The following is a 103,066-nucleotide window of genomic DNA, read 5'->3' on the forward strand; positions in this document are numbered from 1 at the left end:
TGAGCCGGACGGTCCGCACGAGCGCGTCGTCGAGCCCGAGCGGTTCCTTGCTCTCCCGGCGCTCCACCAGGTAGAGGTCGGTGAGCTCGTCCAGCAGGGATTCGGCCGCCTCGTGCAAGGTGGCGAAGCGGTCGGTCTCGGTGGCACCCGGTTTGCCGTCCACCACTGCAGTATGCCGCGCTCGGCCCGCGACGTCCGGGTGCACCGGAGGAAGGAGAGTCATCAGGAACTGAAGGTTCCCGCCTTGACTCCGGTCAGGAACGACTCCCACTGCTCCTCAGTGAAGCGGAGGGGTGCGATGTCGAGGTCCTTGGAGTCGCGGACCAGCAACCGGTCCCCGACTCGGGCCACCTCGACGCAGGTGCCGGTCGAACATCTTCCGCTCCGACGCCACTGCAGCACTTCCGTCGCTTTGATCATGTTGTGTGCACCTCCGTGACGGTTCGGAATCCACGTTAAGCGAATGGACCGGACCTGACCGGGCACGAACATGAATGAAACAGAGAAAATGCCGCTTACCTCACTCGTTGAGTGGTATGCGGCGTTGAATTGTAGCTATTTAAGTATTATGCGAGTATTTTGGGCCGTCCCGCTCCACGAAACCGATCGCGGAGCGGGCGGACCTGACGACTTTAGAAGCGGAACTCGCCCGCAGCCACACCCTCGACGAAGGCGTCCCACTCTTCCTGCGTAAAGCTGAGGGCCGCAGCCTCAGGGTTTTTCGAGTCGCGAATAAGGTACTGCTCCTCCACTTTAGCGACTTCGACACAGGTCGACGTTCCGCAACGGCTGCTCTTACGCCATGCGGGCACGTTCATCTCTTCCATCGGGGACCTTTCAAGGATTCTTCTGGTGTTGTTGGTTATGTATGTCGCTACCGGGGCTGCCGGTCCGTATCGGCCCGCTCCAGATCCTTTATTCGCCGCTCGATGAATTGAATCGTGTCCGCCTCATCCGCGGCCTCCTGCCAGACCCGGTCCCATCGCGCGCGATGTTTCGCGGCCGTCCCCTGGTCTTCGATCATTTCGTCGCCGAGACCGGTCTCCCGGTACAGCACTTCCCCTTCGCCGAGCTTGAGCAGGTCGAAGCTGGCGTTGTTCGTCACCGAGGCGTCGAGCGAGAAGGGCACCATCCGCACTCGGATGGAGCCGTCCTCGCTGTGTTTCCTCAGGTCACGTAGTTGCGCGGCGAAGACCGCCGGGCCGCCGACGGTACGACGGAGCACCGACTCGTCGACCATGAGCAGGATCTGCACTTCGCTGGACCGGGCGAGCAGTGCCTCACGACGCTTCTTCCTGGCCTCGATGCGCCACCTGCGTTGTTCCTCGGACAGCTCGTCCTCGTACCGGGCCATCAGCGCGGTCGCGTAGTCCGGCGTCTGCAGAGGACCGGGTATGTAATAAATGGAGTACGAGCGGATCTCTGATGCGTCACCTTCGTACTCGATCAGTTTACGCAGATCGTCGGTGAGGGTGTCGCGGAATTCGGGGGCCTGGTACCACGCTTTTTGCTGTCGCGTGCGTGCGATGCGCGCGGCGGCCAGCAAATCGGCGGCGACCGTCTTGTCCTTGATTCCGAGATAGGCCAGCAGAGGCCGCAGGTCGTTCGTGGAGATGCTGACATCCCCGTTCTCGATCCTGATGACCTTGCTGTGCGACCACTCCATCGCCTCGGCGACTTGAACTTGGGTGAGTTTTGCTCGCTCGCGCGCTTCACGGAGCGCGAGACGTACGCGCCGGCGCGCGATCGTCGGCGAGTCACCCTCAGTCATGAGTCCTTCATCGTCGAAGTGTGCGGTGACGTCCTGTAGCGGCTGAACTCCACTCCGCCACCTCGCTGACTGCCAGGTAGCAACCAGCGAGGTCGCGGACATCCTATTACTGTCCTATCAGAACGACGGGTGCAAGGTGCGGTTTTGATCAATTCGCAATCTCACCCGAGAGGTCCTCATGAAACCCCAGCTCAGGCGGCTGCCAGGCCAGCACCCCAGGAGGTGCGGCGCCGGTCCTCCATGGCCCGCCGCAGCGCCCGGCCGACCTGGTTGAAAACTCGTGCGTCCGGTGAGGAGTAGAGCACCACGGCGGTTCCCCGGTATTGCGCGTGCAGCTCCCAGCGGCCCGGCTCGCGCCACATCATGGCTACGGCGGGTATTGCCAGACCCAGGAAGACGAGAACGTAGACCGCCGGATCGGGGAGCAGGAGCCAGCCGGCGGCTGCCGCGGCCAGGGCGACGACAGCGAACGCGGGAGCGTAGGGACGGACTCGGGCCGGTGCCTGCACCAGGCCCACGTTGCGGAGATCCGGAATGGCGAAGACCTGCGGTGCGGTGGTGGGGTGCCAGACGAACCGATCGTCGGACACCAGAGCGTCCGGCCCGCGATAGTAGATCCGTGTGCGCATGGCGAACTCCTCTTCGCAGATTCTTGCGAGAGGGAAGGAGCGGGGCCACCATTGGCGCGAGAGACCCGTTCCCGCCTCGCTCGTGTCGCAACGAACGAAGTCGCAGAGGTGGACAACGGCTCCCGTTTGCCGCCGGGAGCCGTTGTTTGTCTCTCCCTCCAACTCCGCCCTTTGTTGCCCTACTAGCAGTGAAGCACGCCACCCAGCAGACCGCCATCACTCAACCTGCCATGTTGCAGATTGCGTACAAGCTGTGGGAGGTTCGAGTAGGCGCCCATCGGCGGCCGCCTACGTGTTTGCGCCCGGAGGTCACCGGGTAGGCCAAGCCCCGATGCCCTTACGAACCTGTATTCGCGCAGGTGGGAAGGCGATAACGGAATGGAAAGCCGATTGAGTGTCGCCGGTCAGGCGGTGCAGCCCATTCTCGTGATGTTCCCGCTCGGGCTGTTCGCGATGGCCGTTATGTTCGATATGGCGGATTTGCTCGGGGGTCCTAGCATCCTCGGTGCGCTGGCTTACTGGAACATCGTGGCCGGCCTGGTCGGCGGCGCGCTGGCAGCAGTGGCCGGAGCCGTCGACGTGATGTTCACCCGCCGCTCGCAGGACCGCCGCCTCGGAGCGCTGCGCAGCCTGATCAACATGGGCGTGCTCGTGGTGTTCGCGGTGATCGCGATGCTGCGGGTCCAGGCTGACGACCGGGTCGTCAGTGGTGGCGTGTTCACCGTCGAACTGCTCGCCCTCGGGCTGGCGGGGTTCGGCGCCTGGTTCGGCGGCGAAGTCGCCAATGGCCGGCCACCGGCCTTCGCCCGCGCCGCGGTCGGGAACCGGAACTTCTGAGCACCGCTCCAGCAGCGTCACCGACGGCCGGGCCCCGGAAGTGGGCCCGGCCGTCGTCTCGGCTCTGGCGGTCTTCACCGGGCTCGCCACCGTGGCGTCCGTCGAACAGCCAGAAGATCAAGGTCACCCGGCCGGGCACCTGGATGGTCGTCTACGCCGGCAGCAGCATCCGGCAGCCGCGGACCAGGTTCGACGGGGTCAAGGTCAAGTAGCCGGGTCCGATGCCACCGCCGCACTCACTGCCCGGTACGGGCCCCGGCGGTGGCGTTCCACTCGTCGTCGGCGGCCTTCTTCAGGGCCATGCCGTGTTCGCCGTCGTAGCGCAGGAACTTCGGCAGAGCCGCGGCCAGCGCCAGAGTGCCGGCCACACAGAGCACGCCGCCGACCCAGATCGAACCGGCCACCCCCAGGCCGGTACGCGCCATCGCACCGGCCCGGAGCTGACCCAGCAACGGGCCGGTGGTGTACGAGAGCATCTCGATGCCGGCCAGGCGCCCACGCAGGTGGTCGGGGATCGTCTGGTTCCAGATGATCATGCGGAACAGGCCGGAGACCATGTCCGCCGCGCCCGCGAAGGCCAGGCAGAACAGGGTGAGCCAGAGAGTGTCCGACAGGCCCACGCCGACGATGCCGACACCCCACAGGGCCGCTGCGATCAGGACCATGAGGCCGTGCCGATGCACCCGCGCGGTCCAGCCGGAGCCGATCGTGGCCAGCAGCGAACCGACCGCCGGAGCGGCGTAGAGCAGGCCCAGAACCCTGGGGCCGCCCAGGTCGTCGGCGAGGAACGGGTACAACGCGGACGGCATGCCGAAGAACATCGCGTTGATGTCGACCAGGTAGGTGCCGAGCAGTTCGGGACGCGATCTCGCGTACTTCAGGCCGGTGACCACGCTCTTCATCGACGGACGGTCGGCGGCCACCGGTGGTGGCACCGCCTTGACCAGGGTCAGGCAGATGAGTGACGCGGCGAAGGTGAGCAGATCGAACGCGTACACCCAGGCCAGGTCGAAACTGGCGAGCAGGATGCCGGCCAGCGGCATGCCGGCGAGCTGGGCGAACTGCATGCTGAGCGACTGCAGCGACATGGTGGCCGGCAGTTCCTCCGGCTTCACCAGCCGGGGGACCATCGCCTGCAGGGCCGGACGCTGCAGGCCGGCCACCGCGGCGGTCAGGAACGCGGCGACGTAGAGCAGCCACAGTTGCGGCTCGTCGGAGAGCGAGTTGATCAGCAGGATGCCGCAGATGACGGCGAGCGCGGCCTCGCTTCCCCAGACCAGCAGCCGGCGGTCGATGTAGTCGGCCAGGGCGCCGCCCACGAACGACATGAAGATCAGCGGCAGCAGTTCGCAGACACCGATCAGGCCGACCATCAGCGGGTCTTCGGTCAGTTTCGCCACCTGGTACGGGATGGTGACGTAACTGATGAACGACCCGAACGCGGTCACCAGACCGGCGATGAACACGAGCCGGAAGTCCCGGGAGGTGCGTAACGGGGACAGGTCCAGGCTCAGCCGGCGCTTACTACTCACGAAGGGCCATCCTGCCCCAGCGGGCCGGACGGCGCACCGCGATTTAGCCCACCCTTACTTCATCACCAGGATGCCCGTCTCGCGGAAGGTGGCGAGGTCGGCCAGCGCCTCGTCGATGACGAACGACTTCTGGCCGGGCAGCGCGTCCAGCGGGAAGAAACCGGCGTCCACGCTCTCCTCGGTCTGCCGGACCAGCTCGCCCTCCCAGGAGTTCACCACGAACGTCATCAACACCTGCTGGTACGTGTGCGCGTACTCGTTGGTGTAGGTGTAGGCGGTGTAGAACGCGTACGGCGTCAGGGAGGTGGCCCGCAGGCCGGTCTCCTCCCACAACTCGCGGACGGCGCACTGCTCCATGCTCTCGCCGAGCTCCATGGCGCCGGCCGGGATCGCCCAGCGGTGGTTGTCCGACCGCTGGATGAGCAAGAGCCGGCCTTGTTCGTCGAGAACCACCGTGCGCGCGCCGACGAAGAAGATCGTGTCGGTGTCACCGACGCTCGCCCGCACCCGGCCCAGATAGGACTCCGCCCACGTCAGCGCCATCGGGACACCCCGCATCCAAGACCCATGGAAGAAGCCTAGTCATGCTGACTTCTTCGTGGCTTTCGTGGCGGTAGTGGTCTTCCTCGCGCTCGTGGCCTTCTTCGCGGCGGTGGCCTTCTTGGCAGCGGTCGTCTTCTTCGCGGTGGGGGCGGCCTTCTTCGCCGGTGTGCTCTTCGCGGCTGCTCCGTCCGTACCCGATGAAGGGCTTTCGCCTCTCGCCTGTTTGGCGCGTTCGACGGATGCCTTGAGTGCCGCCATCAGGTCGATGGCCGCCGCCGGCGCCTCCTCGGCCTCCTCCGGCTGAACCACCTCCCGGCCCTCCACCTTGGCGTCGATGACCTCCTGCAACGCGGCCCGGTAGTTGTCGGTGAACTCCTCCGGTTTGAAGCTGCCGGCCATCGAGTCGATGAGGGAACTGGCCATCGCGAGTTCGGCCGGTCGGGTCTCGATGTCGTCGTCGAGGAAGCCGAACTCGGGCGTGCGCACCTCGTCGGGCCACATCATGGTGTTGAGGACCAGCACGTCGTCGCGGACGCGCAGGGTGGCGAGCTGCTCCCGTTGCCGGATCGCGATCTTGACGATGGCGACCCGGTCGGCGTCCCGGAGGGCGTCTCGCAGCAGCACGTACGGTTTCGCCGCCTGACCCTCGGGTTCCAGGTAGTAGGCCTTCGCGAAGAGGATCGGGTCGATCTGCTCGGACGGCACGAATTCCAGCACGTCAATGGCCCGGGACGTGCTCAGGGGCAGCTCGGCGAAATCCTCATCGGTCAAGATCACCATTTCCCCGCCGCCGATGTCGTACCCCTTGGCGATGTCGTCGTAGCTCACCACCTCGCCGTCGACCGAGCAGGTGCGCTGATATTTGATCCGGCCCCCGTCGGTGCGGTGCACCTGGTGGAAGCGGATGTCCTTCTCCTCGGTCGCCGAATAGAGCTTGACGGCGATCGACACCAGACCGAATGAGACAGCGCCCTTCCAGATCGCTCGCATGACCTCAGAATGGCATCACTGAGACGCCTGCGTAAGGTGATTGCTTTTGCCTATGGTGATCGAGTGCCGGGACCTCCACTGACGCCGATGCTCGCGACCGCGGGCGATCTGCCGGTGGGCGCCGACTGGAGCTACGAGTTCAAGTGGGACGGCGTCCGGGTTCTCGCACTGTTCACCGGCGGGCCGCCCGCCCTGTTCGCGCGTTCCGGAGCGGTGGTCACCGCCGCCTACCCCGAGGTCGCCGGCCTGCACCTGCCGGAGGGGACGCTGCTCGACGGCGAGATGGTGGTCCTCGACGCGGCCGGCCGTCCCTCGTTCACCGCCCTGGCCGAGCGGATGCACGTCCGCGACAAGAACCGGGCGGCCAAGCTGGCGATCACCGCGCCGGTCACCTACATGGTCTTCGACCTGCTCTTTCACGACGGCATGGACTACACCGGGCTGCCGTACCTGGCCCGGCGCGAACGTCTCGAGGAACTCGGCCTGGCCGGTACGCACTGGATGGTGCCGCCGTCGTTCGGCGACGGGGCGGCCACCGCGGCGGCCGCCCGGGAGAACCAGCTCGAGGGCGTGATGGCCAAACGCTCCGACTCGGTCTACCTGCCCGGACTCCGGTCCCCGGACTGGGTGAAGGTCAAGTTCGACCGGACCGGCGACTACGTGATCGGCGGCTGGCGGCCCGGCGCCCGCAAACTCGGCGGACTCCTGATCGGCGTGCCCACGCCGGACGGCCTGGCCTTCCGCGGCCGGGTCGGCGGTGGCATCGGCGCGGCCGCGGAGAGGGACCTCCTCTCGCGGCTGGCGCCGCTCGCGTCGGCCGAGTCGCCTTTCGCTCCCGGTGCGGTGCCCCGCGAGGATTCCCGGGGAGCACATTGGGTACGTCCGGAGCTGGTGGCCGAGATCAGGTACGGCAACCAGACACCCGACCGCCGTCTGCGCTTCCCCCGCTTCCTGCGGCTGCGTGACGACAAGTCGCCCGCGGAGTGTGCCGACGATGCCTCGTGACCGGATCCCGGTGGCCATCGAGGGCCGTGACCTCGAGCTCTCCAACCTGGACAAGGTCATGTACCCGGCGGCCGGCTTCACCAAGGGCGAGGTGATCGACTACTACACCCGGATCTCCGCGGTCATGCTGCCGCACCTGAGGAATCGCGCCGTCACCCGGATCCGCTATCCCAACGGCGTCGACGAGGCGCACTTCTTCGAGAAGAACAAACCGGCGGGTACGCCTACGTGGGTGCGCCTGGAGACCCTACCGGTGCCCGGCTCGACCAAGAGCCGGGAGACCATCGAGTTCGTGGTCGTCGACGAGCTCCCCACGCTGGTCTGGCTGGCCAACCTGGCAGCGATCGAGCTGCACACCCCCCAGTGGCGGATCGGTGCCGGCCCGGACCTGCTCGTCGTCGACCTGGACCCGGGTGCGCCGGCCTCGTTGAAGGAGTGCTGCGCCGTGGCCGTCCTGGTGCGGGACCGGTTGGCCGCCTCCGGCATCGACGCGTACCCGAAGACCTCGGGGAAGAAGGGCATGCAGCTGTGCTGCCCGATCTCGGGAACCCAGCCGGCCGACGTCGTCTCGGCCTTCGCGCGGTCGGTGGCCGAGGAACTGGCCGCGATGGTGCCCGGCTCGATCACCGCCAAGATGGCCAAGCAGTTGCGGCCCGGGAAGGTCTTCATCGACTGGAGCCAGAACAACGCGGCCAAGACCACGGTGACGCCGTACTCCCTGCGGGCGGGCTCCGTGCCGACCGCCTCGACCCCGCTGACCTGGGACGAGGTCATCGCCATGGCGACCGGCGAGATGCCGGCCGTGCAGTTCTCGGCGGCTGAGGTGCTGGAGCGGGTCTCCGAGCTGGGCGATCTGCTCGTCGGCCTCATGCAGCCGGGGCCGGCGGTCCCCGAATAGCGTTCGACCTGGGTGGGCCAGACTGTGAGGTGTGAGGGTTCCCGCGTACCGGCGCATCGCCGCTGATCTGGCCGACAAGATCCGGGAAGGGACCTACCGGCCGGGTGACGCCCTGCCGGCGCAGCGCGACCTGAGCGCTCGGTACGGCGTCACGCTGATGACCCTGCGCCAGGCACTTCAGCAACTCCGCGACGAGGGACTGATCGTCCAGCAGGCCGGCCGCGGCACGTTCATCGCGCCGGTGCAGGCCGCCTACCGGGTCGACACACTGCGCAGCTTCGTCGAGGACCTCCGTGAGCAGGGCCACGACGTCACCACCGAGGTGCTGTCCGTCTCGCTGCAGTCCGAGCCGGAGACCGGGCACCCGGCGCTGCGGCTGGAGCGGCTCCGGTCACTCGGCGGACGCCCGGTGATCCACCAGACGTCGTGGGTGCCGGAGCCGCACGGCTCCCGGGTCCACGGGGAGACCTTTTGGCTCACCTCGCTCTACGCGGCGCTCGCCGAGGCGGGGGTGACCATTGTGCGGGCCTCGGAACGGATCGTTCCGGGCCTGCTCGAGGAGCCCATCGCCGGACATCTCCAGCGGCCGGCCGGCGGGGCGGTGTTCGTCAGTGAGCGCACCACCTTCGCGATGGACGACAAGCCGGTGGTCTTCGACCGGGCCGTCATCCTCGGCGACCTCATGGAGATCCGCGCGGAGCGGGCAGCCACCCGCCTGTCCCTGCGGTGGAGATCGACGTAGTCGGTCACATGCTCACGTCCGACACCGTACTGGCCGTGGTCAGCAGGCCCGCGTTGCTCGTGCTGCTCACGATCAGCGCGATCCTGGCCTGGCCGCTCGGCCGGCTCGTCAGCCCGGACAGGCGCCGGCTCGGGGCACTCTTCGTGTTCACGCTCGGTGCCGTTCTGGCGGCAACCACCACGACCGGAGCGTGGCGGCCGTCGGCGGCGCTCATCCCGGCCTACCTGGACGGATTCGGCGATCCGGCGTACCTCGTCGGGGGTTTCGCCGGAAGCCGGGAGAAGATCGCCAACCTCGGCCTGTTCCTGCCGCTGGGCCTGCTGGCCGGGGTGCTCCGGCGACGGTATGCCGCCGCCCTTGTGCTGCTCGCCGCCCTGACCTTCACGATCGAGCTGTGGCAGGCCTTCATCGGCCGCGGCGGTGACGCGGTCGACGTCGTCCACAACACGGTGGGCGCGCTGCTGGGTCTCGGCCTGGCGAAGCTCGTCCACCCGCGACGGAGCCGCACGGTGCACGACGGGCTCTGAGCCTTGGCGGCGGCTCGCTCGATCAGGAAGGCGTCGATCGTGGCCTGCTCCTCCGGGCTGAAGGCGTCCCGGGGGATCGGAAGCTGGGTCAGGCCGTGCTTCGCCATCCAGGCGTGACGTTGCGGTTTGATCCAGGCCATGCCGGACCAGCTCAGGTTCACCTCGCTGGTCGTGGTCCGGATCCGGATCCCGGTGCCGTCGAGTTCGTAGCGCGTCACCCCGCCCGCCTGGTGCCGCTGCGGATACCAGGACACCAGGGCGAGCAATTCCGGGAACACCAGACAGAACCCGAGTCCGAACAGCAGGAACCGGGGAGAGTATGGCACTCAGTCGATCTTGGGGAGTGGCGGGCCGAGCACGTCGTCGGCGTCGACGATCTTGTAGGCGTAGCCCTGCTCGGCCAGGAAACGCTGACGGTGCGCCGCGTATTCGGTGTCGATGGTGTCCCGGGAGACCACCGTGTAGAAGTGTGCCTGCCGGCCGTCTCCCTTCGGGCGCAGCACCCGGCCCAGACGCTGGGCTTCCTCCTGCCGGGAACCGAACGTGCCGGACACCTGGATCGCGACCGCGGCCTCCGGCAGGTCGATGGAGAAGTTGCCGACCTTCGACAGCACCAGCGTCCGGAGGGAACCGTCCCGGAACGCGTCGAACAGCCGCTCCCGTTCCTTGTTCGTCGTCGAACCCTGCACGATCGGGGCGTTCAGGAACTCGCCCAGCTCGTGCAGCTGGTCCAGGAACCCACCGATCACGAGCACCTGCTCACCCGGGTGCCGTTCGACAAGCGCCTTGACCACGGGAAGCTTGGTCCGGGCGGTCGCAGCGACCCGGTAACGCTCCTCGGCCTCGGTCACCGCGTACGCCATGCGCTCCGCGTCGGTCAGCGTCACCCGGACCTCGACACACTCGGCCGGAGCGATCCAGCCCTGCGACTCGATGTCCTTCCACGGGGCGTCGTAGCGTTTCGGGCCGATCAGTGAGAACACGTCACCCTCGCGGCCGTCCTCCCGCACCAGGGTCGCGGTCAGACCGAGCCGGCGGCGGGCCTGCAGGTCGGCAGTGAACCGGAAGATCGGCGCCGGCAGGAGGTGCACCTCGTCGTAGATGACCAGGCCCCAGTCCCGCGCGCCGAACAGGTCCAGATGCGTGAACGCCCCGCCCCGGCGGGCCGTCAGCACCTGGTAGGTCGCGATCGTGACCGGCCGGATCTCCTTGCGCTCCCCGCTGTACTCCCCGATCTCCTCCTCGGTCAGCGTGGTGCGGGCCAGCAGCTCCCGCTTCCACTGCCGGCCGGCGACCGTGTTGGTCACCAGGATCAGCGTGGTCGCCTTTGCCGTCGCCATGGCCGCGGCGCCGACCAGCGTCTTCCCGGCACCGCACGGAAGCACGACGACGCCGGAGCCACCGGCCCAGAAACCATCGACGGCCTCCTGCTGGTACGACCGGAGCGTCCAGCCGTCCTCGGCGAGATCGATCTCGTGCGCCTCACCGTCGACGTAACCGGCCAGGTCCTCAGCCGGCCAGCCCAGCTTCAGCAGTGCCTGCTTGAGCCGGCCCCGCTCGGAGCCGTGCACCGCGATCGTCTCGTCGTCGAGGCGGGCGCCGAGCATGCCGGCCAGCTTCTTCGACTTCGCCACCTCGACCAGCACGATCTTGTCGAGCCCGCGCAGGACGAGCCCGTGCACCGGGTCGTTGAGCAACTGCAGACGGCCGTAGCGATCCATCGTCTCGGCGACGTCCACCAGCAGCGCATGCGGAACCGGGTAGCGCGAAAACTTGATCAGCGAGTCCACCACGCTCTCCGCGTCATGGCCGGCGGCCCGTGAATTCCACAGGCCCAGCGGTGTCAGCCGATAGGTGTGCACATGCTCTGGCGAACGCTCCAGCTCAGCGAACGGCGCAATCGCCATCCGGCATGCCTGGGCGTCCGGGTGATCCACCTCCAGAAGGAGGGTCTTGTCCGACTGCACGATCAGTGGTCCGCCGCTCACTCGCACACCCTCCGAAGGCCGAAAAGACGACCCTCAAGTGTGCCACGAAATTTCTTTACAACCTTTCGGGTCTCTCGCGCGTCGGACTTAACGGCCGGGTCGTGCGTCGAATACGGGGGCGCACGACCCGGCAAAGATCACTACTTGTCGGCGACGAGCGCGGTGAGCCCGCCCAGCTCGTCGAAAGCGGCCCGTTCCGTCGCGGTGTCGGCGTCTTGCCCGATCAGCACTTCGGCGATCAGTCTCGCCTTGCCTTCGTCGATGCCACGATGCACGAGTAGCTTCGCAGCGCTGTCACGCACGCCTTCCGCGCGGCCCTCGGCGTGGAGCTCATCGGCCCAAACCAGGTCGTTGCTGCTGTCGGTGGACATGCCGGCCTCCCTCAAGGCTCTCTCGACATCTTCTCGCTTCATCACGATGGCGGCAAAGGCCAGCGTGGTCATGGTGAGGTCCCGGGCGAGGGACTTCGATTCGACCGATGTGGCGGCCCGCAGGATCGTGGCGAGCCGCGTCTCCCGTTCCTTGCCCTCGCGGGCTCCAGCGAGCATCGCCCACGGCGCGGTGAGCGGGTCGGCAATCGCCTTCGCTGGATCCAGGTCTCGGGCGTAGTGCGTCTCGAATGCGAAGACGAGGTTCGGCGGTTCGTCGATTCGGCTCGGTGATGTGCCCTCGCCGAGGACTATGACGTGCTGCTCGATTCGTTTTCCGGAGCAGGCAGGTTCCACGCGGAGCAGACTGCGGTAGATCAGCATCCGATCGGCCATCGTGGGGTCGGCACGTCGCTGGAACTCCAGATGGAGCACCTCGTCGTCCCCCGACAGGACCAGATCGGCGTTTCGCCGGTCGGCGTGGACCTCAGCAAGATTGAGCTCGGTGGCTCCCGCCTTGGCATCGACTGGTACAGCGATCTCGAACATCCGGCCGAACAAGGCCGGATTGACGTTGACGATGCGTTTGGTGACTACGTCGTACTGATTGGCTGCAGGTGCTATTGCACTGCCTCCCCGTTGAGAAGCAAACGACTAGATGGCCAAAGACTACTGTCATCAGCCATCTAGTCGCAAGCCATCTGCTAGGGCGACTACTCCTCGGGCACGGCGGCGGTTATCCGGTGCAGGGCGAAGGTGTGCAGGCTCTCGCCCCGCTCGTCCTCGGCCCGCAGGTAACCGGCGGACATCGAGACCGGGCGTACCAGCCGGGACAGGGTGGCGCCGTGTGAGTCGACGTAACCGACCCAGACGCGGACCTTGTCCCGGACCGCCTGCTGGAGCACCGCCATCGCCTGGGTGTGCTGCTGAACGGCGGTGAGCCCGGGGATCGCCTGGCCGTGCGCGGCCCGGACGGTGACCGGCGCGCGGCGGGCGGCCCGGGTGGCGATGTCGCCGCGCCGTAGCTGCTCGACCACCCCGGCCAGGCGCGGGCCGATCAGCACCGGGCCGGCCGGCTCGGCGGTCCGCGGCGAGCGGGTCGGTGCGCGTCTGGCTTTCGGCCTGGTCAGGACGGTGGCACCGCCGGCGTCCTCGGCGACCGGCGCGTAGCCGGCCTCGCGCAGCGCACCGAGCAGCCGGGTCACCGGTCGTGGGCTGACCAGCACCGTGGGCGCGATCCGCCGCAGGTCCAGGCCGGTCACGCGTTTGTCGGCGACGACCTCGGCGAGCAGTGCCTCGTCGTCGCTGCGCAGGTAGGAGCCTGCCGAGCCGCTGCGCAGGCCGCCGTGCCGCCGGGCGGCGTCGTCGATCAGGTACGTCAGTGTCTGCGGCACCGGGGTGCGGGACCGGCGCTGGAACAACTCGTGCAGGTCGGCGGCCTGGTAGCCGATGTCGAAGGCGCGACGGACGCTGGCCGGGGTGACCCGGAAGACGCTGGCCGACTCGGGGTCGGCGAGAACGTCGAGTTCGCCGGCCAGCTCGGGTTCGGGCGGTCCGGGAACGATCACGGTCAGGTCGGCCTGCAGCAGGATGTGGTCGACCGGTGCGGGCAGCAACTGGTCGAGGGCGCGGACCGCATCGGCGTGGGCGTCCTCCGGATGCAGTCCCAGCGGGTCGCTGTCGTGCGGCCCGCCGTCGGCCAGCAGCAGCCGGGCGTACGAGGTGAGCGCTCCCAGCCCGGTGACGCCGAGCAGGGCCGCTCCGGTGTACGCGTCGGTGTGCACCGCCTCCCGGCCGCGGGCCCGCCGGGGCGCCTGCCAGGCGAGCAGCGCCAGCAGGTCGTCGAGGCCGGGGGCGGCGCCGGGTTCGAGTTCGGCGAGCGCGCCCAGGATTTCCCGGCGGGCCAGCGGTGACCCGGCCCGTTCGGCGTCCGGTGCGAGGGCGTTGATGGGCCGGTCCCGTTCGTCGCGGCGGCCGACGAGTCCGGGCTGCCGGGTCATGGCGAGCCAGGCGCGGGCGAGGGCGGCCCAGCGGTGGGCGAGGCCGGTGGCGCGCCACAGGTCGTACGCCCCGGTGGGTAGGAAGACGTCCTGGGACGGGCCGATCTCGGCCTCGCCGAGCAGCCCGGCCGCGTACGCCGTCTCGATCAGCAGCGCCGCACCGGCCTCGTCGATGCCGGCCGCCTTGGCCAGGCGTTTCAGGTCTCGCACGCCGAGCCCGCCGGTGCGCAGGACCGGGGCCGGCTCGGTGGCGAGGGCTTCGAGCAGGCTCTCGGTGGCCCGGACCGCCTCCATGGTCTGTCCGGCGCCGGCCGAGTCGGCGGACCGGGGACCGCGGGACGGGCCGTCCGGGACCGGCGGCCGCGGGCGGAGCACACCGAGCGGGCCGGTCTCCCGGCGCAGCAGCATGCCGACCTCGCGGGGCAGTTCGACGAGTTCGCCGTCGGCGCGGGGTGCCCGGCCGGCCTCCGAGACCGGCACGAGCACGTGCTGTTCGACGAGCCAGCGCACGGGTTCGGCGACGGAGTCGCGGGTGAGGGCCCCGATCGGGGGACCCGCGGCGAGCCGGTCGAGGACGGCACGGGCGCCGGGCGGGGCGGCCAGGACGGTACGGCGCAGCCGCGCCCGGTCGGCGCAGAGGGCGGCGGACTGCGGGTCCAGGAAGTCGGCGGGGCGGCCGAGTCCGGCCGGGTAGGGGGAGGTGACCTCGTCGACGGCGCCGACCACCTGCAGCCCTTCCGGCGGCCCGTGCAGCAGGAACCGGTCCCGGAGCCGGTCGATCGCCGCCCGGACGTCGTCGCCGGAGATGCCCGGGGTCAGCTCCAGAATGGCGTCGACCGAGGTCAGCGCGGTGTCGGCGGCCCGGCTCAGGCGGGCCGCGTCGAGGATGGCGAGGGTGAACTCGTCGAGGCCGTCCAGACAGCGGGCGACCGAGTTACGGGACTGTGCGCGTACGGCGAGAGCCGAGATGTCGGCCGGCACCGGGATGACGAGATCGGGGCGCAGCTGAATGAGCGCGCCCAGAGCCTCGTCGGGGAGCGACCGAAGTTGATCGGCGAATGTGGTGGCCATCGTCTTCAACGCTAACGTTCATGGGACGATGGTGGTGGGTCCGGGCGTGGCCGGACCTTCGATCTGAGGAGGACCGAAAGTGGCGAAGGCCAAGCTGCCGGGCACCAATGTGTCGACGGGGGAGCACTCTGTTGGACCGCGTGGTGTGGACATGAAGGGCCGGATGCACGTCTCCGAGCTCATCTCCGACCGTGCCGCGGCCCCGTCCCCCTTCGGCGACGACCAGACGTTCCCTCTTCCGGTGGAGAGCCTGACCTACCGGGCCTCCCACGGTCAGGGTGACTGACGCTCCAGCGGTCGGATTCGACCTGGACATGACCCTGATCGACTCCCGTCCGGGTATCCGGGAGGCGTATCGGGCGCTCACCGCCGCGACCGGCGTCTTCGTGGACGCCGATCTCGCCGTGTCCCGGCTCGGTCCGCCGTTGCGGACCGAGCTGAGGCACTGGTTCCCGGAGGACCGGGTGGAGGAGGCGGTCACCACCTATCGCGCTCTCTACCGGGAGCTGGCGATCACACCGAGCCTGCCGCTCCCGGGCGCCGCCGAGACGCTCGAGGCGGTACGCGCGGCTGGTCTGCGGATCGTGGTGGTGACCTCGAAACTGGGCCGGCTGGCCCGTTTGCACCTCGACCACCTGGGAATGCACCCCGACGAGCTGGCCGGCGATCTGTTCGCCGAGGGCAAGGCGGCCGCGCTGACGGAGCACGGCGTGCGGTGGTACGTCGGTGATCACGTGGCTGACATGGTGGCGGCCAGTACCGCGGGTGTGCCCGGTATCGGGGTGACGACCGGCCCGTGTTCCGAGGCGGAGCTCCGGGAGGCCGGCGCCGCGCATGTCCTGCCCGATCTGACCGTGTTCCCCGCATTACTCGCTGAGATTGCAGTTGGGCCCGGGCCGTCGGCTGGATAGCCTAGCCGTGAGCGGTTGTGTCCATTGAGTGAAGTTGAGGTCAGCGGTGCCCACGGGTCGAGTGAAGTGGTACGACGCTACGAAGGGGTTCGGTTTCGTCACCAGTGATGAGGGCGGAGACGTGTTCCTTCCCAAGGGTGCGCTGCCGGCGGGGGTCACGGAACTGAAAACGGGCCAGCGGGTCGAGTTCGGCGTGGTCGACAGCCGGAAGGGCGCGCAGGCCATGGGTGTGAAGCTCTTGGACGCTCCGCCGTCCCTGGCCGAGCTGCGCCGGCGCCCGGCGGACGAGCTGGCGAGCATGATCGAGGACATGATCAAGGTCCTGGAGAGCTCGGTGCAGCCGTCCCTCCAGCGGGGGCGTTACCCGGACAAGAAGACTTCGCTGAAGATCGCGCAGCTGGTGCACGCGGTCGCCCGCGAGTTCGAGATCTGAGCGGTCACCGCAGGGACGGCACAGCAGGCGTGAGACCCGCCGCCGCCGCACGCCCGAGCAGGGCGTCGGCGGCGGCGAGTCCGTCTTCGCCCAAGTCGAGGGTGAACTCGTTGACGTAGAGCTCGATGTGCTGTTTCACCACGGCCGGCTCCATCTCCTGCGCGTTGGCGAGGATGAAGTCCTGGCTGGCGGCCGGGTCACGCCAGCCGTGCCGCAGGGAGTCGCGGATCCACCCGGTCGCCTGCGCCGGGTCGACGCTGCCCCGCTTGGCGAGGATCGCGCCGAGCGGGATCGGCAGGCCGGTGTCGCTCTCCCACCACTCGCCGAGATCGACCAGGGCGGTGAGGCCGTACCTCTGGTAGGTGAACCGGGCCTCGTGGATGACGAGGCCGGCGTCGAAGCGGCCGTCGGCGACGCCGGGCATGATCTGGTGGAACGGGACGACCTCGATGCGGGCCGGGTGCTGGCCGGCGGCCCAGAGGCGGAACAGAAGGTACGCCGTGGTGCGGTCACCGGGAACGGCGACGGTCGCGCCGTTGAGGTCGGCGCGACCGTTCGTGAGCACGAGCGGGCCGCAGCCCCGGCCGAGCGCGCCTCCGCAGGGCAGCAGCTCGTAGTCCCCGAGCAGCCACGGCAGCGCCGCATAACTCACCTTGACCAGGTCGAACCTGCCGTCGAGCGCGGCGGTGTTGGTGACGTCGACGTCGGCGAAGGTGAGGTCGACCGGCGGCGCTCCGGGGACGATCCCGTGGACGAGCGCGTGGAAGACGAAGGTGTCGTTGGGGCAGGGGGAAACCGCCAGGGAGAGCGCCACGTTCTTCACGCTAGTCCCCTCGGCTCGTGGAACGCCCGCATGCGGACCTGTCTAGCCGCACACACCTCAGGTGGCTCCAGAGAAAAATATTCATGTCCTCCTCTGGCTGAAACGGTGTGATCTTTCCTACACTCCGCTTTGTTGGATCAAGTGATCGACCAAGGGGGTGTCGCGTGGCTCGTAAGCTCGCCGCGGGTGTCCTGGTACTCGGCCTCGTCGGTGGGCTGTCCGCGCCCGCCCAGGGAGCCGCTACCTGGACGCCCGCCTACAACCTGGAGGGCGCCTGCGTCACCCTCCAGGCTTTCAACGGATCGAATTCACTCGGGTACGTCTGGAAGGACTCGGTCGGATACGGCTTCAAGAGCTCGGTGTCGAGCGCTGAACCGTTCCGCCTGGAAGCCACCCAGCTCGGCCGCTACCTGCTTCGCGACCAGGACGGCGCGCCGCCCTATCAGAGCGTGATGAACTGGGTCTGGGCCGGAGCCGATTACGGTGTCCGCGCCGACTGGACCGTCACCACCGACGGCAGCACCCACAAGTTCGTGAACACTTCGACCGGTCAGCAGATGGGCTCCTACCTGGGCGGGCTCGGCACCGGGAGCAGCACCTTCAAGCTCGCCCCGGCCACCGGCTGCGCCGCGATCCCGGACATCGCCACCGGTGTCAGCGGCACCCCGGCCGCCGGCGTCGACGCGAGCGGCAAGCTCGTCGGCTGGATCGACGCGCACGCGCACATCACCGCCGGCGAGGCTTTCGGCGGAGCACTGCACTGCGGGGACGCGTACGCCTCCGGTGGTGCCCCGGTCGCTCTGAAGGGCTGCCCGTCGCACGGGACCCTGGGCTGGGGTGCGCTGCTCGAGGCGATCCTTTCCGGCACCGACCCGATCAACTCGGCCGAGGACGGCTGGCCCACCTTCGGGGACTGGCCGCAGTACGACACGCTGCTGCACGAGGCGTCCTACTTCCGCAGCGTGGAACGGGCCTGGCAGTCCGGTCAGCGGGTGCTCAACGTGCTGCTGGTGGCGAACCGGGTGATCTGCGAGCTCACCCCCGAGCACACCTCCTGCAACGAGATGGACCAGATCCGCGCGCAGGCCACATACCTGAAGAAGATGCAGGACTATGTGGACGCCCGCAGCGGTGGTCCGGGCAAGGGCTGGTTCCGGCTGGCGAAGACCCCGGCCGAGGTACGCAGCATCGCCGCCCAGGGCAAGCTCGCCGTCACGATCGGCGTGGAGAACTCCGAGCTCTTCAATTGCCGCGAGATCAACGGCGTCGCGCAGTGCACCAAGGCCGACATCGACGCCGGGCTCAACGAGCTGGAGAGTATCGGCGTCAGCGGGTTGTACCCGGTGCACAAGTTCGACAACGCGTTCGGCGGCACCCGGTTCGACGAGGGCGTCACCGGCGCCGCGATCAACCTCGGCAACCTGCTCTCCACCGGTCACTGGTGGCAGGCGACGAGCTGCACCGGCCCGTCCGACAACGAACAGCCGCTGGTCAGCGACGACTTCGCGAAACTGCTCCAGCTCGGGGTCGGTCTGCCGGCCGGCGCGGTCCTGCCGGTGTACCCGAGCGGCAAGATCTGCAACACGCGAGGCCTGACCGAGCTCGGTACGTACCTCATCCAGAAGATGATGGACCGCGGCATGATCATCCACCTGGACCACATGGGGGTGAAGACCGCGTCCGCGGTCCTCGACCTCGCCCAGCAGGCGAACTACCCCGGCGTGGCGTCCGTGCACACCTGGTCCGACCCGGCGCTGGTGAACCGGATCCTCGGCCTCGGTGGCTTCGTCGCCAGTTACGCGTTCTCGGCCACCGACGACGGCCAGGACACCGGCACCTTCCTCGACGAGTGGCGTACCCACCGGGCGCTCTCCAACGGCTCGAAGATCACCGGGTACGGCGTCGGCACCGATGTGAACGGGCTGGGCCCGCAGGCCGCTCCCCGTCTGAACGCCGGTTCCAGGCCGCTCACCTACCCGTTCACCGCGACCAACGGCACGACGGTCACCCGGCAGGTCTACGGCTCCCGCACCTTCGACCTGAACACCGACGGCGTCGCCCAGTACGGGCTCTACGCCGACTGGATCGTCGACCTGATCAACCAGGCCGGATCGGACGGGCCGCTGCTGCGCAAGCATCTGCTCAGCGGGGCTGAGGCGTACACGGTGATGTGGGAAAGGTCCCGTGCGTGACGCTGGTTGAAGCGCCCGTACGCCGCCGCTGGATGGTGGCGTACGGGCTCGCCATGGTCGGCGTCGCGGCCGGCTGGTTCGGCCCGATCCAGATCCTGCTGCCCGAGCAGGCGCTGCGGCTGGCCGGCGAGGACGGCAAGGAGGCGCTGCTCGCCCTGGTCACCGCCTGGGGCGCGGCGGCGTCCATGGTGGCCAATCCACTGTGGGGAGTTTTCTCCGACCGGCTGGGCACCCGGCGGCCGATCTTCGTGGCCGGCACCGTCGTCGGTGTCGCCGGACTCCTGGTGCTGGCCGTCGCCGACAGCACGGCGCCCATGGTGACCGGCTGGATCCTGGTGCAGGCGGGGCTCAACGGCCCGCTGGCCGCGCTGGCCGCGATGATCGGTGACCGGGTGCCGGAGCGGCAGCGGGGCACGGTCGGCGCGCTCTTCGGGGTGGCCCAGATCATCGGCGTCATCCTGGGTACCGCGGTTGCGGTCGCGGCCGGCTCCTCCGCCATCGGTTACGTGGCAGTGGCGATCGCGGTACCGGCTCTCGGTGCCGCCCTGCTGATCATGCACGGGGAGGTGCCGATCTCCCGTGGGAGCCGGGGCCGGCTGCACTGGCCCGGTGGGCAGTTCGCCGTCGCGTGGGTGATCCGGTTCCTGCTCAACCTGGTGAACGCCCTGGTCCTGGTCTACCTGCTCTACTACCTGTCGGACGAGGTCGGCGTCGGCGACGCGGCCACCTGGGTGCTCATCGTGACCGTGGTCAACGTGCTGTTCGCCGGCATCTTCGGCTTCGCCGGGGGAGTGCTGTCCGACCGCTGGGAGAAGCGCCGGGTCTTCGTGGCGGCCGGTGCGGTGGTCCTCGCGATCGGCACCACGCTGATGGCCCTCGTGCCGGTCGTACCCGTGGTGATCGCCGCGTCGGTGCTCGTCGGCATCGGCTGGGGTGCCTACATCGCGGTCGACATGGCCGTGCTCACCCAGGTACTTCCCGACCCGGACACCCGGGCCACCATGCTCGGCGTCGCGAACGTGGCGGGCACCCTGCCGCAGATGCTCGCCCCGGTGCTGGCCGCGCCGATCGTCACCGGGCTCGGTGGTTACCGCACGCTCTACCTGGTCACGGCCGGCTTCGCGGTGCTCGCGCTGGCCCTGCTACCCCGCCTCCGGGCGATCCACTGAAAGGATCCATCTTGTACCCCCAGTTCCCACCCGGTTTCCGGTTCGGCATGTCGACCTCGGCTTATCAGATCGAGGGGGCGGCAGACGCGGGCGGCAAGGGCCCGAGCATCTGGGACACCTTCACCGCCCGGCCCGGGACGGTCCGGAACGGCCAGGACGGCCGGGTGGCGATCGACCACTACCACCGGTACAAGTCCGACATCGCACTGATCGCCGCGGCGGGTGTGCAGGACTATCGATTCTCCTTCTCGTGGCCCCGGGTCCTCGCCGGCGACCTCGGCTTCTACGACCGGCTCGTGGACTCGATCCTGGCGAACGGGCTGCGGCCGGTGCCGACGCTCTACCACTGGGACCTTCCCCAGGAGTTCGAGGACGCCGGTGGCTGGATGAACCGGGACACCGCGCACCGGCTCGCCGACTACGCCGGCACGCTGGCGCTGCGGCTCGGCGACCGGGTCCGGGACTGGATCACCATGAACGAGATGAACGTGCACACCCTCTACGGGTACGCGCTCACCGATCACGCCCCGGCGCGTGGTCTCGGGCTCGGCGCGCTGCCGGCCGGGCACCACCAGTTGCTCGCCCACGGGCTGGCGGTGCAGGTTCTGCGTACCCATGGGGCTCGCAGCGTCGGGGTCGCCAGCCAGCACTTCCCGGTGATGCCGGCCACCGGCTCCGACGAGGACGGCGCGGCGGCGGCACTCTTCTCCGACCTCACCAACTGGACGTTCTCCGATCCGATCCTGCTCGGCGACTACCCGAGCGAGCTGATCCGGGCCGGGGCCGGGGTGCCGGACGCTCAGCTCGACCGGGACCTCGAGCTGATCAAGGCCCGGCTCGACTTCTACGGCGTCAACTACTACGAGCCGACGATGATCGAGGCGCCGAAGGCCGGCAAGGACTACAGCGGTGTCCTCGAGGTGGACATTCCGGATGGCATGCCGTTCTCCCCGGTGCCGGTGAAGAGCGACGAACGGACCGACTTCGGGTGGGCGATCGTTCCGTCCGGGCTCACCGAGATCCTGGTGACCCTCAAGGACCGATACCCGTCGCTACCCCCGGTGATCATCACCGAGAACGGTGCGTCGTTCCACGACTCGCCACCCGGGCCGGACGGGCGGGTCCACGACCATCAGCGCATCGCCTACCTCAAGGCGCACCTCTCGGCGGTGGCCTCCGCGATCGACGCGGGCGTCCGGGTGGACGGCTACTACGTCTGGTCAGCGATCGACAACTTCGAGTGGGCGGCCGGCTTCGACGAGCGTTTCGGCCTGATCTACGTGGACTTCTCGGACCTGTCGCGGACGCCGAAGGACTCGTACCACTGGTACCGGGATCTGATCGCGGCTCAGACGCGGAGCTGATCCACGAACTGGTTGGCGAGGCGGGACAGCCGGTCGGCGCGTCCCTCCTCGGCCCAGCCGTCCACCAGGCTGAGCAGGGTGCTGCCCTCGACCAGGATGATGAAGTCGTCGATCACGGCCTCGTCGTCGACACCGGCCCGCAACTCGCCGAGTTCCCGTGCCTCCCGCAGGCAGTTGATCAGATGTACGCGGATCGCCCGGTGCGAGTCACGCCGCGACTCGGCCAGCCGCGGATGTGACAGCGCCGCCCCCGCGAACGCCACATTGACGTGCGCGTCGGCGGCCCGCTCCTCGTCCAGCGGCAGCACCGCCTCCAGCGCCGCCCGCAGACCGTCGAGTCCGAACAGGTCACCACCGATCTCGAAGGCCCGCTCCACGATCCGGTCGTAGATCGCCTTCTGCGCGGCCACCAGGATGTCGTCCTTGCCGCCCAGGAAATGCGCCAGCACGCTGAGCGAACAGCCCGCCTCGTCGGCGATGGCCCGCGTCGTGGTGCCTTCCACGCCGCGTGACCGGACCACTCGCCAGGCGGCCGCCAGCAGCTCCGCCCGTCGCAGATCGTGGTCCACCAGCTTCGGCACGGGCACAGCTTAACCACCGCCGTCCCCTGCGCCGATCACGCTCGGTTGCCGGGAAGTTGAATGTTCGAATCCCGGCCGGGTTCCTTCAAGGTCGCCGCTTCCGCAGTCGATGACGTGCAGGAGATCGCCTCCCCGGAACGAGGAATTCGATGCCTGTACACAGCCGGCGGCTGGTCCCCGTGTTCTGCGCCGCGCTGGTCGCCGCCTTCGGTGCGGTGCCCGCGGCCGCCGCGGTACCGGAGCCGCCCGCCGGTCAGGTGGCGGCGACCGGGGTGCTCGTGCGGACGATCGCCGACGACTTCAGTGGCGGGAGTCCCGATGCGGAACAGGTGGTCGTGCACACCGGCGCCGGTTCGGTGGCGGTCGATCCCGCGTCCGCGGGAGACATCCCGTCCGGCACCCGCGTCGTGGTCGACGGCGACGTCGTCACACCGGCACCCGGGGCGGGTGCGCTGACCGCCTCGAACAGCGTCATAGGCACACACCGCCTGACGATCGTTCCCGTGTACTGGGCGACGGCGACCGTGCCGGACGGCGAGCCGTCCACCGCACAGCTGCGGGCAGCCGCGGACGAGGCCGACGGCTACTACGACACGGTTTCCGGCGGGAAGATCCGGATGGCCGTCGACCGGGTCGCCCCGTGGACCAAGATCGCGGATTCCGGCCTGGGTGCGGACGGCTGTCCCGACAGCTCCGCGCTGATGACGGCCGCCCGCAAGGTTGCCGACACCACCGCCAAGACGATCCTCAATCATCTGGTCGTCTACTTCCCGGAGGTCACCACCTGCCGGTGGGACGGTCTGGGCAGCCTCGGGTTCAGCGTGCATCATGACGCCGCCATCTGGCTCAACGGCACCTACGACGTGCAGACGCTCTCGCACGAACTCGGTCACAACATGTACCTGGGGCATGCGAACGGAACCATGTGCCATTCCGATGCCGCGCGCACCGTACAGGTGCCCCTGTCGCAGTACTGCACCCGGTTCGACTACGCGGACCCGTGGGACGTCATGGGAAACCGCACGGCCGGGCAACTGTCCGCCTACCATCTCGCGGAACTGGGACTGTTGCCGGCGGACGCCGCCCGGACCGTCATCAGCGACACCGAGGTGACACTCGCGCCGATCACCTCGGGTGCGGGTCTCCGGCAGATCGTCATGCCCATGGGGCAGCGCACCTACTACATCGAGTACCGGACCGCCGCCGGCCTCGACTCGTGGACCAACGGTGACGGGCCGTACTCGTGGGCGCCCGGCGAAGGTGTCGTCGTCCGCTACGTCGACCCGGCGGCCGGCCGCTACAGTCCCAACGAGACCCACCTGGCGTACTTCCAGCCCAACGGGGACCGAGTCTGGTTCCGGCCCGGTCTGACGGCCGGGAACTCGTGGACCTCGCCGGACGGGCAGTGGGGACTGCAGATCGACGCTGCGGACTCCGCCGCCGCCCGCCTGAGAATCGTCCGGGCCCCCGACATCGCCGGGCCGAAGCCCTTCGCGATCACCTCACCCGCCGCGGGCACTCTGTGGTCGCATTCCGAGACGGACGTCACCTGGGGCGCGACAGCAGACGCCGACACCGCCATGGACCGCTTCTCGGTCGACGTGGACGGGACGACCATCGCCACGATCCCTGACGGGAAGACGTCTGCCTACGTGCGGGGTCTCGCCGACGGGGAGCACACGTTGCGGGTCAACGCCTACGACCTGGCCGGCAATGTCACCACGACCGAGCCGGTGACCATCACCGTCGACACGTCGGCGCCGAAGGTGTCCCAGGCGCCGACGGCCGTTCTCCACACCGGCCGCACAGTGCCCCACCACGCGGTGCCGGTGACCGTGGCGTGGGCCGTCAGCGACCCGGCCGGCGTCGCGGAACAGGAGCTCGTCTGTTCGTTCCTCGAGAGCTTCTGCGGGCGCACGCGGCCGAGTGCCTCCGCCCGCACCCTGACCTCCGAGCTGGAGGCGGGCTTCAAGACCGGATGGTCGCTGACGGTGACCGACAGGGCCGGTCACACCGGTTCCGTCGCCGGGCCGGCGACGGCCGGGACCCTCGACGGCCAGCCGGCCCGGCCGGCGAAGACGTACGCCGGCGCCTGGACGACCACGAAGGGCCGGTCGTACCTGGAGGGCAGCGAACACACGACCACGGCCAGGAACGCCAGGGCCACCTTCACCGTCACGGCACGGTCGTTCGGCTGGGTCGCCACCCGGGACAGCACCCGCGGCAGCGTCGCCGTCTACGTGGACGGGAAACCGGCAGGCACCGTCGACCTGTACTCGGCGTCGGCGAAGGCCCGGCAGATGGTCTTCACCCGTACCTGGCCGTCCGCGGGCAAGCACACGATCACACTCGTGAACCTGGCGACCAAGGGCCACCCGAAGGCGGGCGTCGACGCGGTGGCACTCCTGTCCTGACCAACCCCCGGCCTGCACAGCCGATGGGTGGGGGTGTCAACTGACGGCGGGCTCGCGGGCGGTCAGCCGGCCGACCCGCCGGGCCAGCGGCAGGGTGACGAGCACCGCGATCACCGGGATCACGAACGCCCACCGCAGGCCGATCGGTTCGGACAGCGCACCCAGCAGCACGGCGCCGAGCAGGGCACCGCCGTAGTTGAACAGGTTGACCTTGGCGATCACCTCGTCGCTGTTCTCCAGCGCCGCCTCACCGGCCGCACTGAACGCCAGCGGCACCAGCACCCCGACGCCGATGCCCGCGACCGCGAAACCGGTCACCGCCGCGCCGATGGCCGGTAGCACCACCACCAGCCCGCACCCGATCCCGCAGAACATCAGCGCACCGACGGCGATGAGCGTCCGGCCGGCCCGCGGCACCACGTGATCGGCGACCAGGCGGCTCACCAGGACGGCGCCCTGGTAGGCGGCGTAACCCAACGGGGCCGCCGCCGGGGCCGCCGCCAGCGAGTCCTGCAGGTAGACCGAGCTCCACGTGCTGATCGCCGAGTCCACCAGGAACGCCGTGAAGATCAGAAGGCCGCAGACCAGCACGATCGGGCGTACGGTCCGGCCGCTCCCGGCATGCGCGGCACTCGACCTCAGCGTGCGGCCCGGCTCGAACCGGCGCCAGCCCACCAGCCCCACCAGCACCGCGAAGACGGCCGCCACGCCGACCGCCACAGCGGCACCCGCGCCCGTCTTCAGCGCGCCCGACATGAGCAGCGCGGCGGCGATCGCGGCCGCGGTGTAGGCGGCGAACAAGCGGCTCATCACGCTGCGGCCCAGCCGGGCCTGCACCAGGACGCCCTGCATGCTCAGTGAGGCGTCGACCGCGCCGAGGCCCACCCCGTACGCCAGGAAGATCGCCGCGAAGATCGCGTTGGGTGACCAGAACGTGGTTCCGGCGAGCCCCGCCCCGATCAGGAACAGCCCTGACGCGAGCGCGTAGCGACTGCCCCAGCGGGCCGCGATCCGATCGGCCAGCACCGAACCGCCGGCCGCCGCCACCACCACCAGCAGCAGGACCGCTGAGACGAAGGTGTCGTCGACACCCTGGCGGTCCTTGAACGCCGGAAGTGCCGTCACCACCGCCGCGTAGCCCAGACCCTGCGCGGCATATCCGGCGCCGATGAGCCGGGCGCGTGCGCCGGCGGGCATCTCGGAGCCCTTGCCGTCGTTCATCGATGCCTCGCTCGGATATCTGCGACGTGGTGTCGATCACATTCCTGTCTGCGCAGCATGCCGCTCGCGATCGACAACAGCAACAGCTTCCGTGTAAACGATTGCGCCGAGAACTCCGGTCAGGGGAGGGCGTCGAGTGCCGGGCCCGCGGCGCGCAGCGCGGCGAAGGCGTCCCCGAGGCGCCAGGCGGCGCGGTCCCGGGGGCCGACCGGGTTGGAGATCGCGCGCAGTTCGGCGAACGGCACGCCCGCACCGGCGGCCGCGACGGCCACGCCGTGGCCCTCCATCGCCTCGGCCACCGCGGCCGGGAAGCGGGCGGCCAGACGGGCGGCGGTGCCGGCGGTACCGGTGACCGTGGCAAGTGTCAGAACATCCCCGCACACAGCCTCCGGCAGGGCCGCCCGCAGAGCCTTGACCAGCCGCGGGTCGGTTTCGACGACACTGCTGCCGAAGCCGAGCTCCTCGATCGGCAGGAAGCCGCCGGGGGATTCGGCGCCCAGGTCGGCGGCGATGCTGCGGGTCGCGACCACCAGGCTGCCGACGGGCGCGCGGTCCGGGAAACCGCCGGCGATGCCGACGCTCAGAACGGCACGGTACTCGCGGCCGGCGAGCAGCCGTGCGGTTCCGGCGGCGGCCGCGGCCGGTCCGACGCCTACGGCCTCGACCACGATTTCCTCCGGGGCCAGGCCGGCGCGGACCGCATCGGCCTCAGCGGGCACCGCGGTCACCACGAGGATCGGGTACGGCGTCACGAGTCCTCATTCTGTGCCGGGTCACCGTTCTCCGTTCCGGCGGAGGACGGGCGGTACACGTGGTAGCCGGGCGGGGCCGCCGACGATCCGGTGTCGCTGCCACTCCGGTCGGCGTCGTCCCGCTCGCGCCGGCCCGTACGCCGCGGCCCGTCCGGGCTCTTCCGCGCCGTCTGTCCGCTGCCCGGCCGGTCACTCTCGGCGACGGGGCCGGGGTTCGGCAGGCCGCTGCGGTTCGGCAGGCCGCCGGGGTTCGGCAGGCCGCCGCGGTTCCGTGGTGGCCGATCGGCGGCGCCCGAGCGTCCGGCCGGGGCCGCGCTCTTCGCCTTGCGCCGCCACCAGCGCCGCCCGCCAGGCGTGACATCGGCGTCGGCGTCGAGCCTCTGGGTGTCACCGTCGTGTGCGCCGGTGGCCGGCCGGCCGGCGTCGCGGGCGGTGCCGTGGGCGGCCGGCCGCGGGGCGGTGTCTCGGGTGGCCGCGGCGGGATGACGCTGTGCGGGGGTGCCTCGTCCGGTCACCGTCGCGGGCGACCACGTCGACGCGCTCGGCGGGCCCGCACCGCCGAGCGGCACGGTCTGGTCCTTGTCGGCCCACGGATCCTCGGCGTCCACCCAGGCGCCGGTGTCGGCGGGCCGGTCCGTGGTGTCCGTAGCGGGCTGCGGCCCGGCGGCTGGTGTCTTCGCGGTGGCTGCTTCGCCCGTACGCTCGCCGGAAACGTCCGGGGAGACGGCGTCGGGCCGCCCCGCCAGGCGTTCGTTGTGCAGTCGCGCCGCCGCCCAGCCGGCCCGGACCGCGGCGAGGACGGCCAGAAGCGCGGCGAAGCCCAGGCCGAGCCGGCCGTCGAACGGGATGATGCCGAGTCCGCCGCCGGCCACCCAGGCGAGCATGAGGGCCGTCTCGGAGTGGGCGAACGCGGTGGCTCGCTGCCGTTCCGGGACCCGCTCCTGGATGCTGGCGTCGACGGCCAGTTTGGCGATGCCACTGAAGGTCGCGGTGAGCAGCGCCAGCAGGGTGACCATCGCGAGGTTGTAGAAGATCGTGGTGAGTACGGCCACGCCGGCGACCACGATCAGGCCGCTGGACTGCAGCGCCAGCGGCCGGCGGATGCGCAGACCGGTACCGGCCGCGGTGGACAGGAACGTGCCCAGGGCCAGGGCGCCGCCGACCACGCCGGCCGCGGTGTTGCGGCCGAGTTCCATCCCGAAGACCTCGGTGGTCAGCTGATTCCCCATGATCGCGAAGGTGAGGAAGAGCAGCAGGAATCCGTAGAGCAGGCGGAGGCTGCTGCTGCCGATCAGGGTGGCGACGACCAGGCGGTTGGAGAGCGGGCGTTCCGAGCCGCGGCCGATGCCGAGCACGCCGCGCCAGGCCCGGGGCAGGGCCTCCGGCGGGTCCGAGTCGGCGCGGGGCGGCAGGCGCAGGGCGACGACCATGCCGACCAGGAAGATGATCGTGGCGACCCGCAGCGGCCACTGTGGCCCGAACTTGAAGGCGAGCAGGCCGATCGGTGCGACCAGGATGCCGGCGAAGGTCCCGTAGACGCTGGCGCGGGCGCCCACCTGGGACAGTCCGATGCCTTCGGGCAGCAGGCGCGGGACGGCGGCGGAACGGGCCACCCCGTACGCCCGGGAGAGCGCCAGCACGCCGAAGGCCGCCGGGTAGAGCCCCCAGCCGAACAGCTCGACGGACATCACGTAGGCCAGGAAGGCCCGGCCCAGGAAGGTCGCCGCGAGGGCGTACCGCCGGCCGTGCCGGAAATGATCGAGCAGCGGGCCCACAACCGGTGCCAGCAGAGCGAACGGCACCATCGTGATGAGCAGGTAGAGCGCGACCTTGCTGCGGGCCTCGCCCAGCGGCACGCTGAAGATCGTCCCCGCGAGTCCGATGGCGATGAGGGCGTCACCGGCACAGGAGACGGCGTGCAGGTCGAACAGCCGGATCATGCCGACCTCGTTGGCGGCGCCACGGGCACGGGCCGAGCCGACCCGGCGGGTGGCCCAGGCACCGCCGCGCACCGAGCCGCGCACGATCAGCCGGCCCGCCTTGATGCCGGTGCCGACGATGCGTCCGAGCGCGGAGAACTGCGGCATGGGAACCATCCTGACTGATGCGGGCGACCCGCGTCCTGTTCCACGCGCGGTATCTGGGGAGTCGTTGCGGGTCACGGGGTGTGATAGGCAACAATGGGCGGGTGACCTCCAGGACCACCGCCCGCGCCGCCCGACTCGACCAGGTCTGTGCCGATGCCGTCGGGGTGGCCCGTGGTGCCATCACCGAAGTGGACCCCGCAGACATCGGCGACCACCTCGATGTGATCGCCGAGGGCGACCGCGTGGTAACCCATTTCTTCGAGAGCCATCTGGACGGCTACCGCGGCTGGCGGTGGGCGGTGACCGTGACCCGGGTCCCGCGCAGCCGCCACGTGACCGTCTGCGAGACGGTCCTGCTGCCCGGGCCGGACGCTCTGCTCGCCCCCGGCTGGGTGCCGTGGAACGAGCGGGTGCAGCCCGGCGACCTCGGCGTCGGCGATCTGATGCCGACCGCGCCGGACGACGACCGGCTCACCCCGGGATACGTGCTCAGTGACGACGCCGCGATCGAGGACGTCTCGTGGGAGCTGGGCCTCGGCCGGTCCCGGGTGATGTCGCAGGAGGGCCGGATGGAGACGGCCCAGCGGTGGTATGACGGGGACGCCGGTCCGGAGGCGCCGATCGCCACCGCGGCGCCTCGCAACGCGCGCTGCGGCACCTGCGGGTTCTACCTGCCGCTTGCCGGTTCGCTGCGGTCGATGTTCGGCGTCTGCGGCAACCTCTACGCTCCCGACGACGGGCGGGCTGTCAGCGCCGACCACGGGTGCGGCGCCCACTCGGAGGCTCTGCTGAGCGCTGTCGAGCAGCCGGTCGAGGAACTGCCCACGGTGTACGACGACAGTGAGGTCGAGACGATGGCCGTCAGCCGGGGTCACGGCTCGGTGGAGTCCGGCGAGCCGGCCGAGGACTACGGCCACAGCTAGGGCTGGTCCACGGCGTGGAACTCCGGGTGCGTGAGCGCCCGGCGGCGCTTGCGGTGCCGATCGTGGACGACCATGGTCAGTGTGCCCGGGATGCCCCACACCAGGCCCGCGACGCTGATCTCGACCCAGGACTGCGGCGCGTTGCCCAGCCAGGTGATCAGCGACGCGATGGTGAAGGCGGCGACGCCGGCGAGCGCGAACGGGACCATGGGTGGGTCCAGGGGCTCGGGCCGCGGTTTCGTCCCGGTCACCATGGCGAGCACCGGCAGGGGTTCGCCGGTGTGCGTGGCGGGAGACAGGTCACTCACTCCGACAGGGTACGACCATTACGGATCGCATCGGCGCAGCGCGTGAGAGTTGTAACATCGCTTCCCTTTTACCTGTGTACTTGCATCTGAAAGCATGCGCGCGTTCACCCTTGCGCCATCTTTCGGAAGGTCCGCATGTCTGCTGATACCGAATCGGCACCCGCACCCGCCACCGCGAGGAACGGCTTCGACCGGTTCTTCGAGATAACCAAGCGCGGCTCGACGCTGAGCCGGGAGATCCGTGGCGGTGTCGTCACGTTCTTCACGATGGCCTACATCGTGGTCCTCAACCCCCTCATCTTGGCCGGCGGCGCCGACGCCGACGGCGCGAAGCTCCCGATCACCGCACTCGCCGCCGGGACCGCCCTGGTCGCCGGTGTGATCACCATCCTGATGGGCTTGGTGGGCCGGTTCCCGCTGGCCTTGGCCGCCGGGCTCGGCGTCAACGCGCTGGTGGCGTACGAGATCGCACCGGAGATGACCTGGGCCGACGCGATGGGCCTGGTCGTCATCGAGGGTGTGCTGATCCTGATCCTCGTGCTGACCGGGCTGCGTACGGCCGTGTTCAGGGCCGTGCCGACCCAGCTCAAGACCGCGATCGGCGTGGGTATCGGCCTGTTCCTGATGATCATCGGTCTGGTCGACGCCGGGTTCGTGCACCGCATCCCGGACGCCGCGAACACCACCGTGCCGGTCGAGCTGGGTCTCGGCGGCAAGTTGGTGACCTGGCCGACCTTCGTCTTCGTGATCGGTCTGCTGTTCACGCTGGTGCTGTTCGTCCGCAAGGTCAAGGGCGCCATCCTGATCGGCATCCTGGGCACCACGGTGCTGGCGATCATCGTGGAGGCGGTGGCGAAGCTGGGCCCGGCCGTGGTCAAGCCGGGTGGCTGGTCGCTGAACGTGCCGGCCCTGCCGGACCAGATCATCGACACCCCCGACCTGTCGCTGATCGGCAAGTTCAACGTGCTCGACTCGTGGACCACGGCCGGTCCGCTGGTCGTGCTGATGTTCGTCTTCACGCTGCTGGTGACGGACTTCTTCGACACCATGGGCACGATGGTCGCGGTCGGTCAGGAGGGTGACCTTCTCGACTCCGAGGGCATGCCCCCGCGTACCCGGGAGATTCTGCTCGTCGACTCGGTCGCCGCGGTGGCCGGTGGTGCCGCGAGCGTCTCCAGCAACACGTCGTACGTGGAGAGCGCCTCCGGTGTCGGCGAGGGTGCCCGGACCGGTGTGGCGAGCCTCGTCACCGGTGCGCTGTTCCTGGTGGCGATGTTCTTCGCGCCGCTGGTGAAGGTGGTGCCGTTCGAGGCGGCGTCCACCGCGCTGGTCGTGGTCGGCTTCCTGATGATCACCACGGTTCGCCAGATCGACTGGTCGGACTACACGATCGCGGTGCCGGCGTTCCTGACCGTCACGCTGATGCCGTTCACGTACTCGATCTCCAACGGCATCGGGGCCGGGATCATCACGTACGTGGTCCTGAAGCTGGCCACCGGCAGGGCGCGCGAGATCCACCCGTTGATGTACGGGATCGCGGTGCTGTTCGTGCTGTACTTCGCCCGGGGGCCGCTGGAGTCCTGGCTCCTCTGAGGCTTGCCGGGCAGTGAGGAGGCCGTCACCGGGTGCGCTAGCGTGCCCGGTGACGGCTGTCATACGGGTTATCAGATGTCGTTAGCCATGCTCATTAGCTAGGCTAAGTATTGTGACGGAGCGGGTGATGACGACGGAGCGCACGGCAGCGGACACGCTTGCCAAGACGCTGCGCGACGCGATCATCCGATTCAGCCGGCGAGTCCGGCAGGCCCGCCCGGTCGGTGACCTGACGTTCAGTCAGCTCTCCGCGCTGACCAGCCTCCAGCTGGCCGGTGCGCTGACTCCTCGTGAGCTCGCCGACATGGAACGGGTCCAGCCCCCGACGATGACCAAGATCGTGGGAAAGCTGGAGGAGCGCGGGCTCGTGGCACGTACACCGCATCCGACCGACGGTCGTCAGGTGATCCTGGCCCCGACCGACGAGGGCCGGGCGGTCTACGCGTTCCACGAGCGGGCCCGCAACGAGTGGCTGGCCGCCGAGCTGGAGCGGCTCACTCCGGAGGAACGGGAAACCCTGGCGCAGGCCGCTGAGATCATGCAGCGAGTCGCCCGCGGCTGAGCAGGCCCCGTCGTTCCGCTTCGTCACCTGGTGATGACGCGTACGACGAAACGAGGGGGCTGTTCTGAACGCCGTGTTCCGATCCCTGCAGGTCCCGAACTACCGGCTCTTCACCGCCGGGCAACTGGTGAAGCTGATCGGCGTGTGGATGATGTTCACCGCCCAGGACTGGCTGGTCCTCGAACTCTCCGGCAACTCACCCGGCGCGCTCGGCGTGGTCACGGCACTTCAATTCGTACCCGTCATGCTCCTGACCCTCTGGAGCGGCCGCCTCGCCGACCGGTACGACAAGCGCAAGCTGCTCATCGCGGCGAACGCCGCGTTCGCGGTCTTCGCCGTCATCTTCGCGGTGCTGGTCGCCGCCGGGGTGGTCGAGCTGTGGCACGTGTTCGTTGCCGCGCTGTTCCTCGGCGTCGCCAGCGCCGTCGAGACCCCGGTCCGGCAGTCGTTCGTCTCCGAGCTGGTCGAGATGCATCTGCTCCCGAACGCGCTGGCGCTCTCCGCGGCCACCTTCAACGTGGCCCGGATCAGCGGTCCGGCCCTGGCCGGCGTACTCCTGGCCCTGTTGTCGACCCCCGCCGTATTCCTGATCTCGACCGCACTGGCGATCGCCCCGGTCTTCACCTATCTGCGGATGCGTCCCGCCGATCTGTACCGCACCGAGCGCCCGAAGCGCGGCGAAGCCCGGGTGATCGACGGCCTGCGGTACGTCGGCAAGCGTCACGACCTGCTGCTGCCGATCTGCATGATGGCGGCGATCGGCATGATCGGCTTCAACTTCCCGGTCACCCTGGCTGCTCTCGCCAAGATCGACTTCAACGCTGGACCGTCGACGTTCGGCCTGCTCACCACGTGTCTGGCGATCGGCTCGCTGGGCGGAGCGATGGCCGGCACCCGGCGCCGCTCCCGGCCGGGCGCCTACCTGGTGATCGGTGCGGCCCTGCTCTTCGGGGTCTTCGAGTTCGCCGTCGGATTCGCACCGAACTTCGTGACCGCCGCGCTGCTGCTGGTGCCGACCGGGTTCTTCTCGATCTACCTGGCCCAGGGCTGCAACCACCGGGTGCAGATGGGCGTGGACGCGGAGTTCCGGGGCCGGGTGATGGCGCTGTATGTGCTGGTCTTCCTGGGTACGACCCCGATCGGTGCGTCGCTGGCCGGCTGGTGGGGTGAACATTTCGGGGTGCCCTCGAGCATCTGGGCGGCCGGGCTGGTCAGCTTCCTCGCGGCACTCGGCGCCCTCGTCTGGCAGCTGCGGGTGAGCGGCGACCGGATCCGGATCGAGCTGCGGCCGCGCCCGCGGATCCGGATCGTCAGCCCGCCGGAGCCCGCCGGGAGCGCGGCGCGGACGGAGCCGGCTGAGCCGACGGGGCCGGCCGAGTCGACCGGGTCTGCCGAGCCGATCGAACCGCCGGCCCGGAAGCCGCTGGCCGAGCCCTTCGCGCGCTCGGGGAGCCGTAACTAGCTGTGATGTTGGCAGACCGGCTCCCCCGAACGGGTATTCCCGACCGGCTGGTCAGCGCCTAGCGTCGAACCGTGGCGATCGCGCACATAGCTGTGCTGTCGGCGGCGCTGTCGGCGCTGCTGATCCTGCCGTGCGCCGCGACCATCCTGATCACCGGTGGCTCCGCCGACCTGCGCCGCCTGCTGACCCGCCACGGCCGTCGTGAGCTGCGCGCCGAGCATCTGCTCGAACGGTCCTCGAGCCGTCGCCCGGCCCGGCGGTACCGCCGCCGCATCATCGACCGTGGCCCCCGCGGCCGTGCCGACCGGGCGTACCGGCGTCTGGACCGTTCGCTGCGCGGCTCGGACACTTCCGCGCGGCTGGCCTCGCTGCGGCCTCCGGCGATCGAGCAGATCGCCTTCGACCTGCGGCGTCTCGACCACCAGCGTCGCAGCGGCCCGGGTCTGAACTCCGAGGTCTACCAGGCCGCCGTGATGACCGCCTACGACACCCGGTTGTGCCTGGCCTGCCGGTGCCTCGGCATCACCGAGTACCTGGAGAAGCTGGAAGGCGTGGAACTGGACCTGGAGCGGGTCCGGGTCGAGGGCCTGCTCGAGGCGGCCGGCCTGGTGTTACGCCATGAGGCCGGCCCGGCGGTCTGAGCCGCCCGGCACGACCGCCGCCCGGCGCCGACGGCACATGGCGGTCAACGCCGGCGTACGTGTCCGGGAGCCGGGCACCTCACCGGGGCAGCGGTCGCTCCCACACCGTCACGTACTCGCCGCCGGCGCTCCGGATCAGGGACAGGTCGCTCACCGGCCAGAGCGGCCCGGCGTAGTCGGCGAGGAGTGTCGTGATGCTCCGGTCGTACCGATAGGAGATCGTGAGGTGCCCCCGGAACGGCCGCTCGTCGATCGGGAAACCGGCACCCTCCAGCGCAACCCGGATCTCCTCCCGGAACGCCTCCAGCGCCTCCACATCGCCCCGCAGGCCGGTCCAGATCACCGGCCCGAACCGTCCGCTCCCCGCCAGCCGCAACGTCATGGGACTGGGCGGAGGCACCGTGGACAGCGCGTCGCGAACCCGATCGGTGTCCTCGTCCGGCACCTCACCCAGGAAGGCCAGCGTGACGTGCCACTTCTCCGGGCGCCGGGCGACGCGGGACGGCAGGTGACCACGCAGATGCTCGCGGGCCTCCTCGGAGGGGAAGACCGCGACGAAGAGCCGGCTCAGGAGGACTCGCGGGCCGCCGGGCCGCCGCCGAACAACACGTCGTCCCAGCTGGGGAGCCGCTTGCGAGGCTTGCTGTTCTCCTCGGACTCGTTGTTGGCCGGAGCGGGCTGACCCACCGTGCGGCGCGGCCGGAGAACCGCCAGGGACGGCACGGCCGGCACCTCTTTCGGCAGGTCGGCGTCGTCGTCGAACGCGGAGCCGGAACCACCACCGAGCAGAGCCGCGGCGCCACCGGCGACCGGGCGCCGGGCGGGCGACTCGAGGTTGCGGCCGGACGAGCCTTCCAGCGGCCGGTCCAGGGAGGCGAGCAGAGCGTCACGGCTGGCCCGGATCGAGTCGCGACCCGAACGGGCCGCGGCCGGGTCGGCGCTGGGCAGGCCGTGACCGCCGCGGGTCGGCTCGGAACTGCGGGCCGGGCCGGGCAGGCCGTGACCACCGCGCTCGCTCGCCGGCTCCTGACCGAGGATCTGGGTGGGCCGCTCGGCGCACAGATATTGCGCCATGTCGTCGTGCGGCGCGACCACCTGGCGACCCTTGTCGAGGTCCCAGATGGCCTGGGCGGTGGCCTTGCCGGACGGCCAGGTCGCCACGATGCGCCAGGTGCCGTCGTCCTTGCGGAAGGCGTCCCAGGAGATCTTGTCGGTGTCGATCCCGTGCTGCGCGAGGCGGCCGTCGACCACCTCAGCGAGCGGCTGACCGGAGTCCGACGTCTTCAGCCGGGTGCGGCGGGCATGCTGCGCCAGCATGGCGCGCTCCTGCAGGACCGGGCCGGCGTAACGGAGCACCCGGTCGACCGGGACACCGGCGATGCGGGCCACGTCCTCGGCAGACTCACCGGAACGGATGCGGGCTTGGATGTCACGCGGTGACAGTGAAGGCGCGTGCTCCGAGGAGAGCACAGCCACTGAAGTCCCCGGCGCGGCCGGACCCTCGTTCAGCACTCCGGACACCCGGTCGTCGATCGGGAGTGCCAGGAGCCTGCCGACCTCGTCGGCGAGCACGAGAGCCTGACCGTCTTCGGAGAGGGCGACGAAGCGTACCGGCCGCATGCGTTGCCTCCGTCTCGTCGCGTTGGCCTGACATCCCCGAGAGTCATTCACCCGGGCGCGTTTCGGAACACGGTACGCGCCTTGGTCACCCGATGGGGGTATGCCACGCCGTCAAACTGCTGACCAGCGGAGATGATCTTTGCCTTCCACCGCCGCGTCCATTCAAACCCAACCGGACCTTCACCGGTACGGCCACCCGCAAGTAACAAGCAATGAAACCAGTCACTACCCATCCGAGCGACCCCCAATCAACCCCACCCCAAAGGCCCGAAGCGGCCGACCCCACCCGTAGTCCCCACAAGCCCGTATCCACAGAGCACCCCGCAAATCGACTGCCTCGTCACCGGTTACAAGGCGTTTTGCCGCGGAGCGAAGCGAAGCCAGCCAGCTCAGCTCAGCTCAACCGCTCCACCACGTAGTCGATGCAGGTGGTCAGCGCGACCACGTCGGACGGATCCACGGTCGGGTAGAGCGCCACCCGCAGCTGGTTACGGCCGAGCTTGCGGTACGGCTCGGTGTCGACGACGTCGTTGGCGCGCAGCACTTTGGCGATCACCGCGGCGTCCACACCTTCGGCGAAGTCGATGGTGGCCACTGCCCCGGACCGCAGCGCCGGGTCGGTGACGAACGGCTCGGCGAACGACGACCGGTCGGCCCAGCCGTAGATCGCGGCGGCGCTGTCCGCACTGCGTTTGGCCGCCCAGGCCAGGCCGCCCTGCGCGTTCATCCAGTCCACCTGCTCGGCGGCGAGGAAGACGGTGGCCAGCGCGGGCGTGTTGTAGGTCTGCTCCAGGCGGGACTGCTCGATCGCGGTCACCAGGTCGAGGAACTGCGGGATGTAGCGGCCGGTCGCCTTGATCTCGAAGGCTCGTTCGATCGCGGCCGGCGACATGAGGGCCAGCCAGATCCCGCCGTCCGAGCCGAGCGCCTTCTGCGGGGCCAGGTAGTAGACGTCGGTCTCGCTGACGTCCACGTGCAGGCTGCCGCCGCCCGAGGTGGCGTCGGTGAGCAGCAGGGCATCCGGGTCGGCGCCGGCGACCCGGCGGACCGGGACGGCGACTCCGGTCGACGTCTCGTTCTGCACTGTCGCGTACACGTCGACGCCGGCCTCGGCGGTCAGGTAGGCCGCCTGACCGCCCGGCGCACGGTGCACGGTCGGCTCGGCCAGGAACGGCGCGGCGGTGACCGCCGACACGAATTTCGCGCCGAACTCGCCGAACTCGGCGAACTGTGCCTTGTCCCGGATCAGGCCGAAGGTGGCGGTCTCCCAGAACGCGCTGGTCCCGCCGTTGGAGAGGATGACCTCGTAACCGTCCGGGATCGAGAAGAACTCGGCCAGGCCGCGGCGCAGTCGTGCCACCTGGTCCTTCACCGTGCTCTGCCGGTGCGAGGTGCCCATGAAGGTGCGGGACACCGCGGAGAGCGCCTCGACGCCTTCGGGACGAACCTTGCTCGGCCCGGAGCCGAACCGTCCGTCGACGGGCTTGATCGCGTCAGGGATCCGGATGTCAGTCACGGTCACACATTATGCGGGAGCTGATCCCAGCCCTCGACCTCCTGCGGCTTGCGCGGCTCCGCTCCCACATATTGGAGACCCGGTCGCAGGATCCGGCCGAGTTTTTTCTGTTCGAGGATGTGCGCGCTCCAGCCGGCCACCCGGGCGCACGTGAACATCGAGGTGAACATGTGCGTCGGGACCTCGGCGAAGTCGAGCACCACGGCCGCCCAGAACTCGACGTTCGTCCACAACTCATGGCCGGGTTTGCGTTCCCGGAGTTCGGCGAGCGCGACCGCCTCCAGGGCGGCGGCCACCTCGTAGCGGGGCGCGCCCAGTTCCTTCGCGATGCGGCGCAGCACCTTGGCCCGTGGGTCCTCGGCCCGGTAGACCCGGTGGCCGAAGCCCATCAGGCGCTCGCCGCGGTCGAGGACGTCCTTCACGTACGCCTCGGCGTCGCCGCTGCGTTCGACCGCTTCGATCATGTGCATCACCCGGGTGGGCGCACCGCCGTGCAGTGGGCCGGAGAGAGCGCCGATCCCGGAGGAGATGCAGGCGGCCGCGTCGGCGCCGGTGGAGGCGACGATGCGGGTGGTGAAGGTGGAGGCGTTCAGCCCGTGCTCGCAGGCGGCGATGAAGTACGCGTCGACGGCCTTGACGTGCCGCGGGTCGGGTTCGCCGCGCCACCGGCGCATGAACCGCTCCACGATGGTCTCGGCCTTGTCGATGTCCTTCTGCGGTACGGCCGGCAGGCCCAGCCCGCGAGCCGCCTGGGCGACGAAGGAGAGGGCGGTCACCGACACCCGGGCCAGGTCGCGGCGGGCCTGTTCGTCGCTGATGTCGAACATCTGCGACAGGCCCCAGTACGGCGCGAGCATCGCCACCGCGGACTGCACGTCGACCCGGATGTCGCCGGAGTGCACCGGCACCGGGAACGGCTCGGCCGGTGGCAGCCCGGGTCCGAACCTCCCGTCCACGAGGAGGCCCCAGACGTTGCCGAACGAGACCTGTCCGATCAGGTCCTCGATGTCGACGCCGCGGTACCGCAGGGCACCGCCGTCCCGGTCGGGCTCGGCGATCTCGGTCTCGAACGCGATGACGCCCTCGAGCCCCGGCTTGAAGTCGGTCACGGCACTCCCTGTGGAACCGAACTGCGGTGGGTGATTCATCTTGCCCGCCGGGTAACCGCACGGTCGACCCGTCGCGATTGTGCTCTGGATGACACCCATCCTGGTTCAACTGACGTTTCGCGGCGCGCGACTTACGGTCGTTTCCGTCTCATGAAGGCGTCGAGACATTAGCGAAGGAGCCGGTGTGGCCACCGAACCGCCGTCACCAGCCGGGATGCGCCGGGACTACACCGAGTGGCCGCCGCTGACCGAGGAGTCGCTCGCCGGCGACTGGACCGGCCAGTTCGCGGCCTGGTTCGCCGACGCGGCGGCCGCCGGACTGCCGGAACCGAACGCGATGATCGTGGCCACGGCGGACCGGGACGGGCGGCCCTCGGCACGAACGGTCCTTCTCAAGGGCTACGACGAGGACGGTTTCGTCTTTTTCACGAACTACGAGTCCCGCAAGGGTACGGAGCTGGCGCTCAACCCGTACGCCAGCCTGGTCTTCCCCTGGTTTCCGATGCAGCGCCAGGTGATCGTGGCCGGCGAGGTGGAGCGGGTGTCCCGCGAGGAGTCCGCCGAGTACTTCGCCTCCCGGCCGCGCGGCTCCCGCCTCGGTGCCTGGGCCAGCCCGCAGTCGCGGGTGCTGCCGGGCCCGGAGGCGCTGGACGCGAACCTGGCCGCGGCGACCGAGCGGTTCGGCGACGGGCCGGTCCCGGTCCCGCCGCACTGGGGCGGGTTCCGGGTGCGGCCGGAGACCGTGGAGTTCTGGCAGGGACGCAGCAGCCGGCTGCACGACCGGCTGCGGTTCCGGCGCACCGGGGCGGACTGGACCGTCGAGAGACTGGCGCCTTGAGCCAGGGCACCAAGGAGCCCCGGTCCTGGATGATCGACATTCGCCCGCTGAGTGTGCGCACGTTCCGGCGCACCTGGGTGGGCAACGGCGCGTCGTACTTCGGGTTCCAGTTCACCGCGGTCGCCGTGCCGGTGCAGATGTTCGCCGTCACCGGCTCGACCACCTGGGTCGGCCTGCTCGGGGTCGCCGGGCTCGTACCGCTGCTCGTCTTCGGTCTCTGGGGTGGGGCCGCCGCCGACGTGGTCGATCGCCGCAAGCTGCTGCTGGCCGGTTCGGTGGTGACCTGGCTGAGCACGATCGCGCTGCTCGTGCAGGCGATGCTGGGGGTGCGCAGCGGGTATCTGCTGCTGGCGCTGACCGCCGTGCAGTCGGCCGGTTTCGCGGTCAGTTCGCCGGCCCGGCACTCGATCGTCCCGCGGATCGTGCCGGAGTCGCTGGTCCCGGCAGCCAACACGCTGAACTACACGGCGAGCACGGCCGGCGGGGTGCTCGGCCCGCTCACCGCCGGCGTGATCATCGGCACCTGGTCCACCGGCACCGGCGTGACCGTGGCGTACGCCCTCGACGCCCTGCTCTTCACCGTCACCTTCTGGGCCACCTGGAAGCTGCCCGGCATCCCGCCGGTGGCACCCTCGGACGGGGCCGGGCGCCCGAGCGCCGGACTGCGCGGCATCGTGATCGGGCTACGGTTCCTGGTCACCCAGCCGGTGCTGCTGCTCTCGTTCGCCATCGATCTGGTCGCCATGGTGTTCGCCATGCCGCGGGCGCTGTTCCCGGCGGTCGCCCAGGAACAGTTCGGCGGCGGGTCGGCGGTGGGCTGGCTTTACAGCGCGATCGCCATCGGCGCCATGGTCGGCGGGCTCACCTCGGGCTGGATCGGCCGGGTGAGGCGACAGGGGTTCGCGCTGATCGTCGCGGTCGTCGCCTGGGGCCTCGCGATCGCCCTGTCCGGTCTGGCGCGCAGCCTGTGGCTGATGGTGCTGATGCTCGCGGTGGCCGGCGCGGCCGACCTGGTCAGTGCGGTCTACCGGCAGACGATCATGCAGACGTTCGCGCCGGATCATCTGCGCGGCCGGCTGCAGGGGGTGTTCACCGTGGTGGTGGCCGGCGGGCCGCGTCTCGGTGACCTCCGCGCCGGTGCCACCGCCGACCTGACGAGCGTCACCACCTCCTGGGTGGGTGGTGGCCTGCTCGCGGCCGGGCTGGCCGTCGTGCTGGGGACGATCTCGCCCGCACTCATCCGATACCGGCCCGAGCAGGTTCCCGAGGACGACCGATAGTGTCGCGGTCATGAGCGCAGAGTCAGCCGCCAAGTCCGGCATCCAGTGGTCGATCGAGGCGGACGGCCACCGTGCCGTCCTGGTCGAGGTCGGCGGGACGCTCCGGTCGTACTCGGTGAACGGGGTCGAGATCCTGGACGGATTCGGCACCGACGAGATCTCCCCCGGGTCCGCCGGCCAGATCCTCGCGCCGTGGCCCAACCGGATCCGCGACGGGCAGTACGAGTTCGAGGGGCAGGCGTACCAGCTCGCACTCACCGAACCGCCCAAGCGGACGGCCATTCACGGCCTGGTCAACTGGTCCCGCTGGCGGCTCGCCGAGCGGACCGCCGACTCGGTCACGCTGGAGTACGAACTGCCCGCCCAGGTCGGCTATCCGTGGTCGCTGCTGCTGCGCTCCCGGTGGTCGGTCTCCGCCGACGGTCTCCGCTGCGACCAGGAGGTCGTCAACACGTCCGAGGCCAACGCGCCGTGGGGTTACTCGGTGCACCCGTACCTGCGCCTGCCCGGCGTCGCGGTGGACGACACCGTGCTGCACGTCCCGGCCAGGTCCCGGATCCAGGCCGACGCCCGGCTGCTGCCGATCGGTGCCACCAAGATCGCCGGCACCGAGTTCGACTTCACCGAGGCGCGCCGGATCGGTGACCTGGTGATGGACGCCAGCTTCGGCGACATCGACTTCGACGCGGACGGGATCACCTCGGTCACGCTGTCCGACCCGGGCTCGGACGCGCGGATTGTGGTCTGGGCCGACGAGAAGTTCAAGTACTGGCAGGTCTTCACCGCCGACACGCTGAGCGGGGAGCGGTTCCGCCGGTCCGTGGCGGTCGAGCCGATGACCTGCCCGCCGGACGCCTTCCGTACCGGTCGTGACCTGACCGTCCTGGCGCCGGGTTCGACGTGGGCCGCGTCCTGGGGCATCCGCTTCTGATGGAATCCGGCTTCTGATGGAATTCGACGAGGTTGTCCGCCGCCGGCGCATGGTGCGTGGTTACGACCCGGATCGTCCGGTCCCGCCCGAGCTGGTCGACAAGATCGTCCGGCACGGACTCCGGGCGCCGTCGGCGGGTTTCTCGCAGGGCTGGAGCTTCCTGGTCCTCACGTCGCCGGCGGATCGCGAGCTCTACTGGTCGAGCACGGCGGACGCCGACGGGCCGGCCGGCGGCTGGCTGGCCCGGATGCGGACCGCTCCACTGATCATCGTGGCGCTGTCCAACAAATCGGCCTATCTCGACCGGTATGCCCAGGCCGACAAGGGCTGGACGGATCGGGACGAGGCGCGCTGGACGGCACCGTACTGGGACATCGACACCGGGTTCGCGGCGCTGCTCATGCACCTCACCGCGGTCAACGAGGACCTCGGCTCCTGCTTCTTCGGTCTGCCGGCCGGCCGGGTGCCGGCGTTCCGGGCCGCGTTCGGGGTGCCGGACGAGTTCCACCCGATCGGGGCGCTCACCGTCGGGTACCCCGGAGCCGACAAGAGGTCACCGTCACTGCGGCGTGGCCACCGGCCGGTGGCCGACGTGGTGCATCATGGCCGGTGGGCTTCGTCTGGCGAGGTCTGAGCGGCCCGCGGCTAGGCTGTCATGCGGGTGGAACGTCTCTCACGGAAAGGGCAGTCGCCGTGATCTTCAGAGCGGTCCGGGACGGAGCCCCGTACCCCGATCACCAGACCACGCTCAAGGAGTGGGCGGAGATTCCACCGCGCCCGATTCGTCTCGCCGACCTGATCACCACCAAGCGTGAGCTGGCGCTCGACAAGCTCCTTGCCGAGGACTCCACGTTCTACGGGGACCTGTTCCCGCACGTCGTGGAATACCAGGGGGCGCTCTACCTGGAGGACGGGCTGCACCGGGCGCTGCGCGCGGCCCTGCAGCAACGCAACCAGATCCACGCCCGCGTCCTGATCCTGGGGGACTGACCCGATTCGGCTGGTTTCGCACAGCAGGTTGCTCTCCGGTCGCGGATTGTCGCACCCCCTCCGTACCGTATGGGCATGGCCGAATCGCCCACCCCTGATCACCCCACCAGCGAGTATCCGGCCGTGCCTGATCGGCTGGATGACCCGGAACCCAGTCCCGCCAAGGTCAAGCCGAGCGGCTTCGCACGGCTGCTGATCTTCGTCGGGTTCGTGTTCGCGCTGATCGTTCTCACGTGCCTGGGGCTGCGCGCCGTCAACGTGCTGCCCGGCTTCGACAACCCGTTCGCTGAGGAGACCACCGACCGCAGCCAGCCGGTGCTGCTGCAGTCCATGCGTGACCTGCATCGTTACGTCGCCGCCGACGGCACCTTCCAGGTGATCGTGGATCTCCAGGAGAGCCGGGACAACATCCCGGACTTCCTGGTCAACCGGCGCACGTTGTTCGTCGGCTCCGGCACGGTCGAGACCTACGTCGACTTCAGTGCTCTCTCCGGCGACGCGCTGAAGATCGACGAGGAGAAGAAGACGATCGAGCTGACCCTGCCGGCGCCGCAGCAGTCCACCGCGGCGCTCGACATGCAGCGCAGTTATGTGGTGGCGGAGGAACGCGGCCTGTTCAACCGGATCGGTGACGCCTTCGCCAATGATCCGGGCAAGCAGCAGAAGGTCTATCAGACGGCGCAGGAGCGGATCACCGAGGCGGCCCGGGCCAGTGGCCTCGATCAGCGGGCGCGGGAGAACACCCAGCGGATGCTGGAGAGCCTCTTCGCCAGGCTGGGATACACGACGGTCACCGTCACGTTCGCGGCGCCGTAGCGGGTCTGAACACCACACTCGGCCTGATGAGTACGGCGGGCCGCTCCCCGGGCTTCGTTGCCCGTGGGAGCGGCCCGTCGGCTGTTTCCGGGCGCCCCGCCTGGGGGCAGGAGCGGGGGCCCGGAGTCACGATGCCGGCGTCACTCGCTCGGCATGAGGGCCCAGAGGGCCAGGTAGGCGAGGATCTGCGGGCCGGGCAGCAGGCAGGAGACCACGAACAGGATCCGGACCAGGCCGGGACTCATCCCGAAACGCTGGGCCAGACCGGCGCAGACACCGGCGATCCGGCGGTTGTGACGCGGGCGGGAGAACGAGCGGGTCCTGAGGGGGCTGGTCACTTCATCCACTCCTTCGGTGGCTGCGGCTTTCTGCCGTGGCCACTTCGACGGTAGGTGCGGGAGCGGGGGCGTCCCTCGTTCCCGAGGTGGATGCCCGCAGTGCTGCTCCCGTAAGGGTCTCCCGTACCCGCCGGACGCCCGCTGTTAACCTGATCCCGTTTCGGCCCTGGTAGCGGCGTTGTGCAAGGACGCTGATGAGGAGGCAAACGGTGATGCTCGGGTGACGCTGGCCGTTCTGACCGCTCGAACCGGCCATGCCCTTCCGGACGGTGACACCGATCGGCTCGCTGGAGAGCTCACCGGGGCGTTGCGAGCCGCCGGGGCCTCCACGGTAGATCGCCTGGTCCCCGGCGCCGACGAGGCGGCCCGCCTGCGTGAACTGGCGCGGCAGGCCCGCGACGCCGGTGAGCCGCTGCTGATCTGTGCCGACAACCTCGTCGCCCACGGGAGCCTGCTCTGGACGCTGGCGACCGAGCCGGCCGGGCGCAGCACCGTGCTCGTGGCCGCCGACCCGGCCGGTGACCTCCGCGAGGAGCGGGGGCGGGTGATCGCCGCTGTGCCCGGCGCAGGTTCAGTGCGCTACCTCGGCGCCATGTGCGTCGCCCCGGCCGACCTGCCGCTGCTGGAGAAGGCCGCCGACCGGCCGGACCTGCTGACCGAGATGCTTGCCGACGGGTTCCTGCCGGTCGCCACCCGGGTACGCCTGCTGCACGCTGAGCAGGTGGAGACCGGCGAGCAGCTCGCCGCCGCGCGGGCCGCGATCGACGGCGTCGACGAGGACGCGGTGCGCCTGCGCCTGGCGGTCAAGGAACAGGACGACTTCTTCACGACGTACGCGGTGAGCACCTGGTCGCCGTACGTCACCAAGGGTGCGGCCCGCCTGGGACTCGGCCCGACCGCGGTCACCGGGCTGTCGGTGCTGTTCGCGGCCGGTGCCGCGCTGCTGTTCTGGCAGGCCTCCCGGGTCGGCATGGTGCTCGGCGGGATCCTGCTCTACCTCGGGTTCGTGCTCGACTGCGTGGACGGTCAGCTGGCCCGGTACACCCGTAACTTCGACGCCTTCGGTGGCTGGCTCGACACCATGGCGGACCGGGCGAAGGAGTACACCGTCTACGCGGGGCTCGCGGCGGGGGCGGACCGGATCGGCCTGCCCTACGCGTGGCCGCTCGCGATCACCGCGATCCTGCTGCAGACCGCCCGGCACATGACCGACACCTGGTACGGCGCCCTGCACGACGAGGCGGCCGCCCGCCCGGCACCGGCCGTGTCCGGCGGCGTGGGCGCCCGGCTCACCGCGGCCTCGGTGAAGGCGCAGAGCCAGCGGGGGTCGCTGATCTACTGGGCCAAGCGGATCGTGGTCTTCCCGATCGGTGAGCGCTGGGCGTTGATCTCGGTGCTGGCCGCGGTCACGAACGGCCGGGTGGCGCTGGCCGCGGTGGTCGGGTTCGGTCTGCTCGCCGCCGCTTACACGCTGGCGCTGCGTTCCTTGCGTGCGCTGTCGATGCGGGTGGGTGTGCTGCACACGGTCGACACCGCCCGGCACCGCGACGACGGGCCCTTGGTGAGGTCGGTGCTGAGCCGGGTGCGCGCCGGGTGGCCACTGCCGTTCGCTGCGGTCTTCGCGGGGTACGCGCTGGTCACCGTCGCCGCCGGTGTGCCGTCCGGCCGTCCCTGGCTGCTCGCCTTCGTGGCCGTCCCGGTGCTGCTCGCCGGGTTCCCCGGCCGGGTCCGCCACGACGGTCCCCTGGACTGGCTGGTGCCGGCCGCTCTTCGTGCGGCGGAGTATCTGGTCGTGGTGGCGGTCGGGCTCTACGGAGGAGTTCCGGGGCCGCTGGTGTTCCTGCTGTTGTTCACGCTCACACTGCGGCATTACGACCTGACGGCGCGGATGGAGAAGGGCGCTCCGGCGACCGGTGCGGGGCTTGCTGTGCTCGGCTGGGACGGCCGGGTGCTGCTGCTGGTGCTGGCCGCGGTGGCCGGTTACGCGACGGCGGGTACGGTCCTGCTCGCCGCTCTGGTGGCCGCGGCGTTCACGCTAACCGCCGTCCGCGACTGGCGCGCCTCCCGCTGACCCTCCGGCTGGACACCACTGCTGTCCCGGCGACGCCGAGACAACGTCGGTGTCCAGCCGCAAAGACCCCGGCTGGCGCGCACCGCTGTTTCGCGGGCGTTTAAACCGCGGTGATGTCCAGCCGGTTTTTTTTGGGGGGCTGGGCGCTGCTGATGGGTCTGGGGTGTTGAGGCGGCGGTGTGCGCTGGGTGGCGGCGGGTGCGTGGCCGTACCGAAAGAGATCAAGATGTGAACGTGCACAGGCGGGACCTGCGATGTTCAGGTTTCTGTAATCGATTGATCACTATGTGCAAATGGCACTTTCGTCCGATGGTGGACCATCGAAGGCACTCGCAGAGTTAGTGCCCGATCGCCGACCGTCGTGGGTCCGGGATCGCACTCGATCGCGGGAGGTAGACGGTGTCCACCGTCGCACTCAAGGATGTCACCAAGATCTGGCCGGACGGCACCTTCGCCGTCGACAACCTCAGCCTGGATGTGCAGGACGGTGAGTTCATGGTCCTGCTCGGGCCATCGGGCTGCGGAAAGTCCACCGTGCTGCGGATGATCGCCGGGCTGGAGGATCCCACGCGGGGGGAGATCCTGCTCAACGGTGAACCCGTGCTGGAGCTGCCGCCCAGGGATCGCAGCATCGCCATGGTGTTTCAGGACTTTGCGCTCTATCCGCACATGACGGTGTCGGAGAACATCGGCTTCCCGCTGAAGTTGTCCGGGATCGAGCCGAACCCCCGGCAGGATCGGGTGGACGCCATCGCCGGCGCCCTCGGCATCGGCGAGGTGCTCGGCCGGCGTCCGAGTCAGCTCTCCGGCGGTCAGCGGCAGCGGGTGGCGATGGGCCGCGCCATGGTGCGCCGGCCCGGGATCTTCCTGATGGACGAGCCGTTGTCCAACCTCGACAGCGGGCTTCGCGCCGAGCTGCGGGCCGAGATCAGCAGCATGACGCGCGAGCTGGGCGTGACGACCATGTACGTGACGCACGACCAGGCCGAGGCGCTGACCATGGCCGACCGGGTCGCAATCATGCGCAAGGGCGTTCTGCAGGACCTCGGCACGCCGACCGAGGTGTACCGCCGCCCGGCCACGCTCTACACCGCCGCCTTCCTCGGATCGCCGAAGATGAACCTGCTGGAGGCCGCGGTCTACGTGCATCTGGACCGCTACATCGCGCTGGGCTTCGGCGAGCAGACTCTCTACCTGCCGTGGGCCGACCCGCGGGCGCGAGCCGTGGCCCGGTACCACGGCGAGCGGATCGTGGTTGGTATCCGTGCCGAGGCGCTGACCCCGGTCACCCCGGACACGCAGGGTCACGTCTTCCAGGGCCGCATCCGGTACCTGGAGCACCACGGGCACGAGTCGCTGGCGTACCTCGACGTCGGCGCCACGGCCATCGTGGTGGACGAGATCGGCGCCGCGGTCACCGACGACGGACGCAGCGGTGGCGGCGCGTTCAAGCGGCTGGGCGGGGCCCTGCAGCGACTGGCCCGCCCGGGCAGCCCGGACAATGTGGCCTCCGAGGGTCAGGGTGGGGTGGCCACCGACCCCGGGCGGCATCACCGCAAGCCCGCCGAGCTCGCCGTGCGGCTCGCGCCGTACCCGCAGGTCGGCTCGGGACACCCGCTTGCCGTCTCGGTCCGGATGGAGGCCCTGCACTTCTTCGACCAGCGCGGGGACCGCATCGATGTCGGCTGGCGCTGACCGTTCGCGCGGCGCCACTTCCGGGCGCGTTCGACGAGGCCTCCCGCCACCGGCCGGTCTCAGCGCGTAGGCTGCACCACGGTGGAGGACAGGATCGGCCAGAGCGTACGTTCGGCTCTCGACGGGGAGCCGACGGCCGATGCCGCCCCGCCGCGGGAGTGGCCGGTGCTGCTGGACCGCTCCTTCGGCCCGGACGACATCACCCTGCTGCGGCACGAGATAACCCGCCTGCTCCACGCTGCCGGGCTGGCCGGTGACCGCCAGGACGGGTTCGTGCTGGCCGTCAACGAGGTGATCACTAATGTGGTGCTGCACGCCGACGGCAACGGCCGGGTCGTCCTGAAGATCGAGGACGGTTCGGTGTGGTGCGTGGTGACCGACTCCGGCCCCGGCATCCCCGGTGCCTATCTGGACGGCCTGCGCACCCCGGAGGCGTTCGAGGTCGGCGGGCGCGGGCTGTGGCTGGCGCACCAGTTGTGCGACGAGGTCACGACGGCCACCGGGCCCATCGGCACCTCGATCGGACTGCGGATCATCTTGAATTCCGCAGCTTGAACTACTTGTAAACCATCGTGGAAATGTGAAGGCGCCCTTCGGCTCTCGCGCGGGATCGGGTCCGGCTACATTGGGCGCGTGCTCGGACTTCCCTCACAGGTGACCGCTTGCTTATTCGATCTTGATGGCGTGTTGACGCAGACCGCGCTGGTGCACAACGCTGCGTGGAAACAGACGTTCGACGCGTTCCTGCAATCATGGGCCGAACAGCACGGACAGCCGTACGTGCCATTCGACCCGGCCGCCGACTACCACCGATACGTCGACGGCCGGCAACGTGCCGACGGGGTCCGGACCTTCCTGGCCTCGCGAGGCATCCTCCTTCCCGAGGGCGACCCCGACGACACCCCCGATCGGGAGACCGTCAACGGCATCGGCAAAAGCAAGAACCTGCTCGTGCTAGAGAAGATCAAAGAAGGCGCCGTCCAGGTCTACCCCGGATCGGTGGAGTACCTGAAGGCCGCACACGCCGCCGGTCTACGCCGGGCGGTCGTGTCGGCGAGCGCCAACTGTAAGGACGTCCTGGAGGCGGCCGGGATCGCCGACCTCCTGGAGGCCCGCGTGGACGGTGTCGTCGCGCGTGAGCTGGGTCTGCCCGGCAAGCCCGCACCCGACACGTTCCTGAAGGGCGCCGAGCTGCTCGGCCTCGACCCGGCGAACTGCGCCGTCTTCGAGGACGCACAGGCGGGCGTCGCCGCCGGCCGGGCCGGCGGGTTCGGCATCGTGATCGGCGTGGACCGGGTGGGTCAGGCCGAGGCGCTGCGCGAACACGGCGCCGACGTGGTCGTCACCGACCTGTCCGAGCTCCTCACGCAGTAAGACCTCCTCTGCAATTCAGTCATCGAGAGGCACGACCGTGATCCGTGAACGGGCCTACCCCGTCGACCCCTGGCATATCCGGGAGACCCGGCTGGACCTGGACCTGCTGGCCCAGTCAGAGTCGGTGTTCGCGCTCTCCAACGGCCACATCGGGATACGCGGGAACCTGGACGAGGGTGAGCCGCACGGCCTGCCGGGCAGCTATCTGAACTCGTTCTACGAGCTGCGGCCGCTGCCGCACGCCGAGGCGGGGTACGGCTTCCCCGAGTCCGGCCAGACCATGGTCAACGTCACCAACGCCAAGCTGATGCGTCTGCTGGTCAACGACGAGCCGTTCGACGTCCGGTACGGCGAGCTGCTCTCCCACGAACGCTGCCTCGACCTGCGGGCCGGCACCCTGGAACGGGTCGTCGAGTGGGTGTCCCCGTCAGGGCAGGGCGTCCGGGTACGGACCGTGCGGCTGGTCTCGTTCACCCAGCGGGCCATCGTGGCGTTCCTCTACGAGGTCGAGCCGCTGGACACCTCCGCCCGGCTGATCCTGCAGTCGGAGCTGGTCGCCAACGAGCAGCTGCCGCCGATGAGCAAGGACCCGCGGGTGGCCGCGGTGCTGGACCGCCCGTTGCAGGGCGAGGAGATGCTGGAGCAGCCCACCGGCGGCATCCTGGTCCACCGCACCAAGGCCAGTGACCTGCGGATGGCCGCGGCCATGGAGCACTCGGCGGAGACGCCGGGCCGGCACGCCATCACCACCGAGGGCCACCCCGACTGGTTGCGCACCACGGTGGCCTGCCGCCTGGAGCCCGGCCAGAAGCTGCGGGTCGTCAAGCTCGCGGCGTACGGCTGGTCCAGCATCCGCTCACTGCCCGCACTGCGTGACCAGGTCGGCGCGGCCCTCGCCAGCGCCCGCCTGGACGGCTGGGAGGGCCTGGTCCAGCAGCAGCGGGACTACCTGGACGCGTTCTGGGACCACTCCGACGTCAAGGTGGAGGGCGACCCGGAGGTGCAGCAGGCGGTCCGCTTCGGGCTGTTCCACACGCTGCAGGCCGGCGCCCGGGCCGAACAGCGCCCGATCGGCTCCAAGGGCCTCACCGGGCCGGGCTACGACGGTCACACGTTCTGGGACGCCGAGACGTTCGTGCTGCCGGCCCTGACCTACACCCAGCCCTCCGCGGCGGCCGACGTGCTGCGCTGGCGGCACTCGACGCTTGACCTGGCGCGGGAGCGGGCGCAGACACTCGGCCTGCAGGGCGCCGCGTTCCCGTGGCGGACCATCCGCGGCCAGGAGTGCTCCGGCTACTGGCCGGCCGGCACGGCAGGGTTCCACATCGCGGCCGACATCGCCGATGCGGTCCGTCGTTACGTGCAGGCCACCGGCGACTACGACTTCGAGCGGGAGGTCGGCCTGGAGCTGCTGGTGGAGACCGCACGGCTGTGGCGTTCGCTGGGGCACCACGACCGGCACGGGCGCTTCCACATCGACGGCGTGACCGGGCCGGACGAGTACACCGCCGTGGTGAACGACAACATCTACACCAACCTGATGGCCCAGCAGAACCTGATGACCGCGGTCGAGGCCTGCAAGCGGCACCCCGACCTGGCCCGCAGGCTGGGTGTGGACGACGAGGAGGCGGCGTCGTGGCGGGACGCGGCGGCTGCCGTGCACATCCCGTACGACAAGGAGCTCGGCGTCCACCAGCAGTGCGAGGGCTTCACCCGGCTCCAGGAGTGGGACTTCGAGAACACCCCGCCGGAGGGGTACCCGCTGCTGCTGAACTTCCCGTACTTCGACCTGTACCGCAAGCAGGTGATCAAGCAGGCCGACCTGGTCATGGCGATGTACATCCGGGGTGACGCGTTCACGCCCGAGGAGAAGGCACGCAACTTCGCCTACTACGACGCCCGGACCGTACGGGATTCGTCGCTCTCCGCCTGCATCCAGGCCGTTCTGGCGGCCGAGACCGGGCACCTCGAGCTGGCCCACGACTACCTGGGCGAGGCCGCCCTGATGGACCTGCACGACCTGCACCAGAACGCCCGGGACGGCGTCCACGTGGCGTCCCTGGCCGGTACCTGGATCTCGCTGGTCGCCGGCCTCGGTGGCATGCGTGACTTCAACGGTCAGCTGAGCTTCGCCCCGCGCCTGCCCAGCCGCATCAACAACCTGGAGTTCTCGCTGCTCTGGCGCGGCCTGCGGCTGCGCGTGAACGTGACCTCCGACGAGGTCACGTACTCGCTGCGCAACGGTGGCGGCCAGGCCCGCCTCACCCTGCTGCATCACGGCAAGGAGCTGGAGGTGACCCAGGTACGCCCGGTGACCATGCCGATCCCGGCCGGGGTGCCGGCCGGCCCGGCACCGGCTCAGCCGCACGGGCGGGCGCCGGTGCGTCGCGCGGTGCACTGAGCACGGACGAAAGAAGGCCCGCCCCCTTCCCGGGGGCGGGCCTTCTCGCTGTCTGCCGTTAAAGCATGGAGACGTGTACGTGGTCAGTGTGCGCACTGGCCCCGTGGTAGTCGCTCCAGCCGTTGGCCGGGAACCAGATCTTCCGATTCCAGATCACGTAGTAGATGCCGAGCCGGTCGCCGTTACGAACCAGGAACGCCATCAAGTCGTTGCCGTACTTGAATTCCTTGTCCGTGTCGTAGCTGGAGAAGCCGCTCTTCTGAAGGGACCAGTCGCAGGCCCGGCCCTTCGGGTGTTCGTAGGGGCCACCGGGCCGGTAGCAACCGACGAACATGTTGAAGCCGGCCTTCTTGGTCTCCTTGTACATGTGCAGGGTGCGCTTGGTCACACAGCCGCCGGTGGTGGGGTCCTTCTCGGTGCAGCCCTCGGAGGAGAAGCCGCCGCTGGAGTTGCGCGGCGCCGGAGCCGCGTCCGGCGAGTCGGCAACCACGAAGCCCTTGGTGACACCCTTGCCACCGACCAGCGCGAACGCGTCCGCGGCCTGGTCCTTCTGCTTCTTCATCAGCGCGGCGTCCTGCTGCTGCTGCTTGACCTCGGCATCGAGACGCTTCTTGCTCTCAGTGATGGTCCGGACGGCCTGGTTGAGTTCGTTCAACTTGGCGTCGTGCAGCCGGTTGATCTCCTCGAGCGAGACCGCCTTCTCCATGAAGTTGGTCGACGAGTTCGATTTCAGCAGGTAGCTGACGGTGCTGAGATTGCCCGTCATGTACTGCTGCTTGGCGATCTGATCGACCTCAGGGATCAGCGCGTTGCGCCGGGCCTCGGCCTGCTTGATCTGATTGGCCAGCTGCGTCTGCGTCTTCGTGGACTTCTCCACGGCCGCCTTGGCAGCGACATATCGCCGGTTTGTGGATTCGATCACATCGGAGAGAAGCGCGTCGTCATCCTGCTCCTGCTCTTGAGCAGTGGTCGAGGAACCGCCGGGCTCGGCCGAGGCCGGAGACGAGGGCGCCATGAGCATCACGGCAGCCGCCAGCGGTGCCAGGGCAAGAATCAGCCACCGGCGGGGACTTGCGGTCATCAACAGTTCCTTCCGTGTCACCGCCGACCGAGTTAGCTGACGGGTTCGGGACGGAAGCAATCCCTACCGCAAACTGCGGATACACCCCAGTGACCTGGTTCCCCGGCTCGCCTTTCGGCGATTGGGCGGCGGCCTGCCGGCAACTCGGGGGCGGTGCCGTCCTGGCAGGACCGGCGGTCAGCTTACCCGAGATATCGCCGTGGATCAGACCCGAGGAACGGCGAAAAGTGTTACCGATCAACGACTTTCCGTAATTCTGTCACCGTTCGTGTCGGGGTCATTGCCAGCTGTGCGAGAACTGTCGATCTGTCGATCGAGTAGGTATGGTCGGTGCGGTTCCCGTATGGGTGCCGCCGCCTAATCGCCGTAAATGGCGAGCCGGGGATCCAATGATGTGACTTATTCGCGACGGTGCGGACGCCGTCACCGACCCGCCGGGAGCGAAGCTCGGGGCAGGTCGTGAACAAGCCGCATTCCCGGGGTGAATCCGCGCACAGCGGTAGGGATTTCCTTCGTCCCGAACCCGTCAGCTAACCCGGCCGGCGGCCGACGGAAGGAAATGCCTGTGCAGCAGAACACTGCGCGGCGATTAGCGGCGTTGCTGGCGCTGCTCGTCGCCGCGTGCGGACTGGCCGTTGCCCCGACGCCGGCCACCGCGGCCCCCCGGTTGTTCGCCGCCCCCGGCGACTCAGGTGACGACGGTGAGGGCGGATCCGCCTCCCTGATCGACAAGCTCGAGAAGGCCTCCAAGGGCTTCGTCGAGGCCAAGGCCAAGCTGAAGACGTCCAAGGAGCAGCAGGCCAAGCTGACCGCCGAGCTCAAGCGGCTGGACGCCGCCCTGGGCCCGCAGCAGCAGGCGCTGGACGAGATGGCGGCCCAGGCGTACGCCACCGGCCGGGCCGGCCCGATGGCCGCTCTGATCAACTCCAGCAGCCCCGAGGGCTTCCTGGACAAGGCCGAGACACTGGCCGTCGTCGCGGCCGACCAGAACCGCGCGATCCAGGATCTGAAGACCACCCGGGAAACCCAGCAGAAGGCCAAGAGCGCGATCGACATCGCCATCAAGGACCAGCAGAAGCAGGTCACCGTGATGGCGAAGCAGAAGCAGCAGGCCGAGGCCGCGCTGAAGGCCGCGAACCAGGGTGACGACGCCGGTTCATCGTCCGACGGCGGCGGCAGCGCCGACGCGGCGCCGGGCCCGGGGGGCGGCGGTTGCAGCGAGACCGACCCGACCGGGACGGGCGGCTGCGTCACCCCGACCCTCCTGCACGCCTACAAGGAGGCCCGTGCCGACGGGTTCACCCGGTTCACCAAGTGCTGGCGCACCCAGAACAGCGGTGAGCACCCCAAGGGCCGGGCCTGCGACTTCTCGTCCGAGAAGGGCACGTTCGGCGGGGATGCCACCGGAGCCGACAAGACGTACGGCGATCGGCTGGCGAACTACTTCATCAACAACGCCGACGATCTCAACGTGCTCTACGTGATCTGGTACCGCCGGATCTGGCTGCCGAGCAGTGGCTGGAAGTCGTACAGCGGGGCGGGCGGCGACCCGTCCAGCGACCACACCAACCACGTGCATCTGTCGGTCAACTAGCAGCGCACACGAATGGCGCGCACCGCTGACCCAGCGGGGCGCGCCATTCGTATGAGGTCGCCTACCGGCGGGAGAAGGCCTCGTACTCCTTCATCACATCGGCGGTCGGGCCGTCGGCGCGGATCTCGCCGGCCTCCAGCCAGATGCACCGCTCACAGGTGTCCCGGATCGACTGCTCGCTGTGGCTGACCAGGAAGACCGTGCCGGCCTCGCGGCGAAGCTGGCGGACCCGCTCCTCGCTGCGCTTGCGGAACTTGGCGTCACCGGTGGCCAGCGCCTCGTCGATCAGCAGCACGTCGTGCTTCTTCGCGGCGGCGATGGAGAACCGCAGGCGGGCCGACATGCCGGACGAGTAGGTCCGCATCGGCAGGGTGGAGAAGTCGCCCTTGTCGTTGATGCCGGAGAACTCGATGATCTCGTCCTTGCGGGCCTTCACCTCGGCCGGCGTCATACCCATCGCGAGGCAGCCCAGCTCGACGTTGCGGTCACCGGGCAGCTCGTTCATCAGGGCCGCGTTGACGCCCAGCAGCGAGGGCTGCCCGGCCGCGTAGATCGCGCCACGGGACACCGGCAGGAGCCCGGCCACCGCCCGCAGCAGCGTCGACTTGCCCGAGCCGTTGGTGCCGATCAGGCCGATCGCCTCGCCCTTGTAGGCGACGAAGCTGACGCCCTTGACCGCGTGCACCTCGCGGATGTTCGCGTTCTTGCCGCGGGTGGCGAGACGCTTGAAGCTGGCGACCGGGCTGGTGCTGCCCGCCCCGGCCTGGTGGATCTTGTAGATGATGTGGGCGTCGTCGGCGACGACGGTGGGGACGCGCTCGTTGTCAGCCACGGCCGTAACCCTTCTCTCCGCGCCAGAAGTAGACGTAACCGCCGATGCCGACGACAGCCGCCCAGAGCGTCGCCTGGATCCACAGCACGGCTGGAGGGTTGGCCAGGGGTGCGCCCTCGAGCAGCGCGTGGCGCATCAGCTCGATGAAGATCAGCATCGGGTTCGCCTCGACCACCTGGAGCTGCCAGCCGGACAGCACGTTCCGGAACATGGTCACCGGGTAGAGCACGGCCGAGCCGTACAGCCAGAACCGCATGATGAACGGGACCAGCTGGCGGATGTCGCGGAACTTGGAGCCGTAGCGCGCCATGAACAGGCCCAGGCCGGTGTTGAAGACCGACTGCAGGAGCAGGGCCGGCAGGACGAGCAGCCACTCGAGGGTGAGCGGCTCCCCGGTCACCAGCACGATGCCCATCAGCACGACGAGGGCGACGATGAAGTTCCGGGTCTCGACCACTACGGCGGACAGCGGCAGGCTGGCCCGTGGGAAGTGCAACGCCCGGATCAGGCCCAGGTTGCCGACGATGGTGTTCTGCCCGGTCTGGACCACCGACTGGGTGAACTGGAAGACGAAGACCCCGACACACAGGTACGCGATGAAGTTGTCCATGCCGCGGTCGGCCTGGAGCACCAAGCCGAAGATCACGTAGTAGACCGCGGCGTTGATGATCGGCGTCAGCACCTGCCACACCGCGCCCAGCTTGGTGTTGCCGAGTGCCGAGGTCATCTTGGCGCTGGCATGGGCTGCGATGAAGTGCCGGTAGGCCCAGAGCTGCCGGGTGTACTCCGGGAGGCTGGGAAGCCGTCCGGAGGCGCTCAGGCCGTTACGCCGGGCCAGCTCCTTGAGGGAGAGCCCGGCGTCGGCCGAGGCGACCGCCGTCTCTGTCATGGGGTGGTGCTCCGATCTGGTCGGCCCTTCGGGCGCGGCGGGATCCGATGCCTGATGCGAGGACACAGAAGCAGCATGACAGGCTCCCGGCCGTGCCGATGGAACGGGTTCGTATCGACGTGGCTGTGACGGTAGCTGACCAAACGGCGGAACGCAACCGTTACGTCGTAGCGCTATAGTGACTGTGTGGCGACAATCAAGCGCGCACCTGCCGGAGCGGCGGTGCTCCGAGGCGACATCACCGTGGCGATCCGTAACGCGGTCATGAGCGAGCTGGCGGAGGTGGGTTACGGCAGGCTGTCCATCGAAGCGGTGGCCCGTCGTGCCGGCGTCGGCAAGACCGCGATCTACCGTCGATGGAGCAACAAGCTCGAGATGGTAATGGAGATAATCTCGGCTGTCGCCGAACGGAAGGTTCCACTTCCGGACACCGGAAGTTTCTCCGGCGACCTCGCACTGCTCCTTCTGATCGTCAGCACGGCGCTCAAGCACCGGATGGCCTCGCAGATCATCCCGGACCTGATGGCCGAGGCGGCCCGCAACCCGCAGATCGCGGAGACGTTGCAGCGGGCCCTGCGGACCCATCAGCAGGCGGTCGGGGAGAAGCTGATCGGTCAGGCCGTGGCCCGGGGCGAGCTTCCCGAGGGCACCGACCCGGACGTGGCCGTCGACCTGATCCTCGGCCCGCTCTACTGGCGCCTGGCCGTGGCCCGCCAGCCGATCGAGGACGACTACCTGGAGAAGTTCACCGTCGCGGTCACCGCGGCGCTGAAGGCCACCGCCTGACCCTCCGCACCCTTGCGGGCACCGGTTCGCTCCCTTTTGCAACTCAGAAGTCCAGGGACGCAAGCCGGTGCTGCCGACCGGAGAGGCCGACCCCCGACCCCTCCGGAGCCGGAGACCATGGCCACCACCTGTGAACACCGCGTCGACTTCACCGTGCTCGACGCCGCCTCCATCCTCGCGATCGCCCTGGGCGGTACGACGAGCTCGTACGCCGGTCCGGGTGCCCTCCACCCACCAGCGGTGACCGGCGCGGCCGTCATCGGCGCGTGGCGCAGCCAGGACGGTGCGGTCAAGCTGCAGCTGCGCCGGGACGGCACGTACGCCGGTGAGGTGTCCGGGCGGCGTCAGGCGGCCCGGGGCACCTACCTGGTGGAGGGGGAGTCCGTCGTGCTGCGCGACGACTCCGGCCTGCAGACCGCTGTGCTCGTGCACGACGGCGAGCTGGAGATGGCCGGGCACCGGCTGCTCCCGGCCGCCTCGGCGAACTAAGGAGCCGCTTCGGCGGGCCGATCGGTAGGGGACACCGAACCGGGGGGACGTATGCGGCACACCAGGATCGCGCTCGCGCTGGCGACGGCAACGCTGTCGCTCAGTGGCTGCGCGGCGTTCGGCCTCGGCGGGCCGGCGGACGGCGAGTCCGCGACGGCTGCCGAGGGGAGGCAGTGGATCGTGGTGGACGCGGGCAAGGCGACGCCGTCGCCGACTGAGACGACCGGCAAGCCGGCGGTGACGCCCGAGGTGTCGCTCTCCATGCCGGCGCCGGATCCGAGCTGTACGAAGATCTGGCCGCGTACCGAGCCGGTGATGATCCCGGTCGAGGTGACGCCGGGGGCCGGTGCGCTGACCGTGGAGTGGCCGGCCCAGGGCCTGTCCGACTACCGGGTCGCGGCGGTTCTCCAGGAGCTGGTCACCGGTCCGCAGCCGGAGCCGGAGTGGAAGCCGGTGCCGCCCGGCAAGGGCTGCTCGGTGAGCACCACGATCAGCGGTCTGACTCCTGGTGAGGCCTACATCGTGTGGCTGGACGCGCCGAACACCGGCCGTGAGGTGGACGGTACCCGCTACCTCTACAGCGGTCGTTCGGGCGTGGTGTACCCGCGGTAGGCGGTCACCACTGGGCGCCGGCGAGCTCCACGGTCAGGACCTCGAGGCCGGACGGGCGGAGGCGGTACTTGGTCATCCTGGTCAGGGCCGGGCCGTAGACGTGCACGCTCACCGCGGGCCGGGCTGAGCGGTTCTCGATCCGGTGGATGTGGTGGCTTCCGAAGCGGCGGCCGGCACCCTCGCCGAGTTCCCGCGAGACGACTCGGGCCGTTCCGCCGCTCACCGAGACGGTGTCCTCGACCAGCGTGCCGCTGTGCAGGTGGAACGCCCCGGCTGAGCCGCCGTGGTCGTGGATCTCGGTGCTCTGGCCGGGTAGCCAGGTGAGCAGCCAGACCTCGTAGTCGTCGGTGAGGGTGAGCCGGTGGTACCAGCGCTCGACCGGATCGAAGCGGGGCGCGACGGGCCAGCCGGCGGCCTCGGCCGAGAAGCGCTGAGCGATGGCGAGATGATCGTGCGGCACGGCACTGCCCTCCGAAAGCCTCTACATAACCTATAGACCTAATAGGTTTTACCACATGATCTACGGCGTGTGGGTGGCTTTCCGTCGGATGTCATGAGCTCGAAAGAGGCTTGTCGAACTTTGCCTCTTTCTGGACGTGGTGCGAAAAACTTCGTTGAGGAATCGCGCGAATACGCTGCGTTGATTAATCCGGTCGATGTGTCACCGAATCGGCCTACCCCGATCGGCCGTTCCGCCGAAATACGCTGCTCAGACGGTCCCTGCCGAATAGAGAAGGCTATATGGTGACCAGCGCGCCGGGAACCGGCGCCGGAGGCCCCCCTCCGATGTCCTGACAGCGAGGACGGACACGTGTTGAAGTCACGCCGCGGACTGCTCGCGGCCGGCCTGACCGCCGCCGTGGTCGGCTCCATCGGAGTCGTCTCGACTCTCAACGCGGGCGCGGAACAGATCCCGGAGAGCCCCGCGCCGGCCGTCGCCCCGGCCGACCCGATCGCGGCGGAGCCGGCGGAACCGGCCGAAGCGGCGCCTGAACTGACCCCGCCCGCGAAGCTGCCCTGGGGCCAGCGCCCCGGCAAGGTCCGCACCGGGCGTGACGGCGCCAGCAGTAAGACGCTGAAGGCGGCCGGCCTGGACGCGGCCGCACCGGACGCGACCGGCGAGGAGTACGCGCCGAAGGGCCGCTCCTCCCGCAAGTCCTTCCTCAAGTCGGAGCGGACCAGGGTCATCCCGCCGACCCCACCGGCGGTCAACGCGGCCGCCGACGATCCGAAGGTCTTCTTCCACTACGGCGTCGGCTCACAGGCCGCCGTCACCGAGGGTGCGTACGCCAACTTCACGATCAGCAAGCCGGCGCTGGCCACGGAGGACTACCACACGCTGGCCGAGCTGAGCGTGCAGAAGGGCGACGGCGAGAGCGCCCAGATCGTCGAGGTCGGCTGGAACGTGGACCGGGTCGTCAACGGCGACGACGACCCGCACCTGTTCGTCTTCCACTGGGTCGACGGCAAGCCCAAGTGCTACAACGGCTGCGGCTTCGTGCAGTACAGCAAGAACATCCGCCCCGGCGACACCCTGCCGCAGGACGTGACGAAGCGGTTCGGCATCCAGTACTTCGACAAGGCCTGGTGGATCGCCTACGACTCGGAGTGGGTCGGCTACTTCCCGGCCAGCCAATGGACCGTCGACTTCTCCAAGAGCGAACTGATTCAGTTCTTCGGTGAGGTGGCCTCCCCCAGTGCGACGCCCTGTAGCGACATGGGCAACGGCGTCGAGCCCCTGATCAAGGATGGCGAGAAGAAAGGCGAGCCGGATCCCAAGGCCGCCAAGATCGGCAGCGTGTCCTACCTGAACGGTCCGAAGGTCGACCTGTACGTGCGTCCCGAGGGCGTGGGCGAGAAGATCGAGGACAGGATCTACCCTCCCAACAAGCTGAGCACTCGAACGTTCAGCTTCAGCGGGCCGGGAGCCTGCTGATAATCGATCTTTCCGACGTCGATGCCCGGTCCTCGCAAGGGGCCGGGCATCGACGTTTTTCCGGTTTTCCGGGCCACCTTTGAACCTGTCCACATGCCACGATGTACATCCGGGTGGCCGGGCCGAACCCGAGGGGAGAGCTGGCGCCGATGAAGCGACGGGGAAACCCCGACGAGCAACTGATGACCGCGCTCTACACCGAACACTATGCCATCTTGATCAACTTCGTCTCCCGGTACGTGAACGACCGGCACAAGGCGGAGGACCTGGTTCAGGAGACCCTGTTACGAGCCTGGAAGCACATCGACCACCTCGACCCGGAACCGGGACGGACCAGGTCGTACCTGCTCACCATCGCTCGTAACGTGGTGACCAACGCCTGGCGTGCCGAACAGCGCCGGCCGAAGCTGGTCGCCGACGAGAACGCGGTCAACTCGGTGCCGTCGGGAGACAATGTTGATCAGATGGTGGAAGGCTGGCTGGTGGCGGAGGCACTGGAACGCCTTTCGCCGGAACACCGGGCGGTGATCCAGCAGATGTACTACGAGGGGCAGAGCGTGGCGGACGCGGCGCGAAGACTTTCGGTGCCGGAGGGCACGGTGAAATCGCGCGCCTACTACGCCGTTCGCGCGCTGCGGACCGTCTTCGAGGAGATGGGGATGCTGCGATGAGCGACCTCGACGACCACCAGACCCTGCACCGGTTGCTGGGTGGCTATCTCCTCGGCGGGCTGGACGAGACGGACACCGAGCGGCTCGACGCCCACCTGCACGACTGCGCCGAGTGCCGTGCCGAACTGGACCGGCTGTCACCCGTACCCGAAATGCTCCAGAGAATGCCGGACGCGCGGCACCTCGGAGGTGGCGCGGCGCTCGCGGTCAGCCCGGCCGCAAGGCCGAGCCCGCAGAACATCGAGACCCTGCTCAGCCGGATGCGGGCGGAGAAGTTCAAGGAGACCCGGGTCAACCGGGTGCGGTGGCTCGCCGCCGCGGCCGTCACGCTGATCGCGGCCGCCGGCGTCACCTATGGGATCTTCACCAACAACACCACACCGAACGAACCCGTGGCACAACCCCCGGCCAGCGTTCAGCTGGTCAACGCGCGGTTCCAGCCGGCGCTCGGCAGCCGCCTGGCCGGCGAGGCGAAGCTCACGCCGAAGAAGTGGGGCGTCGAGGTGAATCTCGAGGTGACCGGGATCAGCGGCAACGGCCCGTTCCTCTGCCTGGTTCGCAGCCGGGCCGGTCAGACCGAGCAGGCCGCGGTCTGGGGCGGCACTCCGGACGGCGAGGCGAAATTGACCGGTGCGAGCTCGACCATGGCGACCGACGTCGACGCGGTCCTGGTCACCGACAGGGACGGCAAGGTTCTCGGTACGGCGACGGTGACCTGACGCCAGAATCCGGTTGCCGGGGCCGGTTGAATGATGACCATGAAACTGCGCCCCGGTGACCGCGTCGCTGTCGTCTCGCCCTCGTTCGCCGCGCCGGCGATCTTCCCGGCCGTGCACGAGCTGGGCCTGCGCCGGATCCGTGAACTCGGCCTGGAGCCGGTCGAGTACCCCACCACCCGGCAGGCCTCGTCCCCGGCTGACCGGGCCGCCGACCTGATGGCCGCCTACGCCGACCCGTCCATCCGGGCGGTGCTGGCCACCATCGGCGGCGACGACCAGATCACCGTGCTGCCACACCTCGACCCTGCGGTGTTCCGCGCCGACCCCAAGCCGTTCCTCGGTTTCTCGGACAACACGAACCTGCTGAACTGGCTCTGGTTCCACGGCATCCCGGCGTTCCACGGTGGTTCGACGATGGTGCACCTGGGACGCGGCGCGGGTGTCGACCCGGAGCATCTCGTGTCCTTGCGGGCGGCCCTCTTCGACGAGACCGAGCTGGAGATCCGGCCGGTCGCGGAGTTCTGCGAGGAGGAGATGAACTGGGCGGACCCGCGTGCCCGTGTTCAAGATGCTGCGCAACTTCGGCGAACGCGGGCTGCTGCGCCAGTTCCCGGCCGTCCTGGTGGCGACCGCGAAGGCCACCGTCTTCTTCGATCCGCGCCCGGTGGAGAAGCGGGACGCCTATCGGGAGGAGCAGCGGGCGGCCGTGCTCAAGGCGTTCGCGATGTACCACCCGGAGGCCATGGTGGTCTTCGGGGTGGATTTCGGGCACACCTCACCGCAATGGGTGCTGCCCTACGGCGGCCGTGTGACGGTCGACGGGCCGGGCCGCCGGATCACGGCGCACTACTGATCAGGCCGTGTGCCGGTACGGGACCGGGGTCTCCTCGATCACGGCGTGCCGGGCCGCGAGCAGCGCGGCCCGGGCCGCCGCCGCCGAGCGGGCCGCGGAGCTGGGCCGGGTCCGCAGCAGAGTTTCCAGCCGTGCGGTGAGTTGCGCCCGGCTGAACGGTTTCGCCAGGAAGTCGTCGGCTCCGGCGTGCAGTGCCGTCATGATCTGGTGGCGGTGCACGTCGGCGCTGACCACCATGATGGGCAGGAGTTCGTTCTCCGGCGAGCTCCGGATCTGCCGGCACAGTTCGATGCCGGAGACCCCCGGCATCCGTACGTCGATCAGAGCGGCGTCGATGCCGCCCGCGGCCAGCATCGCGAGGGCGCCGGCGGAGTCGGCGGCGGTCACCACGTCGTAGCCGAGCCGGTGCAGCGCGAGGGTCAGTAGATCGCGGTGGTCGGCCTCGTCGTCGGCGATCAACACGGTGGGCACGGGAACCTCCCGGAAATGTGGCGGACTGCCGTTACTCCTGTTCGGCAACCCGGAAGATCGGCTGAGCGCGAAATAGGGTGGGGGTATGCGTGCTGCCGTTTTCGACGAACCGGGCCCCGCTTCCGTACTGCGTATCACCGATCGTGAGCTGCCTGTGGCCGGCGCCGGGGAGGTGCGTGTCCGCATCGTCCTCTCGGCCGTGAACCCGACCGACACCGGTACCCGAGCCGGTCGCGGCGTACCCGACGGGATCGCTCCGCCACGGGTTCCGCACCAGGACGGTGCCGGGGTGGTGGACGCACTCGGCATCGGCGTGACCGATCTGGAGCCGGGCGACCGGGTCTGGGTGTGGGACGCCGGTTACGGCCGGGCGAACGGGACCGCCCAGGAGTACGTGGTTCTGCCCCGTGCCCAGGTGGTGCGGATGAACGAGGACGTCCCGTTCGAGGCGGGCGCCGACCTGGGCATTCCGGCGCTGACCGCGCACCGCTGCCTGACCGTGGCCGCGGACGGCCCGGCCCGGCTGGGACCGGGCGCGCTGACCGGCCGGACCGTTCTGGTCGCCGGTGGCGCGGGCGCGGTCGGCAATGCGGCGATTCAGCTCGCCAAATGGGCCGGGGCGACGGTACTGACCACGGTCAGCTCCAAGGAGAAGGCGGAACTCGCGCTCGCCGCCGGCGCCGACGCGGTGATCAACTATCGGGATGAGGACGTCGCCGCCCGGGTGCGCGAGATCAGCCCGGAGGGGCCGCATGTCGTCGTCGAGGTGAACAACGACAACCTCGACCTCGACCTCGACGTGATCGCACCCGGCGGCAACATCGCGCTATATGTCCCCGGAAAGTTCAGCGTGCCGAGCTTCAAGGCCATGCTGAAGAACGTCAGCCTCGACTTCGTGCTCACCTACACGACGAAACCGGAGGAGAAGGCGAACGCGGTCGCGGCGGTCGCCGAGGCGGTCAACTCGGGCGCGTTCCGCGTCGGCGAGGAGGCCGGGCTGCCGATCCTGCGCTTCGGAATGGAACGGATCGCCGAGGCGCACGAAGCCGTCGAGAACCACGCCGTCGGCAAGGTCGTCATCGAGGTGACCGCCCCCTGAGCAGGACGTCCGCGACTCGTTCCACGCCACGCCCGTCGACCGCTGCCCAGCCCCGGACAGCGAGCGCGGTGCGTTCGGCCGGGTTCAGGAGCAGCCGGCGCAGGGTGGTGACGGCGTGGTCGCCCAGCTCGCCGAGACGGCCGAGCCCGGCGGCGTAACCGTGCGCGACCGTCCGCTCGTACCCGATGATCTGGTTGTCGACCACCCAGACCAGCGCGGCCGCCCGGCCCAGGCAGAGCAGTTCCCAGGTCGACGTGCCGCTGGCGCTGACCACCAGGTCGGCGTCGGCGAGCAGCTCCGGTAGCCGGTCGGTCGGGTCGATGATCTCGAAGTGCTGGCCCTCACCGGCCGGGATCGTGAGCAGCTCGGCGCGCAGTGACGCGTCGGCGGCCACGACGGTCGCCTCGAAGGGCGCCGCGGCGTCCACGAGCAGCCGGGCCACCTGCGGCGCGGCACGGTAGGCGTCGGTTCCGCCGAAGAAGGCGACGACCTTGGGCGTACGGGCGAACGAGCTCACCGGCGCCGCCGAGGGCCGCAACCGCCGCACCGAGGACCGCAGCAGCGCATGGTCGAGACCGGCCAGCCGGACGTCCCCGACGTCGAGCACCGCGTCCAGGTTCTGGTCGACGAAGATGTCGGCGTCCTGTCCGCGCGGATCACCGTCCACGATGGCCAGGACGGTCGTTCCGGTGGCCCGGACCGCCTTGCTGTGCGGCGGCGGCAGCGTGTACGAGTCGATCACCAGAGCATCGAGCTGCAGCCGCTGCACCGCGGATACCAGCCCCACCTCGTCGTAGGGTGCCGGATGCCATGGCAGCCCGCGCTGCTCCAGCTGCGCCTCGGCCCAGGTCACCCCGCCCAGATCGCTGAGGAAGTGCACGTCCACGCCGCGTGCGGTCAGCTCCTCGGCCAGGGCCACGCATCGCACCAGATGCCCGACCCCGGTCCGGGCCCCCGCGTCGCACCGGATCCCGATGGTGCTCAAGCTGTGCCTGCCTGGACATGCTCTCCCGGCCCTCGCCCGCGGCATGAGGGGGAGGCTGCCGGTGGCTGCCGCTCGGTGCAGTCGATCATGCCTGCTCCAGGTCCTTCTGCATGATGTGCGCGTTGAGTTCGGCCAGTTCCGGCCGTACGCCGAGCCAGTCGGCGATCTCACGGACCGCCAACGGTGCGTCGCCGAAGTGGTCGACGATCGCCTCGATCAGCCGCCAGTCGTCCTCGGTGTCGAGGGTGAGCCGCAGGTTCGACATGTCCGGCTGCACGGTCAACCCGATCAGGTCGAAGTCGGCGGGGTGGGTGTAGACGTACGACGTCACGTGGGTGCGGTGATGGTCGTACGCCAGCTTGTCGATCTCCTTGAGCACCGCGGCCCGGACCACCTCGACGTCCAGTCCGCGCGGGAGCGTCCGGGTGATCGACGTGGTCAGGTAGTCGACGCCGGCCGCCGCGAACACCCGGTAGGCCCGTGCGACCAGGCGCGGGTCCAGCAGCGGGCAGTCGGCGGTGAACCGCAGCACGTCGTCGGCCGACCGGGTCTCCAGCACCCCGAGGAACCGGGTGAGCACGTCGTCGACGGGCCCGCGGTGACAGTCGACACCGATCGCCGCGCATTCGGCGACGATCGCATCGTCGTCGGGCAGGATCGTGGTGGCCACGACCAGGTCGTCGAGGACGCCGCTGTCCCGGGCGGCGTGGACGACCCGGTCGAGGACGGTTCGTCCGCCGAGGCGGCGCAGCACCTTGCCGGGCAGCCGGGTGGAGCCCATCCGGGCCTGAATGATGCCGAGGGTGGTCATGACCGTCCTTTTCGGAGGCGATTGCGGGCGGCGCGGGCCAGGACGAGCCCGGCCTTGGCGGCGCGATAGCCGAGGTTGCCGCTGAACGCGGCGATCTGTGTCTTGGCGCGGCCCAGTTCGGCCTCGCGTTTTTCGAGTTCGGCCTCGAAGAAGTGGCTGCGGGCCTCGGCGTCGGCGAGCCGCCGGCGCAGGGCGTCGAGCTGAATTTCGAGTTCCCGCCGGCCGTCCGGTGCCGGGGCCGGTTCGGTCGGTGCGGCCGGTGTCCCGGCGAGCCCGGCGGCTCCGGCGAGGATCGCGATGAGCCGCGGTACCTCGGTGACAGCCGGCCACGGGTGGTGGTAACCGCCGGTGATCAGGGTGTTCGCCAGCCGGGCCAACGCGTCCGGCTGATCCGGAACGGTCGGGTCGAGTACCACGAACTGTTCGCCGTCGACCAGCACGTTGTCGGCCGCGGCCATCGGCAGCGCGGTCATCCAGCCGGTCAGCAGTCGCCGCAGGTCCGGCAGGTCGTGCGCGAGTGCCGCGGTGAGAAGCCGCTCCTCCAGCAGCCGGCCGGCCGGGAGCGGCCCGTGCGGAAAGCCCGGCTGGCTCGCACCGCTGTCTCCCGTACCGGGAGACAGCGGTGCGAGCCAGCCGGGAACGACGCGACGCAGCCAGCTGCCGTCCGGGGCGCCCACGATCTCGGTCACGGCGCCGGACGGGCCGGCGAACAACGCCGGCGGCAACGCGACTGTCTGGCCGGGGCGGTGGGCGCGCTGGGCGACGGCCAGCCAGGCCGGGGCCGTCTCGGCGCCGAGACCACGGCGCACGGCAGCGGCGGCCAGCCGCCGGGGATCACTCAGGACCCGGTCGTACGCCGGAGCGACCGACGCCGACGCGAAAGCCGCGAGCGCGTCCAGTGGGCCGTACCGCAGCGTCTCGGGGGTGACCAGGAGTGTCGGGCGCGCCGGCAGCGGCCAGGCCGCCGCCATCCCGGCGACCGGCAGGCCCTCGGCAGCCAGCGCCGCCGCGAGCCGGTCCGGCCGTCCAGGGGCGCTGCCGAACTCGCCGAGCGGGCGCCACGCATCCCCGGCCGGGGACGCGGTCGGTGCCCGCGGGTCGACCAGACGGTGCACACCCAGCTCGTTCTCCACCGTGAGCAGCAGGGTGCCGCCGGGACGCAGGGCCCGTTTGAGGACGCGCACCGATGCGGCCCAGTCCAGCTGGGGCCCCTCCGGGGAGCAGAGACGGCCGGTGCCGTCGAGGGCTACCACCACGTCGTACCGGTCGGCGTCGGTCAGTTTGGCGAGGGTCCCGCACAGCACGTTCCCGGGGAGCGACCCGGCGTCCGGCTGGGAACGGACCAGGCAGGTCACGTCGCGGCGATCGGCCAGGGCACTGATCAGTCCGGGGTCGTGCGGTCCGGCCACCAGGACCCGGATTCCGGTGGGCAGGCGTTCGAGCAGGTGCCGGTGGAGCGGTCCGCCGGCCGGCGGGTACTCCTCCGCGTACTCCGGCATCTCGCCGCCGATCAGCGTGATCATGCTGCGGTCCAGCCCAGGATCGCCCGCAGCTCGGCCGGGGAGGCGAGGTGGCCGTCACCCAGTTCGGCGAGCACGATCTCGCGCGCGGTCTCCGGGTCGGGGTCGACGCCGTGCAGCTCCGGCCACTCGCGGCGGATCCGGCCGGCCGTCGGGGTGTCCTCCTTCTCCAGGTGCATCGGGTCGCCGTACACCGCGGGTTCGCAACCGGCCGCGGTGCCGTAGAGGATCGCGGTGCTCAGCCGGTTGGACGCGACCCGGCGGTGCCGGCGCAGTTCGGCGAGCTGGTTGTGCAGGAACCCCGGGTCGGTCCGCATCCGCATGTAGCCGCGGTACCCGTGACAGATCACCCGCCCGGCCCTCTCGTAGAGCGCCCGGATGCGGCTGTCCTGGAATTCGTTCCAGTACAGGCAGAAGGTGATCGGGCCCGGCTCGGTGCCGACGATCTCATCGATCAGCCGGTGGTGGTCACCGCTGACCTTCTGCCCCTCCCATCCGTGGAACGGGTACCAGATCGTCCCCTCCGGCTCCACGGCCGGCGGCTCCCCGGCCGAGCGCAGGAGGTAGAGGAAGGGGGCACCGGTCACCGTCGCCAGTGGACGGCCCATCGACCAGGCCCGCCGCCGGGTGCGTTCGGACCACACGAAGATCGGACTACCGGGCGCGTACGGCGTACCCGCGCCCAGCCCGTCCACCACGTTCCACCCGTGCTGCAGGTAGCCGTCGATCCGGGGCGGGGCGGCCGGATCCAGCCCGCAGTACCCGGCGAGCACATGGGCGTGGCCGTAGAAGTGGTTCCCGTGGTGCACCCGCTAGCTCCCGAGGATCCCGCGCAGTGCCTCGACGACACGGTCCTGGTCACTGTCGCTCAGGTCGTAGAACAGCGGCAGGGACAGCTCCTCGGCGTAGAACGACTCGGCCACCGGGCACATGCCACGCCGGTAGCCCAGGTCCTCGAAGACCGGGTGCCAGTAGACCGGGATGTAGTTGACCTGCACCCCGATGCCGGCCGCGCGCAGCCGGTCGTACACCTCCCGGCGGCGGCCGCCGAGAATCCGTACCGGATAGAGATGACGGACCGGGTCCACATCGGAACCCTGAGCCGGAAGACGCAGGCCGGGAACGCCGGCGAGGAGCTCGTCGTAGCGTGCCGTCAGGCGCGCACGGCGCGCCTTGAACTCGGCGAGGCGGCGCAGCTGGGCCGAGCCGAGCGCGCAGAGGACGTCGGGCAGCCGGTAGTTCAGACCGAACTCGTGGACCTCCTGATGCCACCCGCCCTCGTCGGGGTGACGAAGCCGGTCCGGGTCGCGGACCAGGCCGACGGTCCGGAACGTGCGAACCCGTTGCAGCAGTTCGGGCCGGATCGAGGCGACCGCCCCGCCCTCGCCGGTGGTGAGGTTCTTCGTCGGGAAGAACGAGAAGGTGGTGAGGTCGGCGAGCGAGCCGACCGGCCGCCCACGGTAGGTCGATCCGATCGAGTGCGCCGCGTCACCGAGCAGGATCGCCCCGGCCTCGTCGGTGATCTTCCGCAGCCGGTCGTAGTCGGCCGGGACACCGGCGTAGTCGACTGCCGCGATCACCCTGGTCCGGGACGTCACCGCGGCCTCGACGGCGGCCGGGTCGATGTTGGCGGTGTCCTCCTCCACATCGGCGAAGATCACCTTGGCGCCCAGCAGGGCAGCGCCCGAGGCCGTCGCGACGAACGTCATCGGCGTGGTGACGACCTCGTCCCCCGCGGTCACACCGGCCGCCGCGTACGCCGCGTGCAGTGCCGTGGTCCCGTTGGTCACCGTCACGCAGGGTGCGCCGGCCACCTCTGCCAGCTCGTCCTCGAACCGCGCGACCCGCGGGCCGGTGGTGAGCCAGTCGCTGCCGAGAGCCTCGACGACCGCCGCCACATCGGCGGCGTCGATCGACTGTCGTCCGTAGGGCAGCATCAGTCCTCCGCGAGGAGGTCGCGCATCTCGTCGACCGAGAGCCAGAGGTCGTTGTTGTCCGAGCGGTAGTTGAACCCGTCGGAGACCTCCTCGCCGCCCTCGGGCGTCGTGTAGCCCCAGCTCGCGACGACCGGCTGGACCACGTAGCGGTCCTTGAAACGCAGCGTCCGGCGGCTGTCGTCGGCGGCGATCATCTCCTCGTGCAGCTTCTCGCCGGGACGCATGCCCATCTCGTGGGTGGGCGCGCCGGGAGCGACGGCCTCGACCAGGTCCATGATCCGCATGCTGGGGATCCGCGGGACGTAGAGCTCGCCGCCCTGCATCACGTCGAACGAGTCGACGACGAACTTGACCGCCTGGTCCAGGGTGATCCAGAACCGGGTCATCCGCTTGTCGGTGATCGGCAGGCTCTTGCCGTCGGCCGCGAGCTTGCGGAAGAACGGGACGACCGAGCCGCGCGAGCCCATCACGTTGCCGTAGCGGACCACGGCGAGCCGGGTCGGGTGGGTGGCGGCGTAGTGGTTGCCGGCGATCACGATCTTGTCGGCGGCCAGCTTGGTCGCGCCGTACAGGTTGATCGGGCTGGACGCCTTGTCCGTGGAGAGCGCGACGACCTTCTTGACCTCGGCGTTGATGGCCGCGTCGATCACGTTCTGGGTGCCGTTGATGTTCGTGGCCACGAACTCGGACGGGTTGTACTCGGCGGTGTCGACCTGCTTGAGAGCGGCCGCGTGCACCACGTAGTCGATGCCGTGCATGGCCCGCGCCAGGCGCTTCTCGTCGCGGATGTCACCGATGAAGAAGCGCAGTCGCGGGTCGTCGCCGAACATCTGGCGGACCTCGTACTGCTTCAGCTCGTCACGGGAGAAGACCACGATGCGCGCCGGGTCGAGGTGCGTCAGGGCGTACTTCAGGAAAGCCTTGCCGAACGACCCGGTGGAGCCGGTGACAAGGATCGAGGAGCCGGCGAGTTCAGACACGAGTTATCTCCGGGGGTTTAGCGGCAGGCCGGTTACGAGCCGGAAGCATAACCACCTTCGACGGCATTTCCAGAAGAGCGGAGAAATGCTGCGCGCAGTTCATTCCCAGTTCAGCCGGGATTGGTCGTCACGACTGGGAACCTGCGGATCGTAGGTCTCCTCTGATCACCCCGACTTGGAGTTGCACCGTGACTGAGCTGCAGAGACTACGCGAGGCGTTCCGTACCGCCCTCGATCTTCCGGCGGATGCGCCCGTGGATGACCTGCGCTACCAGGACAACGAGAAGTGGGATTCGCTCGCGCACATGTCACTTGTCGCGACCATTGAAGATGAATTCTCGGTAATGATTGACACCGACGACGTCATCAATATGTCCAGCTTCGCCGAGGCCGTGCGAATCCTCGGTAAATACGGGGTGGACGTCAAGTGAGCGTCGCCCTGGTCACCGGGGCGTCGCGCGGGATCGGCCGGGCGACCGCGTACCGGCTCGCCGAACAGGGTTACGACCTGGTGCTGCACGGCCACGGCCCGTCCGGCGTCGAGGAGGCCGCGACCGCCCTGTCCGGCAAGTTCGGGATCACGGCCGTGCACGCGTCCGGCGACATCGCCGACCCGGCCACCAGCAAGGCGCTCGCCCGGCTCGCCTTCGAGAGCTTCAAGCGCCTCGACGCGCTTGTCGTGAACGCCGGCACGCACGAGGCCGGGATGCTCGGCATGACACCGGACGCCACCATCGAGCGGCTCTTCGCGGTGAACGCCGCCGGTGCCGCGTACACCCTGCAGCACGCGGTCCGGCTGCTCGCGCGCGGCCAGAACCCGGCGGTCGTGCTGACCGCCTCGGTCACCGGCACGTACGGTATCGCGGGCCAGGCCGTCTACGCGGCGTCCAAGGCCGCGGTGGCCGGGCTGGCCAGGTCGGCGGCCAAGGAACTCGGCCCGCGCGGCATCCGGGTCAACGCGGTCGCGCCCGGCTTCATCGCCACCGACATGCTCGGCACCCTGGACGAGAACGGTCGCGCCGAGCGGGTCGCGAACACCGCCCTCGGCCGGCTCGGCACCGCCGCCGAGGTCGCCGACGTGATCGCCTTCCTCCTCTCCGAACAGGCCCGGTTCGTCACCGGCCAGGTGCTCGGGGTCGACGGGGGACTGACGCTGTGAACCTGCTCCACCCGGCGGCCCGGGTCGTCGACGCCGAGACCGGCGAGGAACTGACCCCGGAGCTGATCGACGAGGCCGCGGCCACGCTGACCGGTGAGCCGATCGTCTTCCTGCCGATGCCGGCGACCGTCCCCGCGGTGGCCCGCTATCTCGCGGCGCTCCGGCTGGGAAAGCCGGTCGTGCTGCTCGACCCGGAGACCGACCACACCGGACTGATCGCCCGGTACACCACCTCCGACGTGCATCCCGACCTGGCTCTGCTGCTCACCACGAGCGGCTCCACCGGCGACCCGAAACTCGTCCGGCTCTCCCGCGCGGCGGTGCTCGCCAACGCCGGGCAGGTCGCGGACAGCCTCGGCATCACGGCGGACGACGTTGCCATCACCACGCTGCCGCTCTTCTACTCGTACGGGCTGTCGGTGCTGCACTCGCACCTGCTGCGCGGGGCCACCGTGGTGCTCGAGCGGACCGGGATCATGCAGCGCGACTTCTGGGCCGCCGTGGACCGGTTCCGGGTCACCTCGCTGGCGTTCGTGCCGTACCAGTACGAGATGCTGCGACGGCTGCGCTTCGACCCGGCCAAGCACCCGTCCGTGCGTACGATCACCCAGGCCGGAGGCCGTCTGCGCACCGACCTGGTCACCGACTTCGCCGGCCGGATGGCGGCCGTGGGCGGGCAGATGTTCGTCATGTACGGCCAGACCGAGGCGGCCCCGCGAATGGCCTGCCTGCCCCCGTCCCACCTCGCCGGAAAGCTCGGCTCGGCGGGCCGGGCGATGCCCGGTGGATCCTTCACCGTCGAGGACGGCGAGGTCGTCTATCGAGGACCCAACGTCATGATGGGGTACGCCGAAACGGCCGCCGACCTGGCACGCGGCGACGACCTGGGTGGCGTGTTGCACACCGGTGACCTGGGCCGGATCGACGAGGACGGCTTCCTCTTCCTGACCGGGCGGATGAAGCGGATGGGCAAGGTCTTCGGCGTCCGGATCAACCTGGACGACGTGGAGCGGGAGTTCCCGGTCGCGGCCGTGGCCGGCGACGACCGGCTGCACGTCTTCGCCGAAGGAATCAGCGCCGACGAGATCCGTGCGCTGCGCACCAAGATCGCCGACTGGCTGGGTACCCACTTCACCGGCGTCGACGTGCGTGCCATCGAGGTCTTGCCGCTGCTGCCGAACGGCAAGACCGACTACCGCGCCCTGGAGGCGTCGCTGTGAGTGTCTTCACCCTGTCCCAGTCCGACCGGGAGAAGGCGCTGCTGCCGGAACTCGTCGAACTCGTCGAGCACCACCGGCGGAACTGTGCGCCCTACGATCGCATCCTCGCGGCGTCCGGCTTCGGCGGAGCCTCGGACATCGCCGAACTGCCCTGGCTGCCGGTGCGGCTGTTCAAGACCCTGGAGCTGAAGAGCATCCCGGACGACGAGGTGTTCAAGGTCCTCACCTCGAGCGGTACGACCGGTGAGGTCAGCCGGATCTACCTGGACAAAGCGGCCGCCGCCACACAGACCCGGCAGCTCGGGGCGACCCTGCAGACCGTGCTCGGGCCGCGTCGCCTGCCGATGCTCATCGTCGACACGAAGTCGATCCTGAAGGACCGCCGCTCGTTCAGCGCCCGCGGCGCCGGCGTGCTCGGCATGTCCACTTTCGGACGTGACCACTGCTGGGCGCTCGATGCCGACGGCGCCGTGGACCTCGACGGCATCCGGGCCTTCCTGGCGAAGCACGGCGGCGAGCCGTTCCTGATCTTCGGGTTCACCTACCTGGTCTGGCTGCACCTCTACGAGGTCGCACTGTCGCACGGGCTGGACCTGGGCAACGGCATCCTGATCCACTCCGGTGGCTGGAAGAAGCTCGTCGACCAGGCCGTCTCCCCGGCCGAGTTCCGCTCGCGCCTGGCCGGTGTCGGCATCACCCGGGTGCACAACTTCTACGGCATGGTCGAGCAGATCGGGACGATCTTCCTTGAAGGCCCGGACGGTGGTTCGCTGTACTGCCCCGACTTCGCGGACGTGGTGGTCCGCGACCCGGAGACGTGGGCGGAGCTCCCGCCCGGCAAACCGGGCCTCATCGAGGTGGTGAGCACCCTGCCCACCTCGTACCCCGGGCACGTGCTGCTCACCGAGGATCTCGGTGTGGTGCACGGCGTCGACGACGGCGACTGGCCCGGCAAGCGGTTCTCGGTGCTCGGCCGGTTGCCCCGGGCCGAGGCCCGGGGCTGCTCGGACACGTATCGGAGTGCCGGGACATGACCGTACGCACCGAGCTCCCGGCCTTGCGGGCGAACGCCAGAAGGGCATGCTGAGATGGAACTGAAGTTCAGGTTCGGTGCCGAGGGCGACCTCACGGCCCCGTCCGGGGACCGGCTCACCGTCGGCGACCCGCGGATGATCGACTTCCTGGCCAAGGTGGCCCGCAAGCTGCTCGCCCCCGCGGTGGCCCGGCGGCACCCCGAGCTCGGGTCGCTCGGTTACTTCCTGCGGCCGGCCGAGCTGAAGCGATCGGTCGAGCGGATGACCGCGCGAACGGACGCGCTGGTCTTCCCGCGGGGCAACGTCTTCCACCTGCCACCGGCCAACGTGGACACCATCTTCGTCTACTCGTGGGCGATCTCCGCGCTCGCCGGGAACCACAACGTGGTCCGGATCTCGTCACGGTCCGCCGGAGCGGCCGAGGTCATCCTGGAAGCGCTGAACGAGACCGAAGCCGACCCGGTGATCGCCCGGACCCAGCGAATGGTCACTTACGGCCACGACGACGCCATCACGGCGGCTCTCAGCCGGTGGTGCGATCTGCGGGTCATCTGGGGCGGCGACACGGCGGTCGACACCATCCGCAGGCAGCCGCTGCGGCCCTCGGCCCGGGATCTGACCTTTCCCGACCGTACGTCCTGGGCGGTTCTGTCGGTCCCCGGCTGGCGGGCCGCCGATCCGGCCGCACGCCGGGCCGCCGTCGTCGGGTTCGCCAACGACGCCTACTGGTTCGACCAGGCGGCCTGCTCCTCGCCGCGGACCGTGTTCCTGGTGGGCGGCGAGGGAGACACCACCGAGGTACGGGCCGAGTTCCTCGGTCTGCTCCTCGAGGTGGTGGACCAGCGCGGCTGGACCGTCGACCCGGCCATGGCGGTGGAGAAGCGGGTCAACGCGTACGGCCTGGCCGCCACCGGGGCCGCGACGGCGCTCGACTTCCCGGACAACCGGATCACCGCGGTCACCCTGGCCGGAAGCGAGCGGGCGCCCCGGCGCTGGATCGGTGCGGGCGCGTTCCCGTTCGCCGAGGTGGGCTCTCTCGTCGACCTCGTACCGGCGATGAACCGGCAGGACCAGACGGTCAGCCACTTCGGGTTCACCCCGGCCGAGCTGCGGGCCTTCGCCACCGAACTGGGTGGGCGCGGTGTGGACCGGATCGTGCCGTTCGGCTCGGCGCTGACCTTCGGCGCCGTCTGGGACGGATACGACCTGCCGGCCGAGTTCACCCGTCTGACCACGCTGCACCCCTGAACCCCAACCCCCGGCCGGACACCACCGCTGTCTCGGCGTGCCTGAGACAGCGGTGGTGTCCAGCCGGGGTCAGCGGCGGCGCCAGATGGCTACCTGGCCGTCGGCCTGGCTGGCGCCCAGCAGCTCGTAGCCGTACCTCGTGCCGTCCCAGTGGAAGGGCACGCCGGGGTAGTAGCGGCCGATCACCACGTCGACGCCCGGGTTCGTGTCGTCGGCGAGCTGGGTCAGCTCGGTCCAGTAGACGTCGTGATACAGGACGAAGTACCCCTCGTGGGTCATGTCGTCGGTGAATCCGACCGAGTCACCGGGGCCGACACCGAGCGCCGTCAGGTCGATGGGCAGGGTGTACCGGGCGGCGATCGGCTCGATGAGACGGTCCCGCATGACCGCCATGGTCACGAAGTTGAGCGCGACCACCAGCGCCAGCACCGGGATCACCAGCCTGCGCAGGCGGGTGACGGCCAGCAGCACGACCAGACCGGTGAGACCGATCGCGGTGCCCACCAGCGGCCGGAATCCCTTCCAGCCGGCGGTGATGGTGATGATGTCCGGGCCGCCGAACAGGCCGTACCCCAGCCGGTGCCCCTGCCCGGCGACGTACCGCAGCCGGAACGCGATGATCGCCCCGCCGACGGCCAGGACCAGCACCGGCACGATCGCGTACCGCACCAGCGCGCGGAGCCGGCTGTCGGCGAGCACGGCGAAACCGAACAGCAGCCAGAACGGTACGAACACCTGCACGTACCGCGAATAGATCGCGTCCGCCGGAAGCCCCACCAGACCGGCGAGGATCAGTGCCGCCCCGAGAGCCGTGCCGATCGTGCTGAACAGGGCCACCCCGGCGGTCCAGCGGTACGCCGCGTCCCGGGCCGGCCGGAACATCTCCAGCGTGGCGGCGACCCAGGCCAGACCGGCCAGACCCGCGGTGACCACGCACATGTACCAGATGTTGGTGCCGACCGCCGCGACGAAGACCTGAAGCCGCTGGCTGTCGGTGAACACCGCGAGGGTGCCGCCGCCGACGATGTCGCCGCGCAGGTGCACCCGGTCCCCGACCAGGAGGATGACCACCTGGTTCAGCACGATCAGCAGCATCACCGGCACGAGCGACAGGGCGGCCGCGCGTACGTTCGCCAGGCGCCGGAAGACCAGGAAGGCCAGGAACGCGAGGTAGACGGCGAGCAGGATCGTGCCGCGGATGTGCACGGTGTAGAGCACGCCGGTCAGCAGGCCCGCGGTGATCGCCGGCCCTTTGCGGCCGGTGTCGCCGAGCCACCGGTGGATCGCCAGGAACCAGGCGAGCATCAGCGGCGCCATGATCGAGTCGGTCATGCCGACGAGGGACCAGAAGACACCGGCCGGAATCGTGGCGGCGGCGAACGCGGCGGCCAGCGCGAGCCGGGTGCCCATTCCGAACATCCGGCGCCCCAGCAGATACGCCAGCGGCAGGCTGAGTGCGCTGATCATGGCATTGACGACATGCACGATCTTGTACGAGGTGGCGAAGTCCAGCCCGAACAGGAAGGCCGGCGAGACGAGCAGGGGGTATCCGATGCGGCGGAACAGCGGCGTCTCCGAACTGAACCCCTCCGGCCCACCGGCGATCGCCCGCGCCGCGTTCATGTAGCTGTCCTCATCGGTGTGCGCGATGGGATGCGTGATCGGGTTTCCGAGCCAGAGCCGCCACAACACTCCGGCCAGCCACCCGACTGCCAGGATCGTGATGATCACGGCCCGGGTCCGGTCGGGCGCGGGCTTCGCCGCTGTCGTTCCGCGGTGCGGGGCCGGCGTGACGTCTGTCGTCATGGTTGTCACTTTCGCCAGTGAATGAACGGCGACACGCTAACAGCAATCCTCACCCATTCCTGACCGCCCGCGGCCATTGCCCGGACTCGACAACAGGCGGACATGTCGCGTCCACTTGTCGTCTTCCTGATCCATGGCGGAATGAAATTTTCATAGCCAATCCTCTATTCCGCGCATCGGAGCAGTGCAGACGGCGGGGAAAGCCAATGAGGCTAGTTTTTGTGACGGCCGCGACCGGGATCGTCATGGTGGTCGTGATCTTCGAGCTGTTGCGCCGGAGACAGCTGCGTGAGAAGTACGGTGCGTTGTGGCTGGTGGTGGCCCTTGCGGTGCTTCCGCTGGCGTTCGTCCCGACGCTGCTCGACGGTTTCACCTCGGCCCTCGGCATCGCGTCCGGGCTGAGTCTGTTCCTCTTCCTCAGCGTCGTCTTCCTGCTTCTGGTCTCGGTTCATCTCTCCTGGGAGAGCAGCCGTCTGGAGGAGGAGACGAGATGTCTCTCCGAGGAGATCGCACTGCTCCGGGCGGAGGTCACCGAATTCAAGGAGTCGCGAGAGAGAGTGGAAACGCCGTGACGGCGACCAATGAGCGGCTGCTCACGATCCTGCCCGCCTGGAACGAGGCGGAATCGATCACCGCGGTCATCAAGGAGATTCAGCAGGAACTCCCGGACGCCGACATCCTGGTCGTCGACGACTGCTCCCGGGACGCGACGGCCGCGGTGGCCCGGGCGGCGGGCGCCAAGGTTCTCCGGCTGCCGTACAACCTCGGGGTCGGCGGGGCGCGGCGGCTCGGTTACCGGTACGCGGCCGAGCGCCACTACGACATCGCCGTGCAGATGGATGCGGACGGGCAGCACGATCCGCGGTACGTGCGCGACATGGTGGACGCGCTGGCGACCGCCGACCTGGTGATCGGCGCCCGGTTCGCCGGTGAGGGCGCGTACCGGGTCCGCGGTCCGCGGCAGTGGGCGATGAGGCTGCTGTCGGTGGCGCTGTCCGCGATAGCCGGGACGAGACTGACCGACACCACCTCCGGGTTCCGGGCGTGCCGGGGCGAGCTGATCGAGTTCTACTCGCGCAACTTCCCGGTCGAGTACCTCGGCGACACGGTCGACACGATCGTCCAGACCCGGCGGTCCGGTTACCTGATCAGCCAGATCCCGGTCGCGATGCGGCCGCGGCAGGGCGGTACGCCGAGCGCGTCCCCGGCCAAGTCGGTGATCTACCTGCTGCGGTCCGGACTGGCCCTGCTTCTCGCGCTGGTCCGGCGGTGACGGCCGGAGCCGATCCGGCCGGTTCGGTGCTGCGGCTGACCCGGAGCAGTGGCTTCCGGTTCCTGGTCGTCGGCGGTACCAGCGTGGTCGTGGACGCGGGTCTGCTCTACGTGCTGCACGGCCTGCTCGGCATGCGGCTGGAGCCGGCCACCGCGCTGTCGTTCCTCGCCGGTCTCGTGGTGAACTTCGCCCTCAACCGGCAGTGGTCGTTCGCCTCGACCGGGCGGATGGGGTCCCAGGCTGTCCGGTACGCCGTGCTGGTGGTAGTGAACCTCCTGGTCACCGTCCTGATGGTGAAAGCGCTCACAACCTTGGGCCTGATGTACCTGGTAGCGAAGGTCCTCACCACGGCAGTGCTGTCGGTGGTCAACTACTTCGTCTCGCAGAAATGGATCTTCAGCTAGCCGTGGTCGGGTTATCCCTACCTCCGGCCGGGCGGCTCACAGGATCGCAACGGTGGGCGCGGGTGCATAGCGTCTTCAGGCATGACGACGACACAAGTTGAGGCGGTCCGCCACCGGAGCATGCTCGGCCGCCTGCTGCGCCAGTTGGCGATCGACACGCAGTACGTGCTGCTCGGCTTCCCGATCGGCCTCATCACTCTGGTCGTCGGCCTCACCGGGTTCGCGCTCGGCGTCGGCACCGCGATCATCTGGGTCGGCCTGCCGATCCTGGTCGGCACGCTCATGGTGTCCCGCGGGTTCGCGATGACCGAGCGGGCCCGGATCAGCCCCGTGCTGCGGCGCCCCAGCCCGCACCCGAAGTACAAGAGCAATCGTGGCCAGGGCCTCGTCCGCCGTACCCTGGGTCCGCTCGCGGACGAGCAGGCCTGGCTCGACTGGGTGCACGCGATCTTCCGGTTCATCCCGAGCACCATCGCCTTCTGCTTCGTCATCACCTGGTGGGCCGGCACGCTGGCCGGTCTCAGCTACCCGTTGTGGGACTGGGCGTTGCCGCACCCGCCGGACAACTACGAGCTGCACGAACTGCTTGGTTTCGAGGACACCGTCGCGGCCCGGATGCTCTTCAACCTCAGTCTCGGCGTGTTCTTCGCCGGCACCCTGTACTGGGTGGTCCGCGGGGCCGCGCTCATGGAGGCCTGGTTCGCCCGCAGTCTTCTGGTCAGCGCTTCCGAGCTGCGGTTGCAGGTGGCCGAGGCGGAGCAGGCCCGGGACGTGGCGCAGCGGCAGAAGCAGGCTGCGGTCTCGGCCGAGGCGGTCGCGCTGCGCAAGCTGGAACGCGACATCCACGACGGCCCCCAGCAGCGGCTGGTGCGCCTCGCCATGGACCTGGGCCGGGCCGAGCAGCAGTTCTCCGAGGACCCGGAGCGGGCCCGTGCGATCGTCGCCGAGGCGCTCAGCCAGACCCGGGAAACGCTTGACGAGCTGCGTGCCCTGTCCCGCGGCATCGCCCCGCCGATCCTGGTCGACCGAGGGCTGCGGGCGGCGCTCACCGCGCTGGCCGGCCGGTGCACCATCCCGGTGGACCTGGACGCGCCGCCGCTGGAGCGGCTCGATCCGGGAGTCGAGTCGACCGCCTACTTCGTGGTGGCCGAGGCGCTGACCAACGTCGCCAAGCACAGCCACGCCAACGAGGTGCAGGTCAGCGTGCAGCGGATCGAGACCGGCCTGATCGTGACGGTCTCCGACGACGGGGTCGGCGGGGCGAGTCTGGCCAAGGGACACGGCCTGGCCGGGCTGGACGACCGGGTACGGGCCGCCGGTGGAGTGCTCGCGGTGGACAGCCCGGCCGAGGGCGGGACACGGCTCACGGCGGCGCTGCCGCTCTAGATCCGGGGGTCTGACAGCATGAGCACATGCGGGTGGTCATAGCCGATGATGCGGTGCTGTTGCGGGAGGGCCTGATCCGGCTCGTCGAGGAGAACGGTCACACCGTCGTCTCGGCTGTCGGGGACGGGCCCTCACTCGTCGAATCGATCAAGGAACACCGTCCGGACGTCTCCATCGTGGACGTCCGGATGCCGCCTTCGCACACCGATGAGGGGCTCCGTGCCGCCGTCGAGGCCCGGGCCGCGGTGCCGGGCAGCCCGATCCTGGTGCTTTCGCAGTACGTCGAGGTCTCGTACGCCGACGATCTTCTGGCCGACCGCCGTGGGGCGGTCGGCTATCTGCTCAAGGACCGGGTCTCCGTGGTCGCCGAGTTCCTGGACAACCTCCGCCGGGTGGCCGAGGGCGGAACCGTGCTCGACCCGGAGGTGGTCGCCCAGCTGCTGGTCCGTCGCCGGCGCGACGACCCGACGCGCAGCCTGACCCCGCGCGAGCGTGAGGTGCTGGTGCTGATGGCCGAGGGCATGTCGAACACCGCGATCGCCCGCAAGATGGTGGTCACCGACGGCGCGGTGGAGAAGCACGTCCGCAACATCTTCACCAAACTGGGCCTGCACCAGGACGAGGAGCAGCACCGGAGGGTGCTGGCGGTGCTGGCCTACCTCCAGGCGTAGGGCTAGCCCTACCCCGGAACGGGGTGTCTTCCGTATCGATCGGCCACTTCGGACTCCATAGCGTTCTACCCCATGGGGAACAGGGAAAACGTCAAAGGGATCGCGGCTCGTGTCGCGATCTGGAGTGCCCGCCATCGGGCGCTCGCGATCTTCGGCTGGATCGCCTTCGTGGCCGCCACGGTCGTCATGAGCGGCATGATCGGCACCAAGCAGGCGGACGAGGGCACGGCCGGGCACGGGGAGTCCGGTGATGCCGACCGGATCGTCGCCGCGGCCGGCTTCCCGGAGGAACCGGCCGGCGAGATGGTGCTCATCCAGAACCGGGCCGGGTCGGACCGGGCGGCGGCCACCGCCGAGATCGTCCGGGTTCTGGGTACGACCACCGGCGTCGCCGAGGTGCAGGAGCCGATCCAGTCCGCCGACGGACGTTCCACGCTTGTCACCTTCGAGATCGCCGGTGACCCCGCGACCGCGGAGGAGCGTGTCGACCCGGCCCTGGCCGCGGTGGCCGGCGTGCAGCGCGCCCACCCGGATCTCTACATCGCCGAGGCCGGTTCGGCGAGCGCCGACCAGCTGGTCACCGAGGAGCTCGAGGGCGGGCTGAACCGCCTGGGCATGCTCTCCATCCCGGTGACGCTCGGCATCCTGCTGGTGGCCTTCGGCGCGGTGGTCGCCTCGTTCCTTCCGGTCCTGCTGGCGATTATGTCGGTGGTCGCCGCGATCGGCCTGATGGCCGCGGCGAGCCGGTTCGCCCCCGTGGTCGACGAGACTACGCACGTCATGCTGCTGATCGGCCTGGCCGTCGGCGTCGACTACTGCCTGTTCTACATCCGCCGGGAGCGCGACGAGCGCCGCCGGGGAGCCGACCCGCACCGTGCGCTGACGATCGCCGCGCAGACCTCGGGACGTTCGATCTGGGTCTCCGGCCTGACCGTCATGATCGCCATGGCCGGCATGTACTTCACCCAGGACGTCGTCTTCGTCAGCTTCGCCACCGGCACCATCCTGGTGGTGGCCACGGCGGTGCTCGGCTCGCTGACCGTGCTGCCGGCGCTGCTCTCGGCGCTGGGCGACCGGGTCGACGCCATCAAGATTCCCGGCCTGTACCGGCGGAACAATGACGGCCGTGTCTGGAACGTGCTGCTCAACGTCGTACTCGCCAAGCCGTTGCTCTCCGCGATGATCGCCGTCGCCGCACTCGGCGCCCTGGCCTATCCCGCACTCGATCTGAAGACCCGGGGCCAGGCCATCCAGGACGTCTCGCCGGACGCCCCGGTGGTGCGGACGTTCCTCGCCATCGGTGAGGCCTTCCCCAGCAAGACCACCCCGGCGCAGATCGTGGTGAAGGACGACTCGGTCAGGACGCCCGAGTTCGAGCAGGCGCTGGCCGGCCTCAAGGCCGCCATCCAGGGCAGCGGCGGCAAGCTGGTCGAACCGGTCGACGTCGACGTCAACCCGGCCGGGAACGTCGCGATCGTCTCGGTCGGCCTGGCCGGCAAGGAGAGCGACAGCGTCGCCGTCGAGGCGCTGAACCTGCTGCGCGACCGGGTCGTGCCGGACACCTTCGGCCGGATCGGCGGCGCCACGGCGCTGGTCACCGGATCCACCGCGGGCGGCGTCGACTACAACGAGCAGCTCGACAAGACCCTGCCACTGGTCTTCTCCTTCGTCCTGGGACTGGCGTTCATCCTGCTGCTGGTGTCGTTCCGGTCGGTCGTGGTGGCGGTGACCGGGCTGGTGCTGAACCTGCTGTCGGTCGCGGCCTGCTACGGCATGCTGGTCTTCGTCTTCCAGTACGGCAACTTCGAGGAACAGCTCGGCTTCGTCTCCGGCGGGGGCATCACCAACTGGATCCCGATGTTCCTCTTCGTGATCCTGTTCGGGCTGTCGATGGACTACCACGTCTTCGTGGTCAGCCGGATCCGCGAGGGACACGACCGCGGCCTGTCGACGCGGGAAGCGGTGCGTGAGGGCATCGGCCGGACCGCCGGCGTGATCACCAGCGCCGCCGTGGTGATGGTCGCCGTGTTCGCGCTCTTCGCCACCCTGCCGCTGACCGCCACCAAGGAGCTGGGCATCGGCCTGGCGGCGGCGGTCCTGCTGGACGCCACGATCATCCGGGCGGTGCTGCTGCCCGCGGTGATGACGATGCTCGGCCGGGCGAACTGGTGGCTGCCGAAGTGGCTGGGCTGGCTGCCGGAGATCGCGCACGAGCCGCCGGCGCAGGCCGCCCCGGCGAACCCGGAGCGGGAGCTGACCCCGATCAGCTGACCGCGGTACGGGCCAGGGCGCCGCCGATCACGGCGGCGCCCATTCCGGCGGTGATGCTGAGCAGGGCGTACCCACCGGCCGCGAGGATCTCCCGGCGCCGGGCCAGGGCGAGGATCTCCCAGCTGAACGTCGAGTACGTGGTGAGTGCCCCGCAGAATCCGGTGCCGACGAGCGCGATCGTCCCCGCGCTCACCGGCAGCCCGAGCACCAGTCCGAGGACGAACGAGCCGGCGACGTTGACGGTGAGCGTGCCCCAGGGGACGGCCGTACCGAAGCGGGCCTGCAGGTATCGGTCGGTCAGGTAGCGCAGCGGGGCACCGATCGCCGCGCCGAGAGCAACCAGCAGGGCGGTCATCGGGCCAGCAGGCTTCCGGCCGTGACGGCGGCCACCGCGCCGATCAGGGTGGCCGCGAGATAGATCAGCCCGGCGTCGGAGATCTCCACGACGGCGGTGGAGAAGGTGGTGTAACCGCCGAGGAAGCCGGTGCCGAGCAGCAGCCGTGGCAGCCGCCGCCGCACCCGGGTGTTGAGCACTCCGATCAGGAAACAGCCGGACACGTTGATCACCCAGGTGGACCAGGGGAAAGCGCCCGGAGTGTACGGCCAGGTGGTGGCGAGGGCGTACCGTGCGAGGGCGCCGAGCACCCCGCCCGCGGCGACCGCGGCGAGGTCGGACCGGTTCACGTCGAGATCCATCACCGGTGACTCTATGGGCCGGCCGGGGGGACGTGGCGGCGTCCGCCCCGGCCGGTTTCCAGGCGCTCCTGCTGGGGAGCGAGCCTGTCCGTCCACTGTAGATCATGATCTTGAGCAGTTCCGGGCCGGGCCGCCGATCTGAATTCTGGCCGTCCGGACGGTGACCTCTTCTGCCGGATACCCCGAAGTGCAGGAAACAACCCAAAACGCCACGGTGATCGCTGATACCGTGCGGCTCGATGCACCACGCCAACCACCACTACGGGCACTCGCACATCCTGGCCCGGTACTGCGGAATGCCGGAACCGCTGCACCCGCCCCGGATCCACGGGTACCTCCAGCACGGATGGAACATCGGGGACGGTCTCGCCCCCGGCACGCCGTACACGGCGGGCAGCCGGCTGCTGGTCTGGTCCGAGGAGACCCGGCGCCGCTCCTGGTCACAGGGCCGGCGCAACGTCGTGGTGGTGGGTGCGCCGTTCGCCTACCTGCTCGCGATGACGCCGCCCGCCGACGGTCCCGGCGAGGGCACCATCTTCTACCCGTTCCACGGCTGGGAGGGTCAGCAGGTCCACGGCGATCACCGGCGGCTCATCGACGAGGTCAAGGCGACCGAGAGCGGCCCGATCACGGCGTGCCTCTACTGGAACGAGTACCGCACCCGGGCCGTCCGCACCCTGTACGAGCGGGCCGGCTTCCGGGTCATCTGCCACGGTTACCGCGGCTTCATGTGGCGCGACCACGACCGGGACTTCCTGGTCGGTCAGCTCGCCGAACTGCGGCGGCACCGGCGGGTGATCTCCAACCGGCTGTGCAGCGCCATCTGGTACGGCCTGCTGGCCGGCCGGGAGACCGCGGTCTACGGCGACCCGATGATTCTCGACAACGCCGACATGACGTTCGGTGGCGAACCGCGCCTGCACCGCCAATGGCCGGAGCTGTACGGCCGATCCACCGACTTCGCCACCTGCCACCGGCTGGCCCGCGTCCAGCTGGGCGCCGACGAACTGGCCGGCCCGGACGAGCTGCGCGAACTGCTGGGCTGGCCGAAGAAAGGGCACACGTGATGCCGAACCTGATCCGCGCCGGTGGCGAGATGTTCAACTTCCACGACCGGCCCGGTGTGAGCAGCGCACTGCTCCGGCATCTGACGTTGCCACTTGCCGTACCCGGCCGGGCCGTCCTGATCGCCGGACCGCATCCGGACGACCTGATCACCGCGCTGACCGACGCGGGAGCCGAGGTCACATGGGTACTGCGTTCGCTCGCCGACGCCGAGCGGGCCACCGCGGCCCATCCGCCGGCCACCGTGGTGTCCGGTGCGTTCGGCAAGGTCGATCTGAGTGCCGGGTACGACGTGGTGGTCGCGGCCGACGGTACTCACCGGCTCAACTCGGCCGAGGGCGAGCAGCTCACCGCCGGTGAGCTGCTCGACCGTCTGGCCGCTGCGGTACGCCCCGGCGGTGTCCTGATCCTGATGCACGACAACCAGCTCGGGGCACATCACACCGTCCGCCTCGAGCCCGGCCGCCGGTTCCGCGACGACGCCGCGTGGTACCCGGCCGACGAGCCGACCCGGCATGCCCCGGCTTCCCGCGCCCAGCTGACCGGCCGGATCACCGGGTCGGGCCTGATGGTGGACGCCGCCTGGGCCGCGTTCCCGGAGCCGTCCGAGCCGCGCGTACTCATCGGGGGCGAACTTCTCGGTGACGTCTCGTCGCCGCTGCGGCCCTGGCTGCAGACCGTGCTCGCGCAGGCCTACACCACGGCTTTCCGCGGCCGTCAGGTGATCAGCGACCCGCGCGGGCTTGTCAGCAGGGCGCTGCGGGCCGGTGCGGAGGACACCGTCGCGGGCGGCTGGCTGGTCGTCGCGCGGGTGCCCGGCGCCGGACACCCGGGCCGGGAGTGGCCCGACCTGCTTGTCGATGACGGGCACCGGGTCTACACCATCGGCGCGGACGGCCCGCGTGTGCTGGCCGCGGAAGCCGGTCCGGCCGGGCGTTCCGGTTCGGTCGAGCATTCCGGTCTGCGTCGCGCGGATCTGGTGCGACCGGCCACCGGGCAGCGGCTGGAGGACCGCCTGATCGAGTTCTGCGCGTCCGCCGGCCTGCCCGGGCTGCGCCAGGAAATCGGCCGGTACGCGTCATGGCTGGACGGTCAGGCCCGGGACGGTGTGGTCGACGGCCCCGCCGCCCTGGCGGACCTGTCCGACCTCGCCGTCACCAAGGCCGGTCCGGAGCTGCTGTCCGCGCGATGGGAAGGGGCCGTGCCGGTCCAGGTCGCCCTGGTGCGAGCGTTGTGGCAGTTCGGGGTCCGGCTGATCACCTGGGCCCGGCCGCATCCGTGGCCGATCACCGCGAGCGCCGCCGACCTGGCCGCGATCCTGGTCGGCATGGCCGGTCGCAGCCTCGACCAGGAGGATCTGCGGGCCGCCGTCGACCTGCAGGTGACGATCGACGGCGCCGAGTTCGGGCTGAACACCGCGGAGCAGCGGGCGCATCGGCTCGCGCTGCTGGCGGTTCAGCCGGGCACCGCCCCGGTCGACGTGGCCGGCTACCACGAGCTGGCCGAGGCACTCTGGCGGCAGCGGTACCAGGCGAGCCACCTGCTGGCGATGATGGAGTGGACCGAGAACACCATCCGGCTGCGCGACGACCAGCTCAGCCGGATGGACTGGGAGCTGCGGTTCCACCGGAGCCGGCTGACCGGACGCGCGCTCATGGCCGCCAAGCGCGCGTACCGGGGCCTCAGGAAGTGACCGGTGCCCGCCGGCGGGTGATCAGATCAGATCCCAGGTGAGCGGCGTGCCCTTGACGGCGTCGACCGTGAACGTACGACCGAGCACGGTGCCGATCTGGTCCGGTTCGAGACCGCCCGTCGGCCGGATGGACCGGACGTTCTCCTCCGTGACCCGCTCGCCGGCCTTCACGTCGGTGACCACGTACAGCGAGCGCCGGAACCGCAGGCTCTCCTTCTCCGCCTCGGTCGGGCCGATCGACGTGGTGCCGAGCGCCTGCCAGGCCCGCTCCGACTCGGTCACCAGCAGCCGCAGTTCGGCCCGGTCCAGTGAGAACGCCGAGTCCACACCGCCGTCGGCGCGGTCCAGGGTGAAGTGCTTCTCGATCAGGACGGCGCCGTACGCCACCGCGGCGATCGGCACCCCGATGCCCATCGTGTGGTCGCTCAGCCCGATCGGCAGCTTCAGCGCCTCGGCCAGCACCGGGATGCGCCGCAGGTTGGTCTGCTCGGGCGGCGCCGGGTAGGACGCGGTGCAGCTCAGCACGGTGATGTCGGTGGCGCCGGCACCCTCGGCGGCCTCGACCGCCGCGGTGATCTCCCGGAGCGTCGCCATGCCGGTGGAGATGATGATCGGCTTGCCGGTCGACGCGGCGAGCCGGATCAGCGGCAGGTCGGTGATCTCCGAGGACGCGATCTTGTACATCGGCGCGTCCAGCTTCTCCAGCAACTCGATCGCGGTCCGGTCGAACGGACTGGAGAACGGGGTGATGCCCTGCTCCCGGGCCCGCTCGAAGATCGGGCCGTGCCAGTCCCACGGCGTGTGCGCCCGCTCGAACAGCTGGTACAGGTAGTCGCCGCCCCACAGGTCGTGGCCCGCCGAGATCTGGAACCGCGGGTGCTTGACGTCCACGGTCATGGTGTCCGCGGTGTATGTCTGGATCTTGATGGCGTCGGCACCGGCCTCAGCGGCGGCGTCCACCAGGGCCAGCGCCCGGTCCAGCGAACCGTTGTGGTTGCCCGACATCTCCGCCACGATGTACGGCTTCGTGCTGCTCATCTGTTTCTCTCCGTCCACACGACGGTCTTCGGCACGCCGTCGACCAGCCGTTCGTATCTGCGTGTCTCGCGGAACCCGAATCGCCGGTGCAGGGCGAGTACCTGCGTGTTGTCGGCGAGCGTCTCCCCGCCGAGGGTGTCGAGGCCGAGCGGGCCGAACGCGTACTCGACCGCCTCCTTCTCCAGCCGCATCCACGCGGGCAGCAGGCGTGGACCCAGTCCTTCGACATCGAGATAGAACGACCAGATCGAGTCGTTGAAGATCACCACGCCGGCCGGGACGCCGTCCTCCTCGTAGATCAGGACGTCGCCGCTGCGCCGGGCCCACCAGGCGGCATGCTCGGCGGGCTGAATCTCGTGGGTGGTCAGGCTGACGGCACGCACCGAGGGGTGGTTGCGCCAGGGGAGGACCAGGTCACGGTCGGAGTCACGGGCGGGTCGAAGCACGCCGCTCAACGTATGGACGTGGTCTGGACCCGCTGTGGCGGCGACGGGATGTCCCGGGAAACCGCAGGTGTCCGTTGGGTGGACCGGCGCCGCAGCCCGGCCACCCGGTATCCGGCGCGCAGGGCCGCGTACATGCTGTAGCTGTTCGCCGCGACCAGGCGGTGCTTGAGCCCCGGAGTGCCGGCCGGCGGCAGGTAGCCGGCCGGGCGGTGCCGCCGGTACAGCGCCGCGATCTCACGGAAGAACGCCCGGCGGCGGCGCGGGTGCACCCGGCTCTCGTTGCCGGCGACGACCAGCAGATGGCTGATCATCAGCGTGAAGACGCGTACGCGCAGCGCGGGCTCCCCACCGGCGGCGTCCAGCCAGGCGTAGAAGCGGTCCCACTGCTCGAACGCCTCGAAATGGCGGTCGCTGCGGGTCGCGGTGATCGCGCCGAACCGGCCGACGCGGTAGTGGTAACAGACCCGCTCCAGCACGTCGAGCCGCTCGGCGGCGATCAGCACCGGATTGCTGAACGGGACGTCCTCGTACCAGCCGGCCGGAAACCGCAGGTCGTGCTTGGACAGGAACTCGCGCCGCATGACCCGGTTCCACGCGGTGTGCTGAACCCCGATCAGGCGCTCCAGGTCGGGCGGCCCGGCCAGCAGCACCGAACTCGGGTCGGCCTGCAGGCGGCCGCTCTCGTGGACGCGCAGGTGATCCACGAGAAGGACGTCCGGCTCGGTCTCGCGCAGGCGCTCCAGCACCGCGCGGACCGACCCGGACGGCAGCCAGTCGTCGCTGTCGACGAACCACACGTACTTCCCGGATGCCTCGGCCAGGCCGGCGTTGCGGGCCAGCCCCAGCCCCACGTTGTCACTCAGATGCAGGACACGCAGGTCACCGTGGCGGTCGGCGTAGGCGTCGAGCATCGCGCCGCACGCGTCCGGGGAGGCGTCGTCGACGGCGATGACCTCCACCGAGGCGTTCTCCTCCGGGCTCAGCCCGGCGCGGATCGACTCGAGACACTGGTAGAGGTAGCCCTCGACCGCGTAGACCGGCACTACGACGGTCAGCAGAACATCCATGGCGACCACCGTCAGCCCCGTACGTGAAGCTGAGGGGAACCGCAGTTGTCGTCAGTGGGGGCCGGTGGGGAACAACAGGTCCTGCATCGCCTCGGTGGTCAGCGGTTCGGCGAAGTAGTAACCCTGGCCCAGTTCGCAGTTGCCGTCGGCGAGTTCGCTGAGCTGCCCGGCGTCCTCGATGCCCTCGGCGACTGTGGACAGTTGCAGCGCCTGGCCGAGCTGGATGATGCCGAGGGTCAGGGCCGCCGCCGCCGGGACGTCACCGACGTCGTCGACGAACGATTTGTCGATCTTGATGATGTCGACCGGGAACCGTCGCAGGTAGGCCAGCGAGGAATAACCCGTCCCGAAATCGTCGATCGCCAGCCGTACGCCCAGCGCCTTGATCGCCTGCAACCGCTCCAGCGTCTCCTGACGGTGGTCCACCAGCAGCGACTCGGTCAGCTCGATCACCAGGCGGTGCGCCGGCAGTCCACTGTCGGTCAGCGCCCGGCCCACCACCTCGGGCAGATCCGGGCGGTCCAGTTGCACCGCCGACAGGTTGACGCTCACCGTCAGCGGCTTGTCCGGGTCGCGCCGGCGGTTCCAGCGGGCCGCCTGACGGCATGCCTCCCGCAGCACCCACTCACCGATCGGGACGATCATCCCGGTCTCCTCGGCCAGCGGGATGAAGTCCAGCGGCGGGATCATCCCGCGCTCCGGATGCTGCCACCGGACCAGTGCCTCCAGTCCGGAGATCTCGCCGGTGGCCAGCCGTACGATCGGCTGGAACCGCAGCTCGAACTCGTGCCGCAGCACGGCCCGCCGCAGGTCGGCCTCCATCTCCAGGTGCCTCTGGAAGGACTCGCGCATCGACGGCTCGAAAAAGGCGTACTGGTCCTTGCCCTTCTTCTTCGCCTCGAACAGGGCCAGGTCCGCGCGGACCAGCAACTCCTGGGCGTCGAGTCCGCCGGCGCCGTGTGCCACGCCGATGCTGACGGTCACGAACGTCTCCCGGCCGTCCAGGTCGAACGGCTCCCGCATCGCCGTGACGATCCGGCGGGCCACCGGCAGAACGGCCTCGACGGTGGCGGCCTCCGGCAGCAGTACGGCGAACTCGTCACCGCCGAGCCGGGCCGCGGTGTCCTCCAGGCGCAGGCAGTCCCGCAGCCGGTCGGCCGCCAGGGTCAGCAGCCGGTCGCCGGAGGTGTGCCCGAGCGAGTCGTTGATCACTTTGAACCGGTCCAGGCCGATCAGCAGCGCGGCGACACCGCCGGTCCGCGGCGCGCCGAGGGCGTTCTCCATCCGGGTGACGAAAAGGGAACGGCTTGCCAGGCCGGTCAGCGCGTCGTGGAACGAGGCGTTCATCTCGCGCAGCGTGCGGGCGTCGGTGACGGCCAGGCCGGCGTGCTCGGCGAAGGCCTGCAGCATCTCCTGGGAACCCTTGTCCCATTCGCGCGGCTCGGTGTACGACCCGGCGAAGACGGCGCCGATCACCACGCCGTCCTCGTGCACCGGTACGGCCATCACACTCTTGATCTGGTTCTGCACCATCTCCGGCACGGCGATCGGCGAGTTCGCGTAGTCGTCCACCGCGACCAGCTCGTCACCCATGATCGCCAGTCCGGCGACACCGAGCGAGGTGACCGGGATCCGCTGCATCCGGGCGATCACGTGGTCGGGGATGCCGGCACCCGACACCAGGCTCATCCGGCTCGGGTCGTCGTTCTCCAGCACGGTGAGCCCGGCGATGTCGACCTTGAGCAGGCCGGCGACCGCGGTGGTGACCAGGTCCAGGACCTTGCGCAGGGGTTCGCGCCGGGCGATCGCCCGCTGCACCGTGCTCAGCTCGTCGAAGACCCGCTGGCGACGCTGCAGCGAGTCGATCAGCCGATTGTTCTCCGAGGCCTGCCGGCGTTCGGCCTCGACCAGGTGCAGCGCCTGCAGGCTCAGCTCCAGCACCCGGGCCATGCCGCGGAGCAGGCACACCTCCTCGTCGGTGAAGTCACCGGCCCGGCGGCCGAGGATCAGCATGCCCGAGGAGCCGCCACCGAGCGGGGCGACCGCCAGCGAGTAACAGATGCCACCCGCGCGCAGCGTGGCCGGGTAGCCCACGTGGTACCCGGCGGTGAGCGCGTAGACGGGGATCTCGTCGGCGGGCAGCCCTACCGCGGCGGCCACGCCGCCGTCGACCGTCAGGACGGCGAGGTCGGCCCCGAGGGCACGCGACGCGCACTCGACGGCGGCATGCTGCGCGGCCGCCTCGTCGGGGCGGTCCGCTACGACGGCGAGGAACTCCGTCAATTGCTGGGTGGCTAGCACGTGGTTGCAGTCGGCGAGCGGCACGGTCAGCTGAGGGAAACCCGCAAGCCGTTCGGGGTTCGTGCCAACCTGGTCACGAACGGTCAGTGCACCGATACGTACGGTTGTCAAAGCTGGCGGCGGTGGGCCTGAATGGATCCGTGGAGATGTCCGAGGAGGATTCGTCGCACGGGCTCGCGCCCGGCCGGGTGGGCGCCGCCTCGATCGCCTTCCTCGGCCTGGCCGCTGCGGCCCCGATCGTCACCCTGGTCACCGTGGTTCCGGCGGTGCTGGCCGACGGGGCTGGTCAGCTCGTGCCGTGGGCATTCGGCGCGGTTGGGCTCCTGCTGCTGACCGTCTGCTCCGGCCAGGCGGCCATGATCCGCCGGTTTCCCAGCGCCGGAGCGGCGTACTCCCAGGTCGCTCGTGGTCTCGGCCGCCCCGCCGGACTCGCCGCCGCATGGTTCGCGATCGCCGGCTATCACGCGATCCAGTTCGGTCTCTACGCCCTCGCCGGAGTCGCCGCTGCCCCACTGCTGAGCAGCTTCCTGGGCCTGACCGCCCCGTGGTGGGCGGTCGCCGCCGCCTGCTGGGCGATCGTCGCGATCTGCGGCACGATGCGCGTCGAGGTGGCGGCCGGCGTGATCGGTCTCCTCGCGGTCGCCCAGGTCGCCGTGCTCGCCGGCATCGGTGCGGCCAACGTGCTCCAGCCGTCCGGGGGTGAGGTCACCTCCGGCACGATCCTGATCGCCGACCCGGCCGTCCTCGACCGTCCGGCGCTCGGGCTGCTGCTCGCCGTGGCGGTGCTGACCTTCGCCGGGTTCGAGTCCACCGCCACCTGCACGGAGGAGGGGTTCCAGCCGCGGCGCAGCGCCGGCTTCGGTGGGTACGGCGCGGTGCTGCTGATCACCCTGCTGCTCGGCGGCTTCTCCTGGTCGATGATCGTCGCCGCCGGGCCGGGCCGGGCCGCCGCGGTCGCCGCCGCGCGCGGCCCCGAGACACTCTTCGACCTGGCGGCCGAGCGGCTCGCGCCATGGGCCGTGACCCTGGGCCGGTTCATGCTGCTCACCGGCGTGGTCGTGGCGATCCTGGCGCTGCACCAGGCGATCTCCCGTTACCTGTACGCGCTCGGCCGGGAACGGGTGCTGCCGGCCGTACTGGGCGGCATCCGCCCGCGGACCGCCGCGCCGCGCGCCGCCTCGGTGACCCAGTCGCTGATCGCGGGCGCCACCCTGGCCGGCGCCTGTGCCGCGGGTGCCGACCCCGGACCGCGTACCGCCCGCTGGCTGATCGCCGGAGGCGCACTCAGCATCCTGATGCTGCTGCTCCTCGTGGCGGTGGCCGCCCTGCTGCACCTGAACCGGGTGCCCGGCCCGGAGGGTTTCTGGGGCCGGTTCGCCGCGCCGGTGGTGTCCACCGTGGCCCTGGCCAGCCTCTGCTTCCTGGCGTTCCGCGACCTGCCCGCGCTGCTCGGCCTGCCGCCGGGATATCCGCTGGTCAAGGTCATCCCCGGAGCTCTGCTGGCCTGCGTCGTGCTGGCTGTGACGCACGCGCTGCTGCTGCGCCGCCTCCATCCGGTCGGCTACGCCGGTATCGGCCTGGCCGGCACCCCGGTCGTGATCACCCCGGCGGCACCGGAGGCACCGGCGGCCCCGCACGCCGAACCCACGGTCCCCAAGATCCCCCGGCAGCGCGATCCGGGAGCTCATCGCCCCGAGCGCGTGGAGCAGAACTAGCCGAAGAAGTCCTGGACCTGGGTGAGGGTCAGGTAGCCCTGGTGTTCCAGCTCCCGGGGGATCGAGGGCAGGCTCTTGGCCGTGATCGGCACCTCGTCGGCGTCCTCGGGCGGGGCTGACGGGGCCGGGGTGGGCGGCAGGTCAGGCAGCGCCATCGCCTCCCGGATCACCTCGAACATGGTGCGCACCTCGGTGGACGCGCGTTGCACCAGTTCGTCGCGGCCGGTGCCGGCCGGTGGCAGGGCGCACGTGAAGTTGGCCCGCAGCTGATCGTCGACGCGACGGATGTCGGCGCTGGGGCGGAGATGGTCGAGCCGGCCTTCGGTGACGATGCCGAGTTCACAGCCGCGGAAGCCGGACGCGTGCCACCACCGCTGCCAGTGCGGGTCGGCGTCCAGGCTCTGCGCGGCGTGCTGAAGCGCCCGCAGGTAGTGCCGGGGCTGCTGGCCGTCCCGAGTTGCCGTCCCCAGCCTTGGGTGGAGCCAGAACTCGTCCATGGTTCGCAATGGTCGCAAATCAGACGACCGACGTCAGGGATTCCGGAGTGGCGCGTCCGAGTGGACCACCTGAACGCACAGACGGATTGCACCGTTTATGCATAAAATGCACCTTATGAGGTGGTGTACCGGCGTGGACGAGTGATGCCACCTGCCGAGCCCTTGACCATCTTGGGTTAAACGCACACGAGAGGCTTGGTATGAGGAGATTCTGGGCAGCCGCGACCGCGGTGGCGCTCTGTACGGTCGGTGCCACGGTCACCGCGGCGCAGGCAGAGACGGCTCGCCGCGTGCCGGCGGCCATCGCCTGGGGCGCCTGCACCGAGGGCACGCTGAAGTCACACGGTGCCGAGTGCGGATACCTCTCCGTGCCTCTGGACTACGCGAAACCGGACGGCACGAAGATCGAGCTGGCGGTGTCACGGATCAAGTCGACCGCGCCGGCGGACAAGCGGCAGGGCGTGATGCTGGTCAACCCCGGCGGGCCGGGCGGCTCCGGACGGGCGATGGCCGCGCTCGGCCAGGCCGTGCCGAAGCAGGGCGGCGCCGGCTACGACTGGATCGGGTTCGACCCGCGCGGCGTCGGTGCCAGCAAGCCGAAACTCACCTGCGACGCCAAGTACGCGGGGTACAACCGGCCGCCGTACGTGCCGAGCACACCGGAGATCGAGAAGGCCTGGCACGCCCGGACCACCGCCTACGCCGCGGCCTGTGCCCGGAACGGCGGTGCGCTGCTCGACCACATGCGCTCCGAGGACACGGTCCGCGACATCGACAGCATCCGGCAGGCGCTCGGAGTCGAGAAGATCAGCTTCTACGGGTTCTCCTACGGCACCTACCTGGGCCAGATCTATGCCAGCCGGAACCCGGAGCGGGTGCACCGGATGGTCCTCGACGGCGTGGTCGACCCGGGCCGGGTCTGGTACCAGTCGAACCTCGACCAGGACGTCGCCTTCGACAAGGCCATCAAGATCTACTTCGCCTGGATCGCCAAGTACGACTCGGTCTACCGGCTCGGGCGGACCGCGGCGGCCGTGGAGAAGCTGTACTACCAGCAGCTCGACCAACTGGCGAAGAAGCCGGCCGGGCAGATCGGGCCGGCCGAACTGACCGACGTGTTCCTGCAGCCGGGCTACTACGTGTTCGGGTGGGAGGAGACCGCCCGCGCGTTCTCGTCCTGGGTCCACGACGCCGACATCGCCCCGCTCAAGCGCCTCTACGACGCCGAACACCCGCAGACCGAGGGCTCCGACAACGGGTACGCCGTCTACCTGGCCGTCCAGTGCACCGACGCGCCGTGGCCGGCCAGCTGGCAGAAGTGGGTCCGGGACAACTGGCGGGTGCACAAGCGGGCGCCGTTCGAGACCTGGGGCAACGCCTGGTACAACGCACCCTGCCGGCACTGGGCGGGTGAGGCCGGCAAGCCGGTCGAGGTGGACGGCAGCAAGGCGCCGCCGCTGCTGATGATCAGCGAGACCCTGGACGCGGCCACCCCGTTCAGCGGGGCGCTGGAGGCGCGCCGCCGGTTCCCGCGGTCCGTCCTGATCGAGGGCATCGGCGGTACCACCCACGCCGGGTCGCTGTTCGGCAACGCCTGCGTGGACAACACGATCGCCGACTACCTGGCCACCGGGGCACTTCCCGGCCGGGTGAAGGCGGACCGATCCGACAAGCAGTGCGAGCCGATCGACCAGCCGACCCCGCTCACGGCCACCGCGAGGAAGTCGGACATGCGGCGGCTGCTGCAGCACAACATCAAGTGAACCGGCTCACGTCCTGGTCATCGGCTCGGTACCAGGACGCTCGGTGACCAGGACGTGAGCTAAGCTCGACCCCGCGAAGGGGAGTAGCTCCCAATGTCGCGGTCGACATACTGACCCCGGTTCTCCGGGTTCCGGCCGCGCGGCCTCGGTTTCTCGAGGCGAGCGAGACCTTCGACCAGGCCGTTTTCGTAATGGCCGGGTCGAGGTCGCCCTGCGCCTGAACCCGGTCATGATCACCGGGAGTTCTCTGTGGAAGGTTTCCTAGCCGCGCTGGGCATCAGCTTCGCGGTCATCTTCGTCGCCGAACTCGGTGACAAGTCACAGCTCATGGCGATGACGTTCGCCACCCGCTTCAAAACCCTTCCGGTGCTGATTGGCATCACCGTCGCCACCGCCGTGGTCCACCTCGTGTCCGTCGGAATCGGGTACGGTCTCGGCGCCGCCATCCCGACCGGCTGGATCTCCCTGATCGCCGGGATCGCCTTCCTCGGATTCGGGGCCTGGACCCTGCGCGGCGACCACCTCACCGACGAGGAGAAGGGCAAGGCCGAACGGTCCACCGGCTCGGCGATCCTCGCCGTCGGCGGTGCGTTCTTCCTGGCCGAACTTGGGGACAAGACCATGCTGGCGACCATCACCCTGGCCACCCAGCACGGCTGGTTCGGCGTCTGGATCGGCTCGACGATCGGTATGGTCGCCGCCGACGCTCTCGCCATTCTCGTGGGTCGATACTTGGGGAAGCATCTACCGGAAAAGGTCATCAAGTACGGAGCCGCCGCACTCTTCGCTATCTTCGGCATCTGGTTGATCGCCGAAGGTGTGATCGAACTGCGATAAAAGGAGCCGCCGTGCTGGACTACCGGGCCGAGTTCGACGCCGAAGTCACCCTCGACGGCGGGGGCGAGCTGAGGGCGCGGGGCTTCCGCCTGAACATCCCGCACGCCGACGTCACCGAATCCGAGATCACCGCGCTGCTCGTCGCCGCGCTCGCCCCGCAACGGGTCGAGCGGGCCAAGGTCAGCGACGTGCGGATCGTCGCCGAACCGCACCCGCCGGCCCCGGACGCCGAGGCCGAGCGGGTCAGGTTCGTCGAACTCAGCCACGTCATCACAGCCGGGATGGTCACCTACCCCGGCCTGCCGGCGCCCGAGATCACGCCACACCTGACCAGGACCGCGTCGCGCGGCAACTACGCCGCGGGCACCGAGTTCGCCATCGATCGGATCAGCATGGTCGGCAACACCGGGACCTACCTGGACAGCCCGTACCACCGCTACGCCGACGGCGCCGACCTGGCCGGTATCCCACTGGAACGGCTTGCCGGTCTGCCCACCGTGGTGGTCCGCGCGGTCGGCAGTGAGCGTGGCGTCACCGCCGAGATGCTCGCCCACGTCACCGTCGCCGGCCGTGCCGTGCTGCTGCACACCGGCGGTGATCGGCACTGGGGCACCCCGGAGTACGGCACCGACGCCCCCTACCTGACCCGCGACGGCGCCCAGCTCCTGGCCGACCAGGGTGCCGCCCTGGTCGGCATCGACTCGGTCAACATCGACGACGCCTCCCCGGCGGGCGCCGGCGAACGGCCCGCGCACAGCCTGCTCCTGGCCGCCGGGATCCCGATCGTCGAGCACCTCACCAACCTGCGCGAACTGCCGCCGATCGGCGCGCGCTTCACCGCCGTACCGCCGCGGGTCGCCGGGTTCGGCAGCTTCCCCGTCCGCGCCTTCGCGACCGTCCCCGCCGACGAGCCACCCGCGTGAGCCGGGACCTCGAGCTGGCCCGGATCCAGCTCAGCCGCGGCGAACCGGAGGCCGCCGCCCGCGTCCTCGGCCCGGTGCTCGCCGCCGAACCCGACCACGTGCCGGCGCTGGTCCTGATGACCCATGCGCAGATCGCCCTGAAACGGCTGGACCTGGCACAGGAGCTGTCCCGGCGCGCGGTCGAGCACGCCCCCGAGTCGCCGGACGCGCTGTCCGCGCTCAGCCGGGTGCACAGCGAATCGGGCCGGCACGACGAGGCCATCGCGACGGCCCGCGCCGCCGCGGCGCGACAGCCGCTGAACCCGTACCGGCATCACCGCCTCGCCTGGGCGCTGCTCGAGGACGGCCGGCACGCGGTGGAGGCCGAACACGCGGCCCGCGAGTCGATCCGGCTCGACCCGGACAAGGCCGACTTCCGGATCACGTACGCCATGGTGATGAAGCAGTTGAACTTCACCGACCGGGCCCGCCAGGCGCTCCGTGACGCCCTGGCCCTGGAACCGGACAACGCGGTCGCCCGCCACGAACTGGCCGCCCTCGACGTCATCCATCGCAACCCGTTCGCCCTGAGCCGGATGGCCCGCGGCGTGTCCGGCCTGGTCGGAGCCTTGCGCGCCGACCCCAGACAGGAGGCCAGCCGCTTCCTGCTCGACCTGGCCCTGCGCCAGTTCCTCGTCTACACCGCGATCATGCTGGTCCTGCTCGCCTACCTCGGCTGGCGCACCGCCGGATCGTCACCGGGCGCCGCCCGCCTCCTCGCCGCCCTGGCCGCTCTCGCGCCGTCCGCCTACGCCGGCTACTTCCTGTCCCGGCTCGATCCGGCGCTGCGCTCCTACCTGCGGGACCTGCTCACCCACGGCCGTCAGCGCATCGCCCTGGCGGCAGCCGCCCTGGCCGTGATCCCGCTGCTCGTCGCCCTGGCCGCCCCGGCCGCCTGGCTGCCGGCCCTGCTCGGTACGGCCACGTTCGCCGGATTCGCGGTGCGCCTGCTCACCGCCCCGGTCGAGGAGCCCGGCACACCGGGGCGTGGCCTCACCAGCCACTCCCTGCGGCTGATCGCCGGCGTCTGTGCCGCCGTCTTCGTCGGGGTCGTCGTCACCGACGCCCTCCCGCGCGGCTGGAGCTTCCCGGCCGCCCTGACCGCCGCCGGCGGCTTCCTTTTCTGCGTCGTGGTCCTCACCCGCCGTAAAACCACCTCTTAGGTACGCCTACGCGGAGCACCCGGGCTCCGCCGGGCGGGAGTCCGGTGGACGTCGCGTGAGCGGAGCCAGGGTGCTCCTGGTGGCCGTACGCCCATGGATTCGCCTCCGGCGGCGGGGATCCTCAGAAACCGAGGTTTTCCGCCGATGTGAACCTCGTGATCTCCAGCCGTATCCCCGGAGCGGACCGATGACCGAACTCGCCTCCTCCCCGAGCATGACCTCGACCGACGCGTCCGCCAGGGCGTTCGCGGATCCGAGCGACCTGGGTGTGGCGCGGGCCGCCGCGCTGTTCGAGCACATGCAGCCGGAGAAGGCGGCCGAGATGTTGCATCCGGTGCTGGTCGGGCGGCCGGACTCGGCGCCGGGGTGGATTCTGATGGCCCGGATCAGGTTGGCTCTCGACCAGGTGGAGGCGGCTCTGGAGGCGGCCACCCGGGCGGTGGATCTTGCGCCGGAGGATCCGCGTCCGCCGGCGATCGCCAGCCGTGCGCTGACCCTGCTGGGGCGGCACGAGGAGGCGATGAGCATGGCCTACCGGGCGGTGATCGTGGAGCCGAAGAACCCGCTCTGGCACGACCGGGTGGCGTGGGCTCTGCTGGCCGCGGACCGGCAGTTGGGCGACGCCGAGCAGGCGGCACGGACGGCGGTGGGGCTGGATCCGAACGAGGCGCACTACTACTTCACGCACGGGGTGACGCTTGCCGCCCTGGGGCACGTCGATCAGGCGCGGCAGGCGTTGGAGACGTCGTTGCGGCTGGAGCCGGAGAACCCGGTGGCCCGGCATCGGCTGGACGTGCTGAACGGTGCGGCGCAGCCGGTGACGGAGAAGAAGAAGCGGGGCTGGCGGCTGTTCGGGCGCAAGGAGTCGGCCAAGCCGATTCGCCCGGAGGAGTTCCGCCCCTGAGCCGCTGCACCGACACAATACCGCACAAGTAATAATTCGGGCATGCAATCAGGTATGTCTGCGGCGGTTCTCGCACTCGTGGCCGTTGTCGTCGCCCCCGCGCCGGTGTGGGCGAACGACCCGCCGGCGGTGACCGAGATGACCGCCCACTACGGCTTCAACGGACGGTCCAGCAGCATCCTGGACGAGTCCGGCAACGGGCACACACTGCGGGTGATCTCGTTCCAGGGCGGGCGGGTCCGCTCGGTCGCGCACGGACCCGGCACCGCCCTGGCCTTCCCGGACAGGTGCACCGACCAGGTGTGCCCGCACGTCGCTCTGCAGAGTGTCGAATCGGCGGGCCTGAACCCGGGTACCCGCGACATCGCCTTCGGCGCCGACGTCCTGCTCGAACCGGGCCAGACCAGCACCGGCCAGAACGTGCTGCAGAAGGGCTACTCGACCACGAGCAGCCAATACAAGCTCCAGATCGACGGTGCCGCGGGCCACCCCAGCTGCGTGCTGGTCGACGTGCGGCGGCCGATCATCCGGATGGTCCGCAGCTCGGTCACCACCGCGGACGGCCGCTGGCATCGGGTGCGCTGCCAGCGGATCGGCACCCGGCTCGAGGTCTACGTCGACAATGTGCTGCGTGGGCGTACCACGGTGCCGGCGGGGTTGAACGTCTCCAACGACCTGCCGTTGAGCATCGGTGCGAAGGGTGCCTATCGGGACAACGACCAGTTCAACGGCATTCTCGACAACGTCTGGGTACGGATCAGCCGCTGACCGTCTCCTCGTCCGGTTCCGTGCCTCCCGGTATGTCATCGTCGGGAGATGGCGATCAGCAGCCGGACGCGGGCCCTGCTCCGACGGGTCCGCACCGTGCTGCGCAGCGCCCTCACCACGTTCGTGGTGCTGACCCTGATGCTGTGGCTGATGCCGGGCGTGGCCGGCACCGACATCGTGGACACCCTCGGCCTGGTCGTGCTCGTCGCCGCGGTCGGCGCGGTACTGCGGCCGCTGTTGCTGCTCGGCATCACCGCGCTCGGCGGCTGGGCGGCGATGCTGCTCGGCGTCGTCACGCAGATCGTCGTCATGGTGGTGGCGCTGCGGCTGGACCCCGGTGATCGGATCAGTGGGCTGCCCACCCTGGTCACCGCGGCGATCCTGGCCGTGATCGTGGCCGCCCTGCTGGACTGGATGGCCGACGCCGGCAGTGACGACACCTTCGTCCGCGAGGCACGCCGCCTGATGCGCGGGATCCGGCGGCGCTCCACCGGCCGTCTGCTCAGTCTGCGCCGCCCGCCGGCCGGCACCGATGCGGGCCTGCTGATCATCCAGTTGGACGGGGTGGCCGAGCCGGTGCTGCGCTGGGCGATCCGGGCCGGGAACCTGCCGACGATCGGGCACTGGCTGCGCACCGGCAGCCACACGGTCCGCGGCTGGCACACCGGCCTGCCGTCGACGACCCCGGCTTCGCAGGCCGGCATCCTGCACGGCGGCAGCCGGCAGATCCCCGGTTTCCGGTGGTACGAGAAGGAGACCGGCAAGGTGATGGTCTCCAACCGCCCGCGGGACGCCACCATCATCGAGTCCCGGCTCAGCGACGGCCGCGGGCTGCTCCGCGACGGTGGGGTGAGTATCAGCAACGCGTTCAGCGGCGACGCGGAGACCAGCCTGCTGACGGTCAGTCACGCGGCTCTGCCCGGCCGCACGGCCCGCGGCTGGGCGGCGTTCATGGCCTCGCCGTACGGCTTCACCCGCGCCCTCGTCCTCGGCGGCGCGGAGGTGATCACCGAGCTGTACCAGGCCCGCCTGCAGCGCCGGCGCAATCTGCAGCCACGGGTCAGCCGCTCCGGCGCGTTCCTGGCGCTGCGCCCCGCGTCGATGCTGCTGCGCGACGTGAACGTGTCACTGGTCGCCGAGCAGATGGCCCGCGGTGTCCCGGTGATCTACTGCGACCTGGTCGACTACGACGAGGTGGCGCATCACGCCGGCCCGGCCCGCCCCGAATCGATGCGCCAGCTGGAGAGTCTGGACCGGATGCTCGGCGTGCTCGGCCGCCTCGCGCCGGAGGCGGCCCGCCACTATCACCTCGTCGTCCTCTCCGATCACGGGCAGAGCCAGGGCGCGACCTTCCGGCAGCGGCACGGCGAGACCCTGGCCGAGGTGGTCGCCCGCCTCGCCGACGACGTGCTGGTGGTCTCCTCGGGCAACCTGTCGCTGCTCTACCTGACCCGGTTCCCGACCCGGGTGCTCCAGGAGACGATCGAGCACACCTACCCGGACCTGATCCACCGGCTGGCCTCGCATCCGGGCATCGGGATCGTCGTGGTGCAGGGCAAGGACGGGCCGATGGCGTACGGTCCGGGCGGCTCCCACCGGCTGCGCGACGGCGAGGTGACCGGTCTCGACCCGCTGGCGCCGTACGGCCCGTACGCCCGCGCCGACCTGCTGCGCCACCAGAGTGCCGCGCACGTCGGCGACCTCGTCGTGATCAGCTCGGTCGATCCGGAGACGCAGGAGGTCTCTGCTTTCGAGGAACTGGTCGGCTCGCACGGCGGCCTGGGCGGCTGGCAGACCGACGCGATGCTGGTGCACCCGACGTCCTGGCCGGTCACTCATGATCTTGACGGTCCGGACGCGGTGCACCGGCAGCTGATCGACTGGCTGATCATGCTCGGTCTGCGTACCACCGGGCCGATCCTGTCGGCAATGCCCACGAATGACCGCGAACCGGGCGTAGCGGCGCGACTTTCCCCTGTCCGGGAGAGTTGAACCGATGTGCGTCGTCTCCTCGCCCTGACCCTCCTGTTCGTTTTCACCGCCGCGACACCCGCCGGGGCCGTCGAGTCGGCCGCCCGGCTGGCCCCCACCTTCAACGGGACCGTCTACGCGGTCGCCTACCAGGGCAGCACGGTGTACGTCGGCGGGGCGTTCACCAAGGCCAACTGGAACGGGCGCACCTATCCACGCAGCCGGCTTGCGGCATTCGACGGGCGGACCGGTGCCCTGCTCAGCTGGGCGCCGTCGGCTGACGGAACCGTCCGCGCCCTGGCCGCGGCACCCGGCACCCTCTTCGCGGCGGGCGCCTTCCACCGGGTGGCCGGCGAGAAGCGCGACTCGATCGTCCAGCTCAGCCCGGCCGCCGACACCGTCACCCCGTTCAAACACGACATCGACGGCAGCCCGTACACCCTCGCGATCGGCAACGGCCGCCTCTACCTGGGCGGCAGCTTCACCGCCGTGAACGGACGGAAACAGCGGAACCTGGCAGCATTCTCGCTGTTCACCGGACGTCTCGACACCACCTGGCGCGCCTCGGCAGACGATCGGGTGCACGCCATCGCGGTGGCCGGTGACCGGGTCTTCCTCGGCGGGGCGTTCCGGCGGGTCAACGGGGCGAAGGCAGCTTCCCGGCTAGCGGTGGTGCACGCCGCGAGCGGCCTGCTGGACCGCTACTTCAGGCCCAAGGTGGCGGCCGAGGTCAACGCCGTCACGGTGGACCCGGCCGGGGTGTACGCGGCCACCGGGGGGCAGGGCGGCCGGGCGGTGGCGTACCGGTTCGACGGCACCACCCGCTGGCAGCGCGTGTTCGACGGCGACGCGACGGCCATCACCACGATCGCCGGCACCGCCTACGTCGGCGGCCACTTCGACCGGGTCTGCCGGACCGCCCGCAACGGCCCGCAGGGCAACTGCGTGGGTGGTTCGACGCCGCGCGTCAAACTGGCCGCGGTCACCGGCGACGGCCGCCTCACCGACTGGAATCCTCAGGCCAACGGCGTGATCGGGGTACGCGTCCTGAGCGCCGACCCGAGCGGCGCCCTGGACGCGGGCGGCGACTTCACGACCATCGGCGGACTGGTCCGGGCCCGGTTCGCCCGGTTCTGAACGGACCCCGCCCGGCCTGATCAGGCCTGGCTCTCCTCGATCTGCTCGACCGTGCGGGCCCGCCGCCGCCGGATGTGCCGCACGTGCAGCGTCACGTAGATCGCGATCGCCACGACCACGAACCCGATGACGGGCCACTGGTAGCGGTGCGCGTACTTCATCACCGTGCCGATGTTGTCGCCGAGCTGGTAGGCGAGCGTGCACCAGAAGGCGACCCACAGCGCCGCACCGATCGCGTTGTAGAGCAGGAACGTCTTCCACGGCATCCGGGTGATCCCGGCGATCACACCGTTGAGCTGGCGCAGCCCGTCGATGAACCGGGCGATCACGATGACGCGGTTGCCGCGGCGGGCGAAGAAGTCCTCGGCCTTGGCCAGGCGGGCCGGCGTCACGAGGATGTACTTGCCCCACCGCTCCACGATCTTCCGGCCGCCCCGCAGCCCGATCCAGTAGCCGATGTTGTCGCCGATCACGGCCGTCACGAAGCAGATCAGCGCCACGACCCAGATGTTCATCCGGCCCAGGCCCGCGTAGATCGAGCCGGCCACCATGATCGTCTGACCCGGCGCCGGGACCCCGAAGCTCTCGACGACGATCACGCCCCCGATGGCCCAATAACCCCAGCGGTCCAGAATCGGGGCCACGGTGTCGAGGAACCCGGGAAGCTCGGCAGAAGGTGGCATCCGCTACACGGTAGCGGCAGCCGGTAGCGACGACCGCGCGGACCGGGGTGTTCATGCGACGGCGGCACCGGCCGAGATGGCCGGTGCCGCCGATCGGGTGGATCAGATCGCGTCCGCAGGGTGAATCAGTCCGCGCCCGCCGGTGGGAGCGGTCGCGCCGCCCGGTCGATCAGATCGAGTCCGGAGCCAGCTGGCCGCGGAGCTTGGTCAGCGCCTTGGTGAGCAGGCGGGAGACGTGCATCTGGGAGATGCCGATCTGGTCGGCGATCTGGCTCTGGGTGAGGTTGCCGTAGAAGCGCAGCGTCAG

Annotated in this window: 101 protein-coding genes, 2 pseudogenes and 2 riboswitches (1 of these 105 only partly in view); of the genes and pseudogenes, 59 read left to right on the plus strand and 44 right to left on the minus strand. The window is 69.9% G+C overall.

Features of this window, described 5'->3' with window-relative positions:
* The 5 genes from AB0G04_RS21290 to AB0G04_RS21310 all read right to left on the minus strand — a co-directional run.
* Window positions 1–163, minus strand: the start of a protein-coding gene (locus AB0G04_RS21290) for a DUF6226 family protein (protein WP_360985099.1). It extends 359 nt beyond the left edge of the window; only the first 163 of its 522 coding nucleotides appear in the window; the start codon lies at window positions 161–163; its stop codon lies beyond the left edge, outside the window.
* A 59-nt stretch (window positions 164–222) separates the two neighbouring features.
* Window positions 223–420 (minus strand): DUF397 domain-containing protein, encoded by a 198-nt coding sequence (locus AB0G04_RS21295; protein ID WP_360985102.1) that lies wholly within the window; start codon window positions 418–420, stop codon window positions 223–225.
* Window positions 421–632: 212 nt separating this feature from the next.
* On the minus strand, window positions 633–827 hold the full coding sequence (locus AB0G04_RS21300; protein WP_360985105.1) for a DUF397 domain-containing protein: 195 nt from the start codon (window positions 825–827) through the stop codon (window positions 633–635).
* Between the two features lie 47 nt (window positions 828–874).
* A complete protein-coding gene (locus AB0G04_RS21305) occupies window positions 875–1,771 on the minus strand; it encodes a helix-turn-helix transcriptional regulator (protein ID WP_360985108.1) in 897 nt (298 codons plus the stop codon).
* Between the two features lie 191 nt (window positions 1,772–1,962).
* The gene (locus tag AB0G04_RS21310) at window positions 1,963–2,400 is read right to left on the minus strand and encodes a DUF6232 family protein (protein ID WP_360985110.1); all 438 of its coding nucleotides are present in this window, start codon (window positions 2,398–2,400) and stop codon (window positions 1,963–1,965) included.
* Between the two features lie 378 nt (window positions 2,401–2,778).
* Between AB0G04_RS21310 and AB0G04_RS21315 the strand changes: the two genes are divergently transcribed.
* On the plus strand, window positions 2,779–3,237 hold the full coding sequence (locus AB0G04_RS21315; protein ID WP_360985113.1) for a DUF2231 domain-containing protein: 459 nt from the start codon (window positions 2,779–2,781) through the stop codon (window positions 3,235–3,237).
* Window positions 3,238–3,473: 236 nt separating this feature from the next.
* On the opposite strand, the gene AB0G04_RS21320 is transcribed toward AB0G04_RS21315, so the two are convergent.
* The 3 genes from AB0G04_RS21320 to AB0G04_RS21330 are packed head-to-tail and all read right to left on the minus strand — an operon-like array spanning window position 3,474 to window position 6,302.
* A complete protein-coding gene (locus tag AB0G04_RS21320; protein ID WP_360985116.1) occupies window positions 3,474–4,769 on the minus strand; it encodes an MFS transporter in 1,296 nt (431 codons plus the stop codon).
* Between the two features lie 54 nt (window positions 4,770–4,823).
* Window positions 4,824–5,312: an NUDIX domain-containing protein gene (locus AB0G04_RS21325; protein WP_360985119.1), complete on the minus strand. Its 489-nt coding sequence runs from the start codon at window positions 5,310–5,312 to the stop codon at window positions 4,824–4,826.
* Between the two features lie 39 nt (window positions 5,313–5,351).
* Window positions 5,352–6,302, minus strand: coding sequence for a Ku protein (locus AB0G04_RS21330; protein WP_360985122.1), 951 nt, complete (start codon window positions 6,300–6,302; stop codon window positions 5,352–5,354).
* A gap of 63 nt (window positions 6,303–6,365) precedes the next feature.
* On the opposite strand from AB0G04_RS21330, the gene ligD (AB0G04_RS21335) reads away from it, so the two are divergent.
* Genes ligD (AB0G04_RS21335) through AB0G04_RS21350 form a run of 4 tightly spaced genes read left to right on the plus strand, consistent with a single transcriptional unit; the run spans window position 6,366 to window position 9,474 of the window.
* A complete protein-coding gene (ligD, locus tag AB0G04_RS21335) occupies window positions 6,366–7,307 on the plus strand; it encodes a non-homologous end-joining DNA ligase (protein ID WP_360985125.1) in 942 nt (313 codons plus the stop codon).
* Window positions 7,297–8,205: a non-homologous end-joining DNA ligase gene (ligD, locus tag AB0G04_RS21340; protein ID WP_360985128.1), complete on the plus strand. Its 909-nt coding sequence runs from the start codon at window positions 7,297–7,299 to the stop codon at window positions 8,203–8,205. The genes ligD (AB0G04_RS21335) and ligD (AB0G04_RS21340) overlap by 11 nt, the downstream gene beginning before the upstream one ends.
* Window positions 8,206–8,236: 31 nt before the next feature.
* Window positions 8,237–8,947: a GntR family transcriptional regulator gene (locus AB0G04_RS21345; protein WP_360985131.1), complete on the plus strand. Its 711-nt coding sequence runs from the start codon at window positions 8,237–8,239 to the stop codon at window positions 8,945–8,947.
* An 8-nt stretch (window positions 8,948–8,955) separates the two neighbouring features.
* Entirely contained in the window at window positions 8,956–9,474 is a 519-nt protein-coding gene (locus AB0G04_RS21350; RefSeq protein WP_360985134.1) for a VanZ family protein, read from the plus strand.
* Between the two features lie 35 nt (window positions 9,475–9,509).
* Here AB0G04_RS21350 and AB0G04_RS21355 read toward each other — a convergent pair.
* From AB0G04_RS21355 to AB0G04_RS21370, 4 genes and pseudogenes are all read right to left on the minus strand, one after another.
* Window positions 9,510–9,800, minus strand: a pseudogene (locus AB0G04_RS21355) (YcxB family protein); the annotation flags it as partial.
* Complete coding sequence (locus tag AB0G04_RS21360; protein ID WP_360985137.1) at window positions 9,801–11,462, minus strand: DNA repair helicase XPB; 1,662 nt, start codon at window positions 11,460–11,462, stop codon at window positions 9,801–9,803. It abuts the pseudogene before it with no gap.
* Window positions 11,463–11,602: 140 nt separating this feature from the next.
* The gene (locus AB0G04_RS21365) at window positions 11,603–12,379 is read right to left on the minus strand and encodes a hypothetical protein (RefSeq protein ID WP_360985140.1); all 777 of its coding nucleotides are present in this window, start codon (window positions 12,377–12,379) and stop codon (window positions 11,603–11,605) included.
* A 164-nt stretch (window positions 12,380–12,543) separates the two neighbouring features.
* A complete protein-coding gene (locus tag AB0G04_RS21370; RefSeq protein ID WP_360985143.1) occupies window positions 12,544–14,901 on the minus strand; it encodes a helicase-associated domain-containing protein in 2,358 nt (785 codons plus the stop codon).
* A 79-nt stretch (window positions 14,902–14,980) separates the two neighbouring features.
* Between AB0G04_RS21370 and AB0G04_RS21375 the strand changes: the two genes are divergently transcribed.
* Genes AB0G04_RS21375 through AB0G04_RS21385 form a run of 3 tightly spaced genes read left to right on the plus strand, consistent with a single transcriptional unit; the run spans window position 14,981 to window position 16,245 of the window.
* Window positions 14,981–15,187 (plus strand): hypothetical protein, encoded by a 207-nt coding sequence (locus AB0G04_RS21375; protein ID WP_360985146.1) that lies wholly within the window; start codon window positions 14,981–14,983, stop codon window positions 15,185–15,187.
* Window positions 15,180–15,812, plus strand: coding sequence for an HAD hydrolase-like protein (locus AB0G04_RS21380; RefSeq protein ID WP_360985149.1), 633 nt, complete (start codon window positions 15,180–15,182; stop codon window positions 15,810–15,812). Before AB0G04_RS21375 ends, AB0G04_RS21380 begins: the two co-directional genes overlap by 8 nt.
* Before the next feature lie 46 nt (window positions 15,813–15,858).
* The gene (locus tag AB0G04_RS21385; RefSeq protein WP_360985152.1) at window positions 15,859–16,245 is read left to right on the plus strand and encodes a cold-shock protein; all 387 of its coding nucleotides are present in this window, start codon (window positions 15,859–15,861) and stop codon (window positions 16,243–16,245) included.
* A 4-nt stretch (window positions 16,246–16,249) separates the two neighbouring features.
* Here the strand turns inward: AB0G04_RS21385 and AB0G04_RS21390 are convergent, their stop codons facing one another.
* Entirely contained in the window at window positions 16,250–17,059 is an 810-nt protein-coding gene (locus tag AB0G04_RS21390) for a 1,4-dihydroxy-6-naphthoate synthase (RefSeq protein WP_360985155.1), read from the minus strand.
* Between the two features lie 173 nt (window positions 17,060–17,232).
* On the opposite strand from AB0G04_RS21390, the gene AB0G04_RS21395 reads away from it, so the two are divergent.
* Genes AB0G04_RS21395 through AB0G04_RS21405 form a run of 3 tightly spaced genes read left to right on the plus strand, consistent with a single transcriptional unit; the run spans window position 17,233 to window position 21,793 of the window.
* On the plus strand, window positions 17,233–19,260 hold the full coding sequence (locus AB0G04_RS21395) for a hypothetical protein (RefSeq protein ID WP_360985158.1): 2,028 nt from the start codon (window positions 17,233–17,235) through the stop codon (window positions 19,258–19,260).
* Window positions 19,257–20,429 carry an MFS transporter gene (locus AB0G04_RS21400; RefSeq protein ID WP_360985161.1) on the plus strand — a complete coding sequence of 391 codons (1,173 nt, stop codon included), beginning with the start codon at window positions 19,257–19,259 and terminating at the stop codon, window positions 20,427–20,429. The genes AB0G04_RS21395 and AB0G04_RS21400 overlap by 4 nt, the downstream gene beginning before the upstream one ends.
* 11 nt (window positions 20,430–20,440) lie before the next feature.
* A complete protein-coding gene (locus tag AB0G04_RS21405; protein ID WP_360985164.1) occupies window positions 20,441–21,793 on the plus strand; it encodes a GH1 family beta-glucosidase in 1,353 nt (450 codons plus the stop codon).
* On the opposite strand, the gene AB0G04_RS21410 is transcribed toward AB0G04_RS21405, so the two are convergent.
* Window positions 21,778–22,374 (minus strand): TetR/AcrR family transcriptional regulator, encoded by a 597-nt coding sequence (locus AB0G04_RS21410; protein WP_360985167.1) that lies wholly within the window; start codon window positions 22,372–22,374, stop codon window positions 21,778–21,780. The genes AB0G04_RS21405 and AB0G04_RS21410 overlap by 16 nt on opposite strands.
* Window positions 22,375–22,523: 149 nt before the next feature.
* Here AB0G04_RS21410 and AB0G04_RS21415 point away from each other — a divergent pair, with 149 nt between their 5' ends.
* Window positions 22,524–24,788, plus strand: coding sequence for an Ig-like domain-containing protein (locus AB0G04_RS21415; protein ID WP_360985170.1), 2,265 nt, complete (start codon window positions 22,524–22,526; stop codon window positions 24,786–24,788).
* 36 nt (window positions 24,789–24,824) lie between these two features.
* On the opposite strand, the gene AB0G04_RS21420 is transcribed toward AB0G04_RS21415, so the two are convergent.
* From AB0G04_RS21420 to AB0G04_RS21430, 3 genes are all read right to left on the minus strand, one after another.
* A complete protein-coding gene (locus AB0G04_RS21420) occupies window positions 24,825–26,009 on the minus strand; it encodes an MFS transporter (RefSeq protein ID WP_360985173.1) in 1,185 nt (394 codons plus the stop codon).
* A gap of 119 nt (window positions 26,010–26,128) precedes the next feature.
* Entirely contained in the window at window positions 26,129–26,761 is a 633-nt protein-coding gene (locus AB0G04_RS21425; RefSeq protein ID WP_360985176.1) for a futalosine hydrolase, read from the minus strand.
* The gene (locus tag AB0G04_RS21430; protein WP_360985179.1) at window positions 26,758–28,848 is read right to left on the minus strand and encodes an MFS transporter; all 2,091 of its coding nucleotides are present in this window, start codon (window positions 28,846–28,848) and stop codon (window positions 26,758–26,760) included. Before AB0G04_RS21430 ends, AB0G04_RS21425 begins: the two co-directional genes overlap by 4 nt.
* An 83-nt stretch (window positions 28,849–28,931) precedes the next feature.
* On the opposite strand from AB0G04_RS21430, the gene AB0G04_RS21435 reads away from it, so the two are divergent.
* Window positions 28,932–29,771 carry a DUF3027 domain-containing protein gene (locus AB0G04_RS21435; RefSeq protein ID WP_360985426.1) on the plus strand — a complete coding sequence of 280 codons (840 nt, stop codon included), beginning with the start codon at window positions 28,932–28,934 and terminating at the stop codon, window positions 29,769–29,771.
* Here AB0G04_RS21435 and AB0G04_RS21440 read toward each other — a convergent pair.
* Complete coding sequence (locus tag AB0G04_RS21440) at window positions 29,768–30,025, minus strand: DUF2530 domain-containing protein (protein WP_360985429.1); 258 nt, start codon at window positions 30,023–30,025, stop codon at window positions 29,768–29,770. The two genes, AB0G04_RS21435 and AB0G04_RS21440, sit on opposite strands and share 4 nt — an antisense overlap.
* A 189-nt stretch (window positions 30,026–30,214) precedes the next feature.
* On the opposite strand from AB0G04_RS21440, the gene AB0G04_RS21445 reads away from it, so the two are divergent.
* From AB0G04_RS21445 to AB0G04_RS21460, 4 genes are all read left to right on the plus strand, one after another.
* Window positions 30,215–31,672 carry an NCS2 family permease gene (locus AB0G04_RS21445; protein WP_360985182.1) on the plus strand — a complete coding sequence of 486 codons (1,458 nt, stop codon included), beginning with the start codon at window positions 30,215–30,217 and terminating at the stop codon, window positions 31,670–31,672.
* Between the two features lie 127 nt (window positions 31,673–31,799).
* A complete protein-coding gene (locus AB0G04_RS21450; RefSeq protein ID WP_360985185.1) occupies window positions 31,800–32,234 on the plus strand; it encodes a MarR family transcriptional regulator in 435 nt (144 codons plus the stop codon).
* Window positions 32,235–32,298: 64 nt separating this feature from the next.
* Complete coding sequence (locus tag AB0G04_RS21455; RefSeq protein WP_360985432.1) at window positions 32,299–33,696, plus strand: MFS transporter; 1,398 nt, start codon at window positions 32,299–32,301, stop codon at window positions 33,694–33,696.
* Window positions 33,697–33,767: 71 nt separating this feature from the next.
* The gene (locus tag AB0G04_RS21460; protein WP_360985188.1) at window positions 33,768–34,337 is read left to right on the plus strand and encodes a hypothetical protein; all 570 of its coding nucleotides are present in this window, start codon (window positions 33,768–33,770) and stop codon (window positions 34,335–34,337) included.
* 79 nt (window positions 34,338–34,416) lie between these two features.
* Here AB0G04_RS21460 and thpR read toward each other — a convergent pair whose 3' ends face one another.
* The 4 genes from thpR to AB0G04_RS21480 form a co-directional block, all read right to left on the minus strand.
* Window positions 34,417–34,956 carry an RNA 2',3'-cyclic phosphodiesterase gene (thpR, locus tag AB0G04_RS21465; RefSeq protein WP_360985435.1) on the minus strand — a complete coding sequence of 180 codons (540 nt, stop codon included), beginning with the start codon at window positions 34,954–34,956 and terminating at the stop codon, window positions 34,417–34,419.
* Window positions 34,905–35,957 carry a septation protein SepH gene (sepH, locus tag AB0G04_RS21470; protein WP_360985191.1) on the minus strand — a complete coding sequence of 351 codons (1,053 nt, stop codon included), beginning with the start codon at window positions 35,955–35,957 and terminating at the stop codon, window positions 34,905–34,907. Before sepH ends, thpR begins: the two co-directional genes overlap by 52 nt.
* A 394-nt stretch (window positions 35,958–36,351) precedes the next feature.
* Window positions 36,352–37,479: a phosphoserine transaminase gene (gene serC / locus AB0G04_RS21475; RefSeq protein WP_360985194.1), complete on the minus strand. Its 1,128-nt coding sequence runs from the start codon at window positions 37,477–37,479 to the stop codon at window positions 36,352–36,354.
* Window positions 37,476–38,582 carry a citrate synthase 2 gene (locus AB0G04_RS21480; protein ID WP_360985197.1) on the minus strand — a complete coding sequence of 369 codons (1,107 nt, stop codon included), beginning with the start codon at window positions 38,580–38,582 and terminating at the stop codon, window positions 37,476–37,478. Before AB0G04_RS21480 ends, serC begins: the two co-directional genes overlap by 4 nt.
* Before the next feature lie 214 nt (window positions 38,583–38,796).
* Between AB0G04_RS21480 and pdxH the strand changes: the two genes are divergently transcribed.
* The 6 genes from pdxH to AB0G04_RS21510 all read left to right on the plus strand — a co-directional run bounded on the left by pdxH (window position 38,797) and on the right by AB0G04_RS21510 (window position 43,437).
* A complete protein-coding gene (gene pdxH, locus AB0G04_RS21485; protein ID WP_360985438.1) occupies window positions 38,797–39,420 on the plus strand; it encodes a pyridoxamine 5'-phosphate oxidase in 624 nt (207 codons plus the stop codon).
* A 29-nt stretch (window positions 39,421–39,449) separates the two neighbouring features.
* Window positions 39,450–40,700 carry an MFS transporter gene (locus tag AB0G04_RS21490; RefSeq protein ID WP_360985200.1) on the plus strand — a complete coding sequence of 417 codons (1,251 nt, stop codon included), beginning with the start codon at window positions 39,450–39,452 and terminating at the stop codon, window positions 40,698–40,700.
* 10 nt (window positions 40,701–40,710) lie between these two features.
* A complete protein-coding gene (locus tag AB0G04_RS21495) occupies window positions 40,711–41,631 on the plus strand; it encodes an aldose 1-epimerase family protein (protein WP_360985203.1) in 921 nt (306 codons plus the stop codon).
* A gap of 16 nt (window positions 41,632–41,647) precedes the next feature.
* Window positions 41,648–42,265, plus strand: coding sequence for a nitroreductase family protein (locus AB0G04_RS21500; RefSeq protein WP_360985206.1), 618 nt, complete (start codon window positions 41,648–41,650; stop codon window positions 42,263–42,265).
* A gap of 59 nt (window positions 42,266–42,324) precedes the next feature.
* On the plus strand, window positions 42,325–42,621 hold the full coding sequence (locus AB0G04_RS21505; protein ID WP_360985209.1) for a type II toxin-antitoxin system VapB family antitoxin: 297 nt from the start codon (window positions 42,325–42,327) through the stop codon (window positions 42,619–42,621).
* 75 nt (window positions 42,622–42,696) lie between these two features.
* Window positions 42,697–43,437 carry a DUF4230 domain-containing protein gene (locus tag AB0G04_RS21510; protein WP_360985212.1) on the plus strand — a complete coding sequence of 247 codons (741 nt, stop codon included), beginning with the start codon at window positions 42,697–42,699 and terminating at the stop codon, window positions 43,435–43,437.
* A 140-nt stretch (window positions 43,438–43,577) separates the two neighbouring features.
* Here AB0G04_RS21510 and AB0G04_RS21515 read toward each other — a convergent pair whose 3' ends face one another.
* The gene (locus tag AB0G04_RS21515; protein ID WP_360985215.1) at window positions 43,578–43,775 is read right to left on the minus strand and encodes a PspC domain-containing protein; all 198 of its coding nucleotides are present in this window, start codon (window positions 43,773–43,775) and stop codon (window positions 43,578–43,580) included.
* A 220-nt stretch (window positions 43,776–43,995) separates the two neighbouring features.
* Between AB0G04_RS21515 and AB0G04_RS21520 the strand changes: the two genes are divergently transcribed.
* The 5 genes from AB0G04_RS21520 (at window position 43,996) to AB0G04_RS21540 (ending at window position 51,316) form a co-directional block, all read left to right on the plus strand.
* Window positions 43,996–45,846, plus strand: coding sequence for a DUF5941 domain-containing protein (locus AB0G04_RS21520; RefSeq protein ID WP_360985218.1), 1,851 nt, complete (start codon window positions 43,996–43,998; stop codon window positions 45,844–45,846).
* Between the two features lie 399 nt (window positions 45,847–46,245).
* The gene (locus tag AB0G04_RS21525; RefSeq protein ID WP_360985221.1) at window positions 46,246–47,541 is read left to right on the plus strand and encodes an ABC transporter ATP-binding protein; all 1,296 of its coding nucleotides are present in this window, start codon (window positions 46,246–46,248) and stop codon (window positions 47,539–47,541) included.
* Between the two features lie 81 nt (window positions 47,542–47,622).
* Window positions 47,623–48,096 carry an ATP-binding protein gene (locus AB0G04_RS21530; protein WP_360985224.1) on the plus strand — a complete coding sequence of 158 codons (474 nt, stop codon included), beginning with the start codon at window positions 47,623–47,625 and terminating at the stop codon, window positions 48,094–48,096.
* A gap of 78 nt (window positions 48,097–48,174) precedes the next feature.
* A complete protein-coding gene (locus tag AB0G04_RS21535) occupies window positions 48,175–48,915 on the plus strand; it encodes a beta-phosphoglucomutase family hydrolase (RefSeq protein ID WP_360985227.1) in 741 nt (246 codons plus the stop codon).
* A gap of 37 nt (window positions 48,916–48,952) precedes the next feature.
* Window positions 48,953–51,316, plus strand: coding sequence for a glycoside hydrolase family 65 protein (locus AB0G04_RS21540; protein WP_360985229.1), 2,364 nt, complete (start codon window positions 48,953–48,955; stop codon window positions 51,314–51,316).
* A gap of 58 nt (window positions 51,317–51,374) precedes the next feature.
* Here AB0G04_RS21540 and AB0G04_RS21545 read toward each other — a convergent pair whose 3' ends face one another.
* Window positions 51,375–52,397 (minus strand): hypothetical protein, encoded by a 1,023-nt coding sequence (locus tag AB0G04_RS21545; RefSeq protein WP_360985232.1) that lies wholly within the window; start codon window positions 52,395–52,397, stop codon window positions 51,375–51,377.
* A gap of 4 nt (window positions 52,398–52,401) precedes the next feature.
* Window positions 52,402–52,535: riboswitch (cyclic di-AMP (ydaO/yuaA leader) on the minus strand.
* A gap of 206 nt (window positions 52,536–52,741) precedes the next feature.
* Window positions 52,742–52,958, plus strand: a riboswitch (cyclic di-AMP (ydaO/yuaA leader).
* Here AB0G04_RS21545 and AB0G04_RS21550 point away from each other — a divergent pair.
* Entirely contained in the window at window positions 52,957–53,991 is a 1,035-nt protein-coding gene (locus AB0G04_RS21550) for a hypothetical protein (RefSeq protein WP_360985235.1), read from the plus strand. (Overlaps the previous riboswitch by 2 nt.)
* Window positions 53,992–54,052: 61 nt before the next feature.
* On the opposite strand, the gene AB0G04_RS21555 is transcribed toward AB0G04_RS21550, so the two are convergent.
* Together AB0G04_RS21555 and AB0G04_RS21560 are read right to left on the minus strand one after the other, a co-directional pair.
* Window positions 54,053–54,823, minus strand: a complete 771-nt coding sequence (locus AB0G04_RS21555) for an ABC transporter ATP-binding protein (RefSeq protein ID WP_360985238.1) — start codon at window positions 54,821–54,823, stop codon at window positions 54,053–54,055.
* The gene (locus tag AB0G04_RS21560; RefSeq protein WP_360985241.1) at window positions 54,816–55,712 is read right to left on the minus strand and encodes an ABC transporter permease; all 897 of its coding nucleotides are present in this window, start codon (window positions 55,710–55,712) and stop codon (window positions 54,816–54,818) included. The genes AB0G04_RS21555 and AB0G04_RS21560 overlap by 8 nt, the downstream gene beginning before the upstream one ends.
* A gap of 186 nt (window positions 55,713–55,898) precedes the next feature.
* On the opposite strand from AB0G04_RS21560, the gene AB0G04_RS21565 reads away from it, so the two are divergent.
* The 3 genes from AB0G04_RS21565 to AB0G04_RS21575 all read left to right on the plus strand — a co-directional run bounded on the left by AB0G04_RS21565 (window position 55,899) and on the right by AB0G04_RS21575 (window position 57,599).
* Window positions 55,899–56,498 carry a TetR/AcrR family transcriptional regulator gene (locus AB0G04_RS21565; protein ID WP_360985244.1) on the plus strand — a complete coding sequence of 200 codons (600 nt, stop codon included), beginning with the start codon at window positions 55,899–55,901 and terminating at the stop codon, window positions 56,496–56,498.
* Window positions 56,499–56,615: 117 nt separating this feature from the next.
* A complete protein-coding gene (locus tag AB0G04_RS21570) occupies window positions 56,616–56,987 on the plus strand; it encodes an Atu4866 domain-containing protein (protein WP_360985247.1) in 372 nt (123 codons plus the stop codon).
* Window positions 56,988–57,038: 51 nt separating this feature from the next.
* A complete protein-coding gene (locus AB0G04_RS21575) occupies window positions 57,039–57,599 on the plus strand; it encodes a hypothetical protein (protein WP_360985250.1) in 561 nt (186 codons plus the stop codon).
* Window positions 57,600–57,603: 4 nt separating this feature from the next.
* Here the strand turns inward: AB0G04_RS21575 and AB0G04_RS21580 are convergent, their stop codons facing one another.
* Complete coding sequence (locus AB0G04_RS21580) at window positions 57,604–58,059, minus strand: cysteine dioxygenase family protein (protein ID WP_360985253.1); 456 nt, start codon at window positions 58,057–58,059, stop codon at window positions 57,604–57,606.
* A 351-nt stretch (window positions 58,060–58,410) separates the two neighbouring features.
* On the opposite strand from AB0G04_RS21580, the gene AB0G04_RS21585 reads away from it, so the two are divergent.
* From AB0G04_RS21585 to AB0G04_RS21600, 4 genes and pseudogenes are all read left to right on the plus strand, one after another.
* Entirely contained in the window at window positions 58,411–59,535 is a 1,125-nt protein-coding gene (locus tag AB0G04_RS21585; protein ID WP_360985256.1) for a neprosin family prolyl endopeptidase, read from the plus strand.
* A 149-nt stretch (window positions 59,536–59,684) separates the two neighbouring features.
* Entirely contained in the window at window positions 59,685–60,206 is a 522-nt protein-coding gene (locus tag AB0G04_RS21590) for a sigma-70 family RNA polymerase sigma factor (RefSeq protein WP_360985259.1), read from the plus strand.
* Window positions 60,203–60,925 (plus strand): zf-HC2 domain-containing protein, encoded by a 723-nt coding sequence (locus tag AB0G04_RS21595; RefSeq protein WP_360985262.1) that lies wholly within the window; start codon window positions 60,203–60,205, stop codon window positions 60,923–60,925. Before AB0G04_RS21590 ends, AB0G04_RS21595 begins: the two co-directional genes overlap by 4 nt.
* A gap of 33 nt (window positions 60,926–60,958) precedes the next feature.
* Window positions 60,959–61,778, plus strand: a pseudogene (locus AB0G04_RS21600) (LD-carboxypeptidase).
* On the opposite strand, the gene AB0G04_RS21605 reads toward AB0G04_RS21600, so the two are convergent.
* Window positions 61,779–62,249: a response regulator transcription factor gene (locus AB0G04_RS21605; protein WP_360985264.1), complete on the minus strand. Its 471-nt coding sequence runs from the start codon at window positions 62,247–62,249 to the stop codon at window positions 61,779–61,781.
* Between the two features lie 85 nt (window positions 62,250–62,334).
* Between AB0G04_RS21605 and AB0G04_RS21610 the strand changes: the two genes are divergently transcribed.
* Window positions 62,335–63,348: an NADPH:quinone reductase gene (locus AB0G04_RS21610; RefSeq protein WP_360985267.1), complete on the plus strand. Its 1,014-nt coding sequence runs from the start codon at window positions 62,335–62,337 to the stop codon at window positions 63,346–63,348.
* Here the strand turns inward: AB0G04_RS21610 and AB0G04_RS21615 are convergent.
* The 6 genes from AB0G04_RS21615 to pseB form a co-directional block, all read right to left on the minus strand.
* Window positions 63,326–64,333, minus strand: coding sequence for a spore coat protein (locus AB0G04_RS21615; protein ID WP_360985270.1), 1,008 nt, complete (start codon window positions 64,331–64,333; stop codon window positions 63,326–63,328). The two genes, AB0G04_RS21610 and AB0G04_RS21615, sit on opposite strands and share 23 nt — an antisense overlap.
* An 85-nt stretch (window positions 64,334–64,418) precedes the next feature.
* Window positions 64,419–65,144: a glycosyltransferase family protein gene (locus AB0G04_RS21620; protein WP_360985273.1), complete on the minus strand. Its 726-nt coding sequence runs from the start codon at window positions 65,142–65,144 to the stop codon at window positions 64,419–64,421.
* Window positions 65,141–66,667 (minus strand): hypothetical protein, encoded by a 1,527-nt coding sequence (locus AB0G04_RS21625; protein WP_360985276.1) that lies wholly within the window; start codon window positions 66,665–66,667, stop codon window positions 65,141–65,143. The genes AB0G04_RS21620 and AB0G04_RS21625 overlap by 4 nt, the downstream gene beginning before the upstream one ends.
* A complete protein-coding gene (locus tag AB0G04_RS21630) occupies window positions 66,664–67,473 on the minus strand; it encodes a hypothetical protein (protein ID WP_360985279.1) in 810 nt (269 codons plus the stop codon). The genes AB0G04_RS21625 and AB0G04_RS21630 overlap by 4 nt, the downstream gene beginning before the upstream one ends.
* Before the next feature lie 3 nt (window positions 67,474–67,476).
* Complete coding sequence (locus AB0G04_RS21635; protein ID WP_360985282.1) at window positions 67,477–68,601, minus strand: DegT/DnrJ/EryC1/StrS family aminotransferase; 1,125 nt, start codon at window positions 68,599–68,601, stop codon at window positions 67,477–67,479.
* Window positions 68,601–69,581, minus strand: a complete 981-nt coding sequence (pseB, locus tag AB0G04_RS21640) for a UDP-N-acetylglucosamine 4,6-dehydratase (inverting) (RefSeq protein ID WP_360985286.1) — start codon at window positions 69,579–69,581, stop codon at window positions 68,601–68,603. The genes AB0G04_RS21635 and pseB overlap by 1 nt, the downstream gene beginning before the upstream one ends.
* Before the next feature lie 188 nt (window positions 69,582–69,769).
* Between pseB and AB0G04_RS21645 the strand changes: the two genes are divergently transcribed.
* The 5 genes from AB0G04_RS21645 to AB0G04_RS21665 are packed head-to-tail and all read left to right on the plus strand — an operon-like array spanning window position 69,770 to window position 74,242.
* Window positions 69,770–70,012 carry an acyl carrier protein gene (locus AB0G04_RS21645; protein WP_360985289.1) on the plus strand — a complete coding sequence of 81 codons (243 nt, stop codon included), beginning with the start codon at window positions 69,770–69,772 and terminating at the stop codon, window positions 70,010–70,012.
* Window positions 70,009–70,740 carry an SDR family oxidoreductase gene (locus tag AB0G04_RS21650; protein WP_360985292.1) on the plus strand — a complete coding sequence of 244 codons (732 nt, stop codon included), beginning with the start codon at window positions 70,009–70,011 and terminating at the stop codon, window positions 70,738–70,740. Before AB0G04_RS21645 ends, AB0G04_RS21650 begins: the two co-directional genes overlap by 4 nt.
* Window positions 70,737–71,960, plus strand: coding sequence for an AMP-binding protein (locus tag AB0G04_RS21655; protein ID WP_360985295.1), 1,224 nt, complete (start codon window positions 70,737–70,739; stop codon window positions 71,958–71,960). The genes AB0G04_RS21650 and AB0G04_RS21655 overlap by 4 nt, the downstream gene beginning before the upstream one ends.
* On the plus strand, window positions 71,957–72,994 hold the full coding sequence (locus AB0G04_RS21660) for an acyl-protein synthetase (protein WP_360985298.1): 1,038 nt from the start codon (window positions 71,957–71,959) through the stop codon (window positions 72,992–72,994). Before AB0G04_RS21655 ends, AB0G04_RS21660 begins: the two co-directional genes overlap by 4 nt.
* Before the next feature lie 54 nt (window positions 72,995–73,048).
* Complete coding sequence (locus tag AB0G04_RS21665; protein WP_360985301.1) at window positions 73,049–74,242, plus strand: acyl-CoA reductase; 1,194 nt, start codon at window positions 73,049–73,051, stop codon at window positions 74,240–74,242.
* A gap of 69 nt (window positions 74,243–74,311) precedes the next feature.
* On the opposite strand, the gene AB0G04_RS21670 is transcribed toward AB0G04_RS21665, so the two are convergent.
* Complete coding sequence (locus AB0G04_RS21670) at window positions 74,312–76,048, minus strand: hypothetical protein (RefSeq protein ID WP_360985304.1); 1,737 nt, start codon at window positions 76,046–76,048, stop codon at window positions 74,312–74,314.
* Window positions 76,049–76,254: 206 nt separating this feature from the next.
* Between AB0G04_RS21670 and AB0G04_RS21675 the strand changes: the two genes are divergently transcribed.
* The 6 genes from AB0G04_RS21675 to AB0G04_RS21700 all read left to right on the plus strand — a co-directional run bounded on the left by AB0G04_RS21675 (window position 76,255) and on the right by AB0G04_RS21700 (window position 82,053).
* Complete coding sequence (locus AB0G04_RS21675; protein WP_360985307.1) at window positions 76,255–76,620, plus strand: DUF2304 domain-containing protein; 366 nt, start codon at window positions 76,255–76,257, stop codon at window positions 76,618–76,620.
* The gene (locus tag AB0G04_RS21680; protein WP_360985310.1) at window positions 76,617–77,321 is read left to right on the plus strand and encodes a glycosyltransferase family 2 protein; all 705 of its coding nucleotides are present in this window, start codon (window positions 76,617–76,619) and stop codon (window positions 77,319–77,321) included. The genes AB0G04_RS21675 and AB0G04_RS21680 overlap by 4 nt, the downstream gene beginning before the upstream one ends.
* Window positions 77,318–77,725: a GtrA family protein gene (locus AB0G04_RS21685; RefSeq protein ID WP_360985313.1), complete on the plus strand. Its 408-nt coding sequence runs from the start codon at window positions 77,318–77,320 to the stop codon at window positions 77,723–77,725. The genes AB0G04_RS21680 and AB0G04_RS21685 overlap by 4 nt, the downstream gene beginning before the upstream one ends.
* Window positions 77,726–77,806: 81 nt before the next feature.
* On the plus strand, window positions 77,807–79,111 hold the full coding sequence (locus AB0G04_RS21690; protein ID WP_360985316.1) for a sensor histidine kinase: 1,305 nt from the start codon (window positions 77,807–77,809) through the stop codon (window positions 79,109–79,111).
* Between the two features lie 26 nt (window positions 79,112–79,137).
* Window positions 79,138–79,782, plus strand: coding sequence for a response regulator transcription factor (locus AB0G04_RS21695; RefSeq protein ID WP_360985319.1), 645 nt, complete (start codon window positions 79,138–79,140; stop codon window positions 79,780–79,782).
* Between the two features lie 72 nt (window positions 79,783–79,854).
* Window positions 79,855–82,053 (plus strand): MMPL family transporter, encoded by a 2,199-nt coding sequence (locus tag AB0G04_RS21700; protein ID WP_360985322.1) that lies wholly within the window; start codon window positions 79,855–79,857, stop codon window positions 82,051–82,053.
* Here the strand turns inward: AB0G04_RS21700 and AB0G04_RS21705 are convergent.
* Window positions 82,046–82,408: a CrcB family protein gene (locus AB0G04_RS21705; RefSeq protein ID WP_360985325.1), complete on the minus strand. Its 363-nt coding sequence runs from the start codon at window positions 82,406–82,408 to the stop codon at window positions 82,046–82,048. The genes AB0G04_RS21700 and AB0G04_RS21705 overlap by 8 nt on opposite strands.
* Window positions 82,405–82,749 (minus strand): CrcB family protein, encoded by a 345-nt coding sequence (locus AB0G04_RS21710; RefSeq protein WP_360985328.1) that lies wholly within the window; start codon window positions 82,747–82,749, stop codon window positions 82,405–82,407. Before AB0G04_RS21710 ends, AB0G04_RS21705 begins: the two co-directional genes overlap by 4 nt.
* Before the next feature lie 239 nt (window positions 82,750–82,988).
* Between AB0G04_RS21710 and AB0G04_RS21715 the strand changes: the two genes are divergently transcribed.
* Complete coding sequence (locus AB0G04_RS21715) at window positions 82,989–83,816, plus strand: hypothetical protein (RefSeq protein WP_360985331.1); 828 nt, start codon at window positions 82,989–82,991, stop codon at window positions 83,814–83,816.
* Entirely contained in the window at window positions 83,816–85,507 is a 1,692-nt protein-coding gene (locus AB0G04_RS21720) for a hypothetical protein (RefSeq protein ID WP_360985334.1), read from the plus strand. The genes AB0G04_RS21715 and AB0G04_RS21720 overlap by 1 nt, the downstream gene beginning before the upstream one ends.
* 21 nt (window positions 85,508–85,528) lie before the next feature.
* On the opposite strand, the gene pseI is transcribed toward AB0G04_RS21720, so the two are convergent.
* From pseI to AB0G04_RS21740, 4 genes are read right to left on the minus strand one after another with little or no spacing between them, the layout of a single operon-like run.
* Window positions 85,529–86,545 carry a pseudaminic acid synthase gene (gene pseI, locus AB0G04_RS21725; RefSeq protein WP_360985337.1) on the minus strand — a complete coding sequence of 339 codons (1,017 nt, stop codon included), beginning with the start codon at window positions 86,543–86,545 and terminating at the stop codon, window positions 85,529–85,531.
* Window positions 86,542–87,000, minus strand: coding sequence for a GNAT family N-acetyltransferase (locus AB0G04_RS21730; RefSeq protein WP_360985340.1), 459 nt, complete (start codon window positions 86,998–87,000; stop codon window positions 86,542–86,544). Before AB0G04_RS21730 ends, pseI begins: the two co-directional genes overlap by 4 nt.
* Window positions 86,997–88,058, minus strand: a complete 1,062-nt coding sequence (locus AB0G04_RS21735; protein WP_360985343.1) for a glycosyltransferase — start codon at window positions 88,056–88,058, stop codon at window positions 86,997–86,999. Before AB0G04_RS21735 ends, AB0G04_RS21730 begins: the two co-directional genes overlap by 4 nt.
* Window positions 88,059–88,109: 51 nt before the next feature.
* Window positions 88,110–90,470 carry an EAL domain-containing protein gene (locus AB0G04_RS21740; RefSeq protein ID WP_360985346.1) on the minus strand — a complete coding sequence of 787 codons (2,361 nt, stop codon included), beginning with the start codon at window positions 90,468–90,470 and terminating at the stop codon, window positions 88,110–88,112.
* 35 nt (window positions 90,471–90,505) lie between these two features.
* Here AB0G04_RS21740 and AB0G04_RS21745 point away from each other — a divergent pair, with 35 nt between their 5' ends.
* Window positions 90,506–92,074 (plus strand): APC family permease, encoded by a 1,569-nt coding sequence (locus AB0G04_RS21745; RefSeq protein WP_360985349.1) that lies wholly within the window; start codon window positions 90,506–90,508, stop codon window positions 92,072–92,074.
* Here the strand turns inward: AB0G04_RS21745 and AB0G04_RS21750 are convergent.
* Window positions 92,071–92,571, minus strand: coding sequence for a hypothetical protein (locus AB0G04_RS21750; protein WP_360985352.1), 501 nt, complete (start codon window positions 92,569–92,571; stop codon window positions 92,071–92,073). The genes AB0G04_RS21745 and AB0G04_RS21750 overlap by 4 nt on opposite strands.
* Window positions 92,572–92,771: 200 nt before the next feature.
* Between AB0G04_RS21750 and AB0G04_RS21755 the strand changes: the two genes are divergently transcribed.
* From AB0G04_RS21755 to AB0G04_RS21790, 8 genes are all read left to right on the plus strand, one after another.
* Entirely contained in the window at window positions 92,772–94,334 is a 1,563-nt protein-coding gene (locus AB0G04_RS21755; RefSeq protein WP_360985355.1) for an alpha/beta hydrolase, read from the plus strand.
* A gap of 249 nt (window positions 94,335–94,583) precedes the next feature.
* Window positions 94,584–95,171, plus strand: coding sequence for a TMEM165/GDT1 family protein (locus AB0G04_RS21760; protein WP_360985358.1), 588 nt, complete (start codon window positions 94,584–94,586; stop codon window positions 95,169–95,171).
* A gap of 11 nt (window positions 95,172–95,182) precedes the next feature.
* Window positions 95,183–96,094: a cyclase family protein gene (locus tag AB0G04_RS21765; protein ID WP_360985361.1), complete on the plus strand. Its 912-nt coding sequence runs from the start codon at window positions 95,183–95,185 to the stop codon at window positions 96,092–96,094.
* The gene (locus AB0G04_RS21770) at window positions 96,091–97,296 is read left to right on the plus strand and encodes a tetratricopeptide repeat protein (protein ID WP_360985364.1); all 1,206 of its coding nucleotides are present in this window, start codon (window positions 96,091–96,093) and stop codon (window positions 97,294–97,296) included. Before AB0G04_RS21765 ends, AB0G04_RS21770 begins: the two co-directional genes overlap by 4 nt.
* Before the next feature lie 187 nt (window positions 97,297–97,483).
* Window positions 97,484–98,200, plus strand: coding sequence for a hypothetical protein (locus AB0G04_RS21775; RefSeq protein WP_360985367.1), 717 nt, complete (start codon window positions 97,484–97,486; stop codon window positions 98,198–98,200).
* A 42-nt stretch (window positions 98,201–98,242) separates the two neighbouring features.
* Window positions 98,243–98,968 (plus strand): LamG-like jellyroll fold domain-containing protein, encoded by a 726-nt coding sequence (locus AB0G04_RS21780; protein WP_360985370.1) that lies wholly within the window; start codon window positions 98,243–98,245, stop codon window positions 98,966–98,968.
* Window positions 98,969–99,016: 48 nt separating this feature from the next.
* Window positions 99,017–100,960, plus strand: coding sequence for an alkaline phosphatase family protein (locus AB0G04_RS21785; protein ID WP_360985373.1), 1,944 nt, complete (start codon window positions 99,017–99,019; stop codon window positions 100,958–100,960).
* A 6-nt stretch (window positions 100,961–100,966) separates the two neighbouring features.
* The gene (locus tag AB0G04_RS21790) at window positions 100,967–102,076 is read left to right on the plus strand and encodes a hypothetical protein (RefSeq protein WP_360985375.1); all 1,110 of its coding nucleotides are present in this window, start codon (window positions 100,967–100,969) and stop codon (window positions 102,074–102,076) included.
* A gap of 20 nt (window positions 102,077–102,096) precedes the next feature.
* On the opposite strand, the gene AB0G04_RS21795 is transcribed toward AB0G04_RS21790, so the two are convergent.
* Both AB0G04_RS21795 and AB0G04_RS21800 read right to left on the minus strand, forming a co-directional pair.
* Window positions 102,097–102,759 carry a DedA family protein gene (locus tag AB0G04_RS21795; protein ID WP_360985378.1) on the minus strand — a complete coding sequence of 221 codons (663 nt, stop codon included), beginning with the start codon at window positions 102,757–102,759 and terminating at the stop codon, window positions 102,097–102,099.
* 169 nt (window positions 102,760–102,928) lie between these two features.
* Window positions 102,929–103,066: sigma factor-like helix-turn-helix DNA-binding protein (locus AB0G04_RS21800; RefSeq protein ID WP_360985441.1), on the minus strand; the 138-nt coding region annotated here is incomplete at its 5' end.

The sequence above is a fragment of the Actinoplanes sp. NPDC023801 genome (assembly GCF_040639655.1).
GTDB lineage: Bacteria > Actinomycetota > Actinomycetes > Mycobacteriales > Micromonosporaceae > Actinoplanes.

Bases quoted from the DNA above. Each gene is read 5' to 3' on its own strand.
- AB0G04_RS21295 (WP_360985102.1), bottom strand. From the start codon at position 420: ATGATCAAAGCGACGGAAGTGCTGCAGTGGCGTCGGAGCGGAAGATGT.
- AB0G04_RS21300 (WP_360985105.1), bottom strand. From the start codon at position 827: ATGGAAGAGATGAACGTGCCCGCATGGCGTAAGAGCAGCCGTTGCGGA.
- AB0G04_RS21305 (WP_360985108.1), bottom strand. From the start codon at position 1,771: ATGACTGAGGGTGACTCGCCGACGATCGCGCGCCGGCGCGTACGTCTC.
- AB0G04_RS21310 (WP_360985110.1), bottom strand. From the start codon at position 2,400: ATGCGCACACGGATCTACTATCGCGGGCCGGACGCTCTGGTGTCCGAC.
- AB0G04_RS21315 (WP_360985113.1), top strand. From the start codon at position 2,779: ATGGAAAGCCGATTGAGTGTCGCCGGTCAGGCGGTGCAGCCCATTCTC.
- AB0G04_RS21325 (WP_360985119.1), bottom strand. From the start codon at position 5,312: ATGGCGCTGACGTGGGCGGAGTCCTATCTGGGCCGGGTGCGGGCGAGC.
- AB0G04_RS21330 (WP_360985122.1), bottom strand. From the start codon at position 6,302: ATGCGAGCGATCTGGAAGGGCGCTGTCTCATTCGGTCTGGTGTCGATC.
- ligD (WP_360985128.1), top strand. From the start codon at position 7,297: ATGCCTCGTGACCGGATCCCGGTGGCCATCGAGGGCCGTGACCTCGAG.
- AB0G04_RS21350 (WP_360985134.1), top strand. From the start codon at position 8,956: ATGCTCACGTCCGACACCGTACTGGCCGTGGTCAGCAGGCCCGCGTTG.
- AB0G04_RS21365 (WP_360985140.1), bottom strand. From the start codon at position 12,379: ATGTTCGAGATCGCTGTACCAGTCGATGCCAAGGCGGGAGCCACCGAG.
- AB0G04_RS21370 (WP_360985143.1), bottom strand. From the start codon at position 14,901: ATGGCCACCACATTCGCCGATCAACTTCGGTCGCTCCCCGACGAGGCT.
- AB0G04_RS21415 (WP_360985170.1), top strand. From the start codon at position 22,524: ATGCCTGTACACAGCCGGCGGCTGGTCCCCGTGTTCTGCGCCGCGCTG.
- AB0G04_RS21420 (WP_360985173.1), bottom strand. From the start codon at position 26,009: ATGAACGACGGCAAGGGCTCCGAGATGCCCGCCGGCGCACGCGCCCGG.
- AB0G04_RS21430 (WP_360985179.1), bottom strand. From the start codon at position 28,848: ATGCCGCAGTTCTCCGCGCTCGGACGCATCGTCGGCACCGGCATCAAG.
- AB0G04_RS21440 (WP_360985429.1), bottom strand. From the start codon at position 30,025: ATGGTGACCGGGACGAAACCGCGGCCCGAGCCCCTGGACCCACCCATG.
- AB0G04_RS21445 (WP_360985182.1), top strand. From the start codon at position 30,215: ATGTCTGCTGATACCGAATCGGCACCCGCACCCGCCACCGCGAGGAAC.
- AB0G04_RS21450 (WP_360985185.1), top strand. From the start codon at position 31,800: ATGACGACGGAGCGCACGGCAGCGGACACGCTTGCCAAGACGCTGCGC.
- sepH (WP_360985191.1), bottom strand. From the start codon at position 35,957: ATGCGGCCGGTACGCTTCGTCGCCCTCTCCGAAGACGGTCAGGCTCTC.
- pdxH (WP_360985438.1), top strand. From the start codon at position 38,797: ATGCGCCGGGACTACACCGAGTGGCCGCCGCTGACCGAGGAGTCGCTC.
- AB0G04_RS21490 (WP_360985200.1), top strand. From the start codon at position 39,450: ATGATCGACATTCGCCCGCTGAGTGTGCGCACGTTCCGGCGCACCTGG.
- AB0G04_RS21495 (WP_360985203.1), top strand. From the start codon at position 40,711: ATGAGCGCAGAGTCAGCCGCCAAGTCCGGCATCCAGTGGTCGATCGAG.
- AB0G04_RS21500 (WP_360985206.1), top strand. From the start codon at position 41,648: ATGGAATTCGACGAGGTTGTCCGCCGCCGGCGCATGGTGCGTGGTTAC.
- AB0G04_RS21510 (WP_360985212.1), top strand. From the start codon at position 42,697: ATGGCCGAATCGCCCACCCCTGATCACCCCACCAGCGAGTATCCGGCC.
- AB0G04_RS21545 (WP_360985232.1), bottom strand. From the start codon at position 52,397: ATGACCGCAAGTCCCCGCCGGTGGCTGATTCTTGCCCTGGCACCGCTG.
- AB0G04_RS21550 (WP_360985235.1), top strand. From the start codon at position 52,957: ATGCCTGTGCAGCAGAACACTGCGCGGCGATTAGCGGCGTTGCTGGCG.
- AB0G04_RS21560 (WP_360985241.1), bottom strand. From the start codon at position 55,712: ATGACAGAGACGGCGGTCGCCTCGGCCGACGCCGGGCTCTCCCTCAAG.
- AB0G04_RS21570 (WP_360985247.1), top strand. From the start codon at position 56,616: ATGGCCACCACCTGTGAACACCGCGTCGACTTCACCGTGCTCGACGCC.
- AB0G04_RS21575 (WP_360985250.1), top strand. From the start codon at position 57,039: ATGCGGCACACCAGGATCGCGCTCGCGCTGGCGACGGCAACGCTGTCG.
- AB0G04_RS21590 (WP_360985259.1), top strand. From the start codon at position 59,685: ATGAAGCGACGGGGAAACCCCGACGAGCAACTGATGACCGCGCTCTAC.
- AB0G04_RS21595 (WP_360985262.1), top strand. From the start codon at position 60,203: ATGAGCGACCTCGACGACCACCAGACCCTGCACCGGTTGCTGGGTGGC.
- AB0G04_RS21610 (WP_360985267.1), top strand. From the start codon at position 62,335: ATGCGTGCTGCCGTTTTCGACGAACCGGGCCCCGCTTCCGTACTGCGT.
- AB0G04_RS21620 (WP_360985273.1), bottom strand. From the start codon at position 65,144: ATGACCACCCTCGGCATCATTCAGGCCCGGATGGGCTCCACCCGGCTG.
- AB0G04_RS21625 (WP_360985276.1), bottom strand. From the start codon at position 66,667: ATGATCACGCTGATCGGCGGCGAGATGCCGGAGTACGCGGAGGAGTAC.
- AB0G04_RS21635 (WP_360985282.1), bottom strand. From the start codon at position 68,601: ATGCTGCCCTACGGACGACAGTCGATCGACGCCGCCGATGTGGCGGCG.
- AB0G04_RS21665 (WP_360985301.1), top strand. From the start codon at position 73,049: ATGGAACTGAAGTTCAGGTTCGGTGCCGAGGGCGACCTCACGGCCCCG.
- AB0G04_RS21670 (WP_360985304.1), bottom strand. From the start codon at position 76,048: ATGACGACAGACGTCACGCCGGCCCCGCACCGCGGAACGACAGCGGCG.
- AB0G04_RS21675 (WP_360985307.1), top strand. From the start codon at position 76,255: ATGAGGCTAGTTTTTGTGACGGCCGCGACCGGGATCGTCATGGTGGTC.
- AB0G04_RS21690 (WP_360985316.1), top strand. From the start codon at position 77,807: ATGACGACGACACAAGTTGAGGCGGTCCGCCACCGGAGCATGCTCGGC.
- AB0G04_RS21695 (WP_360985319.1), top strand. From the start codon at position 79,138: ATGCGGGTGGTCATAGCCGATGATGCGGTGCTGTTGCGGGAGGGCCTG.
- AB0G04_RS21700 (WP_360985322.1), top strand. From the start codon at position 79,855: ATGGGGAACAGGGAAAACGTCAAAGGGATCGCGGCTCGTGTCGCGATC.
- AB0G04_RS21705 (WP_360985325.1), bottom strand. From the start codon at position 82,408: ATGACCGCCCTGCTGGTTGCTCTCGGCGCGGCGATCGGTGCCCCGCTG.
- AB0G04_RS21710 (WP_360985328.1), bottom strand. From the start codon at position 82,749: ATGGATCTCGACGTGAACCGGTCCGACCTCGCCGCGGTCGCCGCGGGC.
- AB0G04_RS21715 (WP_360985331.1), top strand. From the start codon at position 82,989: ATGCACCACGCCAACCACCACTACGGGCACTCGCACATCCTGGCCCGG.
- AB0G04_RS21720 (WP_360985334.1), top strand. From the start codon at position 83,816: ATGCCGAACCTGATCCGCGCCGGTGGCGAGATGTTCAACTTCCACGAC.
- pseI (WP_360985337.1), bottom strand. From the start codon at position 86,545: ATGAGCAGCACGAAGCCGTACATCGTGGCGGAGATGTCGGGCAACCAC.
- AB0G04_RS21735 (WP_360985343.1), bottom strand. From the start codon at position 88,058: ATGGATGTTCTGCTGACCGTCGTAGTGCCGGTCTACGCGGTCGAGGGC.
- AB0G04_RS21745 (WP_360985349.1), top strand. From the start codon at position 90,506: ATGTCCGAGGAGGATTCGTCGCACGGGCTCGCGCCCGGCCGGGTGGGC.
- AB0G04_RS21750 (WP_360985352.1), bottom strand. From the start codon at position 92,571: ATGGACGAGTTCTGGCTCCACCCAAGGCTGGGGACGGCAACTCGGGAC.
- AB0G04_RS21755 (WP_360985355.1), top strand. From the start codon at position 92,772: ATGAGGAGATTCTGGGCAGCCGCGACCGCGGTGGCGCTCTGTACGGTC.
- AB0G04_RS21775 (WP_360985367.1), top strand. From the start codon at position 97,484: ATGACCGAACTCGCCTCCTCCCCGAGCATGACCTCGACCGACGCGTCC.
- AB0G04_RS21780 (WP_360985370.1), top strand. From the start codon at position 98,243: ATGCAATCAGGTATGTCTGCGGCGGTTCTCGCACTCGTGGCCGTTGTC.
- AB0G04_RS21785 (WP_360985373.1), top strand. From the start codon at position 99,017: ATGGCGATCAGCAGCCGGACGCGGGCCCTGCTCCGACGGGTCCGCACC.
- AB0G04_RS21795 (WP_360985378.1), bottom strand. From the start codon at position 102,759: ATGCCACCTTCTGCCGAGCTTCCCGGGTTCCTCGACACCGTGGCCCCG.